The 113142-nt window shown below is 69.6% G+C and carries 103 protein-coding genes, 1 tRNA gene and 1 other RNA gene (2 of these 105 only partly in view); 63 read left to right on the top strand and 42 right to left on the bottom strand.

The annotated features are described in order from the left end of the window. Both ASG30_RS19835 and ASG30_RS19830 read right to left on the bottom strand, forming a co-directional pair. On the bottom strand, positions 1-479 hold the 5' portion of the coding sequence (locus ASG30_RS19835; RefSeq protein WP_055901003.1) for a branched-chain amino acid ABC transporter permease. The gene continues 412 nt to the left of window position 1, outside the view; only the first 479 of its 891 coding nucleotides appear in the window; the start codon lies at positions 477-479; its stop codon lies off the left edge, out of view. A 120-nt stretch (positions 480-599) separates the two neighbouring features. Continuing rightward, positions 600-1817: an amino acid ABC transporter substrate-binding protein gene (locus ASG30_RS19830; RefSeq protein ID WP_235579846.1), complete on the bottom strand. Its 1218-nt coding sequence runs from the start codon at positions 1815-1817 to the stop codon at positions 600-602. 160 nt (positions 1818-1977) lie between these two features. Between ASG30_RS19830 and ASG30_RS19825 the strand changes: the two genes are divergently transcribed. The 5 genes from ASG30_RS19825 (at position 1978) to htpX (ending at position 6490) form a co-directional block, all read left to right on the top strand. Then, positions 1978-2928 carry a helix-turn-helix domain-containing protein gene (locus ASG30_RS19825; RefSeq protein ID WP_055901000.1) on the top strand — a complete coding sequence of 317 codons (951 nt, stop codon included), beginning with the start codon at positions 1978-1980 and terminating at the stop codon, positions 2926-2928. 37 nt (positions 2929-2965) lie between these two features. After that, positions 2966-4006 (top strand): dihydroorotase, encoded by a 1041-nt coding sequence (gene pyrC, locus ASG30_RS19820; protein WP_055900997.1) that lies wholly within the window; start codon positions 2966-2968, stop codon positions 4004-4006. Beyond that, positions 3982-4788: an NYN domain-containing protein gene (locus ASG30_RS19815; protein WP_082522211.1), complete on the top strand. Its 807-nt coding sequence runs from the start codon at positions 3982-3984 to the stop codon at positions 4786-4788. Before pyrC ends, ASG30_RS19815 begins: the two co-directional genes overlap by 25 nt. Continuing rightward, positions 4781-5512: a DUF3025 domain-containing protein gene (locus ASG30_RS19810; protein ID WP_055900991.1), complete on the top strand. Its 732-nt coding sequence runs from the start codon at positions 4781-4783 to the stop codon at positions 5510-5512. The genes ASG30_RS19815 and ASG30_RS19810 overlap by 8 nt, the downstream gene beginning before the upstream one ends. Positions 5513-5617: 105 nt before the next feature. Beyond that, positions 5618-6490, top strand: a complete 873-nt coding sequence (gene htpX / locus ASG30_RS19805) for a protease HtpX (protein ID WP_055900986.1) — start codon at positions 5618-5620, stop codon at positions 6488-6490. A gap of 186 nt (positions 6491-6676) precedes the next feature. On the opposite strand, the gene ASG30_RS19800 is transcribed toward htpX, so the two are convergent. Both ASG30_RS19800 and ASG30_RS19795 read right to left on the bottom strand, forming a co-directional pair. Next, on the bottom strand, positions 6677-7336 hold the full coding sequence (locus tag ASG30_RS19800) for a ProQ/FINO family protein (RefSeq protein WP_055900983.1): 660 nt from the start codon (positions 7334-7336) through the stop codon (positions 6677-6679). Beyond that, positions 7333-8988 carry an NAD(P)/FAD-dependent oxidoreductase gene (locus ASG30_RS19795; RefSeq protein ID WP_055900980.1) on the bottom strand — a complete coding sequence of 552 codons (1656 nt, stop codon included), beginning with the start codon at positions 8986-8988 and terminating at the stop codon, positions 7333-7335. The genes ASG30_RS19800 and ASG30_RS19795 overlap by 4 nt, the downstream gene beginning before the upstream one ends. A 66-nt stretch (positions 8989-9054) precedes the next feature. Between ASG30_RS19795 and rnpB the strand changes: the two genes are divergently transcribed. Next, positions 9055-9390, top strand: an RNA gene (gene rnpB, locus ASG30_RS20085) — RNase P RNA component class A. Positions 9391-9399: 9 nt separating this feature from the next. Here rnpB and ASG30_RS19790 read toward each other — a convergent pair. Continuing rightward, positions 9400-11034 (bottom strand): MBL fold metallo-hydrolase, encoded by a 1635-nt coding sequence (locus ASG30_RS19790; RefSeq protein ID WP_055900977.1) that lies wholly within the window; start codon positions 11032-11034, stop codon positions 9400-9402. Between the two features lie 101 nt (positions 11035-11135). Here ASG30_RS19790 and dapF point away from each other — a divergent pair, with 101 nt between their 5' ends. From dapF to ASG30_RS19775, 3 genes are read left to right on the top strand one after another with little or no spacing between them, the layout of a single operon-like run. After that, complete coding sequence (dapF, locus tag ASG30_RS19785) at positions 11136-12092, top strand: diaminopimelate epimerase (RefSeq protein WP_055900974.1); 957 nt, start codon at positions 11136-11138, stop codon at positions 12090-12092. Then, positions 12089-12781: a DUF484 family protein gene (locus ASG30_RS19780; RefSeq protein ID WP_055900971.1), complete on the top strand. Its 693-nt coding sequence runs from the start codon at positions 12089-12091 to the stop codon at positions 12779-12781. Before dapF ends, ASG30_RS19780 begins: the two co-directional genes overlap by 4 nt. Before the next feature lie 2 nt (positions 12782-12783). Then, positions 12784-13713 carry a tyrosine recombinase XerC gene (locus tag ASG30_RS19775; protein WP_055900968.1) on the top strand — a complete coding sequence of 310 codons (930 nt, stop codon included), beginning with the start codon at positions 12784-12786 and terminating at the stop codon, positions 13711-13713. Positions 13714-13719: 6 nt separating this feature from the next. Here the strand turns inward: ASG30_RS19775 and ASG30_RS19770 are convergent, their stop codons facing one another. Then, positions 13720-15459, bottom strand: a complete 1740-nt coding sequence (locus ASG30_RS19770) for a 7TM diverse intracellular signaling domain-containing protein (protein WP_082522210.1) — start codon at positions 15457-15459, stop codon at positions 13720-13722. Positions 15460-15497: 38 nt separating this feature from the next. On the opposite strand from ASG30_RS19770, the gene ASG30_RS19765 reads away from it, so the two are divergent. The 24 genes from ASG30_RS19765 to ASG30_RS19645 all read left to right on the top strand — a co-directional run bounded on the left by ASG30_RS19765 (position 15498) and on the right by ASG30_RS19645 (position 43335). Further along, positions 15498-16679, top strand: a complete 1182-nt coding sequence (locus tag ASG30_RS19765; protein WP_055900962.1) for a class I SAM-dependent rRNA methyltransferase — start codon at positions 15498-15500, stop codon at positions 16677-16679. Between the two features lie 73 nt (positions 16680-16752). Then, positions 16753-17805, top strand: coding sequence for a CobW family GTP-binding protein (locus ASG30_RS19760; protein ID WP_055900959.1), 1053 nt, complete (start codon positions 16753-16755; stop codon positions 17803-17805). Between the two features lie 293 nt (positions 17806-18098). Further along, entirely contained in the window at positions 18099-19103 is a 1005-nt protein-coding gene (gene dksA, locus ASG30_RS22275; RefSeq protein WP_156385628.1) for an RNA polymerase-binding protein DksA, read from the top strand. A 48-nt stretch (positions 19104-19151) separates the two neighbouring features. Continuing rightward, entirely contained in the window at positions 19152-21011 is a 1860-nt protein-coding gene (locus ASG30_RS19745) for an STAS domain-containing protein (RefSeq protein WP_055900950.1), read from the top strand. Between the two features lie 44 nt (positions 21012-21055). After that, the gene (gene hslV / locus ASG30_RS19740; protein ID WP_055900947.1) at positions 21056-21607 is read left to right on the top strand and encodes an ATP-dependent protease subunit HslV; all 552 of its coding nucleotides are present in this window, start codon (positions 21056-21058) and stop codon (positions 21605-21607) included. After that, positions 21604-22905: an ATP-dependent protease ATPase subunit HslU gene (gene hslU, locus ASG30_RS19735; protein ID WP_082522208.1), complete on the top strand. Its 1302-nt coding sequence runs from the start codon at positions 21604-21606 to the stop codon at positions 22903-22905. Before hslV ends, hslU begins: the two co-directional genes overlap by 4 nt. Before the next feature lie 471 nt (positions 22906-23376). After that, positions 23377-24432 carry a Fic family protein gene (locus tag ASG30_RS19730; RefSeq protein ID WP_235579845.1) on the top strand — a complete coding sequence of 352 codons (1056 nt, stop codon included), beginning with the start codon at positions 23377-23379 and terminating at the stop codon, positions 24430-24432. Positions 24433-24710: 278 nt separating this feature from the next. Then, positions 24711-25139: a division/cell wall cluster transcriptional repressor MraZ gene (gene mraZ, locus ASG30_RS19725; protein ID WP_055900938.1), complete on the top strand. Its 429-nt coding sequence runs from the start codon at positions 24711-24713 to the stop codon at positions 25137-25139. A 9-nt stretch (positions 25140-25148) separates the two neighbouring features. Beyond that, on the top strand, positions 25149-26060 hold the full coding sequence (gene rsmH / locus ASG30_RS19720) for a 16S rRNA (cytosine(1402)-N(4))-methyltransferase RsmH (protein ID WP_055900935.1): 912 nt from the start codon (positions 25149-25151) through the stop codon (positions 26058-26060). After that, positions 26057-26335: a cell division protein FtsL gene (ftsL, locus tag ASG30_RS19715; protein ID WP_055900932.1), complete on the top strand. Its 279-nt coding sequence runs from the start codon at positions 26057-26059 to the stop codon at positions 26333-26335. The genes rsmH and ftsL overlap by 4 nt, the downstream gene beginning before the upstream one ends. Positions 26336-26390: 55 nt before the next feature. Continuing rightward, complete coding sequence (locus tag ASG30_RS19710; RefSeq protein ID WP_055900929.1) at positions 26391-28124, top strand: peptidoglycan D,D-transpeptidase FtsI family protein; 1734 nt, start codon at positions 26391-26393, stop codon at positions 28122-28124. Next, positions 28124-29599: a UDP-N-acetylmuramoyl-L-alanyl-D-glutamate--2,6-diaminopimelate ligase gene (locus ASG30_RS19705; RefSeq protein WP_055900926.1), complete on the top strand. Its 1476-nt coding sequence runs from the start codon at positions 28124-28126 to the stop codon at positions 29597-29599. Before ASG30_RS19710 ends, ASG30_RS19705 begins: the two co-directional genes overlap by 1 nt. A 2-nt stretch (positions 29600-29601) precedes the next feature. Beyond that, entirely contained in the window at positions 29602-30984 is a 1383-nt protein-coding gene (locus ASG30_RS19700) for a UDP-N-acetylmuramoyl-tripeptide--D-alanyl-D-alanine ligase (protein WP_055901178.1), read from the top strand. Beyond that, complete coding sequence (mraY, locus tag ASG30_RS19695) at positions 30974-32152, top strand: phospho-N-acetylmuramoyl-pentapeptide-transferase (protein WP_055900924.1); 1179 nt, start codon at positions 30974-30976, stop codon at positions 32150-32152. Before ASG30_RS19700 ends, mraY begins: the two co-directional genes overlap by 11 nt. After that, complete coding sequence (gene murD, locus ASG30_RS19690; protein ID WP_156385632.1) at positions 32065-33813, top strand: UDP-N-acetylmuramoyl-L-alanine--D-glutamate ligase; 1749 nt, start codon at positions 32065-32067, stop codon at positions 33811-33813. Before mraY ends, murD begins: the two co-directional genes overlap by 88 nt. Further along, a complete protein-coding gene (ftsW, locus tag ASG30_RS19685; RefSeq protein WP_055900923.1) occupies positions 33810-35024 on the top strand; it encodes a putative lipid II flippase FtsW in 1215 nt (404 codons plus the stop codon). The genes murD and ftsW overlap by 4 nt, the downstream gene beginning before the upstream one ends. Before the next feature lie 17 nt (positions 35025-35041). After that, on the top strand, positions 35042-36085 hold the full coding sequence (gene murG / locus ASG30_RS19680; protein ID WP_055900920.1) for an undecaprenyldiphospho-muramoylpentapeptide beta-N-acetylglucosaminyltransferase: 1044 nt from the start codon (positions 35042-35044) through the stop codon (positions 36083-36085). Beyond that, positions 36082-37494 (top strand): UDP-N-acetylmuramate--L-alanine ligase, encoded by a 1413-nt coding sequence (gene murC / locus ASG30_RS19675; RefSeq protein ID WP_055900917.1) that lies wholly within the window; start codon positions 36082-36084, stop codon positions 37492-37494. Before murG ends, murC begins: the two co-directional genes overlap by 4 nt. 148 nt (positions 37495-37642) lie before the next feature. Further along, positions 37643-38656, top strand: a complete 1014-nt coding sequence (locus tag ASG30_RS19670; protein WP_055900914.1) for a D-alanine--D-alanine ligase — start codon at positions 37643-37645, stop codon at positions 38654-38656. Beyond that, positions 38653-39447, top strand: a complete 795-nt coding sequence (locus ASG30_RS19665) for a cell division protein FtsQ/DivIB (RefSeq protein ID WP_055900912.1) — start codon at positions 38653-38655, stop codon at positions 39445-39447. Before ASG30_RS19670 ends, ASG30_RS19665 begins: the two co-directional genes overlap by 4 nt. An 11-nt stretch (positions 39448-39458) precedes the next feature. After that, positions 39459-40688, top strand: coding sequence for a cell division protein FtsA (gene ftsA / locus ASG30_RS19660; protein WP_055900909.1), 1230 nt, complete (start codon positions 39459-39461; stop codon positions 40686-40688). Positions 40689-40838: 150 nt separating this feature from the next. Beyond that, positions 40839-42086, top strand: coding sequence for a cell division protein FtsZ (gene ftsZ, locus ASG30_RS19655; RefSeq protein ID WP_055900907.1), 1248 nt, complete (start codon positions 40839-40841; stop codon positions 42084-42086). A 135-nt stretch (positions 42087-42221) separates the two neighbouring features. Next, complete coding sequence (gene lpxC, locus ASG30_RS19650; RefSeq protein WP_055900904.1) at positions 42222-43145, top strand: UDP-3-O-acyl-N-acetylglucosamine deacetylase; 924 nt, start codon at positions 42222-42224, stop codon at positions 43143-43145. Positions 43146-43155: 10 nt separating this feature from the next. Beyond that, on the top strand, positions 43156-43335 hold the full coding sequence (locus ASG30_RS19645) for a hypothetical protein (RefSeq protein ID WP_055900901.1): 180 nt from the start codon (positions 43156-43158) through the stop codon (positions 43333-43335). 13 nt (positions 43336-43348) lie between these two features. On the opposite strand, the gene ruvC is transcribed toward ASG30_RS19645, so the two are convergent. After that, positions 43349-43897 carry a crossover junction endodeoxyribonuclease RuvC gene (gene ruvC / locus ASG30_RS19640; RefSeq protein ID WP_055900898.1) on the bottom strand — a complete coding sequence of 183 codons (549 nt, stop codon included), beginning with the start codon at positions 43895-43897 and terminating at the stop codon, positions 43349-43351. A 172-nt stretch (positions 43898-44069) separates the two neighbouring features. Between ruvC and ASG30_RS19635 the strand changes: the two genes are divergently transcribed. Then, the gene (locus tag ASG30_RS19635) at positions 44070-44390 is read left to right on the top strand and encodes a BON domain-containing protein (protein WP_055900895.1); all 321 of its coding nucleotides are present in this window, start codon (positions 44070-44072) and stop codon (positions 44388-44390) included. Between the two features lie 19 nt (positions 44391-44409). Here the strand turns inward: ASG30_RS19635 and ASG30_RS19630 are convergent, their stop codons facing one another. After that, positions 44410-45402, bottom strand: a complete 993-nt coding sequence (locus ASG30_RS19630; protein ID WP_055900892.1) for a phosphatidate cytidylyltransferase — start codon at positions 45400-45402, stop codon at positions 44410-44412. Next, a complete protein-coding gene (locus ASG30_RS19625; protein ID WP_055900888.1) occupies positions 45399-46010 on the bottom strand; it encodes a lysophospholipid acyltransferase family protein in 612 nt (203 codons plus the stop codon). Before ASG30_RS19625 ends, ASG30_RS19630 begins: the two co-directional genes overlap by 4 nt. A 99-nt stretch (positions 46011-46109) precedes the next feature. Here ASG30_RS19625 and ASG30_RS19620 point away from each other — a divergent pair, with 99 nt between their 5' ends. Next, the gene (locus ASG30_RS19620; protein WP_055900885.1) at positions 46110-46931 is read left to right on the top strand and encodes a CAP domain-containing protein; all 822 of its coding nucleotides are present in this window, start codon (positions 46110-46112) and stop codon (positions 46929-46931) included. 1072 nt (positions 46932-48003) lie between these two features. Here ASG30_RS19620 and ASG30_RS19615 read toward each other — a convergent pair. Genes ASG30_RS19615 through ASG30_RS19595 form a run of 5 tightly spaced genes read right to left on the bottom strand, consistent with a single transcriptional unit; the run spans position 48004 to position 53110 of the window. Then, positions 48004-48753 (bottom strand): transglycosylase domain-containing protein, encoded by a 750-nt coding sequence (locus ASG30_RS19615; protein WP_055900882.1) that lies wholly within the window; start codon positions 48751-48753, stop codon positions 48004-48006. Between the two features lie 4 nt (positions 48754-48757). Further along, positions 48758-49591 (bottom strand): shikimate dehydrogenase, encoded by an 834-nt coding sequence (gene aroE, locus ASG30_RS19610; RefSeq protein WP_055900879.1) that lies wholly within the window; start codon positions 49589-49591, stop codon positions 48758-48760. Continuing rightward, a complete protein-coding gene (locus ASG30_RS19605; protein ID WP_055900876.1) occupies positions 49588-50445 on the bottom strand; it encodes an energy transducer TonB in 858 nt (285 codons plus the stop codon). Before ASG30_RS19605 ends, aroE begins: the two co-directional genes overlap by 4 nt. Beyond that, the gene (locus tag ASG30_RS19600; protein ID WP_055900872.1) at positions 50442-52496 is read right to left on the bottom strand and encodes a ribonuclease catalytic domain-containing protein; all 2055 of its coding nucleotides are present in this window, start codon (positions 52494-52496) and stop codon (positions 50442-50444) included. The genes ASG30_RS19605 and ASG30_RS19600 overlap by 4 nt, the downstream gene beginning before the upstream one ends. A gap of 23 nt (positions 52497-52519) precedes the next feature. Beyond that, positions 52520-53110 (bottom strand): YqiA/YcfP family alpha/beta fold hydrolase, encoded by a 591-nt coding sequence (locus ASG30_RS19595; protein WP_055901173.1) that lies wholly within the window; start codon positions 53108-53110, stop codon positions 52520-52522. 101 nt (positions 53111-53211) lie between these two features. Here ASG30_RS19595 and ASG30_RS19590 point away from each other — a divergent pair, with 101 nt between their 5' ends. Further along, entirely contained in the window at positions 53212-53856 is a 645-nt protein-coding gene (locus ASG30_RS19590; RefSeq protein WP_055900869.1) for a response regulator transcription factor, read from the top strand. On the opposite strand, the gene ASG30_RS19585 is transcribed toward ASG30_RS19590, so the two are convergent. Then, entirely contained in the window at positions 53835-55601 is a 1767-nt protein-coding gene (locus ASG30_RS19585) for an ATP-binding response regulator (RefSeq protein WP_235579852.1), read from the bottom strand. The genes ASG30_RS19590 and ASG30_RS19585 overlap by 22 nt on opposite strands. Before the next feature lie 93 nt (positions 55602-55694). On the opposite strand from ASG30_RS19585, the gene ASG30_RS19580 reads away from it, so the two are divergent. The 7 genes from ASG30_RS19580 (at position 55695) to ASG30_RS19550 (ending at position 68668) form a co-directional block, all read left to right on the top strand. Then, positions 55695-61301 carry an alkaline phosphatase D family protein gene (locus tag ASG30_RS19580; RefSeq protein ID WP_055900862.1) on the top strand — a complete coding sequence of 1869 codons (5607 nt, stop codon included), beginning with the start codon at positions 55695-55697 and terminating at the stop codon, positions 61299-61301. Positions 61302-61359: 58 nt separating this feature from the next. Further along, positions 61360-62514 (top strand): rod shape-determining protein RodA, encoded by a 1155-nt coding sequence (gene rodA, locus ASG30_RS19575; RefSeq protein ID WP_055900859.1) that lies wholly within the window; start codon positions 61360-61362, stop codon positions 62512-62514. Continuing rightward, positions 62511-63392: an NAD(P)-dependent oxidoreductase gene (locus ASG30_RS19570; RefSeq protein WP_055900856.1), complete on the top strand. Its 882-nt coding sequence runs from the start codon at positions 62511-62513 to the stop codon at positions 63390-63392. Before rodA ends, ASG30_RS19570 begins: the two co-directional genes overlap by 4 nt. Next, positions 63389-64714: a protein kinase domain-containing protein gene (locus ASG30_RS19565; RefSeq protein ID WP_055900852.1), complete on the top strand. Its 1326-nt coding sequence runs from the start codon at positions 63389-63391 to the stop codon at positions 64712-64714. Before ASG30_RS19570 ends, ASG30_RS19565 begins: the two co-directional genes overlap by 4 nt. Before the next feature lie 44 nt (positions 64715-64758). Beyond that, positions 64759-66219, top strand: coding sequence for a metalloprotease TldD (gene tldD / locus ASG30_RS19560; protein ID WP_055900849.1), 1461 nt, complete (start codon positions 64759-64761; stop codon positions 66217-66219). A gap of 202 nt (positions 66220-66421) precedes the next feature. Beyond that, a complete protein-coding gene (locus ASG30_RS19555; RefSeq protein ID WP_055900846.1) occupies positions 66422-67543 on the top strand; it encodes a 3-deoxy-7-phosphoheptulonate synthase in 1122 nt (373 codons plus the stop codon). 99 nt (positions 67544-67642) lie between these two features. Next, positions 67643-68668, top strand: coding sequence for a hypothetical protein (locus tag ASG30_RS19550; RefSeq protein ID WP_055900843.1), 1026 nt, complete (start codon positions 67643-67645; stop codon positions 68666-68668). A gap of 3 nt (positions 68669-68671) precedes the next feature. Here the strand turns inward: ASG30_RS19550 and mpl are convergent, their stop codons facing one another. Continuing rightward, positions 68672-70048: a UDP-N-acetylmuramate:L-alanyl-gamma-D-glutamyl-meso-diaminopimelate ligase gene (mpl, locus tag ASG30_RS19545; protein ID WP_055900840.1), complete on the bottom strand. Its 1377-nt coding sequence runs from the start codon at positions 70046-70048 to the stop codon at positions 68672-68674. 89 nt (positions 70049-70137) lie between these two features. Between mpl and ASG30_RS19540 the strand changes: the two genes are divergently transcribed. The 7 genes from ASG30_RS19540 (at position 70138) to ASG30_RS19510 (ending at position 76124) form a co-directional block, all read left to right on the top strand. Continuing rightward, positions 70138-70725, top strand: a complete 588-nt coding sequence (locus ASG30_RS19540; RefSeq protein ID WP_200947333.1) for a hypothetical protein — start codon at positions 70138-70140, stop codon at positions 70723-70725. Further along, entirely contained in the window at positions 70725-71276 is a 552-nt protein-coding gene (locus tag ASG30_RS19535) for a TlpA family protein disulfide reductase (RefSeq protein ID WP_055900835.1), read from the top strand. Before ASG30_RS19540 ends, ASG30_RS19535 begins: the two co-directional genes overlap by 1 nt. A 121-nt stretch (positions 71277-71397) precedes the next feature. Next, positions 71398-71856: an acetyl-CoA carboxylase biotin carboxyl carrier protein gene (gene accB / locus ASG30_RS19530; protein ID WP_055900832.1), complete on the top strand. Its 459-nt coding sequence runs from the start codon at positions 71398-71400 to the stop codon at positions 71854-71856. A gap of 18 nt (positions 71857-71874) precedes the next feature. After that, on the top strand, positions 71875-73224 hold the full coding sequence (gene accC, locus ASG30_RS19525) for an acetyl-CoA carboxylase biotin carboxylase subunit (RefSeq protein ID WP_055900829.1): 1350 nt from the start codon (positions 71875-71877) through the stop codon (positions 73222-73224). 12 nt (positions 73225-73236) lie between these two features. Beyond that, complete coding sequence (prmA, locus tag ASG30_RS19520; protein WP_055900826.1) at positions 73237-74118, top strand: 50S ribosomal protein L11 methyltransferase; 882 nt, start codon at positions 73237-73239, stop codon at positions 74116-74118. A gap of 23 nt (positions 74119-74141) precedes the next feature. Further along, on the top strand, positions 74142-75212 hold the full coding sequence (locus ASG30_RS19515) for a DUF3426 domain-containing protein (RefSeq protein WP_082522206.1): 1071 nt from the start codon (positions 74142-74144) through the stop codon (positions 75210-75212). Between the two features lie 27 nt (positions 75213-75239). Next, positions 75240-76124: a carbohydrate kinase family protein gene (locus ASG30_RS19510; protein ID WP_055900820.1), complete on the top strand. Its 885-nt coding sequence runs from the start codon at positions 75240-75242 to the stop codon at positions 76122-76124. A 12-nt stretch (positions 76125-76136) separates the two neighbouring features. On the opposite strand, the gene ASG30_RS19505 is transcribed toward ASG30_RS19510, so the two are convergent. The 11 genes from ASG30_RS19505 to ASG30_RS19455 all read right to left on the bottom strand — a co-directional run bounded on the left by ASG30_RS19505 (position 76137) and on the right by ASG30_RS19455 (position 90063). Continuing rightward, positions 76137-76904 carry an SDR family oxidoreductase gene (locus ASG30_RS19505; RefSeq protein WP_055900817.1) on the bottom strand — a complete coding sequence of 256 codons (768 nt, stop codon included), beginning with the start codon at positions 76902-76904 and terminating at the stop codon, positions 76137-76139. A 149-nt stretch (positions 76905-77053) separates the two neighbouring features. Further along, positions 77054-78100 (bottom strand): branched-chain amino acid ABC transporter permease, encoded by a 1047-nt coding sequence (locus ASG30_RS19500; RefSeq protein WP_082522205.1) that lies wholly within the window; start codon positions 78098-78100, stop codon positions 77054-77056. 2 nt (positions 78101-78102) lie between these two features. Beyond that, positions 78103-78990: a branched-chain amino acid ABC transporter permease gene (locus ASG30_RS19495; protein ID WP_055900814.1), complete on the bottom strand. Its 888-nt coding sequence runs from the start codon at positions 78988-78990 to the stop codon at positions 78103-78105. A gap of 62 nt (positions 78991-79052) precedes the next feature. Next, entirely contained in the window at positions 79053-80267 is a 1215-nt protein-coding gene (locus tag ASG30_RS19490) for an ABC transporter substrate-binding protein (protein ID WP_055900813.1), read from the bottom strand. A gap of 41 nt (positions 80268-80308) precedes the next feature. Beyond that, complete coding sequence (locus tag ASG30_RS19485) at positions 80309-81013, bottom strand: ABC transporter ATP-binding protein (protein WP_055900810.1); 705 nt, start codon at positions 81011-81013, stop codon at positions 80309-80311. A gap of 1 nt (position 81014) precedes the next feature. Then, the gene (locus tag ASG30_RS19480; RefSeq protein WP_055900807.1) at positions 81015-81788 is read right to left on the bottom strand and encodes an ABC transporter ATP-binding protein; all 774 of its coding nucleotides are present in this window, start codon (positions 81786-81788) and stop codon (positions 81015-81017) included. Positions 81789-81971: 183 nt separating this feature from the next. Further along, complete coding sequence (icmF, locus tag ASG30_RS19475) at positions 81972-85265, bottom strand: fused isobutyryl-CoA mutase/GTPase IcmF (RefSeq protein WP_055900804.1); 3294 nt, start codon at positions 85263-85265, stop codon at positions 81972-81974. Positions 85266-85325: 60 nt separating this feature from the next. Then, a complete protein-coding gene (locus ASG30_RS19470) occupies positions 85326-86177 on the bottom strand; it encodes a PPK2 family polyphosphate kinase (RefSeq protein ID WP_055900801.1) in 852 nt (283 codons plus the stop codon). Further along, positions 86147-88180 carry a TRAP transporter large permease subunit gene (locus ASG30_RS19465; protein ID WP_055900798.1) on the bottom strand — a complete coding sequence of 678 codons (2034 nt, stop codon included), beginning with the start codon at positions 88178-88180 and terminating at the stop codon, positions 86147-86149. Before ASG30_RS19465 ends, ASG30_RS19470 begins: the two co-directional genes overlap by 31 nt. Beyond that, positions 88177-88794: a TRAP transporter small permease subunit gene (locus ASG30_RS19460; RefSeq protein WP_055900795.1), complete on the bottom strand. Its 618-nt coding sequence runs from the start codon at positions 88792-88794 to the stop codon at positions 88177-88179. The genes ASG30_RS19465 and ASG30_RS19460 overlap by 4 nt, the downstream gene beginning before the upstream one ends. Positions 88795-88881: 87 nt before the next feature. After that, entirely contained in the window at positions 88882-90063 is a 1182-nt protein-coding gene (locus ASG30_RS19455; RefSeq protein ID WP_055900792.1) for a TRAP transporter substrate-binding protein, read from the bottom strand. Positions 90064-90290: 227 nt separating this feature from the next. On the opposite strand from ASG30_RS19455, the gene ASG30_RS19450 reads away from it, so the two are divergent. Genes ASG30_RS19450 through ASG30_RS19435 form a run of 4 tightly spaced genes read left to right on the top strand, consistent with a single transcriptional unit; the run spans position 90291 to position 93340 of the window. Further along, a complete protein-coding gene (locus ASG30_RS19450) occupies positions 90291-90755 on the top strand; it encodes a rhodanese-like domain-containing protein (RefSeq protein ID WP_055900790.1) in 465 nt (154 codons plus the stop codon). 19 nt (positions 90756-90774) lie between these two features. After that, complete coding sequence (gene argJ / locus ASG30_RS19445) at positions 90775-92001, top strand: bifunctional glutamate N-acetyltransferase/amino-acid acetyltransferase ArgJ (RefSeq protein ID WP_055900787.1); 1227 nt, start codon at positions 90775-90777, stop codon at positions 91999-92001. Beyond that, on the top strand, positions 91998-92870 hold the full coding sequence (locus ASG30_RS19440; RefSeq protein WP_055900784.1) for an ATP-binding protein: 873 nt from the start codon (positions 91998-92000) through the stop codon (positions 92868-92870). Before argJ ends, ASG30_RS19440 begins: the two co-directional genes overlap by 4 nt. Then, a complete protein-coding gene (locus ASG30_RS19435) occupies positions 92870-93340 on the top strand; it encodes an NUDIX domain-containing protein (RefSeq protein ID WP_055900781.1) in 471 nt (156 codons plus the stop codon). The genes ASG30_RS19440 and ASG30_RS19435 overlap by 1 nt, the downstream gene beginning before the upstream one ends. A 2-nt stretch (positions 93341-93342) precedes the next feature. Here the strand turns inward: ASG30_RS19435 and ASG30_RS19430 are convergent, their stop codons facing one another. The 8 genes from ASG30_RS19430 to ASG30_RS19395 all read right to left on the bottom strand — a co-directional run bounded on the left by ASG30_RS19430 (position 93343) and on the right by ASG30_RS19395 (position 99982). After that, complete coding sequence (locus ASG30_RS19430; RefSeq protein WP_156385626.1) at positions 93343-93552, bottom strand: DNA gyrase inhibitor YacG; 210 nt, start codon at positions 93550-93552, stop codon at positions 93343-93345. Between the two features lie 8 nt (positions 93553-93560). Continuing rightward, positions 93561-94316 carry a cell division protein ZapD gene (gene zapD, locus ASG30_RS19425; protein ID WP_055900774.1) on the bottom strand — a complete coding sequence of 252 codons (756 nt, stop codon included), beginning with the start codon at positions 94314-94316 and terminating at the stop codon, positions 93561-93563. A 36-nt stretch (positions 94317-94352) separates the two neighbouring features. After that, positions 94353-94958: a dephospho-CoA kinase gene (gene coaE, locus ASG30_RS19420; protein WP_055900771.1), complete on the bottom strand. Its 606-nt coding sequence runs from the start codon at positions 94956-94958 to the stop codon at positions 94353-94355. A 1-nt stretch (position 94959) separates the two neighbouring features. Next, positions 94960-95799, bottom strand: coding sequence for a prepilin peptidase (locus ASG30_RS19415; protein WP_055900768.1), 840 nt, complete (start codon positions 95797-95799; stop codon positions 94960-94962). Next, on the bottom strand, positions 95799-97016 hold the full coding sequence (locus tag ASG30_RS19410; protein WP_055900765.1) for a type II secretion system F family protein: 1218 nt from the start codon (positions 97014-97016) through the stop codon (positions 95799-95801). The genes ASG30_RS19415 and ASG30_RS19410 overlap by 1 nt, the downstream gene beginning before the upstream one ends. A gap of 24 nt (positions 97017-97040) precedes the next feature. Beyond that, the gene (pilB, locus tag ASG30_RS19405; protein WP_055900762.1) at positions 97041-98783 is read right to left on the bottom strand and encodes a type IV-A pilus assembly ATPase PilB; all 1743 of its coding nucleotides are present in this window, start codon (positions 98781-98783) and stop codon (positions 97041-97043) included. 151 nt (positions 98784-98934) lie between these two features. Beyond that, positions 98935-99011, bottom strand: a tRNA-Pro gene (locus ASG30_RS19400). Between the two features lie 41 nt (positions 99012-99052). Next, positions 99053-99982 carry a polyprenyl synthetase family protein gene (locus ASG30_RS19395; protein ID WP_082522221.1) on the bottom strand — a complete coding sequence of 310 codons (930 nt, stop codon included), beginning with the start codon at positions 99980-99982 and terminating at the stop codon, positions 99053-99055. A 208-nt stretch (positions 99983-100190) separates the two neighbouring features. On the opposite strand from ASG30_RS19395, the gene rplU reads away from it, so the two are divergent. From rplU to proB, 4 genes are all read left to right on the top strand, one after another. Beyond that, positions 100191-100502 carry a 50S ribosomal protein L21 gene (rplU, locus tag ASG30_RS19390; RefSeq protein ID WP_055900758.1) on the top strand — a complete coding sequence of 104 codons (312 nt, stop codon included), beginning with the start codon at positions 100191-100193 and terminating at the stop codon, positions 100500-100502. 16 nt (positions 100503-100518) lie between these two features. Then, positions 100519-100779, top strand: coding sequence for a 50S ribosomal protein L27 (rpmA, locus tag ASG30_RS19385; protein WP_055900755.1), 261 nt, complete (start codon positions 100519-100521; stop codon positions 100777-100779). Positions 100780-100850: 71 nt separating this feature from the next. After that, positions 100851-101939: an Obg family GTPase CgtA gene (gene cgtA / locus ASG30_RS19380; protein ID WP_055900752.1), complete on the top strand. Its 1089-nt coding sequence runs from the start codon at positions 100851-100853 to the stop codon at positions 101937-101939. After that, positions 101936-103093, top strand: coding sequence for a glutamate 5-kinase (gene proB, locus ASG30_RS19375; protein ID WP_055900749.1), 1158 nt, complete (start codon positions 101936-101938; stop codon positions 103091-103093). The genes cgtA and proB overlap by 4 nt, the downstream gene beginning before the upstream one ends. A gap of 14 nt (positions 103094-103107) precedes the next feature. Here the strand turns inward: proB and ASG30_RS19370 are convergent, their stop codons facing one another. Further along, positions 103108-103626, bottom strand: a complete 519-nt coding sequence (locus ASG30_RS19370; RefSeq protein WP_055900746.1) for a CNP1-like family protein — start codon at positions 103624-103626, stop codon at positions 103108-103110. After that, entirely contained in the window at positions 103616-104263 is a 648-nt protein-coding gene (locus ASG30_RS19365) for an RNA pyrophosphohydrolase (RefSeq protein WP_055900743.1), read from the bottom strand. Before ASG30_RS19365 ends, ASG30_RS19370 begins: the two co-directional genes overlap by 11 nt. Before the next feature lie 97 nt (positions 104264-104360). On the opposite strand from ASG30_RS19365, the gene ASG30_RS19360 reads away from it, so the two are divergent. Both ASG30_RS19360 and ASG30_RS19355 read left to right on the top strand, forming a co-directional pair. After that, the gene (locus tag ASG30_RS19360; RefSeq protein ID WP_055900738.1) at positions 104361-106106 is read left to right on the top strand and encodes a proline--tRNA ligase; all 1746 of its coding nucleotides are present in this window, start codon (positions 104361-104363) and stop codon (positions 106104-106106) included. Beyond that, on the top strand, positions 106103-106756 hold the full coding sequence (locus ASG30_RS19355; protein ID WP_055900735.1) for a lytic transglycosylase domain-containing protein: 654 nt from the start codon (positions 106103-106105) through the stop codon (positions 106754-106756). The genes ASG30_RS19360 and ASG30_RS19355 overlap by 4 nt, the downstream gene beginning before the upstream one ends. Before the next feature lie 4 nt (positions 106757-106760). On the opposite strand, the gene ASG30_RS19350 is transcribed toward ASG30_RS19355, so the two are convergent. The 5 genes from ASG30_RS19350 to hemA form a co-directional block, all read right to left on the bottom strand. Continuing rightward, positions 106761-107759, bottom strand: coding sequence for an AAA family ATPase (locus tag ASG30_RS19350; RefSeq protein WP_055900732.1), 999 nt, complete (start codon positions 107757-107759; stop codon positions 106761-106763). 148 nt (positions 107760-107907) lie between these two features. Next, the gene (gene grxD, locus ASG30_RS19345; protein WP_055900730.1) at positions 107908-108240 is read right to left on the bottom strand and encodes a Grx4 family monothiol glutaredoxin; all 333 of its coding nucleotides are present in this window, start codon (positions 108238-108240) and stop codon (positions 107908-107910) included. A 52-nt stretch (positions 108241-108292) separates the two neighbouring features. Further along, positions 108293-109120, bottom strand: a complete 828-nt coding sequence (gene prmC, locus ASG30_RS19340; RefSeq protein WP_055900727.1) for a peptide chain release factor N(5)-glutamine methyltransferase — start codon at positions 109118-109120, stop codon at positions 108293-108295. After that, positions 109117-110214, bottom strand: coding sequence for a peptide chain release factor 1 (gene prfA, locus ASG30_RS19335; RefSeq protein WP_055900724.1), 1098 nt, complete (start codon positions 110212-110214; stop codon positions 109117-109119). Before prfA ends, prmC begins: the two co-directional genes overlap by 4 nt. 100 nt (positions 110215-110314) lie before the next feature. Further along, the gene (gene hemA / locus ASG30_RS19330) at positions 110315-111586 is read right to left on the bottom strand and encodes a glutamyl-tRNA reductase (RefSeq protein ID WP_055900720.1); all 1272 of its coding nucleotides are present in this window, start codon (positions 111584-111586) and stop codon (positions 110315-110317) included. Between the two features lie 63 nt (positions 111587-111649). Between hemA and ASG30_RS19325 the strand changes: the two genes are divergently transcribed. The 3 genes in view from ASG30_RS19325 to ASG30_RS19315 are tightly spaced (at most 6 nt apart) and all read left to right on the top strand, a layout consistent with a single transcriptional unit that may run on beyond the window. Then, positions 111650-111916 (top strand): hypothetical protein, encoded by a 267-nt coding sequence (locus ASG30_RS19325; protein ID WP_055900717.1) that lies wholly within the window; start codon positions 111650-111652, stop codon positions 111914-111916. 6 nt (positions 111917-111922) lie between these two features. Then, positions 111923-112699 (top strand): peroxide stress protein YaaA, encoded by a 777-nt coding sequence (gene yaaA / locus ASG30_RS19320; protein WP_055900714.1) that lies wholly within the window; start codon positions 111923-111925, stop codon positions 112697-112699. After that, positions 112696-113142: the 5' portion of a 2OG-Fe(II) oxygenase gene (locus ASG30_RS19315; protein WP_055900711.1), read on the top strand. It continues 414 nt past the right edge of the window; only the first 447 of its 861 coding nucleotides appear in the window; the start codon lies at positions 112696-112698; its stop codon lies beyond the right edge, outside the window. Before yaaA ends, ASG30_RS19315 begins: the two co-directional genes overlap by 4 nt.

Here is a 113142-nt window from a genome sequence, read left to right as displayed (position 1 = left end):
GCGCCGGCGAACAGCAGGGCGAGCGCGAACACCAGCAGCTTGTTGGCCGCGAACTGGGCGCCTCCGAAGCGAACGGGATCGGTGAGGAACTCGTAGCCGCGCAGGTCGCCGCCCCAGATCCAGTTGACGAAGTTCTGCACCAGGAACATCAGGCCGAAGGCGACCATCAGCCCGCGCGCCTCGAAGATGTCCAGGTTGGCCGAGGTGGCCGTCAGCCGCCGGAAGCAGAGGAAGTGGATGGCCAGGCCCAGTGCCATCAGCAGCGCGAAGGACACCGGCACCATCACGAGCGGATGGACGCCGAACGAGGTCTGCACCATCCAGGTGAGATAGGCGCCCACCATCAGGAACTCGCCGTGCGCGATGTTCAGGATGCGCATCAGCCCGTACTGCAGGTTCAGCCCGAGCGCGACGAGCGCGTAGATGCCCCCGGTGATCAAGCCGGAGGTCAGGAGTTCGAGCCAGGCGCCGAGGGACATGAGGTGGTCGTCATCCCCGCGGAGGCGGGGATTCCGTGCATTCAACAGGAGAGGAAGGAGGCGGACGCACTGGATTCCCGCCTGCGCGGGAATGACGGGGGATCGGCGCGGGTTCCGTGCCTACTTCCAGGCCGGCTTGTTCGGGTTGAGCTTGGCCGTGGCCACCTTCTGCGGCCACACCACCTCCATCTCGCCGTTCTGCCACTGGCCGACGGTGCCCGGCGTGGCGGTGTTCTCGCTGCCGGTGAACTTCACGTCGCCGATGATGGTCTTGTGCGTGGTGTTGGCGATGTAGTCGCGCAGCGCCTTGCGGTCCAGGCCCACCTGCTTGACACCCTGGGTCAGGATTTCCAGCCCCGCCCAGCAATGCCCGCTGGCCCAGCGGTCCGGCTCCTTGCCGCCGAACTTCTTCGTGTGCGCGTCGAAGTACGCCTTGGCGCCGGGGCTGGTCTTGGCGTTCCACGAACCCATGCCCAGCACGCCTTCGGCGCCGGCGGACGTCATCACGTTGCGATAAAGCTGGAAGGCGGTGCCCACCGAGGCGTAGAAGAACTTCGGGTTGAAGCCGACCTCCTTGGCCTGGCGGCTGGCCAGGATGGTGTCGGGCGGGTAGGTGAAGCCGATGAAGGCGTCCGGGTTCTTGTCCTTGATGGAGCGAAGCGTGGGCGACAGGTCCTTCACGCCGCCCGGGTAGCTGGTGTCCTGCACCAGCTGGATGCCGCTGCCGGCCAGCGCCACCTTGAGCGCCGCGTAGTTCTCCAGCCCGAACAGGTCGTCCACGTAGATGCAGGCGGCCGTCTTCGCGCCGTTGGCCTTGAGCATGTCGACGATCGCGTCGCACATCGGCTTGGGCTGCTGCAGCAGCAGGAAGAAGTAGGGCAGCTTCATCTCCACCAGCCGGCGCGAGAGCGCGGTGGGGGCGAGGAAGGGATAGCCGAAGCGGTTGGCCAGCGGCGCGACGGCGAAGTTGGCGTTGCTGCCCCAGGGCGGCAGCACCAGGTCGACCTTGTCGCTGCCCATCAGCTTCTCGTAGGTGCGCACCACGGTCTCGACCTCGCTGCGGTCGTCGCTGCTGATCAGCTCGATCGGCCGCTTGACGCCCTTGATGTCCAAACCACCGGCGGCGTTCTGCTGCTCGGCCCACAGCAGGTAGTTGGGCTCCTGGCTGACCTGCGCGCCGCCGGTCCAGGGGCCCGTGCGCGCGATCGCGTAGCCCACCCGCACCGGGCCGGACTGGGCGATCAGGTGGGGCGCCACCGACATCGCGCCGACGGTGGCGGCAGCGCCACGGATGAACTGGCGGCGGTTGCTGGGATTCGGGCGCATCGGGTGCGACATCGCGGTCTCCTCGGAAGGTGGTCGGCGGATCGTACGAAGCGGGCAGCGGCGCTGCTTTGCTGCGCGGGCACTATGCGCTGTACTGCGCGTGCACCAGGGGGCGGGTTTTCCCTCAACCGTCGCAAGGCCGACCCGAGAGGCGGCGCGGATAATCCCGCGCATGGCCGAGTCCCTGAGCTTCACCACCGACGTGGTCGCTCCGCGCGAGCGGGCGCCCCAGTGGTGCGAGTGGGTCTGGCGCCATTTCGGCGGGCTCGAATCCGACCTGTACGGCGACACGGCATTCGACGGCCAGCTGGTCGCCTCGCATGCCGGCGACGTCATCCTCACGCGGCTGGAGGCGAACCGCCACCGCGTGCTGCGCACGCCGGGCATGGCGCGCACCAGCGACACCGCCTACCTGAAGATCGTCGCGCCCTGGCAGGGCAGCGCCACCGTGCAGCAGCAGGGGCGCGAGGCCTGTGCTCGCGAGGGCGCCTGGGTCATCTACGACACCACCGCCGCGTACGAGATCGCCAACCCCGAGCGCGTCGACCACCTCATCGTGATGGTGCCCAAGGACGCGGTCACCGAGCGGGCGCTGCGGGTCGAAGGCGTGATGGCGCGGCGCCTGGGCGCCAGCGGCATCTCGCGCGTGGCGCTGGAGACCATGCGCAACACCTACCAGGAGCTGCCGCACATGAGCGAGGCGGCAGCGCGCGGGGCGGGCGAGATGATCAAGCAGCTGGTGCAGCTCTCGCTGATGGAGCTGGCCGGGCTGGAGACGGCCGTCACCCAGCGCGAGGCGCTGCGCGACCGGATCCGCACCTACGTGCAGCAGCACCTGCGCGACCCCGAGCTGTCGGTGGACACCATCGCCCGCGCGCTCAATTGCAGCCGCCGCCACCTGTACAACGCCTTCGCGGGCGAGGGCGAATCCATCGCCGCCCACATGCAGCGCCTGCGGCTGGAGGCCTGCGTGCGGGAACTGCAGCACGCAGGCCCCAACGCCCGGCCGATCACCGACATCGCCCTGTCCTGGGGCTTCGGCAACCCTTCCCATTTCAGCCGGGTGTTCCGCGACCACACCGGGATGACGCCCTCCGCTTTCCGCCACGGCCCTGGCCGCTGAGCCGCGCCGCGCCGCGCTCTGGGACAATCGGGCCTGTATGGCCGACTCCCTCACGATCACCCGACCCGACGACTGGCACCTGCACCTGCGCGACGGCGCCGCCCTGGCGGCCGTGCTGCCGCATTCGGCGGCGCAGTTCGCGCGCGCGATCATCATGCCCAACCTCAAGCCGCCGATCACCACGGCGGCCCTGGCCCAGGCCTACCGCGAGCGGATCCTCGCGGCGCTGCCGGCCGGTGCCGACTTCGAGCCGCTGATGACGCTCTACCTCACCGACAACCTGCCGCCCGACGAGATCCGCCGCGCGCGCGAGGCGGGCGTGGCGGCCGTGAAGCTCTATCCGGCCGGCGCCACCACCAACAGCGACTTCGGCGTGACCGACATCCGCAAGACCGCCCGCACGCTGGAGGCGATGCAGAAGGAAGGCCTGCCGCTGCTGGTTCACGGCGAGGTCACGTCGCCGGAGGTGGACCTGTTCGACCGTGAGGCGGTCTTCATCGACCAGCAGCTGATCCCGCTGCGCCGCGACTTCCCCGGCCTGAAGATCGTGATGGAGCACATCACCACCCGCGAGGCCGCGCAGTACATCCGCGACGCCGATGACTTCACCGCGGCCACGATCACCGCGCACCACCTGCTCTACAACCGCAACGCGATCTTCACCGGCGGCATCCGCCCGCACTTCTACTGCCTGCCGGTGCTCAAGCGCGAAACGCACCGCGTCGCGCTGGTGGAAGCGGCCACCTCCGGCAGCCCCAAGTTCTTCCTGGGCACCGACAGCGCACCGCACGCCGCGCAGCTGAAGGAACACGCCCTGGGCTGCGCCGGCTGCTACACCGGGCATGCCGCGATGGAGCTCTACGCCGAGGCCTTCGACGCCGCCGGCGCGCTCGACCGCCTGGAAGGCTTCGCCAGCTTCTGGGGCGCCGACTTCTACGGCCTGCCGCGCAACCGCGGCCGGCTCACCCTGCAGCGCCGCGACTGGACCGTGCCCGAGGCCTATCCCTTCGGCGAGGCCCAGCTCAAGCCGCTGCGGGCAGGCGAGACGCTGCGATGGCAATCGGTCGCGTCCGCGTGAGCACGATGGCCCGTCCCGCCGCGGCGCTGCTGATCGACGCCGACAACCTGTCGCCCGAAGTCGCGGACAAGGCGATCGCCGACCTCCTCGCTCGCGGCTTCCTGATCACCGTGCTGCGCGCCTACGGCAGCCCCGAGACGCTGTCGGCGGCCCGCGACGTGCTGCAAAAGCATGCGGCGCGGGTGGTGGTGAACCAGGGCAGGGGAACGACCGACGCGGCGCTGGTCATCGATGCGATGGACCTGCTGCATGCCGGGGGCCTGCCGCCCACCGTCGCCATCGGTTCGAGCGACGGCGACTTCGCCCCGCTGGCGGTCCGGTTGCGGGAATCCGGGCGCGAGGTGCTGTGCTACGCGCAGGGGCACAAGGCCGACCTCGACGTGCTTCAGCGCGTGTACGCCGAAGTGGTCTCCTTGTCGCCCCGGGGTTCGGCTCGGGCGGCGGCACCGGTCGCGGCCCCGATCGCTGCGCTGCAGGCGCCCCCGAGCCCCGCCCGCAAGTCGGCCCGCAAGACGACGGCCCGCAAGGCACCGCCGCCGCCGCCGGCGCCCGCGCCCGCTTCCGACCCCGCGTCCATCGTCTGGTCGCTGCTGGAGGACATGCCCGGGTTCCTCGAAGGCGAGTCCCTGGAACTCAACACCGTGGTCAAGATGCTGCGCGACGCCAAGGTGATGACGAAGAGCACCAGCGCCCCCAGCTTCTTCAGGAAGCTGGACCTGCCCATCGAACTGTCGCCGGCACGCGCGCCCAACAAGCTCCGGCGCCTGGACGGCGTTGACTGAGCGCCTGGACTGGGAAGCGCCCTGGTACGCGCCCTGGCGCGAGCCGGGGCAGGCGGTCGAGCAGCTTGTGGCCGCCGCCAGTCCCCTCCACGAAACGCTGAACGCACAGGCCCCGTCGCCCGTGCGCTTCGTCGCGCAGGACGCGCTGCCGGAGGGCATGCCCTACGAGCAGTTCATCTTCGAGCGCCGCGAGTGCCCGACCCGCGACAACCTGCACGACTTCTTCAACGGCCTGGTCTGGCACCGCCTGCCGCGCAGCAAGGCGAGGCTGAACGCGTTGCAGGCCGGCGAGATCGCCGCGCACGGCATCGGCGGCCGGCGCGGGCCGGTGCGCGACGCCATCACCCTGTTCGACGAGAACGGCGCGCTGCTAGACGCGCCGCCGCCGGTGTGGGACGCCTTGCTGGCGCGGAACTGGAAGCGCCTGTTCATCGACCTGCGGCCCCGCTGGCAGGAGGCCCGCGTGGTGGTGTTCGGCCACGCGCTGCTGGAAAAACTGGCGGCGCCGCGCAAGGACCTGACGGCGCACGTCTGGCACGAGACCTGCCCCCTCCCGGAATTCGAGGCCGCGGACACCTGGCTGGCGCAGCGTTGCACGCCGCAGCGGCTGGCCGGCAAGCCGTTCACGCCCTTGCCCTTGGCGGGCATCCCGGGCTGGGACGCGGGGAACCTGAACTTTTCGTTCTACGACGACTCTGTGGTTTTCCGGCCGCGCAGGCGGTGAAGGCAGGGCAGAATTCGGCGCGCGCCAGGGGGCGCGGCCCTTGAAACCCGGTGCCATCACCTCATCTGGGCGCTGGAATCCCCGGACTTCACTTTTCGGAGCCTTATGAAACGCATCTTCCTGTTCCTGGCCACCAACCTCGCGGTCGTGGTGGTGCTGGGAATCGTGGCCAACCTGCTGGGCGTCAACCGGTACCTGACCGCCAACGGCCTGAACCTGGGCGCACTGCTGGGCTTCGCCTTCATCATGGGCTTCGGCGGCGCCATCATCTCGCTGCTGCTGTCCAAGACGATCGCCAAGTGGAGCTCGGGCGTGCAGCTGATCACCGGCGCCGAAGGCCCGGACGAGCGCTGGATCGTCGAGACGGTGCGCGGCTTCGCCGACAAGGCCGGCATCGGCATGCCCGAGGTCGGCATCTTCCCGGGCGAGCCCAACGCCTTCGCCACGGGTGCCTTCAAGAACAGCGCGCTGGTCGCGGTGTCCACCGGCCTGCTGCAGGGCATGACGCGCGAGGAGGTCGAGGCGGTCATCGGCCACGAGGTCGCGCACATCGCCAACGGCGACATGGTCACCATGACGCTGATCCAGGGCGTGATGAACACCTTCGTCGTGTTCCTGTCGCGGGTGATCGGCTACCTGGTGGACGGCTGGCTCAGCCGCGGCGAGCAGCGCTCGGGCCCGGGCATCGGCTACATGATCACCACCATCGTGCTGGACATCCTGCTGGGCTTCCTGGCCGCCATCATCGTGGCCTGGTTCTCGCGCCAGCGCGAGTTCCGCGCCGACAGCGGCTCGGCCCAGCTGATGGGTCGCCGCCAGCCGATGATCAACGCGCTGGCCCGCCTGGGCGGCATGGTCCCGGGCGAGCTGCCCAAGGGCCTGCAGTCGATGGGCATCACCTCGGGCGTGGGCAAGCTGTTCTCCACGCACCCGCCGATCGAGGAGCGCATCGCGGCGCTGCAGTCGGCGCAGGGCTGAGGGCACTCCGCTCGCAAAAGAAAAGCCGCCTTCTGGCGGCTTTTTTCTTGCTATTCACACCCGGGCACCTGTCCTCGTCCCCGTCATTCCCGCGGAGGCGGGAATCCAGCGCAGCGCGCCCCGGATGCCCTTCAAGAAGCCGGAAGCCCTGGATTCCCGCCTTCGCGGGAATGACGGACTGCTGGACTAGGCGGCGGCGCCCAGCGCCTTTACCTCGGCCGTGCTCAGCCCGTACATCTCCGCGAAGTCCTCCACGCTCTTGCCGCTGGCCTGGAATGCCCGCTGCAGCGCCTCCTGCCGGGCCGACTTCTGGCCGATCGCCATCAGCGCCTCGTCCAGCAGCGCGACCGCGAAGTCCGGGCCGGCCCCGAAGCGCTCGCGGTAGCCGTCGCGGCCCAGGCCGGAACGGCCGACCGCTTCGACGAGCTGCTTGACGGCGCGCTCGCGCGCCAGCGGCTCCTGCGGCGTCGCGCTCTTGCGGCGGTAGAGCTCCAGGATGGCGTGGTGCACGTGTTCCGGCGCCACCGGCTCCACCGGCTGCGCCTGCAGGTCGTGCCGCGGCACGCCGGCGGCCACGGCCTCCAGGTAGCGGGTGGACCGCGTGTGCAGGCCCAGCGCCACCTTCAGCTCCTCGGCCTTCAGGCGGTCGGGGTGGGCGGCCACCATCTCCTCGAACACGCCCAGCTTGAGCGGCAGGAAGCGCGCGCCGAACAGGCGCGGGTACAGCTCGAAGAGCGTGTGCAGCACCGGATGCAGCGGCCGCGCCGCCTTTCGCTTCTTCTGCTGCCGTGCAGCGCCGCCCTCGGCGGGGGCCGCGGGGGCGGCGGTGGGGGTTTCGTCGTTCATGTCGTCAGTTCTGCGATCTGGTGGGTGCCGGCGATGCTGCGCGCTACCGCCTCACCGACCTTGATGCCGTCCACGCCGGCGGACAGGATGCCGCCCGCGTAGCCGGCGCCTTCACCGGCGGGGTAGAGGCCCCGCACGTTCAGGCTCTGGAAATCGTCGCCGCGCGTGATGCGCACCGGCGAGGAGGTGCGGGTCTCCACGCCGGTCAGCACCGCATCGGGCCGGTCGAAGCCCTGGATCTTGCGGCCGAACGCCGGCAGCGCCTCGCGCATGGCCTCGATGGCGTAGGGCGGCAGCGAGGGATGCAGGTCGCCCAGCTTCACGCCCGGCTTGTAGGAGGGCTGCACGTCGCCGAACTGGGTGGACGGCCGCCCGGCGATGAAGTCGCCCACCAGCTGCCCGGGCGCCTCGTAGGTACCGCCGCCCAGCACGAAGGCGCGGGACTCCAGCTCGCGCTGCAGCGCCACGCCGGCCAGCGGGCCGCCGGGGTAATCGGCCGGTTCGATGGACACCACCACACCGGCGTTGGCGTTGCGCTCGTTGCGCGAATACTGGCTCATGCCGTTGGTGACCACGCGCTGCGGCTCCGAAGTGGCGGCCACCACCGTGCCGCCCGGGCACATGCAGAAGCTGTAGACCGCGCGGCCGTTGCTCGCGTGGTGGACCAGCTTGTAGTCGGCCGCGCCCAGCAGCGGATGGCCGGCATGCCGGCCCCAGCGGGCGCGGTCGATCATCCCCTGCGGGTGCTCGATGCGAAAGCCGATGGAGAAAGGCTTCGCCTCCAGGTGCACGCCACGCTGGTGCAGTGCCTCGAAGGTGTCGCGCGAGCTGTGGCCCAAAGCCAGCACCACGTGGTCGGCGCGCAGCTCGGAGGTGGCGCCGCTGTCCTGGTGCAGCACCGTGAGGCCGCGCACCTGGCCGTCCTCGATGTGGAAGTCCATCACCCGCTGCTGGAAGCGGATCTCGCCGCCCAGGGCCAGGATCTGCTCGCGCAGGCGCTCCACCACCTTCACCAGCTTGAAGGTGCCGATGTGCGGGTGGGCGACGTACAGGATGTCCTCGGGTGCGCCCGCCTGGACGAATTCGCGCATCACCTTGCGGCCGAGGTACCGCGGGTCCTTGATCTGGCTGTAGAGCTTGCCGTCCGAGAAGGTGCCGGCGCCGCCCTCGCCGAACTGCACGTTGCTCTCCGGGTGCAGCTCACGCTTGCGCCACAGGCCCCAGGTGTCCTTGGTGCGCTCGCGCACCGGCTTGCCGCGCTCCAGCACGATGGGCTTGAGGCCCATCTGGGCCAGCACCAGCGCCGCGAAGATGCCGCAGGGGCCGAAGCCGATCACCACCGGGCGGGGATCCGGCGCCGATGCCGCGGTGACGGGCGGGCGCCAGGCCATGTCCGGCGTGGGCGCCACGTGCGGGTGTTTGGCCAGACGCTGCAGCAATGCCGGTTCGGCTGCCGGGTCGGCCAGCGCGAGGTCCACGATGTACACCGCCAGCAGGTCGGCCTTGCGGGCGTCGAAGCTGCGCTTGAACACCTCCAGGCGGGCGATGGCGGCGTCGGGCACGCCCAGCACGGCCGCGGCGGCGGTGCGCAGGGGCGTTTCGGGCTGCTCCGCCTGCGAGAGGGGAAGCTTGAGTTCGGAGATTCGGATCACGGGCTTGTGTCGATCAAGCAGGCGGCCCGCAGGGTTGCGGGCCGGGTCCGGGATAATACGCAACGTGAAGCACGCCAGACCGCCGCTGGTGCGATCACCGAAAGGTGGCACTGGAGGAAGGTCCGGACTGCACAGGGCAGCGTAGCAGGCAACACCTGTCCACCGCGAGGTGAGGATCAGAGCAACAGAGACGAGTCGGTGGGTTTCCGAAAGGGGGCTTGCCGGGTGAAACGGGCAATCTCTACGCGCAGCAATACCAAATAGGCCGGCATCGATGTGGCTCCGCGGAGCCGGCGGGTAGGTAGCACCGAGCCGGTGGGGCGACCCCCGGCCCAGAGGAATGGCGGTCACGGCGCGGGCAACCGCGCCGCACAGAATCCGGCCTATCGGCGCGCTTCACACTAATTTCGTTCAGCGGACCAGGCCCAGCGCCTGGATGCGCTGCACATGCGCGATCAGCGAGCGCTGCGCCACCGGCCACATCCGCGGCGGCACGTCGTCGTAGGCCAGCGGCACCCAGTCGTCGGGCGTGGCATCGGGCCGGGCGCGCATCGCGGCGATCACCTTGGCTTCGCGCTGCAGCCGGTGCTGCTTCAGGCGCGCGATCGCCTGGGCGGCCGAGCCCAGCACGTGGCCGTGGGCCGGCAGGATGAAATCGATGCCGTGCTCCGCGCAGGCCGCCCGCAGGCGGTCCAGCGAATCGAGGTAGGCCGTCATGTCGCCGTCCGGCGGATCGACCACCGTGGTGCTGCCGTTGAGGATGTGGTCGCCCGAGAACAGCAGGCCGTCCTCCACCAGCACCAGGCACAGGTGGTTGGCCGCGTGGCCCGGGGTGTGGATCACCTTCAGGTGGTGCCCCTGGCCGCCGCCGGACAGGGCCAGCACTTCGCCGTCGTCCAGCGCGCGGTCCGGGGTGAAGACGCTGCCCGGCCGCGCCGTCGGCCGCGAGGGCAGGCCCAGGATCGCGGGCTTGCGCGCGCACATGGCCTGCAGCGGGCGCGCGCCGGGCGAATGGTCGGGATGCGAGTGCGTGCAGACGATGGTGCGGATGTCGCCGCCGGTGGCGTCGTACAGGCGCCGCAGGTGCTGCGGGTCGTTCGGGCCCGGATCGATGACCAGGTAGCCCGTGCCGGCATCGCCCACGATGTAGCTGTTGGTGCCCGGCCCGGTCATCACGCCCGGATTGCCGGCGGTCAGGCGCATCACGTTGCGCAGCAGCGGCACCGCCCGCTCGCACTGCCAGTCGAGGGCATGGACGATCTGCCCGTCGGGCGAGACCAGCTCCAGCTCGCCGAACGGCATCTCGTGCTCCATGTGGCGCGATTCCTGCCCCGAGAGCAGGCCGGCGCGCGGGCAGCTGGTCCACAGGGGCTGCTCGCCGGCGCAGGCGTCCAGCACCTGCTGCACGCTGGCGAAGGCCTGCAGGCGCTCCAGCGTCCGGATGGTCGGGAAGATCATGAAGAACTGGCCCGCCTTATGGCGCGCCAGCGCGTCGGCCGGACGCACCCACACCGGTTCGAACTGCTCGGCTTCGTCGGCCACCGGCTCCTGGCCGTCGGGCATGCGAGCCACGAGGAAGGGCACGTCGAAGCGGCGCGGCAGGTCGCGGTCGGTGATCCAGTGGGCCAGCAGGAAGACGCGGTCGGCGGCGAGCGTGAGGCCGCGTTCCTGGCACTGCGGTGCGAACGGCGCGTGGCGGTCGAGCGCGGCGATGTCGTCACGGTCGGCGAAGCGGCCGTCGGCATGGCGCGCGAGCAGCACGCCCAGTTCCTCGAAGCTCTCGCGGATGGCGGCGATGGCCTGGGTGAGATGGAGGTCGACCTGGCCCGGCCGGCGCGCGGCCACGGCATGGGCGGCGGCGTCGGCGGCGTCGATGCCGCCACCGGGGAAGACGTAGGCGCCGGGGGCGAAGCTGGCCTTGGGCGAACGGCGCGTCATCAGCAGTTCCGGGCCCTGGGGCGAGTCGCGCATCAGGATCACGGTGGCGGCCGGCCGGGTGGGCACCGGCTCGCGCTGGGCATGCAGCAGTTGGGTGGCTCTGACCATCGAAGGATTACAGCACTTCCCGCCGCGCCGGATCGCGTGCAACGGTGCGGCCGGCCCACACCGGCGGGTGACAAGGACCCCGCAGCGCCGATAATCCGTCCATGCGGATCCGGTTCACCAAGATGCAGGGCGCGGGCAACGACTTCGTTGTGCTCGACGAAACCCGCCAGCGCCTGAACCTCGCGCCCGCACAGTACCGCTGGCTGGCCGACCGCCATTTCGGCGTCGGCGCCGACCAGGTGCTGTCGGTGCGGCCTTCGCCCGCTCCCGGCATCGACTTCGAGTACGTGATCCACAACGCCGACGGCGGCGAGGTCGAGCAGTGCGGCAATGGCGCGCGCTGCTTCGCGCGCTACGTGCGCGACAAGGGGCTGATCGCAAGCGACACGGTGCGGGTGAGGACGCTCTCGGGCGTGATCGAGCCCCGGCTCAATCCGGACGGCCGCGTCACGGTGGACATGGGTCCGCCGGTCTTCCAGCTGGCCGACATCCCGTTCGACGCCGCCGGCCTCGATCCGGTGCCCGAAGGCGGCTGGCAGAAGTGGAAGCTGGCCCTGGACACGCGCGCCGACGCGCCCATCGTGCCGGTCGCCGTACTCTCGATGGGCAACCCGCACGCCGTGCAGGAGGTCGACGACGTCGACACCGCGCCGGTGGCGACGCAGGGCCCGAAGATCGAGAACCACCCGCGCTTTCCGCGCCGCGTGAACGCCGGCTTCCTGCAGGTGGTCGACCGCGCCCACGTGCGCCTGCGCGTATGGGAGCGCGGCGCCGGCGAGACGCTGGCGTGCGGCACCGGCGCCTGCGCGGCCGTGGTGGCCGGCATCCGGCTCGGCCGCCTCGATGCACGCGTGGACGTGCAGACCCGCGGCGGCCTGCTGACGATCGAGTGGGCCGGCGGCGATGTTGCCGCCGGGCCGTCCCTAGGCGACATCAGCCCCCTTGGGGGGCAGCGACCTACACGAAGTGAGGAGCGTGGGGGCGTTGTTCCGCCGGTCTTCATGACCGGACCGGCCGTCACCGTGTTCGAAGGCGAGATCGAGATACCCGAAGAATGAACCCCACCAGCATCCCCCCCATCACCGAAGACGACATCGCCGACTACCTGGCGAACACGCCCGAGTTCTTCGAGCGCCATGCGCAGATGCTGGCCACCGTGCAGCTGACCAGCCCGCACGGCCACCGCGCGGTGAGCCTGCAGGAGCGGCAGGCCGAGATGCTGCGCGAGAAGATCAAGGCGCTGGAGCACCGCATCATGGAGATGGTGCGCTACGGCAACGAGAACGTGGTCATCGCAGACCGCCTGCACCGCTGGGCCCGCAACATCATGCTGGTGCGCTCGCAGCAGGCGCTGCCGGCCACCATCGCCGCGGAGATCCAGTCGCAGTTCATGGTGCCGCAGGTCGGCATCAAGGTCTGGGAGGTGGCGCCGCACTTCGCCGACGAGGCATTCGCCACCGGCGTCAGCGAGGATGCGAAGAGCTTCGCCTCGTCGCTCACCCAGCCTTACTGCGGCGTGAACTCCGGTTTCGAGGCGGTCAACTGGCTGGAAGACACGGCGATGGCCATGTCGGTGGCGCTGCTGCCGCTGCGCGCGGGCGCGCTGCAGAACGCCTCCAGGGCGTTCGGCATGCTGGTGCTGGCCTCGCCCGACCCGCAGCGCTTTTCCGCCGGCATGGGCACCGACTTCCTCGAACGCATCGCGGAACTCGCCTCCGCCGCGCTCACCCGCCTTCGCGACGAGTAGCGATGCAGGCCGCCGACCAGGCCCTGGTCGAGAAATACCTGGAGCACGTCCGGGTCGAGAAGCGGCTCGCGCAACGCACCGTCGAGCTCTATTCGCTCGACCTGGCCCGGCTGCAGGAGCATGCGCAGGCCGCCGGCATTCCCCTGCTGCAGGTGCAGAACGCGCATGTGCGCCGCTGGGTCGCGCAGATGCACGGCGCCGGCCGCAGCGGCCGCGGCATCGCCCTCATCCTCTCCGGCTGGCGCGGCTTCTACGCCTGGCTGGGCCGCCATGGGCAGGTGCCCAGCAACCCCGTGCAGGACGTGCGCGCGCCGCGTTCGCCGCGGCCCCTGCCCAAGGCCCTGGGCGTGGACGACGCGGTGCAGCTGGCCGAGCACCAGGATGCCGAGGCCGATCCGGTGCTGGAGACCCGCGACGTGGCGATGGTGGAGCTGCTGTACGGCTGCGGGCTGCGGGTGGGCGAGCTGGTCGGGCTGGACGCGGTGGCCAGCAACGCTGCACGCGGCTGGGTCGACCTGGAATCGGGCGAGGCGCACGTGCTGGGCAAGGGCAGCAAGCGCCGCACGGTGCCGGTGGGGCGCAAGGCCATCGAAGCGCTGCAGCGCTGGATGGCGGTGCGCGGACTGCTGGCCGGCGAAGATACGGCGCTGTTCCTAGGCGCGAGGGGCCGGCGCCTGAGCGCGCAGTCGGTCTGGCTGCGGCTCAAGCAGCGCAGCCTGCGCGCCGGGCTGGCCGTGCCGGTGCACCCGCACATGCTGCGCCACTCGTTCGCCAGCCACGTGCTGCAGTCCAGCGGCGACCTGCGCGCGGTGCAGGAGCTCCTGGGGCACGCGAACATCGCGACCACGCAGGTCTACACGCGCCTGGACTTCCAGCACCTGGCCAAGGCCTACGACGCGGCGCATCCGCGCGCGCAGCGCAAGCGCGGCTGAAGCTGTTCAGCGGACCGTGAACACCGCCCGGCGGCTCTGCGCGGGCACCGCGGCCAGCGCCGCTTCCAGGCGCCCCACCAGGGTCCGCGCATCGCCGCCGCTGGGCACGATCGATTGCGCGACCCGCACCTGGGCCACCCATTCGAGCGGCTTGCCCTTGAACGGCATCAGGCAGCGCGCCACCACCTTGGGGCCGGTGCCGGCCGCTTCCTCCTCGGTGAGCGGCCCCTCCAGCAGCATGCCGAACCGGTGCTCCGACAGGCGGGCCACGCTGTCGATGTCGCGCGCCACCGACAGCAGGCGGCCGGCCACCTGCAGCGGCATCTCCTCGGCCGATCGGCGGTCGAAGTCGCGCCGGATCTGCTCGATGTTGACGATGTCCACCAGCAGCACCACGCCCTGGTGTTTGAGCCGCTGGCTGCGCGCCACCAGCCCGGCGAGCCGGTCGCGGAACACCTGCCCGTTGATCAGCCCGGTGGCGGGGTCGGTGCGCTCCAGCCCGTGGAGGCGCCGCCGGTGTTCGCGCCGGTCCTGGCTGCGCACCACCAGCACGGCCAGCAGCAGCGGCAGCTCGATCGCGATGGCGATCTGCATGGCGTGCGTGGTCCAGAAGCTCACGGGGATCAGGCCGGCCGAGCGTGCCATCGGGAACATCGAGCAGACCGCCACCGGGGCCAGCCCGACCAGCAGCCAGAGCGCGTGCCGGTCGCCGCGCCGCGCCGCCCACAGCAGCACGCTGATCCCGACCGCCATGCCCGGCACGATGGACGCCACCATGACGCGGTAGCGCCAGGAGGGATCGGCCGCCATCAGCGCGGCGGCCGCCAGCACGTTGGTCGCGGCCAGGGCGAGCATCGCGCGGTTCACGCGCGGCGAGCGCTGCGCGATGGAGACCGCGGCCGTGAAGAAGCAGAGCAGGGCGGCCATGCCCACCATGGGCAGCACCATGACCGACACGTCGTTCCACCAGGGCAGCCGGGGCCACAGGTGCAGGCCGGCCACGCCGGTGATCGAGGCCTGCGTCAGGGCGAGCATCACCACCGCGAGCGCGTACAGGCCGAACGCGGCGTCGCGCAGCACCAGCGCCACGGCCCCGCCCAGCACCACCGACAGGCCCGCCAGGCCGAAGTAGAGGCCCAGCACCAGCGCGGTGCGCTGTTCCTGCAGCATCAGCTGCCGCTCGCTGGTGAAGAGCAGCGGCGCACTGAAGCTCTGGGGGTTCTGGACCTGCAGGTAGAACTGCTGCGGCTGGCCCGGCGTGAGCACCAGCGGCAGCAGGGGGTGGCGGTGCGGCAGCGGCCAGTCCGCGACTGGCAGCACGTCACCCGCGGACCGCGACGTCCACTGGCCCAGGCGGTCCCGCGTGAAGAGCGTCACCCGGTTCACGGCGGGGTAGGGGATCTCCAGGTACCAGCGCTCGCTGTCGTCCAGCTCCGCCAGCGTGAAGCGGATCCAGAGCGCCTGGCCGGCGCGCACCGGGTAGATGTTGCCCGGCCGGGTGGCGGCCCACTCGATGGGCGCGTCCCCGGCGACGGCGTCGATCTCGAACTTTCCGCTCCCATCGAGCCAGTACTGGCCGGCCGAGTCGAGCGAAGCCTGGGCGCTGGGCCCCTGCAGGGTCACGACCGTGCCTTCGGCCCGCGCCAGCCCTGGCAGGGCGGCCAGCAGAAGGGCCACGACGAACGCCGCAAGCGCCCACCAGCCGCGCCAGCGGCGGAACCTCATTCCGTACACCAACTCATCCATTCCATGCCGATTGTGCGCGGGGTTGGACAATCGCGGCCATGAAATCCATCCGCTTGCGGCCCGGCAAGGAGCGTTCGTTGCTGCGGCGCCATCCCTGGGTCTTCGAATCGGCCATCGCCAAGGGGGGCGCCGATGCCGGGGAAACGGTGCGCGTCGAGGCGCACGACGGCAGCTTCCTGGCCTGGGCCGCCTTCAGCCCCGCGTCGCGGATCCGGGCGCGCTGCTGGAGCTTCGACGCCGACCAGCGCATCGAGCCGGCGTTCTTCGAGGCGGCGGTCGCGGCCGCCGTGCGGGCGCGCGAACGTTTCGCCATCGACAGCGACGGCGTGCGCCTGGTGCACGGAGAGTCCGATGGCCTGCCGGGCCTGATCGTCGACCGCTACGGCGACACCATGGTGGCGCAGTTCCTCTCGGCCGGCGCCCAGCGCTGGAAGCCGGTGCTGGCCGACGCGCTGCTGCGGGCCACGGGCCTGTCGCGCCTCTACGAGCGCTCGGACACCAGCTCGCGGGCGCTGGAGGGCCTGCCGATGGAGGCGGGCTGGCTGCGGGGCGAGGGGCCGACCGAGCTGGTGCTGCGCGAACACGGCTGGCGACTGGGCCTGGACATCGCCACCGGGCACAAGACCGGCTACTACCTGGACCAGCGGGACAGCCGGCGGCTGTTCTCCGAGCACGTCCGCCGCCTGGGGCTGCAGCGGGTGCTGAACTGCTACTGCTACACCGGCGGCTTTACGGTGGCGGCGCTGGCCGGCGGGGCGGCCGAGGTGGCGTCGATCGATTCGTCCGGTCCGGCGCTGGAGCGCGCCCGCGCCAACCTGGCCCTGAATGGCTTCGACGCGGAACGCGCGCAGTTCCTGGACGCCGATGTCAATGCCAGCCTGCGCCGCTTCGCCGACGAGGGCCGGCGCTTCGATGCCATCGTGCTGGACCCGCCCAAGCTGGCGCCCACGGTGGCGCACGCCGAGCGCGCCGCACGGGCCTACAAGGACATCAACCGCCTGGCCTTCAAGCTGCTGGAGCCGGGGGGAGTGCTTTTCACCTACTCGTGCTCGGGCGGCATCAGCGCCGACCTGTTCCACAAGATCGTGGCGTCGGCAGGCATCGACGCGGGCGTGGACGGCTTCGTCACCCAGCGCCTGGGCGGCGCGCCCGACCACCCGATGACCCTGGTGTTCCCCGAGGGCGAGTACCTGAAGGGGCTGGTGGTCGTCCGCCGATGAGCTGGCTTCCTGCGCAGCCGGCAGGGCCGGCCGATGACCGCTAAACTCCCGCCTCCCGCGAAAGACCCACGCCATGAGCCTCATCCCCGCCACCATCCTCACCGGCTTCCTCGGGTCCGGCAAAACCACGCTGCTCAAGCGCGTGCTCAACGAGGCCCACGGCCACAAGATCGCCATCATCGAGAACGAGTTCGGCGAAGAGAACATCGACGGCGACATCCTGGTCACCGAGACCAAGGAGCAGATCGTCCAGATGAGCAACGGCTGCATCTGCTGCACCATCCGCGAGGACCTGCGCGCCACGCTGCAGCTGCTGGCTGCCAAGAAGCGCAAGGGGCTGCTGGATTTCGACCGCGTGGTGATCGAGACCACCGGCCTGGCCGATCCCGGCCCGGTGGCCCAGACGTTCTTCATGGACGACGAGATCGCCGAGACCTACCTGCTGGACTCCATCCTGACGCTGGTGGATGCCAAGCACGCGGCCCAGCAGCTGAACGACCGCCAGGAGGCGCGCCGGCAGGTGGGCTTCGCCGACCAGATCTTCATCAGCAAGACCGACCTGGTGGCCCAGGACGAGACCGACGCGCTGATGCATCGCCTGAAGCACATGAACCCGCGTGCGCCGCAGAAGGCGGTGCATTTCGGCGACGTGACGATCAAGGAGGTGTTCGACCTGCGCGGCTTCAACCTGAACGCCAAGCTGGACATCGATCCGGACTTCCTCAAGGAGGAAGAGGAGGGTCATGACCACCACGACCATGAGCACGGCGAGCACTGCGACCATCCCTCGCACGCGCACGAAGGCCATGGCCACCACCATCACATCGACGACGACGTCAAGAGCTTCGTCTTCAGGTCCGAGCGGCCTTTCGACCCTGCCAAGCTCGAGGATTTCCTGGGTGCCGTGGTGAACATCTACGGCCCGCGGATGCTGCGCTACAAGGGCGTGCTGAACATGAACGGCACCGAGCGCAAGGTGATCTTCCAGGGCGTGCACCAGCTGATGGGCAGCGACCTGGGGCCCAACTGGGCCGAGGGCGAGCAGCGTATGAGCAAGATGGTGTTCATCGGCATCGACCTGCCGCGCGACATCTTCCTCCAGGGGCTGGAGCAGTGCCTGGCCTGATCGCCTCCGAGCCGCGCGTCGCGGGGCTCCCCCGCGCTTGAGTTAGGCTCGCGCGGTCCAGGGAAGAGGAAACCGGCCACATGATTGTCTCGCTTTTGCAAATGATGGGGTTTCCCCTCGACAGGCCGCTGTCCACGGGCGAAAGCACGCCCCACGCAGGGCGTGCGAACGCGAAATCACGGCGTGTCGAGCCCGACAATCAGGGTATAACTCGCTCCGATGAAGGCCACCCCAGACAAACGACGCTTGCCGGGAGTACGCATCCCCGAGCCGGCGCTGCGAGGAGACAGGACGTGAAACCCCAACCCAAGGCGCCGGCAAAGACCGCGAAGGCGGCTCCCAAGGCCAAGGCCAAGAGCCCGGCCAAGACCGCCAAGCCGGCCGCCAAGGCGCCCGCGAAGAAGGTTTCACCGGCCAAGACCACCAAGGCCCCCGCCAAGGCGGCGGTCCCGAAGAAGGCGGCGACTGCCAAGAAGGCGGCGCCCGCGAAAGCCGCGCCCAAGAAGGCGGCACCCGTCAAAAAGGCGGCCGCGCCAGCCAAGGCGACTGCCAAGAAAAACACGATCGCCGCCCCCAAGGTCGCCGCACCCGTCGCGGCCCCCCGGGCGAACACCCGACCAACCCCCGTAGTTCCGGCGCCGGCGCCCACTTCGGCAATGCCGCCGCGTCCCACCGCGGCGCAGGCCCAGGCCACGCCCGTGCGAGCCACCAAGCCGTCGGCCCGGCTGGCGCAGATCACCGTGCCCTCGATGGCGCAGTCGGTCGCGTCCACCGCGCCCAAGGCGAGCTACATCCAGACCCCCTCTTCAGCCGTGCTCACACCTCCCCCCCTCGTCAACGTCAAGAGAGACCCGAAGCTCGCCAACAACTGGAAAACCAAGCCGGCCGAGGAAATGACCGATGCCGAGGTGCTGGCGATGCCCGATTCGGAATACATGAACGACAAGCAGATGGCGTTCTTCCGAAGCAAGCTGGTGCAGTTGAAGCAGGACATCCTGAACAACGCCGGTGAAACCACCGAGCACCTGCGCGAGGACACCGTCATCGTGCCGGACCCGGCCGACCGCGCCACCATCGAGGAGGAACACGCCCTCGAACTGCGCACGCGCGACCGCGAACGCAAGCTGCTCAAGAAGATCGAGCAGTCCATCGGGCGCATCGACGCGGGCGACTACGGCTACTGCGACGAGACCGGCGAGCCGATCGGCGTGGGCCGCCTGCTGGCGCGCCCGACGGCCACGCTCTCGCTGGAGGCGCAGCAGCGCCGCGAGCTCAAGCAGAAGATGTTCGGCGACTGACGCCGCTTTCCTTTCCGCCGCAGCAGTACCCGCCGAGCCCCCGAGCACATGCCCAAGGACGAGAGCTCCGGTCTTTTCTCCAAGGTCGTCAAGTTCGTCCGCAACCCGGCCTCGAGCTGGTCCGAGGGCGGGCCGGATTCGGAGCAGGAGAGCTCCTACTCCAAGCAGATGCTCAAGGAGATGATCGAACGCAAGCGGCGCAACGACTTCGTCCGCAAGCGCGAGTTCGACATGCTGCGCAAGATGCGCCGCAGCGAGGTGATGGCGGGCCAGGACCCGGCGGCGCGCCCCTCGTTCTTCCAGAGCTCCATGCCGTCCAAGCCCGACGACCGCGCCAGCACGCTCAAGAAGATCGACGAGATCGAGGCGCAGATGTCCATGCAGTGGTGGAAGACCAAGCATGGCACCGACGGCATGCGCACCGGCAGCAGCACCTTCCCCACCTCCAGCGTGCCGCCGGAGTCCATCCGGCCGCCGGTGGGAAGCGAGCAGGGTGCCGTGCGTGCCGCTCCGCCCCTGGCCCCCGCCCGCCCTGCGCAGGCCACGACCTACCTTCGCACGACACCGGCGCCGCTGAACACGCCGGCTTCTCCGCTGCCGGCGGCGACGCCGTCGCCCGCGCCCGAGAAGGCGCCGGACCTCGCGCCATTGGAGTGGGATGCCACCCCGGCGCCCGCCGTGGCCGCGCGCGCGCCGGCTCCTGCGCCTGCAACCCCGGCGCCGGCCACCGCGCGCGTCGGCGCCGTGCCGGACTCCATCACGCCCAGCAGCGGCTTCTCCACCTCCAAATTGATAGCGATCGACGTGGAGGAATTCGCCCATGACCCGGAACTGGAAGAGGCCGCGATCCGCTTCGCCAACGGCGACGATGCCGGTGCCGAAGCCGGCCTGATGGAGGTGCTGCGCCCCGGGGGCTCGCGCATCGACCACGACGAGACCTGGCTGGCCCTGTTCGACCTGTACCGGGCCACCGGCCAGCAGGACCGCTTCGAGAGCGCGGCCATCGACTTCGCGAGCCGCTTCGACCGCTCGGCGCCGCAGTGGATTTCCCTGCCGGAGGCGGTGGGCAAGATGGGCACTGCCGCCCCAGCGGCGGGCGGCGCCTTCGCGGCCGACTGGACCTGCCCCTCCAGCCTGGGCACGCAGACGCTGGCGGCGCTGAATGCCGCCCTGGCTCGCTTCCCGCAGCCCTGGCGGCTCGCCTGGACGCGCCTGGCGAACATCGAGGAGCCGGCGATCGAAGGCCTGGCCCGGCTGTTCAACCAGTGGGCTTCGCAGCCGGTGCAGCTGCGCTTCGTCGGTGCCGAGAGCCTGGAGAACCTGCTGCGCGCCGCCACCCCCTCGGGCGACAAGGGCGTCGATCCGGCGTGGTGGAAGCTGCGCATGGAACTGCTGCGCGTCATGCACCGTCCCGACGAGTTCGAACTCGTTGCGCTGGACTACTGCGTGACCTACGAGGTCTCGCCGCCGTCGTGGGAAAGCAGCCGCTGCGAGTACAAGCCGCTGCAGGCCGACGGCACGGCTATCGCTGGCCACACCATCATCGGCGACGCCTTCCACGATTCGCTGACCTCCAACCTCGGCTACGGCGACACGATGGCCGCCGGGCTGTCCTCGCAGATGGCCCATGTGGCGTCGGTCGAGCTGGCCGGACAGATCCTGGGCGAGGCCAAGGACGCCATCGACCTGCTCGATGGCAAGCTGGCCGGCGCCGACATCATGGTGATCAACTGCGCCCGGCTCATCCGCATCGACTTCACCGCGGCCGGCACCCTGCTCAACTGGGCGAGCGCGCGCGAGGCCGAGGGCCGGCAGCTGCAGTTCGTCGACGTGCACCGCCTGGTGGCGGCGTTCTACAACGTCATCGGCATCAGCGAGCATGCCCGGGTGATCGCCCGGCGGGACTGAAGCCCCGCGCTTGCATTCGGCACCCGCGGCCCCATTTGCCGCCGATGGAATCATTTCACGGCACGACCATCATCAGCGTGCGGCGCCAGGCCGCTGACGGCCGCTGGCAGGTGGCGATCGGGGGCGACGGCCAGGTGACCCTGGGCAACGTCGTCATCAAGGGCTCGGCCCGCAAGGTGCGCAAGCTCTACCACGACAAGGTGCTGGCGGGCTTTGCCGGCGCCACCGCCGACGCCTTCACCCTCTTCGAGCGCTTCGAGGCCAAGCTCGAGAAGCACCAGGGCCACCTCGTGCGCTCGGCCATCGAGCTCACCAAGGACTGGCGCACCGACCGCGTGCTGCGCCGCCTGGAAGCCATGCTGGCCGTGGCCGACCGCGACTCCTCGCTCATCATCACCGGCAACGGCGACGTGCTGGAGCCCGAGCTGGGCGTCGTCGCCATCGGCTCCGGCGGCGCCTACGCCCAGGCCGCAGCCCGCGCGATGCTCGACAACACCGAGCTGGGCGCGCGCGACATCGTCAAGAAATCGCTGGAGATCGCCGGCGAACTCTGCATCTACACCAACATGAACCACACGATCGAGGTGCTGGAGTGAGCAGCATGACCCCCCAGGAGATCGTGTCCGAACTGGACCGCCACATCGTCGGCCAGGCCGATGCCAAGCGGGCCGTGGCCATCGCCCTGCGCAACCGCTGGCGCCGCCAGCAGGTGGACGAGAAGCTGCGTCCCGAGATCACGCCCAAGAACATCCTGATGATCGGGCCCACCGGCGTAGGCAAGACCGAGATCGCGCGCCGGCTGGCTCGCCTGGCGGACGCGCCCTTCATCAAGGTGGAGGCGACCAAGTTCACCGAGGTCGGCTACGTCGGCAAGGACGTGGACTCGATCGTCCGCGACCTGGCCGAGATCGCCGTCAAGCAGACCCGCGTGGCCGAGATGCGCAAGGTGCGCTCCCGCGCCGAGGACGCCGCGGAGGACCGCATCCTCGACGTGCTGGTGCCCGGCGTGGCCGCCGACAGCACGGCCCGGCAGTCGTTCCGCAAGAAGCTGCGCGAGGGCCAGCTCGACGACAAGGAGATCGACATCGACGTCGCCGAGGCGCGCCCGCAGCTGGAGGTGATGGGGCCGGCCGGCATGGAGGAGATGACCGAGCAGCTGCGCGGCCTGTTCTCCCAGTTCGGCGGCCAGCGCCGCAGGACGCGCAAGCTCAAGATCGCTGAAGCGATGAAGCTGCTGGTCGAGGAGGAGGCGGGCCGCCTGGTCAACGAGGACGAGATCAAGGCTCAGGCGATCCAGAGCGCCGAGCAGAACGGCATCGTCTTCATCGACGAGATCGACAAGGTGGCCTCGCGCGCCGAGCACGCCGGGGCCGACGTCTCGCGCCAGGGCGTGCAGCGCGACCTGCTGCCGCTGGTGGAGGGCACCACCGTGTCGACCAAGTACGGGCCGGTGCGCACCGACCACATCCTGTTCATCGCCAGCGGCGCCTTCCACCTGTCCCGGCCCAGTGACCTCATCCCCGAGCTGCAGGGCCGCCTGCCGATCCGCGTGGAACTGCAGTCGCTGTCGGTGCAGGACTTCGAGGCCATCCTCACGAGCACCCACGCCTCGCTGGTCAAGCAATACCAGGCACTGCTTGCCACCGAGAACGTGCAGCTGGCATTCACGCCCGAGGGCATCACACGGCTGGCCCACATCGCCTACGAGGTGAACGAGCGCACCGAGAACATCGGTGCCCGCCGCCTCGCCACCGTGATGGAGCGGCTACTGGACGAGGTGAGTTTCGAGGCCACCCGGCTGGACGGGCAGACCGTCACCATCGATGCCGCGTACGTCGACGCGCGGCTTGGCGCGCTCAGCCGCGACGAAGACTTGTCCCGGTACATCCTCTAGCGCCTGCTGAATATCGGTTCGAAATCGGATATCAGTTCGGATCAGTTCAAAGTAATTCGATCTGATATTTGATATCGGATCGAAACTTGTTAAAATCGGTTCGATACGCGAGCCGATATGCCCCGTCCGCCCCTTCTCACCGAAACCCGTCTGCTCGAGGCCGCTTCCGCCTTGGCCGGACGGGGGCTGCCCGACTTCACGGCGGCTGAGCTCGTGAAGGAGACCGGGGCGAGCGCTTCGGCGATGAAGCGGGTGCTCCCGCGGATCGTTGAAAGCGGAGCGGTCGAGCAGTTCGGGCAGGCGAGGGCCACGAGGTACCGCCTGCGTACGGCACACGCTGCAGAGGTGGCGAGCTTGCCTGCGCCGCACCGGGCGGGGGAGCCCATCCCCGCCGCGGCCCTGACGCCGGTGCGGCAGGAGCGGGTGAGTCCGCCCTGGAGTCAGGCCGCTCTCGCTCTCAGGCAGCGCCTGGTGGTCCCTCTCACCGCACGCGACCCCGTCACCTACCGGCGCGCTTTCGTCGACGACTACAGGCCCAACGAAAGCTTCCTGCTGCCTCGCGATCTCGCGGATGAACTGGCCGACATCGGCCGGCTGCCCGAGCAGATGCCCGCGGGAACCTATGCGCGCAAGGTCCTGGAGCAGTTGCTCATCGACCTGTCCTGGTCGTCCTCGCACCTGGAGGGCAACCGCTACACCCTGCTGGACACCGAGCAGCTGTTCAAGAGCGGCGAGCCCGCCACCGACGCGGATGCCGTCATGCTGCTCAACCACAAGGCGGCCATCGAATTCCTGGTCGATGCGGCACCCACGCAAGGCCTCAGCAGCGGCCTGCTTCGCAACCTGCACGCGGTCCTGATGCAGGACCTGCTGATGGACGCCAATGCACTGGGCGCGATCCGCGAAAAGGTGGTGAACATCAGCGGCACCGCATACGTGCCCACGCAGTCCCCGCAACTGCTGGAGGAAATGTTCGTCCGCATCATCGAGACGGCCAGGCACATCCGGAACCCGGTGGAGGCGGCCTTTTTCCTCTGGGTCAACCTCGCGTACCTGCAGCCTTTCGAGGATGGCAACAAGCGCGTCAGTCGCCTGGCGGCCAACGTCCCGCTGATGCTCCACAACCACGCGCCGCTGTCCTTCCTCGGCGTCGAGCGGGAAGACTACGCGCTGGCCATGATGGGCGTGTACGAGTTCCGCGACGTCTCGATGGCGGTCGACCTGTTCAGCTGGACCTACCGCCGTTCGCAGGCCAGGTACAAGGTCGTGCTCGAGGCGATGGGATCGCCCGATCCATTCAGGATCCGCAATCGCGAAACCCTGAACGAGGCCGTGCAGAAGATCGTGCGGGACCGCGGATCCGTCGCGGACGCCATCGCCGGCCTGGCTCTGCCGGACCCCGACAGGGAGAAGTTTCGCCGCCTCCTGGAAGCCGAACTGAAGGCCCTTGCGGCGTTCAACTGCGCGCGCTACCGGCTGGCGATGCGCGACACCCAGTCCTGGATCGACGCGGGCCGGCCGCAGTGAATCGAGGTCGACTGATTGGGCTACATCCCCTGACAAAAGCTCCGCTGGGCTTCATGCACCACTTTCATAGGCTCAGCTAAGTCGTTGATTTAAGGCGGTTTTGGTTGCCGAAGAGCTCAAAAAACTGCTGTAAGTGATTGATTTCATTGGGAATTTCGCACAGCCGCCAGCTTGCGCTCCAAGCGATTCCTGCTACAGTGCAAAAAAGTGCAATTAAGTGGTGAAAGCTGCCTTCGCAGCCCATGTTTGCACCGGTCCACAACCCAGCAGGTCCAACGGTGTTCCAGGGCGCTTCGTCCGTCAGTCTCGATGCCAAAGGTCGGCTGTCCGTGCCGACCCGGCACCGCGACGTCATCTCGGCGACGGCGAACAACCAGATCACGATCACGCGCCATCCACACGGCTGCCTGATGATCTTCCCGCGACCCGAATGGGAAAAATTTCGCGACCGTATCGCAGCGTTACCGATGGACGCCCAGTGGTGGAAGAGAATCTTCATGGGCAACGCGATGGACGTCGAGCTCGATGGCACCGGCCGCGTTCTCGTCTCTCCTGAACTGCGCGCCGCCGCCGGCATCGAGCGCGAGACCATGCTGCTGGGCATGGGCAACCACTTCGAACTCTGGGACAAGGCCACGTACGAGGCCAAGGAGGCCGAAGCGATGCGCGGACAGATGCCCGACGTCTTCAAGGATTTCTCTTTCTGATCGCAGGCGGTGGAAACCACATGGCAACACACCACCGTCCTGTTGAACGAAGCGATCGAAGCGCTCATCACCAGGCCGGATGCAACCTACGTCGACGCAACGTTCGGCCGGGGCGGGCACTCGCGCCTGCTGCTGTCGAAGCTGGCGGCGCAGGGACGCCTGATCGCGTTCGACAAGGACCCCGAGGCGGTGGCCGAGGCCGCGCGCATCGCCGACCCGCGCTTTTCCATCCGGCACCAGGGCTTTCGCGAAATCGGCGAGCTCGCGCCGGCGAGCGTGGCGGGCGTGCTGCTGGACCTGGGCGTGAGCTCGCCGCAGATCGACAACCCGTCGCGCGGCTTCTCGTTCCGCAACGACGGACCGCTGGACATGCGCATGGACCCCACGCGTGGACAGAGCGTGGCCGACTGGCTTGCAACGGCCGAGCAGGGCCGGATCGCGGAGGTGATTCGTGACTACGGCGAAGAACGGTTTGCTGTTCAGATTGCAAAGGCGGTTGTGGCTCGCCGACAGGAACGGGGCCCTCTTGCAACCACCGCCGAGCTGGCCCAGCTCGTGGCTGGCGCGGTCAAAACCCGCGAGCCGGGCCAGGATCCTGCAACGCGCACATTTCAGGCTCTTCGGATTTTCATCAACGCCGAGCTTGAAGAGCTGCAGGAAGCGCTAGAGGCCGCCTTGGAGATCCTGCAGCCGCAAGGACGACTGGTGGTGATCAGCTTCCATTCGCTGGAAGACCGCATCGTCAAGCAGTTCGTCGTGAAGCATTCGCGCGAGGTCGTCGACCGCCGCGTGCCGTTCGCCGCGCCGCGCGCCATGAAGCTACGCGCCCTGGACCGCATCAAGCCGTCGGCCGCCGAAGTGGCGGCCAACCCCCGTGCTCGCAGCGCCATCCTGCGCGTGGCCGAGAGGACGGACGCATGATGCGCCTGAACCTCGTGCTCCTCCTGGGCGTGATGCTCAGCGCCATGTACCTGGTGCAGGTGCAGTACGACTCGCGCCGCCTCTACGCGGAGATCGAGCGCGCGCAGGGCGAAGCCCGTCGGCTGGAGATCGAGCACGAGCGCCTGCAGGTGGAAAAGCGCGCGCAGGCCACGCCGCTGCGGGTCGAGCGCCTGGCCAAGGACCAGCTGCAGATGCGGCCGGCCACGCCCGCCATCACGCAGTACGTGACGACCGACCGGAGGCCGCAGCCATGAGCCGCTGCCCCGCCCCCAACGTGAATACCGCAGCGCGAAGCGCGCAGGCCTGCTGATGCCGCGCAGCGTCCTCTACACCTCCAGCCCGCTGCTCGCGAGCAAGACGCCGGTCTGGCGCAGCAAGTTCATCGTGGCCGGGCTGGCGCTCGGCTTCGCGGTGCTGGCCGGCCGCGCGGCCTGGGTGCAGGTGTTCGGCAACGATTTCTTCCGCCGCCAGGGCGAGGTGCGGTTCGCCCGCACGCTGGAGCTGCCGGCCAACCGCGGCCGCATCCTCGACCGCAACGGGCTCCTGCTGGCCACCAGCGTCCCCTCGCCCAGCATCTGGGCCATCCCCGAGGACGTGGAGCGCGACAAGGTCAAGCTCGCCCAACTCGCGAAGCTGCTGGAGATGACGCCCGCCGAACTCGGCAAGAAGCTGGAGGACGAGGACAAGACGTTCGTCTGGCTCAAGCGCCAGGTCGACGAGCCGGTGGCCCAGCAGGTGGCCGCGCTGGGCCTCAAGGGCATCTACCAGCGCAAGGAATACAAGCGCCAGTACCCGGAAGGCGAGGCCGCGGCGCATGTGGTGGGCTTCACCAACGTCGAGGACCGCGGCCAGGAAGGCGTGGAGCTCGCGTTCCAGCAGGACCTGGCCGGCCGGCCAGGTTCGCGCCGCGTGATCAAGGACCGCCTGGGCCGCATCGTCGAGGACGTGGGCACGCAGGTGCCGCCGGTGGACGGCCACGACCTGCAACTGTCGATCGACAGCAAGGTGCAGTTCTTCGCCTGGCAGAAGCTGCGCGACGCGGTCGCCGAGCACAAGGCCAAGGCCGGGAGCGTGGTGGTGCTGGACGCGCAGACCGGCGAGGTGCTGGCCCTGGCCAACTACCCGAGCTACTCGCCCGCCCGGCGGCAGAACCTCACGGGCGCGCAGCTTCGCAATCGGGCGCTCACCGACACCTTCGAGCCGGGCTCGACGATGAAGCCCTTCATCGCCGCGCTCGCCCTGCAGAAGGGCCTTGTGCACGCCGACACGCCCATCCAGACCGCCCCCGGCCGCATCGCGATCGGCGGCTCCACCATCACCGATGCCCACCCGCACGGCGTGCTGACGGTCGCCCAGGTGATCCAGAAGTCGAGCAACGTCGGCACGGTGAAGATGGCCATGCAGATGGCGCCGCGCGACATGTGGGATCTGTACACCGAGGTCGGCTTCGGCCACAAGCCGCAGGTGCCCTTCCCCGGCGCGGTGAGCGGCCGGCTGCGTCCGCACAAGACCTGGAAGCCGATCGAGCAGGCGACCATGAGCTATGGCTACGGCCTGTCGGCCAGCCTGTTCCAGCTGGCGCGTGCCTACAGCGTGTTCGCGCGCGACGGCGAGCTGGTGCCGGTCACGATGCTCAAGGCGCAAGCCCCCGCACCCGGCGTCCGGGTGTTCGAGGCCGGCCATGCGCAGGACGTCCGCAAGATGCTGCACATGGCCGCCGGCCCCGGCGGCACCGCGCAGAAGGCCCAGACCATGGGCTACTCGGTGGGCGGCAAGACCGGTACGGCACACAAGCAGGAAGGCCGCGGCTACGCCGACAAGAAGTACCGCGGCTTCTTCGTCGGCATGGCGCCGATCGAGCAGCCGCGCATCGTGGTGGCCGTGATGATCGACGAGCCCAGCGCGGGCAAGTACTTCGGCGGCGACGTCGCCGCGCCGGTGTTCAGCGCCACCGTGCAGCAGACGCTGCGCATGCTGGGCGTGCAGCCGGACATGAACGTCAAGCCGCAGGTCGTGGTCGACGCCGTCGAGGAGTCGTTCTGATGCAGCAGCTGCACACGCCCGAAGAAGCGGCCCGCTGGCTGCGCGGCCGTGTGCGCGGCGCGCTGCACTGCGACAGCCGCCGCGTGCGCGCGGGCGACGGCTTCATCGCCTGGCCGGGCGCCGCCACCGACGGACGCCGGCACGTGCCCTCGGCCCTCGAGCAGGGTGCCACCGCCAGCCTGGTGGAGCAGGAGGGCGTCGAGGCGTTCGCGTTCGAAGGCGAAGCGATCGCCGCCTACCCACAGCTCAAGGCCGCCACCGGCCCGATCGCCGCCGAGTATTACGGGCACCCGAGCCGGCGCCTTCAGGTGCTGGCGGTGACGGGTACCAACGGCAAGACCTCCACCGCGTGGTGGCTCGCCCAGGCTCTCTCCCGCCTCGAAGGCGATCCCTGGCCCTGCGCCGTGATCGGCACGCTGGGCACGGGCCGCCCGCCACAGCTCGAATCCAACGGCCTGACCACGCCCGACCCGGTGCTGCTGCAGTCCGAATTCCGCCGCTTCGCCGACCAGGGCCTGAAGGCCTGCGCGATCGAGGCCTCCTCCATCGGCCTGGTGGAGCGCCGGCTGGACGGCACTCGCATCGCCGCTGCGGTGTTCACCAACTTCACCCAGGACCACCTGGACTACCACGGCTCCATGGACTCGTACTGGGCCGCCAAGGCGGATCTGTTCCGTTGGCCCGGCCTGCGTGCCGCGGTGGTGAACATCGACGACCTCAAGGGCGCCGAGCTGCTCGCCGAGATGCAGGACAGCGGCCTGGACCTGTGGCCGGTCTCCTGCGAGCGGCCGGCCCGCCTGCAGGCCCTGGACGTCGGCTACAGCGCGCAGGGCTTGCGCTTCACGGTCGCTGAAGGCGCAGATCGGCACGACGTGACGACGGCCCTGATCGGCCAGTACAACGTGGCCAACCTGCTGGGTGTCATCGCCGCCATGCGCGCCCTGGGCGTGCCGCTGGCCGACGCGGCGCGCGCCTGCTGCGGCCTGCTGCCGGTCCCCGGCCGCATGGAGTGCCTGCAGCAGCCCCGCCAGCCCCTGGTGGCCGTGGACTACGCGCACACGCCGGATGCGCTGGACAAGGCGCTGCTCGCGCTGCGCCCGCTGGCCGGGCAGCGCGGCGGCCGCCTGTGGTGCGTGTTCGGCTGTGGCGGCGACCGCGATCAGACCAAGCGCCCGTTGATGGCGGCCGTGGCCGAGAAGAACGCCGACCGCGTCGTGGTCACCAGCGACAACCCGCGCAGCGAGAAGCCCGAAGTGATCGTCAGCCAGATCCTGCTCGGCCTGACCCACCGCGAAAGCGTGGAAGTTCAGGCCGACCGCGCACGCGCGATCGCCGAGACCGTCGCGGCCGCCGCCCCGCAGGACGTGATCCTTCTGGCCGGAAAGGGCCACGAGGCCTACCAGGAGATCGCCGGCGTGAAGCACCCGTTCGACGACCGGGTCCATGCGCGGCGCGCGCTGGAGGCGCGGGCATGACGATGACGACGCTCACCCAGGTCGCGCAGTGGTCCGGTGGCAACCTGGTCGGCGACGGCGCCGTGCCGTTCGGGCGCGTGCACTCCGACACTCGCACGCTGCAGGCCGGCGACCTGTTTGTCGCCATCCGCGGCGAACGCTTCGACGCCAACGACTTCCTGGCCGATGCCCGCGCCCGGGGCGCCGTGGCCGCGATCGCGCAGCCGGGCCGGCTGCCGGCCGGCATGCCCGGCGTCGAAGTGGACGACAGCAAGGCGGCACTCGGACAACTCGCGCACGCCTGGCGCCAGCAGTTCCGCCTGCCGCTGGTGGCCGTCACCGGCAGCAACGGCAAGACCACGGTGACGCAGATGGTGGCGTCCATCCTGCGCGCCTGGCAGCCGCAGAACCACCTGGCGACGCAGGGCAACTTCAACAACGACATCGGCCTGCCGCTCACGCTGCTGCGGCTGCGGGCCGAGCATCGGGTGGCGGTGGTGGAGCTGGGCATGAACCATCCCGGCGAGATCGCCTACCTCGCCGACGTCGCCCGGCCCACGGTCGCGCTGGTCAACAACGCCCAGCGCGAGCACCAGGAATTCATGGCCACGGTGGAAGCCGTGGCGCGCGAGAACGGCTCGGTGTTCGGCGCCCTGGACCGCCACGGCACCGCCGTTTTCCCCGCAGGCGACGACTACAGCGCCCTGTGGACCCAGATCGCAGGCGGCCGCGCCTGCCTCACTTTCGGCGACGCGGGCAGCGGCGCCGACCTCGTTCTGGCCGGGTCTGAATGGCTTGAGGGCCGGTGGACGGTACGGGCTTCGACGCCCGCCGGGCCCCTGGACTTCCGACTCCATATCGCCGGCCGCCATAACGTGCGCAACGCGCTGGCCGCGGCCGCCTGCGCTCTCGCCGCGGGCGTTCCGCTGGCCTCGATCCAGGCCGGCCTGGAAGCCTTCGAGCCGGTCAAGGGCCGCTCGCGCGCCCTGGCCGTGCCGCTGGCAGGCCGCATGCTCACGCTGGTCGACGACACCTACAACGCCAACCCGGATTCGGCGCGCGCCGCCGTCGACGTGCTGGCCGAACTGCCCGGCCCGCGCCTGCTGGTGCTGGGCGACATGGGGGAGGTCGGCGACCAGGGGCCGCAGTTCCATGCCGAAGTCGGGCGCTACGCCCGCGACCGCGGCATCGAGCGGCTGTACACCCTGGGCGAGCAGTCGGGCGCCATGGGCGGGCACCACTTCGACGGCATCGAGGCGCTCAACGCCGCCGTGCTCCAGGCGCTGCCGCAGGCCGCCAGCGTGCTGGTCAAGGGCTCGCGCTTCATGAAGATGGAAAGGGTGGTGGAGGCCATCCGCGCGCACTCGCAACAACAACAAGAGGGGAAGGACGGCGATGCTGCTTAGCCTGGCCGTATGGCTGCAGGGACTGGGACCGGAGTTCGGTTTCCTGCGCGTGTTCCAGTACATCACCTTCCGCGCGGTGATGGCGGCGATGACCGCCCTGCTGATCGGCCTGGTGGCCGGCCCGTGGGTGATCCGCCGGCTCACCGAGCTGAAGATCGGCCAGCCGATCCGCGACTACGCGATGCAGACGCACCTGTCCAAGCGGGGCACGCCCACCATGGGCGGCGTGCTGGTGCTGATGTCGATCGCGGTCGCCACGGTGCTGTGGTTCGACCTGTCCAACCGCTTCGTGTGGATCGTGCTGGTGGTCACCCTGGGCTTCGGGATGATCGGCTGGGCCGACGACTGGCGAAAGGTGGTCAACAAGGACCCGGAAGGCATGCGCTCGCGCGAGAAGTACTTCTGGCAGTCGGTGATCGGCCTGATCGCGGCGCTGTACCTGGTGTTCAGCATCTCGGAGAGCAACAACGTCCGGGTGGTCGAGCTGTTCTTTGCCTGGGTGAGCTCGGGGTTCGACGTCAACCTGCCGCCCAAGGCCGGCCTGCTGGTGCCCTTCTTCAAGGAGGTGAGCTACCCGCTGGGCGTGTTCGGCTTCGTGTTCCTCACCTACGTGGTGATCGTGGGCGCGAGCAACGCGGTCAACCTCACCGACGGCCTGGACGGCCTGGCCATCATGCCGGTGGTGATGGTGGGCTCGGCGCTGGGCGTGTTCGCCTACGTCACCGGCAGCGCCATGTACTCGCGCTACCTGTTCTTCCCTCACATCCCGGGCTCGGGCGAACTGCTGATCTTCTGCGCGGCCATGGCCGGCGCGGGCCTGGCCTTCCTGTGGTTCAACACGCATCCGGCCCAGGTGTTCATGGGCGACGTCGGCGCGCTGGCGCTGGGCGGCGCGCTCGGCACCATCGCCGTGATCGTGCGCCAGGAGATCGTGCTGGCCATCATGGGCGGCATCTTCGTGGTGGAAGCGCTGTCGGTGATGGCCCAGGTGATGTACTTCAAGTACACGCGCAGGAAGTACGGCGAGGGCCGGCGCATCCTGAAGATGGCGCCGCTGCACCACCACTTCGAGAAGAGCGGCTGGACCGAGACCCAGGTCGTGGTCCGCTTCTGGATCATCACCATGCTGCTGTGCCTGGTGGGCCTGTCGACGCTGAAGCTGAGGTGACCGTGGCAACCGAACACGACGACCTCATTCCCCCGGACGATCCCTCCGGCTCGCCGCCGGACGATGCGTTCGAGGGACCGCCGCCGGTGCAGGCCACCGGCGAGCAGCAGCCCCCGGCGCCGCAGGCCGAACCGGCCGCGGCGCCGACGCCTTTCCCGCCCGGCCCTCGCTCGGTGCTCGTGCTGGGCCTGGGCGAATCGGGCCTGGCGATGGCGCGCTGGTGCGCACGCGACGGCGCGCAGCTGACCGTGGCCGACACGCGCGATCAGCCCCCTGGCCTGGAGGCGCTGCGCAGGGAAATGCCCGAGGCGCGCTTCGTCGCCGGCCCGTTCGCCGGATCCCTGCTCGACGGTGTCGAGGCGGTGTACCGCAGCCCCGGCCTGTCGCCGGCGCAGGTGGAGCCCGTCGCCGCAGCCGCGGCCGAGCGCGGCCTGCCGCTGGCCGGCGAGCTCGGACTCTTCATGCGCGGCCTCGCGCAGCTGCGCCACGAACAGGGCTACGCGCCCGCGGTCCTGGCCGTCACCGGCACCAACGGCAAGACGACCGTGACGTCCCTGGCCGGCCAGCTGGTCGAGCGCTCGGGCCGCACCGTGGCCGTGGCCGGCAACATCGGCCCCACGCTGCTGGACACGCTGGCCGCGCGCACGCAGGCCCAGTCGCTGCCGCAGGTCTGGGTGCTGGAGCTTTCCAGCTTCCAGCTGGAGGGCCTGGAAGGCTTCGAGCCCACCGCCGCCGCAGTGCTCAACATCACCCAGGACCACCTGGACTGGCACGGCAGCATGGAGGCGTATGCCGCGGCCAAGGCCCGCATCTTCGGTGCCCGCGCGCTCATGGTGCTCAACCGCGAGGACCCGGCCGTGATGCGCATGCTGCCCGCGCCGGTGCGGCTCAAGGGCGGCCGCATGGAGCAGCGGGAGTACCTCACCTTCGGTGGTGACATGCCGCAGCGGCCGGGCGACTTCGGCATCGAGGTCGTCAACGGCATGGCCTGGCTGGTGCGGGCGCTGGAGGCGGACGAGACGCAGAAGCGCCGCCGCGACGCACAAGAGGAGCTGCACATCCAGCGCCTGATGCCCGCCGATGCGCTGCGCATCCGTGGCCGCCACAACGCGGTCAACGCGCTGGCCGCGCTGGCGCTGGCCAGCGCCGCGGGTGCGCAGCTCGGGCCCATGCTGTACGGCCTGCGCGAATACCGCGGCGAGCCGCACCGGGTGGAATCGGTCGGCGTGCTCCACGACGTCGAGTACTTCGACGACAGCAAGGGCACCAACGTGGGCGCCACGGTGGCCGCGCTGGCCGGCCTGGGCGCCGACCGCAAGCTGGTCGTCATCCTCGGCGGCGACGGCAAGGGCCAGGACTTCTCGCCGCTGGCCGACCCGGTGGCCCGCTTCGCGCGCGCCGTGGTGCTGATCGGCCGCGACGCCCCGCGCATCCGCGCGGCGCTGGAGAACACCGGCGTGCCGCTGCACGACGCCCCGACGATGGAGCAGGCGGTGCGCCTGTGCAGCGAGCGCGTCCACGCCGGCGACGCGGTGCTGATGTCGCCGGCCTGCGCCAGCTTCGACATGTTCCGCAACTACCCGCACCGCGCCGAAGTGTTCCGCGCCGCGGTGCAGGCGTTGGCCGACGAGGCCGGCGCGCCCCTGGGAGGCACGGCATGAACGCGCTGGTGACCCGCCTGGGCGGCTGGTTCGGCGGCGGACGCGGCGACTACGCCGGCCGCGCCGCGCCGGCGCGCGTGCAGGGCTTCGACCAGCCGCTGCTCTGGGTCACCGTGGCCCTGCTCGCTTTCGGGCTGGTGATGGTGTATTCGGCCTCGATCGCGCTGCCGGACAACCCCCGCTTCGCGCGCTACGCGCACACGCACTTCCTGGCCCGCCACCTGCTGTCGCTGGGGCTGGGCTTCGTGGTCGCGCTGCTGGCCTTCCAGGTGCCGGTGGCCACCTGGGAGAAGGCGGCGCCCTGGCTGTTCGTGGTGTCCCTGCTGTTGCTGGTGGTGGTGCTGATCCCGCACGTGGGCAAGGGCGTCAACGGCGCGCGCCGCTGGATCGGCCTGGGGGCGATGAGTTTCCAGCCGTCGGAGCTGGCCAAGTTCGCGGTGCTGCTCTACGCGTCCGACTACATGGTCCGCAAGATGGACGTGAAGGAGCGGTTCTTCCGCGCGGTGCTGCCGATGGCGGTGGCGGTCGCGGTGGTCGGCGTGCTGCTGCTGGCCGAACCCGACATGGGCGCCTTCATGGTGATCGCCGTCATCGCCATGGGCATCCTGTTCCTGGGCGGCGTCAACGCCCGCATGTTCTTCCTGATCGCCGCCGTGATGGTGGTGGCCTTCATGCTGATGATCGCCCTGTCCGAGTGGCGGCGCGAGCGCATCTTCGCGTACCTCGATCCGTTCAGCGAAGCGCACGCCCTGGGCAAGGGCTACCAGCTGTCGCACTCGCTGATCGCCATCGGCCGCGGCGAGATCTTCGGCGTCGGCCTGGGCGGCAGCGTGGAGAAGCTGCACTGGCTGCCCGAGGCCCACACCGACTTCCTGCTGGCCGTGATCGGCGAGGAGTTCGGGCTCGTCGGCGTGCTGGTGGTGATCGGCTGCTTCCTCTGGATGACGCGCCGGATCATGCACATCGGCCGCCAGGCCGTGGCGCTGGACCGCGTGTTCGCGGGGCTGGTGGCGCAGGGCGTGGGCCTGTGGATCGGTTTCCAGGCCTTCATCAACATGGGCGTGAACCTTGGCGCGCTGCCCACCAAGGGCCTGACGCTGCCGCTCATGAGCTACGGCGGCTCGGCCATCCTGATGAACCTGGTGGCCCTCGCCGTGGTCCTTCGGATCGACTACGAGAACCGCGTCCTGATGCGGGGAGGCCGCTCGTGAGCAAACGCGCCCTCGTCATGGCCGGCGGCACGGGAGGCCACATCTTCCCGGGCCTTGCCGTGGCCGAGGCGCTGCGCGACCGCTCGTGGCAGGTGCACTGGCTGGGCGCGCCGGGCAGCATGGAAAGCCGGCTGGTGCCGCCGCACGGGTTCGCGCTCGAGACCATCGATTTCGGCGGGGTGCGCGGCAAGGGCCCCCTCACGCTCGCGCTGCTGCCGCTGCGCCTCTTGCGCGCGTTCTGGCAAAGCATCCGCGTGGTCCGCCGGGTGAAGCCCGACGTGGTCATCGGCCTGGGCGGCTACATCACCTTCCCCGGCGGGATGATGGGCGTGCTGCTGGGCAAGCCGCTGGTGCTGCACGAGCAGAACTCGGTGGCGGGCATGGCCAACCGCGTGCTGGCCGAAGTGGCCGACCGGGTCTTCACCGCCTTCCCCGACGTGCTGCGCAAGGCGCGCTGGATCGGCAACCCGCTGCGCGCGGGCTTCCTGCAGCAGCCTTCGCCCGAGCAGCGCTTCGCGGGCCGCAGCGGTCCGCTGCGCGTGCTGGTCGTCGGCGGCAGCCTGGGCGCCAAGGCGCTCAACGAGATCGTGCCCAAGGCGCTGGCGCTCATGCCGGCCGCCGAGCGCCCGCACGTGCTGCACCAGAGCGGCTCGAAACAGATCGACGAACTTCGCGCGAACTACGCCGCCGCTGGCGTGCAAGCGGAGCTCACCCCCTTCATCGAAGAGACGGCGCAGGCCTTTGCCGAAGCCGACCTGGTGGTCTGCCGCGCCGGCGCGAGCACCGTCACCGAGATCGCGGCCGTCGGCGCCGCGGCGGTGTACGTGCCGTTCCCCCACGCGGTGGACGACCACCAGACCACCAACGCCAGGTTCATCGTCGACGCGGGGGGCGGCTGGCTGGTCCAGCAACGCGACCTCACGCCCGAGGGCCTGGCCCGACTGATCCAAGGCACCGACCGGTCCGAGCTGCTGCGCAAGGCGCAGGCGGCGCAGAAGGTGGCGCGCACCAGCGCCACGGCCGACATGGTGCAAGCCTGCGAGGAGCTCGCCAGGGCATGAAACACGCTGTCAAACACATTCATTTCGTGGGCCTGGGCGGCGCCGGCATGTCCGGCATCGCCGAAGTGCTGCGCAACCTGGGCTACACCGTCTCCGGTTCGGACCTCTCGGACAGCGCCACGCTGCGCCGCCTGCAGGGCCTGGGCATCAGGACCTGCATCGGCCACCAGGCCGCCCACATCGCGGGCGCCGACGCGGTGGTCACGTCCACCGCCGTGCAGGCCGACAACCCCGAGGTGGTCGCAGCGCGCGAGAAGAAGATCCCGGTGGTGCCGCGCGCCATGATGCTGGCCGAACTGATGCGCCTGAAGCAGGGCATCGCCATCGCCGGCACCCACGGCAAGACCACCACCACCAGCCTGGTGGCCAGCGTGCTGGCCGAGGGCGGGCTCGATCCCACCTTCGTGATCGGCGGCCGCCTGAACAGCGCGGGCGCCAACGCCAAGCTGGGCGCGGGCGACTACATCGTGGTGGAGGCCGACGAATCCGACGCGTCCTTCCTCAACCTGATGCCGGTGATGGCGGTGGTGACCAACATCGACGCCGACCACATGGAGACCTACGGGCACGACTTCGGCCGGCTGCAGGGCGCCTTCCTCGACTTCCTGCACCGCATGCCGTTCTACGGCACCGCCATCCTGTGCGTGGACGATCCGGCGGTGCGGGCCATCGTGCCCGACGTGCAGTGCCCGGTCACCAGCTACGGCGTGAGCGAGGACGCGCAGGTGCGCGCCGTCGACATCCGCGCGGTCGGTCCGCAGATGCACTTCACGGCGCGCCGCCGCAACGGCGTGACGCTGCCCGACCTGCCGATCAAGCTCAACCTGGCCGGCCACCACAACGTGCTCAACGCCCTGTCGGCGATCGCGGTGGCGGTGGAACTGAACGTGCCCGACGCCGCCGTGCAGAAGGCGCTGGCCGAATTCCACGGCGTGGGCCGCCGCTTCCAGGGCTACGGCGACGTGCAGGTGCCGGCGGCCAATGGCGGCGGGCGCTTCACGGTGATCGAGGACTACGGACACCACCCGGTGGAGATCGCCGCCACGCTGGCGGCCGCGCGCGGCGCCTTTCCCGGCCGGCGCCTGGTGCTGGCCTTCCAGCCGCACCGCTACACCCGCACGCGCGACTGCTTCGAGGACTTCGTCAAGGTGATGGGCCAGGCCGACGCGGTGCTGCTGGCCGAGGTCTATGCCGCCGGCGAGGCCCCCATCGTGGCGGCCGACGGCCGCTCGCTGGCCCGCGCCATGCGCGTGGCCGGCAAGGTGGAGCCGGTGTTCGTCGACGAGATCGGCGCCATGCCGCAGGCGATCCTGGACCTGTCGCGCGACGGCGACGTGGTGATGTGCATGGGCGCCGGCTCGATCGGTGGCGTGCCGGCCAGGCTGGTCGAAACGGGAGGTGCCGCATGACGGGCTGCTTCGTCGGTGAACAGAACACAGAGGCACAGAGGCACAGAGAAATTCAGGGTTTTCTGAATGGTTCACTCCTCTTCCCTCCGTGCCTCTGTGCCTCTGTGTTCTGTTGTGAACCCGTCGCGGGGATGAAGGCGAGGACCGCATGACGGATACCGTGGAACCCAGGTCGCTCGGCAAGGTCGCCGTCCTCATGGGCGGCAAGTCGGCCGAGCGCGAGGTCTCGCTCATGTCCGGCGCCGGCGTGCTCAAGGCGCTGCAGTCCAAGGGCGTGAACGCCCACGCTTTCGATCCGGCGCAGCGCGACATCGTCGAGCTCAAGCGCAAGGGTTTCAAGCGCTGCTTCATCGCGCTGCACGGCCGCTTCGGCGAGGACGGCACGGTGCAGGGCGCGCTGGAGCTGCTCGGCATCCCCTACACCGGCTCGGGCGTGATGGCCTCCAGCGTGGCCATCGACAAGGTGATGACCAAGCGCATCTGGATCGCCGAGGGCCTGCCCACGCCGAAGTACCAGCTGCTGCGTCGCGGCGCCTACACCCGCGAGCAGGTGCGCGCCATCCCGGATGAACTCGGCCTGCCGCTGATCGTCAAGCCGGCCCGGGAGGGCTCCTCCATCGGCGTGGCCAAGGTGCAGGGCTACTCGGAGATGCAGGAGGCGGTGGACGCGGCGGCGGCGCTGGACAGCGACGTTCTGTGCGAGCAGTTCGTGTCGGGCGACGAGGTCACCTGCCCGGTGCTGGGCACCGGCGACGAGGCCCGCGCGCTGCCGGTGATCCGCATCGTGGCGCCCGAGGGCAACTACGACTACCAGAACAAGTACTTCACCGACGACACCAAGTACCTGGTGCCCAGCGGCCTGCCCGAGGGCGAGGAGGCGGCGATCCAGGAGATCGTGCTCAAGGCCTACCGGGTGCTGGGCTGCCGCGGCTGGGGCCGCATCGACGTGATGATCGACGGCAAGACGCGCAAGCCCTCGCTGCTGGAGATCAACACCTCGCCCGGCATGACCGGGCACTCGCTGGTGCCCATGTCCGCCCGCGCGGCCGGCATCAGCTACGAGGACCTGTGCCTGCAGCTGCTGGCGTCGGCCGCGCTGGACCACCAGCGCCTGGAGCGTCGCCGCGGTGCTTCGTCGAACGAGGAGGGCGCCAGCGCATGAAGAAGAAGAAAGCCGGCACGCCGCCGCCCCTGGAAGTGCGCCTGATGAACGGCACCGCGCTGGTGCTGTTCGCGGCGTTCGGGGTGCTGCTGCTCGCCGCGCTGTGCTGGTGGGCGCTGCGGCACCCGGTGTTCGCGCTTGGCGGGATCACGGTGCAGGGCGACGTCACGCACTCCAGCGCCGCCACCCTGCGCGCCAACGTGGCACCGCAGCTGTCCGGCAACTTCTTCACGGTGGACCTGGCGGCCACGCGCCGCGCCTTCGAGGGCGTGCCCTGGGTGCGCCGGGCGATCGTGCGCCGTGAATTCCCCAACCGCCTGCGCGTGGTGCTGCAGGAGCACCAGGCGGTGGCGTACTGGGGCGAGGAGGGCGGCTCGCGCATGGTCAACAGCCACGGCGAACTGTTCGAGGCCAACGACGGCGAAGTGGACGCCGACGGCCTGCCGCGGCTGGCCGGGCCCGATGGCCAGGCGGCCCAGGTGCTGGCGATGTACCGCGCGCTGGCGCCGATGTTCGAGCCGCTGGAGCTGGTGGCCGAGGAGCTGCAGCTGACCGGGCGCGGCAGCTGGCAGCTGGCGCTGGACACCGGCGCCACGGTGGAGCTGGGACGCGGCGACATCGCCGAGGTGCTGCCGCGGGTGCAGCGCTTCGTGCAGACGCTGACGCAGGTGTCCTCGCGCTACGGCCGCCGGCCGGAGGCGCTGGTCTCGGCCGACCTGCGCTACGGGGACGGGTTTGCGATCCGGTTGAGGGGCGTCGGCACGGTGACGGCCGAGCCGAAGAAGGGGTAAGAGGGAAAGACATGGCGAAGGAATACAAGGACCTCGTCGTCGGCCTGGACATCGGCACCGCCAAGGTGATGGCGGTGGTGGCCGAGGTCCTGCCGGGCGGCGAGCTGAAGCTGGCGGGACTGGGCGTGGCCCCGTCCAACGGCCTCAAGCGCGGCGTGGTGGTGAACATCGACGCGACGGTGCAGAGCATCCAGCAGGCGCTCAAGGAAGCCGAGCTGATGGCCGACTGCAAGATCACCCGGGTCTACACCGGCATCACGGGCAGCCACATCCGCGGCATCAACTCCAGCGGCATGGTGGCGGTGAAGGACCGCGAGGTGACCCCGGCCGACGTGGCGCGCGTGGTCGAGACGGCGCGCGCGATCAACATCTCCACCGACCAGCGGCTGCTGCTGGTGGAGCCGCAGGAGTTCGTGATCGACGGCCAGGACGTGCGCGAGCCGATCGGCATGAGCGGCATCCGGCTGGAGGCCAAGGTCCACATCGTGACCGGCGCCCAGAGCGCGGCCGAGAACATCATCAAGTGCGTGCGCCGCTGCGGCCTGGAGGTCGAGCAGCTGCTGCTCAACCCGCTGGCCACCAGCCAGTCGGTGCTGACGCAGGACGAGAAGGAGCTGGGCGTGGCGCTGGTGGACATCGGCGCCGGCACCACCGACGTGGCCATCTTCACCGGCGGGGCGATCCGCCACACCTCGGTGATCCCGATCGCGGGCGACCTGATCACCAGCGACATCGCGATGGCGCTGCGCACGCCCACCAAGGACGCCGAGGACATCAAGGTCGAGAGCGGCTACGCCAAGCAGCTGCTGGCCGACCCCGAGCAGCAGGTCGAGGTGCCCGGGCTGGGCGACCGCGGGCCGCGCATGCTGTCGCGCCAGGCGCTGGCCGGCGTGATCGAGCCGCGGGTCGAGGAGATCTTCTCGCTGGTGCAGCAGGTGGTGCGCGAGTCCGGCTACGAGGAAGTGCTGTCCTCCGGCATCGTGATCACCGGCGGCAGCGCGGTGATGCCCGGCATGGTGGAGCTGGGCGAGGACATCTTCCTCAAGCCGGTGCGCCGCGGCGTGCCGCAGTACACCGGTGCGCTGGCCGACATGGTGGCGCAGCCCCGCGCGGCCACGGTCATGGGCCTGCTCGAGGAAGCGCGCCTGGCGCGCGTGCGCGGACAGAAGGTGGCGCAGAAGAACGGCTCGATGAAGACGGCCTTCTCGCGCTTCAAGGACTTCATCGTGGGGAACTTCTGATGCACCCCATGAAACGCTGGCTCGCCCGGGGCAGTCCCCCTCTGCGAAGAAAGGAGCGATGGCGGTGCACCGATCCGCCTTCGTGAGCGTTCAGCTTCAATCCAAACATATTCGCAAGTGGCAACTGCAGAGAGATAGAAGGAGTTCCAAATGAGCATCGAAATGATCGAAGTGGAAGAGTTCCACCTGGGCACCCAGATCAAGGTGATCGGCGTGGGTGGCGGTGGTGGCAACGCGGTGGAGCACATGATCTTCCGCTCGGTGCAGGGCGTGGAGTTCATCTGCGCCAACACCGATGCGCAGGCCCTCGCGCGCAGCCCGGCGCACAAGACGATCCAGCTGGGCAACAACGGCCTGGGCGCCGGCGGCAAGCCCGATCGCGGGCGTGACGCGGCCGAGGCGGCGACCGAGAGCATCCGCGAGGCGATCGACGGCGCGCACATGCTGTTCATCACCGCCGGCATGGGCGGCGGCACCGGCACCGGCGCGGCGCCGGTCATCGCGCGCATCGCCAAGGAGATGGGCATCCTCACCGTGGGCGTGGTGACCAAGCCGTTCGACTGGGAGGGCGGCCGTCGCATGACCAACGCCGACCAGGGCCTGATGGAGCTGGAGGCCAACGTCGATTCGCTGATCGTGGTGCTCAACGAGAAGCTGCTCGAGGTGCTGGGCGACGACATCACCCAGGACGAGGCGTTCGCGCACGCCAACGACGTGCTCAAGAACGCCGTGGGCGGCATCGCGGAGATCATCAACGTCCCCGGCCACGTCAATGTGGACTTCGAGGACGTGCGCACCGTGATGGGCGAGCCGGGCAAGGCCATGATGGGCACGGCGGTCGCCGAGGGCCCGGACCGCGCGCGCATCGCCGCCGAGCAGGCCGTGGCCTGCCCGCTGCTGGACGGCATCGACCTGTCGGGGGCCAAGGGCGTGCTGGTGCTGATCACCGCGGCCAAGGGCAGCCTGAAGCTGGCCGAGTCCAAGCTGGCGATGAACACCATCCGCGCCTACGCTTCGCCCGATGCCCACGTCATCTACGGCACGGCCTACGACGACAACCTCGGCGACGAGGTGCGCGTCACGGTGGTGGCCACCGGCCTGTCGCGCCAGGGCCAGCAGCGCCGCACGGCGCCCCCGCTGCAGGTGCTGCGCACCGGCACCGACAACGTGCCGTTCAACGTGCCGACGCTCAACCAGGCCGTGGCCAGCTCGGCCGGCATCGTCACCCGCGAGATGCAGGGCGTGTCCGCGCCCCAGCAGCCGGACTACGGCGGCCTGACGGTGCCCAGCGTGTGGCGAACCAACCGCACGCAGGCGGCGGCCAAGGTCGACGCGCTGAGCTCCGGCGGGATGGACGACTTCGAGATCCCGGCCTTCCTGCGCAAGCAGGCGGACTGAGCCCCCTTGGACACGTCGAGCAAGGAAAGGGCCCGCAAGGGCCCTTTCTCATCGGCCTGGCGCCGGACCGCGGCTATCGCGGGAATAGGCGCGCACGGGACGGCCCAACAGGGACGCGGTCTTAAAATCGGTCCCATGCTGGCCCAGCGAACGCTCAAGACCCTCACCCGCGCGGTGGGCGTGGGGCTGCACGGCGGCCAGCGGGTGGAACTCACCCTGCGGCCCGCACGGCCGGACACCGGCATCGTGTTCCGCCGCGTCGACCTGCCCCAGCCGGTGGACATCCCGGTGTCCGCCGAAGCGGTGACCGACACGCGCCTGGCCTCCACGGTCTCCAACGGCGCGGTGAAGGTGCACACGGTCGAACACCTGATGTCGGCCTGCGCCGGCCTCGGCCTGGACAACCTCTACATCGACATCACCGCCGAGGAAGTGCCGATCCTGGACGGCTCGTCGTCCTCGTTCGTGTTCCTGCTGCAGAGCGCGGGCATCGAGGTGCAGAAGGCGCCGCGGCGCTTCATCCGCGTGCTCAAGCCGGTCGAGGTGCGCGAAGGCGAGGGCGAGGCGCTCAAGTGGGCGCGACTGGAGCCCTACCACGGCTACAAGCTCAGCTTCGAGATCGTCTTTTCCCACCGGGTGGTCGATTCCACCGGCCAGCGCGTGGTGTTCGACCTGGGCCAGGACAACTACCAGCGCGACATCGCCCGCGCCCGCACGTTCGGCTTCACCAAGGACGTGGAGATGATGCGGGCCAACGGCCTGGCCCTGGGCGGTGGCATGGACAACGCCATCGTGATGGACGACTACCGCGTCCTCAACACCGAGGGCCTGCGCTACGAGGACGAGTTCGTCAAGCACAAGATCCTCGACGCCATGGGCGACCTGTACCTGCTGGGCAAGCCGATGCTGGCGGCCTACAACGCGTTCCGCTCCGGTCACGCGATGAACAACAAGCTGCTGCGCGCCCTCCTGGCCCAGCGCGACGCCTGGGAAGTGGTGACGTTCGAGGACGAGCGGCAGGCGCCGGCCGGCTTCGGGCAGCTTGCCCGCGCCTGGTAGTCGCCGCCCGATGGCCTTCGTCCGCGTTGCGGTCCTGCTGCTCCTGCTGGCGGCGGCCGTGCAGTTCGCCCTGTACGCCTACACCGGCCAGCCGCGCTACAAGCGCATGGGCCTGGCCACGCTCAAGTGGACGATCATCGCGGCGCTGGGCTTCTTCGCCGTGCTCATCGCCGACCGCCTGATCGACTGAGCGTTTCGCTTCTTCAGTAGGTGCGGCCGGCGCGGTACATGGCGCTGGTGCGGCGCGCCGTCGAGGTGGCGTCCGCCAGCCGCGCCATCGACTGGCCCGCATGGGCATGCGTGATCGCCAGTCCCAGCGCATCGGCGGCATCCTCGCCCGGCAGGCCGGGCAGGTTCAAGAGGCGCTTGACCATCTCCTGCACCTGGGCCTTGGCCGCCTTGCCGTGGCCGGCGATGGCCTGCTTCATCTGCACGGCCGTGTACTCGCCGACCGGCAGGTCGCACGACACGAGCGCCGTCACGCAGGCGCCGCGCGCCTGGCCGAGCAGCAGCGTGGACTGCGGGTTGGCATTGACGAAGACGATTTCCACTGCGGCCGAATCGGGCTTGTAGCGCTCGCGCACCTGCGTGATGCCGTCGAACAGCACCTTCAGCCGCGCGGGCAGGTCGCCGCGGGCCAGGTGCGTGGTGCTGATGGTGCCGCTGGCCACGTACTGCAGCGCATGGCCCGCCACGTCGACCACGCCGAAGCCGGTGGTCTGCAGGCCGGGGTCGATGCCGAGGATGCGCATGGCCTGCCGAGTCTAACCCCCGGGGTCGGCGGTTCGGCCTGCCCATCCACGGCGAAGGTCGAGTTTGCGCGTACAGTGGCGCGGCCGCCAGCCGTGCTGGCGGTGGAGTCCTACAGGACCCATCCACGCCGCGCTGCAAAGTACGGCCTGTTCCAACAAAAGGAGAAACCTCATGAAGAACATCCTCATCGCCTGCATGATCGCCTTCGGCCTGGCCGGTTGCGGCGCCATGGGCTCGGGCAACACGTCCACCGGCACCCGCACCGCGGGCCAGGCGGTCGACGACGCCACCATCGGCACCAAGCTGAAGGCCGCCTACGCCGGCGACCCCGAGCTCAGCGCCCTGAAGATCAACGTCGACACCACCCAGGGCAACGTGCGCCTGCGCGGTGAAGTGAAGAACATGACCCTGTGGCGCAAGGCCGGTGACACCGCCCGCAAGGTCGATGGCGTGAAGTCGGTCGACAACCAGCTGGTGATCACCGGCGGCTGATCGCCGCTTGCGGGGTCTTTCAGACCCCCAAGTACCAGCGGACCGAGTGGAAGAAGAGGGGCGCGCCGAAACACAGCGCGTCCACCCGGTCCAGCAAGCCATTGGCTCCCGTGACCGATGCGCGGTGTCCCCAGGCGGGGACGCCGCGATCGCGCTTGATCGCCTTCATCACCAGGTGACCCAGTGAGCCGGCGGCGCAGGCGATGAAAGCCATCGCCACGGCCTGTCCCGGACGGAACGGCGTGATGAACGACAGCACCCCACCCAGCAGGCTGCCCACCGCCATGCCCAGGGCCCAGCTCACCCAGTTGAAGCTGCGGCTGACCTCCGGGACGCTGGCCGGCCGCGCCAGCCGCCGCGCGAGCAGGTGCTGCACCACCATGCAGGTCTGCACCACGAACACCAGGAAGAAGACCAGGAACGCGCCCTTGCCCTCGGAGTCGCGGAACTCCAGCAGCAACAGCGCGGGCACGTGGCTCATGCCGTAGACGCAGACCAGGATGCCCCACTGCAGCTTGGCGTTGCGCTCCAGGAACCGCTGCGTGTCGCCCGCCAGCGCGCTGGCCAGCGGCAGGGCGAAGAACACGTAGACCGGGATGAACACGGTGAACAGGTCGAAGCGCCTCGTCGCCGCAAGCCAGAACTGCACCGGCAGCACCACGAAGAAGGCCAGCACCAGGCTGCGGTGGTCGCCGCGTCGCGTGGGCGTCAGCGTGATGAACTCGCGCAGCGCGAAGAAGGCGATCAGCGCGAACAGCACCGTGGCCCCGGTGTCGCCGGAGATCCAGCCGACCCAGAACAGCACCACCATCAGCCAGGAGGTGGAGAGCAGCTTGCGGAAGTCGGCCAGCGACTCGTGCCAGGCCTCGTCCTGCCCGTCGCGCGGCGTGCGCAGGCTCAGGAGGAAGGCGGTCACGCTCACCAGCACCAGCAGGCCGAAGACGCCGATGAACAGCGCGCCCACCTGCTGCGGGGGCGGCAGGTCGCGCAGGAAGCGGTAGGCGTCCCTCACGAGTCCCTCAGCCCGATCACGGCTTCGCGGGCGCGGGCCAGGAAGGCATGGCGGTCCTCGCCGGGCTGCAGTGCGACCGGCGCGCCGAAGGTGACCGAGCACAGCACCGGCACCGGCACCACCTCGCCCTTGGGCATCACGCGCTGCACGTTGGCGATCCAGGCCGGCACCAGCACCACGTGCGGGAAGCGCAGCGCCAGGTTGTAGAGGCCGGCCTTGAACGGCTGCGGCTCCTCGGCGTGGCCGCGCGTGCCCTCGGGGAACAGCACGATGGAGTCGCCGTTCTCCAGGGCCTGCGCCAGCGGCTCCAGCGGGTCCTGGTCGCCGGTGCGCGCGCGGTCCACGTAGACGGCGTTGAAGACGGCGGTGGTGATCCACTCGCGCAGGCGGCCGCGGGTCCAGTAGTCGCGCGCGGCCACCGGCCGGGTGATGCTGCGCAGCTCCCGGGGCAGCGCCGCCCAGATCATCACCAGGTCGGCGTGGCTCTGGTGGTTGGCGAAGTAGATGCGCTGCTCGGCCTTGGGCGGGCAGCCCTGCCAGCGGGCCTGGGCCCCGGTGAGCAGCCGCGCCAGGCCCAGCAGGAACAGGCTCACGGCCTTGGCAAGCATGCGGCCGATGATAAGCGGCACGGCTGAGCCACAGTGCCTGCACGCGGATGCGCAGGCGGCCGACACGGGCCGGCAGGACGCTGTCGCTATGCTGGACCGATGATCCTGCGAGCCCTTCTCGCCGGCCTGCCGCTGGGCCTCGTGGCCTGCGCCGCGTGCGCGCAGCAGGCCGACGTGCTGGCCGCCCTGGCGCGTGCCCGGCAGCAATGCGGCGCCAGCGGCGCGCTGCAGCCCGACGCGCGGCTGGACGATGCGGCGCGCCGGCTCTCGCAGGGCGAGACGCTGGAGCGGGCGCTGCAGGGCAGCGGCTACCGGGCGCAGCGCAGTTTCCAGTGGAGCATGCGCGGCTACCGCTCGCCGCAGGCCGTGGGAGAGGCGCTGGTGCCTTCGCAATGCCAGGCGCTCGGCGATCCGGCGTTGCGCGAGGTCGGCGTGCAGCGCTCGGGCAACTCGTACTGGATCATCGCGGCCCTGCCTTTCGATCCGCCAGCGGCCGCGCAGGCCAATGGCGTGGCCGGCAAGGTGCTCGCGCTGGTGAACCAGGCGCGCGGTCAGCCGCGCCGCTGCGGTGGCCAGGACTTCGGACCGGCCCGGCCGCTGGCGCTCGACGCCCAGCTCACGCAGGCGGCCGCGGTGCATGCGCAATCGATGGCGCGCTTCAGCTACCTGGAACACGAGGGCCGCGACGGCAGCTCGCCGGCCGACCGCGCCAGCCGCGCGGGCTACCGCTGGCGCAGCATCGGCGAGAACGTGGCCATGGGCCAGACCACGCCCGAGCGGGTGGTGCAGGAGTGGCTGCGCAGCCCGGAGCATTGCGCCAACATCATGGAGCCGAGGTTTGTGGAAATGGGGGTGGCGTTCGCTGTGAATGCGGCGAGTGAGGGGGGCATTTATTGGGCGCAGACGTTTGGGAGGCGGTGAGGTGTGCGTGTTTGAGCCGGGCGCCCGCGCGGCAGGCGGTGCCTGGCCCGGGCTCATGGTGGGCCGGTTGGCTCGCTTCACTCGCAAACTCGCAGGGCATTCCGCGGCCCGGCCTGCGCGGCAGAACTCGCTGCGCGCTGCTTCGCACCGCTCCGCTCAGACAGCTGCCGCGAGTCAGAGGTTGANAACTCGCAGGGCATTCCGCGGCCCGGCCTGCGCGGCAGAACTCGCTGCGCGCTGCTTCGCACCGCTCCGCTCAGACAGCTGCCGCGAGTCAGAGGTTGATATCAAGCTCGCCTGCGGCTCGCAACGGCCGGGCCGCGGAAAGCCCGGCTCGTCCCACAAATCGCCCGGGCCAGGCACCGCCTGCCGCGTGGGAGCAGGGTGCGAACGGCCGGGCCGCGGAAAGCCCGGCTCGTCCCACAAATCGCCCGGGCCAGGCACCGCCTGCCGCGTGGGAGCAGGGTGCGGGTGATAGCAGGAAATCCTCTTCGCCCCGCCGCCCGCCATCGTCCTTCGGCACCGTCATTCCTCTTCGCCACCGTCATCCCCGCGAAGGCGGGGATCCAGGGCTTCCGGCAGTCCGCTGAAGGCGGACGCACTGGATTCCCGCCTTCGCGGGAATGACGGGGGCCTATGAGGAGCCCTGCCTGGTCAGCCACCACTGTGTCCAGCGGCAGGGGGTCCCCGGCGGGGGGCGATTTCTGTGCCGAGCGTCGCGCAGTGGTGCGGGCCCTGCGAGCCCGCGCAAAGCGGGCGCAGCTCGTNTCCAGCGGCAGGGGGTCCCCGGCGGGGGGCGATTTCTGTGCCGAGCGTCGCGCAGTGGTGCGGGCCCTGCGAGCCCGCGCAAAGCGGGCGCAGCTCGTCGATGAACCACTGACTCGCGGAAACTGTCTGAACGGAGCGCTGCATCGCAGCGCGCAGTGAGTTTTTCCGCGAGGGCCCGCACCACTCAAGAGACGCGCGAAGCACTGCGAGCGTCAGCGAAGCAGGCGGAGAGGCACAGCATGAGCCCCCCGCCGGGGACCCCCTGCCGCCGCCCCGGACCGCACGGCATGACGGCCTTGGGACTTCAAGGCAACTCCGCGTGCCGCATCCGCCCCACGATCGTGTTCGCCCGACCCGCCAAGTACCCCGAGTTCGGCACCTTCTCGAAGAACTTGGGCCGCGGCAGCATCACCGCCAGCCGCGCGGCTTCGTACGGCGTGAGCTGGCTGGCGGGTTTGCGCCAGTAGTGCTGCGCCGCCGCCTCGGCGCCGAAGATGCCTTCACCCCACTCCACGCTGTTCAGGTAGACCTCCAGGATGCGCTGCTTGGACAGCATCGCCTCCAGCGCGAACGTCAGCACGAACTCCTGCCCCTTGCGCAGCAGGGTCCGCTCGCCCGACAGCAAAAGGTTCTTGGCCAACTGCTGCGTGATGGTGGAGCCGCCCACCACCTTGGGCGGCCGCGTCGCCTGGGCCGACGACGCGCGCGAGCGCAGGCGCAAGGCCAGCTTGGCGGCCTGTTCCTCGGCCTTGGCGTTGCGGGCCCAGGCCTTCTCCAGCGCGTCCCAGTCCACCCCCTCGTGGGTGGCGAAGCCGTCGTCCTCGGCGGCGATCACTGCGCGCTTCAGGTGGTCGGAGATGCGCGAGGCCGGCACCCACTGCTGGCGCCAGCGCAGTCGGTCGCGTTCGGTGGCGATGCGCCAGGCTTCCGATCGCTGGAAGGTGGTGGACACCGGGTCCAGCACCACCGCGCCCGCGATGCTCAGCACGAAGAAAAGCTGCAGCAGGAGGCCGGCCAGGACCAGCAGCAGCAGCCAGCGCAGCACCCCCTTCACGCCGTCACTCCGCCGCGAGCAGGGCGCGCAGTTCGGCCAGCACCGACGCTGTATCCGGCCGCACGCCGCGCCAGATGCGGAACGACTCGGCCGCCTGTTCCACCAGCATGCCCAGGCCGTCGCGGCCGACTGCGCCCTGCGCGCGCGCCCAGGCCAGGAAGCCCTGCGCTGCCGGGCCGTACATCATGTCGTAGGCCAGGGCGCCGGTGCGCAGCACCGACGCGGGCACCGGGACGCCGCCGCCCGCCAGGCTGCTGGCGCTGGCGTTGACGACCACGTCGAAGGCGCCGGGCACGGCGTCGAGCCCGCAGGCCGAGAGTTCGGCCGATGCCGACCGCGCGGCCGCGGCGTGCGAGTCCACCAGCGCCTGCGCCTTCGCCAGGGTGCGGTTGGCGATCACCAGCCGGGCCGGCCGCGCCTGCAGCAGCGGGCCGAGGACGCCTGCCGAAGCGCCGCCGGCGCCCACCAGCAGCACCTCGCGCCCGGCCAGCGGGACGCCGGCCGATGCGATGTCCCGCACCAGGCCGGCGCCGTCGGTGTTGTCGCCGAGCACGCCGGCGTCATCGAAGCGCAGCGTGTTGCACGCGCCCGCGAGCCGGGCCCGATCGCTCAGCGTGGTGGCGAAGGCGGCCGCCTGGAACTTGAAGGGCAGGGTGACGTTGCAGCCGCGTCCGCCTTCGTCGCGGAAGCGCCGCACGGTGGCCACGAAACCGTCCAGCGGCGCGGCCAGCCTGCCGTACTGCACAGGCTCGCCCGTGAGCTGGGCAAAACGCGCGTGGATCCACGGCGAGCGGCTGTGCTCGACCGGGTGGCCGACGACGCAGTAGCGGGCGCTCATCGCGACGTGAGTTTGGTTTCGAGCGTCTCGTCGCGCGTGAACTTGAAGCGCGACACCACCACGATCTGGTCGGCGCGCTGGCGCATGGCAGCCGAAAAGCGGCCGAACGGCCCGGAGGCGCGCGCGATGCTCTGTGCGCGGCGGTCGAGCGTGAGGTTGCCCGAGGTCTCGACCACCTCGGTCTCCAGCACGCGGCCGTCGTGGTTGACGGTGACGATCATGGTGAGCTCGCCGTACAGCTTGCGGCCGGCCAGCTCGGGGAAGTTGTGGGTGCCGCGCTCCTCGATCTTGCGGCGCAGCGTGTCGTAGTAGACGGCGTAGACCTCCTCGCGCGTGGAGGGGCTGACGTAGCGCTTCTTGGGCCGCGCGTTCTCCTCGTTGATGCGGCGCTCGATCTCGGCCAGCAGCTTCACGAGCTGGCGGCGCTTTTCCTCGCGCGCCTTCGCATCCGGCGCGCTGGTGGGCTGCTTCGGATCGGGCGGCGGCATCCCGGCCAGCATGCGCTTGACCTGCGCGAGCATCAGCGTCTGCTGCTCCTGCATCTCCTGCACGCGGCGCTGGGCGGCGTCCTCGGCCGAATCGCCGGTCTCGGTGAGCGCCGAAGGCGGCAGCGGCGAGGTGGCCCGGCCGCTGGCGGCCTCACCACCGCCGGCCAGCGCGGCCTGGGCGATCGCCTGGGCCTTCTCGGGCTTCTCGGCGCTGCGCGAGTTGACCAGCACCACCTCCAGCGGCGTGTCCTGGAACACCCGGTTGAAACTCTCCGGGTCCACGATGCGCACGGTCAGCAGGGCGGCGTGGGCCGCCACCGACACGCCCAGTGCGATCTGCAGGGTGCTGAAGGACTTGAGGTTCACGAAGGCGGATTATCCGCCGCATTGTCGAGTTCGCCGCCTTCGGCCACATCGACGGCGATGGCGATCGGACCGGCGGGCTCTTCCTCCTCCCCGCTGTCGTCTTCCCCCGACAGCGCCTGCGGGGCGGTGTCCAGCCGCTCCAGCAGGGTGCCGGACACGTCCAGCGTGATGTCGTCGATGTCGCCCAGCCGCACCCGCACCTTCGCGCCGCGCGGCAGCTGCTCCGTGCCCAGCACCGGCAGCACCAGCGGCAGGTCGTCGGCCCGCACCAGGCCCTCGCGGAACACGGTGCCCACCAGCTCCTTCAGGCCCTGCTGGCGCAGGTACTGCAGGGTCCAGAAGCGCTCCATGCCGGCCTGGTAGCCGTTGTAGGCGCTGTAGGCCGCGTCGAAGCTGGAGATGATGGAGAACAGGTCGGCGTCCTTGGGCTTGAAGGGCGCGGCCAGGGCGGCGGTGCGGCCGTGGCGGGCCGCCGCGACGATCTGCCACTGGTTGACCAGGTCGGTGTAGCGACGCAGCGGCGAGGTGCTCCAGGCGTAGCACTTGACGCCGATGCCGGCGTGCGGCGCCGCCTTGGTCCCCATGCGCACCTTGACGCCGGGCGCCAGGCTGGCCTGGCTGCGGTAGATCGCCGGCACGCCCAGCTCGGCCAGCCACTGGCCCCAGCTGCTGTTGGCCAGGATCATGGCCTCGGCCACGATCAGGTCCAGCGGCGCGCCGCGACGGCGCACGGTGATCTCCACCGGCTCGCTGCCGCGCGGCTCGCCGCCGTCGTGGTCGAGCAGGCGGAAGTTGTAGTCGGGCCGGCTGAAGGTCTCGGGCTTGCCGCGCACCACCTCGCGCAGGCCCTTGAGGTGCTTGGCCAGCCGCCACAGGAAGGACAGCGGCTCGCGCAGGTGGGCCGCCGGCTCGGGCACGGCATGCGCGGTGGCGCCGCCTTCCAGCCAGTCCTCGCTGAGGTGTTCGTCCAGCTGGTCGTGCCGCAGGTTGGCCGCGATCGGCACGCGTTCCAGGCGGGTCTGCGACTCCTTCACGACCAGGCTGGCTTCGTCGAACGTGACGTAGAGCGACACCGCCGGGCAGTCGCGCCCTTCCATCAGCGTGTAGGCCTGCACCACCTCGTCGGGCAGCATGGTGATCTTGTGCCCCGGCATGTAGACCGTGGACAGGCGCTGGCGCGCCACCTGGTCGATCGGCGTGCCGGGCTGCATCGCCAGGCCGGGCGCGGCGATGTGGATGCCCACCGTCACCGTGCCGGTGCCCAGGCCCTGCACCGAGAGCGCGTCGTCGATCTCGGTGGTGCTGGAGTCGTCGATGGAGAAGGCCTGCACCGCCGCGAGCGGCAGCTCCTCGTCGATGGCGGGCGCGGCCAGCGGCGGAAAGCCCGTGCCCTTGGGGAAGTAATCGAACAGGAAGCGCTTCCAGTGGAACTGGTAGGGCGAGTCGATCGCGCCGGCCTTCTGCAGCAGCGCGAGCGGCGCCATCTGCGCGGTGCGTGACGCCTCGACCACGGCCTTGTACTCGGGCGCGTTCTTGTCCGGCTTGAACAGGATGCGAAAGAGCTGCTCGCGCACCGGCGCCGGGCAGCTGCCGGCGGCCAGTTCGGCGGCCCAGGCGGCGATCTGCTGCTGCAGCTGCTTCTTCTTCTCCAGCGCGACCAGCGCCTGCTGCACGATCTCGGCCGGCGCCTTGCGAAAGCGCCCCTTGCCCGCGCGACGGAAGTAGTGCGGCGCCTCGTGCAGCCGCAGCAGCGCGGCGGCCTGCTGTTCCAGCGTGGCCTTCTCGCTGAAGTAGTCGCGCGCCAGGTCGGCGAAGCCGAATTCCTCGTCCGGGGCGAACTCCCAGGCCAGGTCCAGCTCGATGGTTTCGGCAAGGGCCTGCGCCGCGGCCAGCAGTTCGGCCGGCTGGGGCTTCTCGAACGTCAGCAGGATGTGGGCGGACTTGACCTTGACGCGCTTGCCGCTGTCCAGCTCCACCTGGGCCGAGGACTCGGCCTGCGAGAGCACCCGGCCCGCCTGGAACCGGCCGCCCTCTTCGAACAATGCATACATCGCGGCGATTGTCCCATGCAGGGTCAGCGCGACGGCAGGCCCAGGAAGGCCAGCACGTCGTCCAGGTGGCGGTCGAAATCCGACAGCGCATGGTCGCCGCCTTCCAGCAGCCGCACCGGCGAGCCCGGGTAGCGACCCACCATTTCGCGCCAGTCCAAGACCTCGTCGCCCTTGGCGATGACGGCCAGCAGGCGCTCGGGATGGGGCAGGGGCCCGCGTTCGAGCACCCGCAGTTCGTCCACGTAGCGCGGCTCGAAGAAGAAGTGCCGGGCCGGGTCGTGCCAGGCGGTCTGCTCGCCGATGTGGCGGGCCAGGTCGCGGGCGGCGTGCACGGCGGGGTTGACCACCACGGCGCGGCAGCCGGTTTCCACCGCCACGTGGGTGGCATAGAAGCCGCCCAGCGAGGAGCCGATCACGCCCATGCGCTCGCGCGGCCAGGCGGCGATGCCCTGCATCACCAGGTCCATCGCGGCGCGGGGCGAGGGCGGCAGCTGCGGGCACCACCACTGCACCCCGGGGTGGCGCTGCGCGATGCGGGCGGCGACCTGGCGCGCCTTGGCCGATTGCGGCGAGGACCGGAAGCCGTGCAGGTAGAGCAGGTGGGTGAGGGCCATGGCGCGCATCCTAGTGCGCGCGGCCTTGACGTTCATCCAAATGGGCGATAGGTCGGCGCTGCGACTCCTTTACAGTCCAGCGCACCGAAGGAGATTCGCTGATGCGTGTGCTGGTGGTCGACGACCATGCGTTGTTCCGCGAGGGGCTGCGGCTGCTGCTGCTGTCGCTGGGTTCCATGGAGTGCGAGGTCGCGGCCGATGCCGACGAAGGCCTGCGGCTGGCGCGCGAGAAGCCTTTCGACGTGGTGCTGCTGGACTGGCACATGGAGGGCCTCTGCGGCGCGGACGCGGTCCGGGCCTTCCACGAGGCGGCCGAGGACGCGCGCATCGTGGTGGTCTCGGCCGAGAAGAACGCGACCCTGGTGCGCAGCGCCATCGACGCGGGCGCGGTGGGCTTCATCCCCAAGGAGTCGCCGCCCGACGTGCTGCAGCAGGCCCTGAACAAGATCACCGGCGGCGGCATCTCGCTGCCCAGCGCCCTCCTGGCCAGCAGCAGCCCGCCGCCCCAGCGCCACGACGCCCAGCCCAAGGCGATCGTCGAGGTGTTCCCGGCCCTGACCCAGCGCCAGGCCGACGTGCTGGCGGCGATGCTGCGCGGCTTGCCCAACAAGCTCATCGCGCGCCAGCTGGGCATCAGCGACGCCACCGTGAAGACCCACCTGAGCGCGATCTTCCGCGAGCTCAACGTGCAGTCGCGGACCGAGGCCGTCTACGTGGCGGCCCGTCAGGGCGTCAAGATCGCCTGATCGGCGCGCTCGTCCCGGCGCGAGCGGCGTCGGCCCTTGCAGGCGGCGTGCAGCCAGCTGCCCAGCACCGTCGGGATCACCGGCTTTTGCAGGACCACCGTGTTGCCCATCTCCTCGAGCGCCGCGCGGTCGATGGCGGGATCGCCGGTGACGATGGCCACCGGCAGCTGCGGCCAGGTCAGGCGCAGGACGCGCGCCACCTGCAGCCCGGTGCTGTCGCCGTCCAGGCGGTAGTCGGCCACCAGGGCGTCGGGGCGCGGGGCGGGGCCGTCGACCGGCGGCATGTGGGCCCAGGCGTGCACGCTGGCGCCCAGGTCCTCCAGCGCACGCCGGGTGGCCAGCTGCACCAGTTCGTTGTCCTCCACCAGCCAGATGCACAGGCCCTGCAGCGGCGCGGGCTGCGCCATCGGATCGTCCTCGGTCGGCGCCGCGCCGGCGCCGGCGGCGTCGTAGATCGGCGCCTGCTGCAGCAGCAGCCGGAAGGTCGTGCCCTGGCCGGGTTGCGACGCCAGCTCCAGACGCGTGTCCAGCAGGTGGCACAGGCGCTTGACGATGGCCAGGCCCAGGCCCGAGCCCTTGGACAGGTCGCGCGCCCGGTTGCCCACCTGGAAGTACTCCTCGAAGATGCGCGGCTGCAGGTCGGGGGCGATGCCCTCGCCGGTGTCGCGCACCTCCACCAGGGTCTGGCTCGCGCCCTGCTCGATGTGCACCTCCACCCCGCCGGCGCGGGTGTACTTCACCGCGTTGTCGATCAGGTTGCGCAGCACCCGCTCCAGCAGGAAGGGATCGCTCAGCACCCACTGCGGCGAGCCGCTGCACGCGATCGAGATGCCCTTGTTGCGGCAGGCTTCCTCGTACTCGGCGCACAGCTCCTGGGCGATGCCGTTGACGTGCACCGCCTGCAGCTGCGGCACCACGCCGCCGGTCTCCAGCTTGGACAGGTCCAGCAGGCCCGCGAACAGCTTGTCCAGCGAGCCGGCGGCGCTGCGGATGTGCGCCACCAGTTCGGCGGTCTGCGGCGTCTGGGTCTTGTGCAGCAGGGTGGAGAAGACCAGCAGCGCATGCAGCGGCTGGCGCAGGTCGTGGCTGGCCGCGGCCAGGAAGCGCGACTTGGCGGCGTTGGCCTCCTCGGCCACCTTCTTTTCCTGCGCCAGGCGCTTGACCAGGTCCGCGTTCTCGAAGCGCATGCGCAGCGATTCCCCGAAGGCCGCGGCGCTCTGCCGGCAGGAGCGGCTCATGATCAGGCCCATGAAGGCCAGGGCGAAGGCCAGCGGCCAGCCCAGCTCGGTCTGCGTGAGCCAGTACGAGGCGGCCAGCAGCAGGTTGATCCAGGCGCCCGGGATGAAGGTGGGCGGGTGGGTGGAGGCATTCACCAGCGCGCCCCCCAGGTAGATCAGCTGCAACGTGGTGGCGATGGTGGCCAGGGCCCCCGTGTTGGCGTAGCCGATCCACCAGACCGTCAGCCCCATCGCCACCTGGTTGGCGATCGTCATCCACCACAGCACGGTCTGGTGGCGCGCGAGTTCGGCCGGGGTGGCCTGGTCGAGCCCGCGCAGCAGGCGGGCGCACAGGACCGCGTTGAGCTGTGCCAGCAAAACAACAGGCAGCGCCCAGCCCGCCAGGCGCCACGCGGGGACGATGGCGCCGAAGGCGGCCATCGCGATCACCGCCGCCACCATGACGGTGGTGCGCGAATGGATCGATTGCCGCGCGCGCATCCGCAGCGACTCGCGCGCGGTCTCCACGGTCAATGGTTGATCGTCGCCAACGGGGAATGCGGGGAAAAGCAGCACGGATGAGCTCCAATCCCGGCCGACCTTAGCTTTGCGCGTAACAACATGTCAACCGATCCCCGCTGGTCCGAACCGGTCGAATCCCTGCTCGAAGGCCCCGCCCCGCACGCCTGCGACGTCCTGGTGATCGGCTCCGGCTACGGCGGCAGCATCGCCGCCGCCGAACTGGCCGCGCCCGGCCGCAGCGTGTGGGTGATGGAGCGCGGGCGCGAGTACGTGCTGGGCGAGTTCCCGGAGGACATCGGGCAGCTGCCCGGCCACGTGCGCTTCCAGCGCCAGGGCGAGGACAACCCGATCGGAAATGCCGACGCGCTGCTGGATTTCCGACTGTTCGACGAGGTGGGCGTGCTCCTGGCCAACGGGCTGGGCGGCGGCTCGCTGATCAACGCCGGCGTGGCCCTGCGGCCGCCGGCCGATCTGTTCGAGCAGGCCTGCTGGCCCGCCGCCTACCGGCCGGGCGGGGCGGCACACGGCGCTCTGTCCGAGGCGCTGGGGCAGGCGGTGCAGAAGCTGGAAGCCGAGCCCCTGCCCAAGGCACGCGAGCTGCCGAAGGTGGCGGCCTTGAGCCGCCTGGGCGAGGCGATCGGCTGCGGCCCGGCCGAGGCGGTGCCGCTCACCATCGCGCACCAGCCCCGAACCACCGCCCAGGGCATCGCGCAGGAGGCCTGCATCCGCTGCGGCAACTGCTTCACGGGTTGCAACGTCGGCGCCAAGGGCACGCTGTTGACCAACCTGATCCCGGCCGCCGCGGCCCGGGGCGCGCGCTTCTACACCGGCGCCACGGCACTGGAGATCGAGCCGCTGCCCGGGCCCCAGCGGCGCTGGCGGGTCCACTTCGGGCTGACCGCCCGCGCCAAGGCCGAGCCGTCCCAGCGGCATTTTTCGGTCGACACCCACACGCTGGTGCTGAGCGCCGGCACGCTGGGCAGCACCGAACTGCTGCTGCGCTCGCCCCGCGTGGGGTGCTCGTCCTGGCTGGGCCACTCGTTCTCGGGCAACGGCGACACGCTCGCCATGGGCTGGGGCCAGGAGCAGCCGGTCAACGGCGTTTCCGCGCCCCGGCCCACCAGCACCCAGCCGAGCCGCGACGTCGGCCCCACCATCGCCGGCACCCTGCGCACAACAGTCTGGGTGGACGGCCGGCGGCGGCCGGTGCTGGTGCAGGACGGCGCGGTCCCCTCGGCGCTGTCGATGGCGGTGCTGGCACTGGGCAGCACGCTTTCGAGCCTGCACCGCTACACGCAGGAGAACGCGCCTGCCTTCCACGGTGCCGCGGCGCCCGACGTGCTGGCCACGCCCGAGCGCATCGGCGAGCACGCGATGCTGCTGCTGGCCATGGGGCGCGACGACGCCAAAGGCCGGATGCTGCTGCGGCCCGGCAAGGGCTCGCGTCCGGTGCTGGACATCCAGTGGCCGAAAGGGCCGTCGGGTGACGCGGCGGTCGGCGGACGGGCGCCGTACTTCGAGGCGCTGCACGAGATGCTGGGCAAGGCCCACGGGAAAAACGGCTTCGACGGCGGCGACTACCTGCCCAACCCGATGTGGCGGCCGGTGCCCGACAAGTTCACCGGCATCACCGGCGGGAGCCAGCCCGAGCGGCTGGTGACGGTTCACCCGCTGGGCGGCTGCGCGATGGCGGACGATGCCGCCGCCGGCGTGGTCGACCGCTTCGGCGAGGTGTTCAGCGGCAGGACGGGGACGGCCGTGCACGCCGGGCTGCACGTGCTGGACGGCGCCATCGTCCCCTGCGCCGTCGGCGTCAACCCGTTCGTCACCATCAGCGCGCTGTGCCTGCTGGCCGCGCGCGAGATCCGCACCAGGCTGGACACGCGGACCGCAACGCCGGCGCCGCTGCCGATGCTGCTGCGGCTGCCGTCCGGCCAGCCTGCGGCCGACCGGCGACAGCCCTTCGTCGGCGCCGGCCCGGTGGTGCTGGCCTTCGAGGAGCGCCTGCAGTCGGCCGACCCCACCGAGGTACCCGAGTGGATGCGGCCCCTGATCGCCGACCCCCAGGTCTACGCGCCAGACCCGGCCGGGCAACCGCGGGCCTGGGTGGTGCAGGTGAAGGTGCAGCTCGACGTCCACCGCTGGCTGGCCGACCCGTCGATCGCGCTCGACGCGACGCTGAGCCTGTACGCCAACCCCTGGCCCGAGTCGCCGACGGTGCGAGCGGAGGTGATGCGGCCCGATCACCTGGTGCTGCAAGGCCCCGGCAAGGTCACGCTGCTGGCGCCGGACTTCCCAGGCAGGGCCGGCGAGCGCTGGGCCCGCGGCGCGGAGGCGTTCCGGACCTACGTCGCCCGCCGCAGCGCGCGCGACCTGCAGGGCAACTTCGGCGCCGGCCCGAGCTGGTCGGAGGCGAAGGACCTGTTCCAGCGAGCCGGGCTGAACCACGCCGACTACCGCGAGCTGCGCTACGAGTTCGAGCTGGGCTCGAAGAAACTCGCGTACAAGGTGCGCGCCTCCGGGCTCAAGCGCCTGGCCTACCGGCGCCAGGAGCGCAACCTCTGGGACGCCCTGACCCGGCTGGACCTGAAGCTGCAGCCGGGGAATGGCGGCAAGCCCTGGCCGCTGGGGTTCGACGTCGACCTGGTCGACATGGTCCGCAATCGCCGGCTCCAGGTGGTGCAGGCCCCCAACACGCCGGCCGCCATCCTGGCCGTGGGCGGCTTCGTCGCACTCTGGCTGCGCGCCCTGCTGCGCACCCACTTCTGGTCGTTCCGCGGCATGAGCTACGACAAGCTGAAGCCGGTGAAGGTGCCGCCGCCGCCGAAGCTCGTGCCGGGCGGCGCGTGGCCGCCGGTCGAGCCGCGCATCGTGCCGCTGCGCGTGGACCGCGGCCACGGCGAGGGTGGCCCCATCGAGCTGCAGCTGGTGCACTACCCGGCCCTGGACAAGGTGCTGGAGCCGCGGCGCGCGCTGCTCTTCATCCACGGCCTGGCCCATGGCAGCGGGGTGTTCACCACCGACACCATCGGCTCGGACAACCTGGCCACGTACTTCCTGCGCCAGGGCTACGACATCTGGCTGCTGGACCACCGGCTGTCCAACCGCCTGCCTTACGCGGGCGAAGCCCACACCATGGACATCGTGGCGCGCAACGACATCGCGCGGGCCATCGCCGAGGTGCGCAGCCGCGCGGGCGTCGCCCAGGTCGACGTGTTCGCGCACTGCGTCGGCGCCGGCGCCTTTGCGATGGCGGTGCTGGGCGAGCACGTTCCGGCCGGCACCATCGGCCACGTCATCCTGCACGCCGTGCACCCCTGGGTCGTGCCTTCGATGTCCAACCGGTTCTCGGGCGCGCTGGCGGCGCTGTACAAGGACTTCCTGGGCGGCGACGAGAAGATCGTGCCGGTGCCGCCGGCGGGCCGCGGCCGCGCCATGGACGAACTGATCGACCGGTTCGCGGCGAGCCTGCCCTGGCCGCAGGCCGAACGCGAGCCGCACGAGCGCCACAAGTACGATCCGCGGGGCGGCTGGGGGGTGTGCAACCGCATGACGGTCTTCTACGGCCGCGAATGGGAGCACGGCAACCTGGCGCCGCAGACGCACGACCGGCTGGCGGAGCTGGTGGGCGAGGCGGGCATCGAAGTCTTCCGCCAGCTTTTCTTCGTGATCCAGCGCGAGCGGCTGACCGACCGCGAGGGGGTGAACGCCTACCTCACCCGGAATCGGCTCCTGAAGTCCTGGACCTTCCCCACGCTGTTCGCCCACGGCGGGCGCAACAAGGTGTTCGACCCGCGCAGCGCCGTGCGGTCCTGGCAGCGGATGGGGCGGATCTTCGAGAACGCGAGAGAGGGCCAGCGGACGGTCCGCCTGTTCGTGCAGCAAGGCTACGGCCACATGGACTTCCTGTTCGGCCGGCAGGCCTACCGCGACATCTACCCGCGGCTGGCGCAATTCCTGAAGGACGCGCCGGGGTTCCACAGCGCGGTAGGCGGCAAGCCCGCGCGCAAGTACGAAGCGAACCGCGTCGACGGCGAGGACATCGGCGACTACGAGTACCTGGCGCCGGTGCAGCCCTGGTGCGGACCGCTGCTGCAGCTCCATGGGTGGAACGGCCGGCCGCGCGAGCTGGTGCTGTGGTTCGAGCAGCGTGGCGACACGACGGGCGAGCCGGAGCCTCCCGGGTTGCGGATCAACGGCAAGGAGGTGGTCGGCGACGCGCAGGCGGTGCGGCCCCCGAGCCAATTCCCCTTCGGTCCCAAGAGCGGCAATCCGACCGTCAGCCAGGGCCTGGGCTACCACTGGACCGTGACCGTGCCCGATACCGGCTCGCGCCGCTTCGAGGCGATGGACCACCTGGAGGTCGCGATGAACACGGCGGGAGGCGGCGACAAGCGGATCGGCGCGAACCACCTGGGCGGCCCCTGGATCGCCCCGGGCACCAACAGCATCAAGCTGCCGCTCAAGTTCCTGCGCTCCAGCGGCGGCGCCGCACCAGCGCCCTCGGCACCCGCGGAGCCGCGCAAGCGCCCGCCGTTCGAGAGCGAGACCGTGTCGGTGCTCTCCTTCTCGGGCCTGCCCTGGTGGAACCGCTGGCTGGGCCGGCTTGCGGCCGACGTGCCGGTGAGCCTGCTGGCCAGCTCCTGCCGCTGGCCGGGCACGCCGTTCGAGCGGAAGGCGGCCGACGCCCTGGCGACCCGGATGCTGGAACACGTCGAGGACCAGACGCGGCCGGTGGATGCGCTGGTGCTGCTGGGCGACCAGATCTACGCCGACGCCACCGCCAACGTCGCCGAAACCACGGAAAAGGCCGAGCGCGGTCAGGACCGCTACCGGGCCGCCTGGGAGGGCGAGGCGACCGGCCTGCTGATGCGCCACCTGCCGACCTGGCTGGTGGTGGACGACCACGAGTTCGGCGACAACGTCGACGGCGCCGGCGGCCCGGACTTCGCCAACGGCTTCGAGGCCGCCATGGCCTGGCAGTGGCGCTGGCGCAAGGGGCAGCAGGGCCCGGCCCTGCCGGCGCCGGGGCAGGCGGTGCGCGGCTTCTGGTACGAGTTCGCCATCGGCGGGCTGCCGGCCTTCGCGGCCGACACTCGCTCGGAGCGCGAGCCGCGCAGCGGCGTCAACTGGCGCCAGGCGCGGCTCATGGGCCGGGACCAGCTGGAGGCGATCAAGGACTGGCTGCGGCGGCACCGCACCACGCCCAAGTTCCTGTGCAGCGGCAGCGTGCTGGGCCTGCCGGAGCGGCGGGTGCTGGAGTCGCCGTCGCTGGCCCGCCATGCCGACGACTGGACCGGCTACCCGGCCACCTGGCAGGAGCTGGCCCGTTTCATCGCGGCCGAGGGCATCCGCAACCTGGTGTTCCTGTCGGGCGACTACCACCTGAGCGCGGTGGCCGAGCTGGAGATCCGGGCGGTCGGCGCGGCCGCGCCGGTGCGGGCGGTCTCGGTGGTGGCTTCGGGCTGGAATGCCACGCTGCCCTTCGCCAACCCGCGGGTGTTCGACCACGCCTGGGAGCAGAAGGTGCGGCTGCCGGCCTGCTGCGAGTCGGTGGACGTGTGGGCCAGCGCCCGCTGCCTCTCGCGTGCGCACCGGCAGTTCACCAAGCTCTCGGTGGTGCCGGCCGACGCCGGCTGGGCGCTGGAGGTGGCTTCGTACGACGAACACGGCGGCGTGACGAAGGTCGCACCGCTCCGGCTGTAAGCAAATGCGGTGCGGCTGGCGGCCGGAAGGGGCCCGGCCCGCCCCGATAATCGCGCCCATGTCCGCCGTCTTCGAAAAGCCGCCGATCTGGCAGCGCGCCACGCCGATGCTCCAGGGCTTCGACGGGCCCCTCGCCTTCGCGGTCTTCCTGCTCGCCTGCGCCGGACTGCTGGTGATGTATTCGTCCGGTTTCGACCACGGCACGCGCTTTCGCGACCATGGCCGCAACATGCTGATCGCGGCCTCGATCATGTTCGTGGTCGCCCAGATCCCGCCGCAGCGGCTCATGAGTTTCGCGGTGCCGCTCTACACGATAGGCGTGGCGCTGCTGGTGGCGGTCGCCGTGTTCGGCATCGCCAAGAAGGGCGCCCGGCGCTGGGTCAACGTGGGCGTGGTGATCCAGCCCAGCGAGATCATGAAGATCGCCATGCCGCTGATGCTGGCGTGGTGGTTCCAGAAACGCGAAGGGCAGTTGCGGCCGCTCGACTACGGGATGGCCGTCCTGATCCTCATCGCGCCGGTGGGGCTGATCATGAAGCAGCCGGACCTGGGCACGTCGCTGCTGGTGCTGGCGGCCGGCCTGTCGGTGATCTTCTTCGCCGGGCTGTCCTGGAAGCTGATCGTCCCGCCGCTGGTGGTGGGGCTGGTCGCGGTCATCCTGCTGGTGGTGTTCGAGGGCCAGCTGTGCGCGCCGGGCAACCGCTGGCCGATCCTGCACGACTACCAGCAGCAGCGCATCTGCACGCTGCTCGACCCCACCAAGGACCCGCTGGGCAAGGGCTTCCACATCATCCAGGGGATGATCGCCATCGGCTCCGGCGGCGTGCTGGGCAAGGGCTTCATGCAGGGCACGCAGACCCACCTGGAGTTCATCCCGGAGCGCACCACCGACTTCATCTTCGCCGCGTTCTCCGAGGAATTCGGGCTGGTGGGCAACCTCTGCCTGATCGCCGGCTTCATCTTCCTGATCCTGCGCGGGCTGGCCATCGCACTGGAGGCGTCCACGCTGTTCTCGCGGCTGCTGGCCGGCGCGATCACGATGATCTTCTTCACCTACGCCTTCGTGAACATGGGCATGGTCAGCGGCATCCTGCCGGTGGTGGGCGTGCCGCTGCCCTTCATCAGCTACGGCGGCACCGCCATGGTGACGCTGGGGCTGGGGCTGGGCATCCTGATGTCCATCGCCAAGGCCAAGCGGCTGGTGCAGACATGACGGGCGTTGCCGGCCCGGTCGGCATCGTCGGCGTCGGCAACATGGGCGGCGGCATGGCCGGCCGCCTGCTGGAGCAGGGCTGGGCCGTGCGGGCCTGCGACCTGGTGGCCGGGAGGGTGGAAGCCCTGCGCCAGGCGGGGGCCACGCCCGCAGCTTCCCCCGCCGAAGCGGCCGTCGGCGCGACTGCGCTGATCGTCTGCGTGGTCGACGCCTCCCAGTGCGAGGACGTGCTGTTCGGCGCCGACGGTGCCGCCGCAGTGCTCGCGTCCGGCACGCCCGTGCTGCTGTGCCCCACCATCGCGCCGCAGGACGCTGAAGCCCTGGCCTCGAAGCTGGCCGCGCAAGGCCTGCTGCCCATCGACGCCCCGATGTCCGGCGGGCCGGCCCGGGCCCGCGACGGCAGCATGAGCCTGATGGTGGCGTGCTCCGACCCGGCCTTCGCGGCCGCGGCCGACCTGCTGGCCGTGCTCAGTTCGAAGCTTTTTCGCGTCGGCACGCGGCCCGGCGACGGCGCCAGGACCAAGCTGGTGAACAACCTGCTGGCCGGCATCAACCTGGTGGGCGCGGCCGAGGCCCTGGCCATGGCGCAGCGGCTCGGCCTGGACCTGGCGCGCACGCTGGACGTGATCGAGCAGTCCAGCGGCCAGAGCTGGATCGGCTCGGACCGCCTGCGCCGAGCCATCGCCGACGACTACGAGCCGCGCGCGCACGTCACGCTGCTGCGCAAGGACACGGCCCTGGCCGTGGAGGCGGCGCGCCGCGCCGGCTTCGAGGGCCCGCTCGGGGACGCCGCCCGCGACGTCTTCGACCAGGCGGCGCGCGCCGGCCTGGCGGAGCTGGACGACGCGGCCATCTTCCGCTGGCTCTCGCGCCGATGACCACCATCCTGGTGGTGGAGGACGACGACGCGATCCGCGCCAACATCGCGCGGCTGCTCAAGCTCGAAGGGTTCGAGGTCGTCGCGGCGGTCGACGGCGCCGCCGGCCTGGCGCGGGCCCGCGAGGTGCGGCCCGACATCGTGATCTCCGACATCGGCATGCCCGAGATGGACGGCTTCGCGCTGCTCGGGGCGATCCGGGCCGACGACCAACTGGCGTCCACGCCCGTGATGCTGCTCACCGCCCTGGACGACCGCGCCAGCATGCGGCGCGGCATGACGGCCGGCGCCGACGACTACCTGGCCAAGCCCTTCACCCGCGTCGAACTGATGGAGGCGCTGCAGGGCCTGCTGCGCCGCAAGGGCCGGCTTCAGCAGAGCATCGAGCAGGCCGTCGGCGAGGTGCGCGGCACGACCGGCCACGGTGGACGTGGTGGAGATCCGCGGTCGCGGCCGACCGCGCCCAAGGCGCACGACTTGGAGCCGGGCCAGGAGCTGCTTCGGCTGCGTGGCTACCGGATGACGCGCAGGATCGGCGCCGGCGGCATGACGCAGGTGTACCTGGCGGAGCGCGAACACGACGGCCTGGCGGTGGTGCTCAAGGTGCTGGACGCCGGCGGCCAGCGCGCGACCGAGCACCTGTCGCGCTTCATCCAGGAGTACACGCTGCTGTCGCGGATCGAGCATCCGAACGTGGTGCGCATCCACGACCAGGGCTTCACCGACGACCACGCGTACATCGCGATGGAGTACTTCCCGCGCGGCGACCTGCGCTCGGAGCTCAGCGCCGGCATGCCGCAGCAGCGGGTGCTGGACGTGCTGGAGCAGGTGGCGCGGGCGCTGGCCGCGATCCACGCGCTGGGCGTGATCCACCGCGACCTCAAGCCCGAGAACATCATGCGGCGGGCCGACCACACGGTGGCGCTGGCCGATTTCGGCATCGCCAAGTCGCTGCTGCAGGCCGACAACCTGGCCCTGAGCCAGACGCGGCACGGTGACATCGTCGGTACGCCCTACTACCTGAGCCCCGAGCAGGCGGCCGGGCGCGAGATCACGGCGGCGTCGGACCTCTACAGCCTGGGCGTGATGATGTTCGAGATGCTCGCCGGCCAGCGCCCCTTCCGGGCCGACACGCTGGACCAGCTGCTGGCGCAGCACCTGAACGCCCCCACGCCGATCCTGCCGTCCGAGCACGCGGCGCTGCAGCCCATCCTGGACCGGCTGATGGCCAAGGCGCCGCAGGATCGCTTCGACGGCGCGCAGGGCTTCCTGTCGGAACTGCAGTCGCGCCAGCTGCTTCGCACCCTGGCCCAGCAGCGCTGACCCGTGCGGCCGCAGGGGTCCTGCGGGATGCCTAGAATCCCCCGATGATCTCCCGCGAACCCACCCTGGAGCGCCTGGCCACCGCGCAGCGCCTCCTGCTCGAGCCGTTCGGCCTCGACGAAACCCATCTGTCGCGCGCCCTGGCCGAGATCACGGCCCACCAGGTCGACGATGCGGACCTCTATTTCCAGTACACGCGCAGCGAGGGCTGGAGCCTGGAGGAAGGCATCGTCAAGACCGGCAGCTTCAGCATCGACCAGGGCGTCGGCGTGCGCGCCGTGAGCGGCGAGAAGACCGCCTTCGCCTATTCCGACGACATCTCCGAGGCCTCGCTGCTGGATGCGGCGCGCACGGTGCGCTCGATCTCCTCGGCCGCGCGCTCGGGCCGGGCCAAGGCGGCCGACAAGAAGGTCGCGTCCAGCCGCTCGCTCTATCCCGCGGTGGACCCGATCGCCACGCTCGACAGCACCGCCAAGGTGCAGCTGCTGGAGCGGGCGGAGAAGCTCGCCCGCGCCAAGGACCCGCGCATCGTGCAGGTGATGGCCGGCCTGGCCAGCGAATGGGACGTGGTGATGGTGGCCCGTGCCGACGGCACGCTGGCCGCCGACGTGCGGCCGCTGGTGCGGATGTCGATCACGGTGATCGCCGAGCAGAACGGCCGCCGCGAGGTGGGCTCCAGCGGCGGCGGCGGGCGCTTCGGCCTGGCCTACTTCGACGAGCAGCACGTGCAGGAGTACGTGGACGACGCGGTGAAGGCGGCACTGACCAACCTGGAGTCGCGGCCGGCGCCGGCCGGCGAGATGACGGTCGTGCTCGGCCCCGGCTGGCCCGGCATCCTGCTGCACGAGGCCATCGGCCACGGGCTGGAGGGGGACTTCAACCGCAAGGGATCGAGCGCCTTCTCCGGGCGCGTGGGCCAGCGAGTGGCGGCCAGGGGCGTCACCGTGCTGGACGACGGCACCATCTCCGACCGGCGCGGCTCGCTCAACGTCGACGACGAGGGCAACGCGAGCCAGCGCAACGTGCTGATCGAGGACGGCATCCTGCGCGGCTACATCCAGGACTCGCTCAACGCCCGCCTGATGGGCGTAGCGCCCACGGGCAACGGCCGGCGCGAGAGCTACGCCCACATCCCGATGCCGCGCATGACCAACACCTACATGCTGGGCGGCGACAAGGCGCCCGACGAGATCGTGGCCAGCATCAAGAAGGGCCTGTACGCCACCAACTTCGGCGGGGGGCAGGTCGACATCACCTCGGGCAAGTTCGTCTTCTCCGCCAGCGAGGCCTTCTGGGTCGAGAACGGGAAGATCCAGTACCCGGTCAAGGGCGCCACCATCGTGGGCAACGGTCCCGATGCGCTGACCCGCGTGTCCATGATCGGCAACGACATGCGGCTGGACAGCGGCGTGGGCACCTGCGGCAAGGAAGGCCAGAGCGTGCCCGTGGGCGTGGGCCAGCCCACCTTGCGCATCGACGGCCTGACCGTGGGCGGCACGGCCTGAGCTTGCACATCAAAAGCGCTGTGTTAGAGTCCCTCGTCATGCGCAAGCAAAGCGTCTTCTTTTTTGGTTATTTCTGGTTCTCTGACCCCGGCGGTCGAGAGTCCTAGGCGTATCCGCAAGAAGCGCAAGGAACCTCAGAAAACCGCCGGGAACCCCCCGGCGGTTTTTTTTCGTCCACCCTCATCCCGCACAGGAGCCCACGATGAATGTCCACCCCGCCGCCAGCGAGCCCTGGTATGCGCATCCCGTCGACAAAACGAGCGAAACCGACGACGAACGCATCAAGGACATCACCGTGTTGCCTCCTCCCGAACACCTGATCCGCTTCTTCCCGATCCGCGGGACGGCGGTGGAAAGCCTCATCACAGGCACCCGCCGACGCATCCACGACATCATGGCCGGCACCGACGACCGGCTGCTGGTGGTCATCGGGCCGTGTTCGATCCACGACCCGAACGCCGCGCTCGACTACGCGCGGCGCCTGAAGGAAGTGCGCGCCAGGTACGCCGACACGCTGGAGATCGTGATGCGGGTGTACTTCGAGAAGCCGCGCACAACGGTGGGCTGGAAGGGCCTGATCAACGACCCCTACCTCGACGAGAGCTTCCGGATCGACGAAGGCCTGCGCATGGCACGCCAGCTGCTCATCGAGATCAACCGCATGGGGCTGCCCGCGGGCAGCGAATTCCTGGACGTGATCTCGCCGCAGTACATCGGCGACCTGATCGCCTGGGGCGCGATCGGCGCGCGCACCACCGAGAGCCAGGTGCACCGCGAGCTGGCCTCGGGCCTGTCGGCACCGATCGGCTTCAAGAACGGCACCGACGGCAACATCCGCATCGCCACCGACGCCATCCAGGCCGCCGCCCGAGGCCACCACTTCCTGTCGGTGCACAAGAACGGGCAGGTGGCGATCGTGCAGACCAACGGCAACCGCGACTGCCACGTCATCCTGCGCGGCGGCAAGGCGCCCAACTACGACGCCGACAGCGTGGCGATCGCCTGCCGCGACCTGGAGGCGGCCAAGCTGCCGGCGCGCCTGATGGTCGACTGCAGCCATGCCAACAGCAGCAAGCAGCACGAGAAGCAGCTGGACGTGGCGCGCAGCATCGCCGGGCAGATCGCCGGCGGCTCGCGCAGCATCTTCGGCGTGATGGTGGAAAGCCACCTCCAGGCGGGCGCACAGAAGTTCACCCCGGGCAAGGACCTGCCGGGCGACCTGGAATACGGGAAAAGCATTACGGACGCTTGCCTGGGCTGGAACGATTCGGTCGATCTGCTGGGCGTGTTGTCGCAGGCCGTGGACGCGCGGCGGCGCCGTTAACAAAAAACCTGCACTGTTTGCTTTACACCCCGTAACAGTGCCACTACATTGGTTGCTCCTGCCGGCTTCGCGCGAGCGGACCGGCAAAGGCAGTACCCCATGTCATTCGAACTCCCGCTCCTACGCATCGGCATGGCCGGCTTTTCCCTGGAGCAGCAGGAAATGCTGGGTCGTGTCCTGCCGCACGCCTCGCCGGGCGGGCTGACCTGGGAGTTCTCCAAGTTCGGCGAAGCCGACGCGCTCTGGCTCTACGGCGGCCGCACGCAGATCCTGTCGGCCACCACGCTGCGCATCGCCTCCGGCGTGCCGGCGGGCCGCTCGGTCCAGATCAACATGCCCGACGTGGACCGCCCCATGGTCTTCGCCCGGCCGCTGCCGCGCAACCTGCAGCCTGAACTGGCCTTCGACCTGGAAGATCCGGAAAGCGTGGGCGCCGTGCTGGGCCGCCTGGAAACCTGGCTGCGCCCCACCATCGCCCAGTTCTGCCTCGCCTCGCAGGTGCTGGAGCAGGAGAGTGCGCTGGGTTCCGGCGTCTACCACGTCACGGCGCTCAACGGCACGCTGATCGCGGTGGTGGACCTGCGCGGCGATGCGGCCGTGTTGCCCACGGCCTCGCCGATGGACTTCGTGGATGCGATGTGGACCGCGCGGCCGCGCGACGCCAAGCTGCCGGACCAGTTCACCCACACCAGCCTTTCCCAACTGATGTGGCACTACGCGCTGCGCACCGTCCGCGACGTGCTGCCTCGCCGCTACCGCACCGAGATGTTGTACTTCCGGCGGCCGCCGCGGCTGCCGCAGCGCCTGCTGCGCGACTCCCACCTGCTGCTGCTGCGCGAGTTGTCGATGGCGCCCGGTACCTTCGCCGAGCTGCAGCAACGCACCGGCCTGGTGGGCGTGCAGCTTGCGCAGGACTTGGCGGCGCTCTATCTCGTGGGCGCGATCACGTCGAATCCCAAGCGCGCTTCGCAGGCGTCGCTGCGGCGCGCCGAAGGCTCGGATTCCTCGCTCTACAGCCAGCAGCCGAGCCAGTTGCCCGCCTCGGGCGTGCGGGACTCGCGCGGGTCGGCGTCGCGGCTGCAGCCGCACGACTTCACGGCGCCGGCGCCTCTTTCCTTCGACTGACGATCAGCGGCGCGACAGCGCCTCGAGCAGGCGGCCATGGATGCCGCCGAAGCCGCCATTGCTCATGCAGACGAGGTTGTCGCCCGGACGAGCCGCGGCCACCGTCATCTCCACCAGCTGGTCGATGGTGTCGCCCACCTCGGCGCGCGCACCCATGGGCGCAAGCGCCTCGCGGGCGTCCCAGCCGAGCCCGCCGCCGTGGCAGAACGCCAGGTCGGCCTGCTCCAGGCTCCAGGGCAGCTGGGACTTCATGGTGCCCAGCTTCATGGTGTTGCTGCGCGGCTCGAACACCGCCAGGATGCGGCCGCCGTCCGGGCCGAGCTTGCGGCGCAGCCCGTCGACCGTCGTGCGGATGGCCGTCGGGTGGTGCGCGAAGTCGTCGTAGACCTTGATGCCGCGCACCTCGCCGCGCAGTTCCATGCGCCGCTTGACGTTGCGGAACTCGCCGAGCGCACGGGCCGCCGCGGCCGGCGAGACGCCCACGTGCTCGGCCGCCGCGATGGCCGCCAGGGCATTGAGCTGGTTGTGCACGCCGCTCAGGTCCCAGTCGACCCGGCCAACGCGCTCGCCGCGAAGGACCACGTCGAAGGCGCCCGGGTCGCCTTCGGCCGTGTAGTCGCTCACCGCCGCGCCGAAGCTGCGCACCTCGCTCCAGCAGCCCTGGTGCAGCACGCGCGCCAGGCTCTCTTCCAGGCCGTTGACGACCACGCGGCCCGAGGGCGGCACGGTGCGCACCAGGTGGTGGAACTGCCGCTCGATCGCCGCGAGGTCGTCGAAGATGTCCGCGTGGTCGAACTCCAGGTTGTTCAGGATCGCGGTGCGCGGCCGGTAGTGCACGAACTTGCTGCGCTTGTCGAAGAAGGCCGTGTCGTATTCGTCGGCCTCGATGACGAAGCCCCGGCCGGTGCCCAGGCGCGCCGAGACGCCGAAGTTCACCGGCACGCCGCCGACCAGGAAGCCCGGCGCCTGGCCGGCGTGCTCCAGGATCCAGGCCAGCATCGAGGTGGTGGTGGTCTTGCCGTGCGTGCCCGCGACGGCCAGCACGTGGCGGCCGTGCAGCACGTTCTCGGCCAGCCACTGCGGCCCGCTGGTGTAGCGCGCGCCCTGCTCCAGGATCGCCTCCATCAGCGGGTAGCGCGGCGATCCGTCCGGCTGGCGGGCCCGCGAGACCACGTTGCCGACCACCCAGACGTCGGGCTTGAGAGCGAGCTGGTCCGCGCCGAAGCCTTCGATGAGGTCGATGCCCAGGGCCCGCAGCTGGTCGCTCATCGGCGGGTAGACGCCGGCGTCGCAGCCCGTCACCCGGTGCCCGGCTTCGCGGGCGAGGGCCGCGACACCGCCCATGAACGTGCCGCAGATGCCCAGGATATGGATGTGCATCGGCCGATTATCGCGATGGCCTTCGCACGGTCCGTGCATGTGCGGCGCGATCGTCGCGCCGCTGCCACCGAGGGCACAATTCCGTCGTGATGGACACGATGCAATCGGAGATCGCCGCCACGGCCGCGCGCATGGTGGTGGAGGAAGGCCTGGAATACGGCCCGGCCAAGCGCCGCGCGGTCAGGCAGCTGGGGCTGCCCCAGCGCGCTGCACTGCCCGACAACGACACGGTCGAGGAAGCCGTGCGGGAATACATCTCGCTGTTCTGCGGCGAAACACAGCCCGCGGAGCTGGAAGCCCTGCGCCGCCATGCGCTCACCTGGATGGAGCGGCTGGCGGAGTTCCGGCCGCACCTGACCGGCGCGGTGTGGAACGGCACGGCCACGCGCCTGTCCGACATCTACCTGCAACTGTTCTGCGACGACCCGAAATCGGCCGAGATCGCGCTGATCGACAAGGGCGTCGACTACGAGGCCCGCACGGTGACCGGCTTCCAGGGCCTGCCCGTGGAGGCGCTGAGCCTCTCCAGCGTGTGCCCGGGCCTGGGCGAGCCGGTGGGCGTGCACCTGCTGATCCACGACCACGACGACTTGCGCGGCGCGCTCAAGCCGGACGCGCGCCGGCGGGTGCCGCGTGGCGACATGAGCGCGGTGCGCGCCCTGCTGGAGGCGGCGTGATGGCGACGGCTGTTTCGAATGGCGCGCAAGTCCGCCGGCGCCGCCTGTTGATGGTGGGCGTGGGCGCCGCCGCCGCGGTAGCCGGCGGCGGCCTGGCCTGGTGGCGACTGCGGCCGGGCGAGATCGCCGAGGCCGCGCCCGACCAGTTCTGGAAGGCCATCTTCACCACGCCGGCCGGCGCGCCGCTGGCCATGTCGGCTTTCCGCGGCAAGCCGCTGCTGCTCAATTTCTGGGCGACCTGGTGCCCGCCCTGCGTGGAAGAACTCCCGCTGCTGGACGCCTTCGGGCAGCAGCAGGCCGCGCGCGGCTGGCAGGTGGTGGGACTGGCGATCGACCAGCCCAGCTCGGTGCGCCAGTTTCTTACCAAGACGCCGGTTCGATTCCCGATCGGGCTCGCCGGCCTGGAAGGGACGGAACTGGGCAAGGCCTTGGGCAACCTGAGCGGCGGCTTGCCGTTCACCGTGGTCTTCGGTCCGGACGGCTCGATCCGCCAGCGTAGAATGGGCAAAGTGTCCCGTTCCGACCTCGATCGGTGGGCATCCGCGGCCTGACGCGGCATCTTCGGCGCCCTTTCCGACGCCCGGCCGAACAAGAAAATCGGCGAAGAAACGTAAAAATCGCAGCGTTTTGCTGTAAATTCGCCGACTTTCCTCATAACAAGCGGCAAAGCCCATGGACTTGCGAAAACTCAAGACGCTCATCGACCTCGTCTCCGAGTCGAACGTCTCCGAACTCGAGATCACCGAAGCCGAAGGCAAGGTCCGCATCGTCAAGGGCGGCGTGCCCATGGTGCAGCAGTTCGCACCCGCACCCGTCGCCCAGGCCGCGGCCGCACCGGCCCTCGGCGGCCAGGCGGCCGCACAACCCGCTGCCCCCGCGCCCGCTGCCGCGCCGGCCGGCCACACGGTCAAGTCGCCCATGGTGGGCACCTTCTACCGGGCCTCCAGCCCGGGCGCCAAGTCGTTCGTGGAGATGGGCAGCCAGGTCAAGGAAGGCGACACCATCTGCATCATCGAGGCGATGAAGATCCTCAACGAGATCGAGGCCGACAAGAGCGGGACGATCACCCAGATCCTTTGCGAGAACGGGCAGGCGGTCGAATACGGCCAGCCGCTGTTCATCATCGAGTGATCCGGTAAGCACCCCCTCATGTTCAAGAAGATCCTGGTGGCGAACCGGGGCGAGATCGCCCTGAGAGTCCAGAGAGCCTGCCGCGAGCTCGGCATCAAGGCCGTGATGGTCTATTCCGAAGCCGACCGCGACGCCAAGTACGTCAAGCTGGCCGAGGAAGCCGTCTGCATCGGCCCCGCGCCGTCCCCCCTGAGCTACCTCAACATGCCGGCCATCATCTCGGCGGCCGAGGTCACCGATGCCGAGGCGATCCACCCCGGCTACGGCTTCCTGTCGGAGAACGCCGATTTCGCCGAGCGGGTGGAAAAGAGCGGCTTCCAGTTCATCGGCCCGACGCCGGAATCGATCCGGATGATGGGCGACAAGGTGTCGGCCAAGCAGGCCATGATCAAGGCGGGCGTGCCCTGCGTGCCCGGCTCCGAGGGCGAGCTGCCGGACGATCCGGCGCAGATCCGCCGCATCGCCAAGGCGGTGGGCTACCCGGTGATCATCAAGGCCGCCGGCGGTGGCGGCGGGCGCGGCATGCGCGTCGTGCACACCGAGGCCGCCCTGGTCAACGCGGTGCAGATGACCAAGGCCGAGGCCGGCGCCGCTTTCGGCAATCCGGCGGTCTACATGGAGAAGTTCCTCCAGGACCCGCGGCACATCGAGATCCAGATCCTGGCCGACAAGCACCGCAACGCGGTCTACCTGGGCGAGCGCGACTGCTCCATGCAGCGGCGCCACCAGAAGATCATCGAGGAGGCGCCGGCCCCGGGCATCCCGCGCAAGCTGATCGAGCGCATCGGCGAGCGCTGCGCGGCGGCCTGCAAGAAGATCGGCTACCGCGGCGCCGGCACCTTCGAGTTCCTGTACGAGAACGGCGAGTTCTATTTCATCGAGATGAACACGCGGGTGCAGGTGGAGCATCCCGTCACCGAGCTGGTGACCGGCGTGGACATCGTCAAGACGCAGATCATGGTGGCGGCCGGCGAGAAGCTGCCCTTCACCCAGCGCGACATCCAGCTGCGCGGCCACGCCATCGAATGCCGGGTGAATGCGGAAGACCCCTACAAGTTCACGCCGTCGCCGGGCCGCATCACGCTCTGGCACGCCCCCGGCGGTCCCGGCGTGCGCGTCGACTCCCACGTCTACAACAACTACTTCGTGCCGCCCAACTACGACTCGATGATCGGCAAGATCATCGTGCACGGCGACACGCGGGAGCAGGCGCTCGCGCGCATGCGCACCGCGCTGCTGGAGACGGTGGTCGAGGGCATCAACACCAACATCCCGCTGCACCGCGAGCTGATGGTGGACGCCAAGTTCATGGCCGGCGGCACCAACATCCACTACCTCGAGCAGTGGTTGTCGCACCATAAACGCTGATCCGGAGGCCGGGTGTTCGAGCTGCGCCTGCTCTGCGCTGAAGCCCAGGTCGAGGCTCTGGGCGAGGCGCTCGAAGCGCTGGACGCCCTGAGCGTCTCCGTCGAGGACGCCGACGCGCAGACCGACGCCGAACAGGCCCTGTTCGGCGAGCCCGGCCTGCCGCCGCCGCGCGAAGGCTGGCAGCGTTCGCGCGTGCTGGCGCTGTTCCCCCAACGCGGGGCGGCCGACGAGGCGCTGCGGCTGCTGCAGGCGCAGGATTTCTTCGCGGGCTGCACGGTGCTGGGGATCGAGGAGGTCGCCGAACAGGACTGGGTGCGCCTGACGCAATCGCAGTTCGCGCCGGTGGAGATCACGCCCGAGTTCTGGATCGTGCCCAGCTGGCACGAGCCGCCGGCCCAGGCCGCGCAGGTGATCCGGCTCGACCCGGGCCTGGCGTTCGGCACCGGCACCCATCCCACCACCCGCATGTGCCTGCGCTGGATCGCCCGGCATCCGCCGCGAGGGCAGCGCGTGCTCGACTACGGCTGCGGCTCGGGCATCCTGGCCATCGGCGCGGCCAAGTACGGCGCGGGCGAGATCGACGCGGTCGACATCGACGAGGCCGCGGTGCGGGCCACGCTGGACAACGCGGCGGCCAATGACGTGTCGCTGAACGCGGGCCTGCCCGACCGGGCCCAGGGCCGCTACCAGACCGTGCTGGCCAACATCCTGGCCACGCCCCTGAAGGTGCTGGCGCCGCTGCTGTGCGGCCACGTGGCGCCGGGCGGTTCGCTGGTGCTGGCCGGCATCCTGGAGCGCCAGGCCGACGAACTGAAGCAGGCCTACGCGCCGCACGCGCGGCTGGAGGTGGCGGACGCCGAGGAGGGCTGGATCCTCATGACGGCCCGGCTCTGAGCGGCTTCTACAATGCCCGGCTCATGAGCATGATCACCGGGTGCCCGGCGTGCGGGACGATGTTCAGGGTTGTGCCCGACCAGCTGAAGATCTCCGAAGGCTGGGTGCGCTGCGGCCAGTGCGGCGAGGTGTTCGACGCCACCGCGAGCATGCGGCCGGATGCGCCGGCCACCGCCGGGGCGCCTGAACCGCAGGAGGGCCCGGCTCGAATTGCGCCCGATGCTGATTCCGGCGTGACGCCGCTGCGGCTGCTGCGGCAGGACGCGGCGGAGCAGGACCCCGAGCCCAGTCCCGTCGAGCCCCCGAAGCCCGTCGAAGAACTCACGCCGCCGCCGGCCGCGTTGCCGCCCAAGCCGGTCCAGGACTTCGGGCCCTCCGAAGACGCGGACGACGACTTCGTGGATGCGCGCTTCCACCCGCAGGACGCGCGCATCTCGACCTTCGAGGACAGCCTGCCGGCCGGGCGCAACTCGTCCTTTCAACCGAGCACGCCTGCGGCAGGGCTCTCCGGCTTTTCGCACAGCACGTCCGCGAGGCCGTGGCCGATCGAGCCGCCCGACGACGAAGTGGAGGACCTGTCCTTCGTGCGGCAGGCCCGCCGCAAGGCCTTTTGGAGCCGACCATCGACGCGCCTGGGGCTCCTGCTCGGCGCGCTGGGACTCGCGGCGCTCCTTGGCCTGCAGTACACGGTGCAGGAGCGCCATCGCCTGGCCGCCGTGAACCCGAACCTGAAGCCCTGGCTGGAGGCCCTGTGCTTGCCGCTGGCCTGCACGATCGGCCCGCCCCAGCGCATCGAAGCCATCCTGATCGACAACAGCGGCTTCACGCGGCTGCGCCCCGACGCCTATCGCCTGAGCTTCTCGTTGCGCAACCAGTCCGACCAGCCCGTGGCCGTTCCCTCGCTGCAGCTGACGCTGACCGACACGCAGGACCAGGCCGTGCTCCAGCGGGTGCTCACGCCCCAGGAACTCGGCGCTGCTTCGCCCACCATCGCGCCGGCCTCGGAGTTCGCCGCCAGCGTCGCGCTGGCCGTGGACGCCGCCTCCGGCGCGGGCCGCATCGCGGGCTACCGCCTGCTGGCCTTCTATCCCTGATCTCACCACCACAGCAAAAGAGCAACCATGGCAGCCGTCATCTGCGGATCCCTCGCCTTCGACACCATCATGAATTTCGAGGGCCGCTTCGCCCAGCAGATCCTGCCGGACCAGCTGCACATCCTGAACGTCTCGTTCCTGGTGCCGCAGCTGCGCCGCGACTTCGGCGGCTGCGCCGGCAACATCGCCTACAGCCTCAAGCTGCTGGGCGGCACGCCCCTGCCCATGGCCACGCTGGGCATGGACGGCGCGGGCTACCTCGATCGCCTGCGCTCGCTGGGCATCGCCACGGAGTTCGTGCGCCAGATCGATGACGCGTACACCGCGCAGGCGATGATCATGACGGACCTGGACAACAACCAGATCACCGCCTTCCACCCCGGCGCGATGACGCAGGCGCACATCACGCGCATCCAGGCGCGGTCGGACATCAAGCTGGGCATCATCTCGCCCGACGGCCGCGACGCGATGCTGCAGCACGCGCAGCAGTTCCACGACGCCGGCATCCCGTTCGTGTTCGACCCGGGCCAGGGCCTGCCGATGTTCGACGGCAAGGAGCTGGCCGGCTTCATCGAGAAGTCGACCTGGGTCACCGTCAACGACTACGAAGGCAAGATGCTGAGCGAGCGCACCGGCTGGGACTCCGCCGCGATCTCGCGCAAGGTGCAGGGCCTGGTCGTCACACTGGGCGGCGAGGGCTGCGAGGTGTGGATAGCCGGCGAGAAGACCGTGGTGCCCCCGGTCAAGGCACCCGCCATCGTCGACCCCACCGGCTGCGGCGACGCCTGGCGGGGCGCCCTGCTCCACGGCCTGGAGCAAGGCTGGCCGCTGGCGCGCTGCGCCGAACTGGGCAACCAGGTGGGCGCCGCCAAGATCGCCAGCAAGGGCCCGCAGAACTGGTCGCTGGCCTGAAGCGCCGCGGCGTCAGCCGCGTGCGTGCGTGACGCCGCCGTCCACCACGATGGTTTCGCCCACCACGTAGTCGCCGGCGCGCGAGGCCAGGAAGATGGCCGCGCCCGCCATGTCCTCTTGCGTCCCGATGCGGCCGACCGGCACGCGCTGCGCCACGTCGTCCGCATGGTCGCGCGCCTGCTTGTTCATGTCGGAGGCGAAGGGACCGGGGGCGATGCCGCTGACCACGATGTTGTCCTGCGCGAGGCGCAGCGCCATGCGCCGGGTCAGGTGGATCAGGCCGGCCTTGCTGGCGGCGTAGGAGTAGGTCTCCCACGGATTGACCGAGATGCCGTCGATCGAGGCGATGTTGATCACCTTGGCCGGGCGCACGCGCGCGGCCGCCTTCAGCGGCGCGTGCAGGGCCTGGGTGAGGAAGAACGGCGTCTTCAGGTTCAGGTCCACCACCTTGTCCCAGCCGCTCTCGGGGAAGGTCTCGAAGGCCTCGCCCCAGGCGGCGCCGGCGTTGTTGACCAGGATGTCGAGCGCGGGCTCGCGCCGGGCGATCTCCTCGGCCAGCGCTCGGCACCCCTCCAGCGTGGACACGTCGAGCGGGAGCGAGGTGCAGGGGCCGAGGCTGGACATCTCGGCCGCCGCCTGGTCGCAGGCCGCAGCCTTGCGCGCGGTGATGTAGACGCGCGCGCCCTGGCGCAGGAAGCCGGAGGCGATCATGCGGCCGATGCCGCGCGAGCCGCCGGTGACCAGGGCGGCGCGGCCGTGCAGGCTGAAGAGGTCGTTCATGGCGGGGTCCTCGGGAAAGTGGTGGGGGCTGTGAACGCGCAGGCTAAGGCCGCGGCGCGGGCCCGGCAATCGCCTGCATGACAGCACCAGCGCGGACCCAAAGAGAAAGGCCGGCTTGCGCCGGCCTTCCATCACCTGTCTCGCGAACGTCAGCCGTTCGCGCGCGACTTGCGCCTCTCCAGCCAGGCGTGCAGCTCGCCGACCGCGCCCTTGCGGAAGGCCAGCACGCAGACCACGAAGATGGCGCCGATGATCACCGTGACCCAGGCGCCGACCTTGTCGGCCAGCAGGTTCTGCAGCGCGATCACGACGCCGGCGCCGAACACCGGGCCGAAGAAGGTGCCCACGCCGCCCAGCAGCGACATCAGGATCACCTCGCCGGACATGGACCAGTGCACGTCGGTCAGCGACGCGAAGCCCATGACGATGGTCTTGAGCGAGCCCGCCAGGCCGGCCAGGCTGGCCGACAGCACGAAGGCCAGCAGCTTGTACTTGTCGACCGCGTAGCCCAGCGAGATGGCGCGCGGCTCGTTCTCCCGGATCATCTTGAGCACCTGGCCGAAGGGCGAGGTGACCACGCGGATGATGCCCAGGAAGCAGATCGCGAAGATGGCCAGCACCACGTAGTAGAGCGTCAGGTCGGACGTGAGCGGCAGCACGCCGAAGAGCGTTCCTCGCGGCACGCCCTGCAGGCCGTCCTCGCCGCCGGTGAACGGCGCCTGCAGGCAGACGAAGAAGACCATCTGCGCCAGCGCCAGCGTGACCATGGCGAAGTAGATGCCCTGGCGGCGGATGGCGACCAGGCCGAAGACCAGGCCCAGCAGGGCGCCGGTGACGATGCCGGCCAGGAGGCCCAGCTCGGGCGACCAGCCCTGCGCCTTGACCAGCCAGCCGGCGATGTACGCCGCCGAGCCGAAGAAGGCGGCGTGGCCGAACGACAGCAGGCCGGTGAAGCCCAGCAGCAGGTTGAAGGCACAGGCGAACAGGGCGAAGCACAGCAGCTTCATCCCGAACACGGGGTACAGGCCCACCATCGGCGCGACGACGGCCAGCGCCAGCAGCGCGAGGTAGGCGAAGCGCGTGAGCGGGCTGATGCCCGTGGCCGCCAGCGGGACGGAGGGCACCGCGGCGGGGCCGGCCGTGCCGGTGGTCGCGGTGGCGGTTGCGGTTGCGGTTGCAGCTTGCGTCGTGTTCATCCTCAGGCCTCCTTGCCGAACAGGCCGGCGGGTCGCAGCATCAGCACGATCGCCATGATGACGAACACGACGACGTTGGACGCTTCGGGGTAGAACACGCGCGTGAACCCTTCGATCACGCCCAGTCCCAGTCCGGTGACGACCGAGCCCAGTATGGACCCCATGCCGCCGATCACCACCACGGCGAAGACGACGATGATCAGGTTGGACCCCATCAGCGGCGTCACCTGGATCACCGGCGCGGCCAGCACGCCGGCCATGGCGGCCAGCGCGGCGCCGGCGCCGTAGGTCAGCATCACCATCAGCGGCACGTTGACGCCGAAGGCCTGGACCAGCTTGGCGTTCTCGGTGCCGGCCCGCAGGTAGGCGCCCAGCCGGGTGCGTTCGATCAGGAACCAGGTGCCCAGGCAGACCACGAGCGAGGCCAGCACGACCCAGGCGCGGTAGTTGGGCAGCACCATGAAACCGAGGTTGGTGGCGCCGGCCAGCGCGTCGGGCACCGGGTAGGACTGCCCGGAGACGCCGTACTGGTCGCGGAAGATGCCTTCCAGGATCAGTGAAAGGCCGAAGGTGAGCAGCAGGCCGTAGAGCGGATCGAGCCCGTACAAGCGCTTGAGGAACAGCCTCTCGATGACCACGCCGAGCGCGCCCACCACGAGCGGCGCGACGATCAGGGCGACCCAGTAGTTGATGCCCCACTTGTCCAGCATGATCCACGCGGCGAAGGCGCCGACCATGTAGAGCGCGCCGTGCGCGAAGTTGACGATGTCCAGCAGCCCGAAGATCACCGCCAGGCCGAGGCTGAGCATGGCGTAGAACGCGCCGTTGACCAGCCCGAGCATCAACTGCCCGAGGAAGGCCTGGATCGGGATACCGAAGATCTCTGTCATGGGACTCTCTTGGGGAACCGGCCCTCGAGGGGCCGGTTCGTTTCTACTACTTTGCTAGCCGATCACTTCCAGAGCGGGCACTTGCTCTCGGCCTTGGTGGTCCAGGCCTCCTCGCCCTTGAACACCTGGACCACGTTGTAGTAGTCCCAGGGCTCGGTGGACTTCTCCGGCGTCTTGACCTGCATCAGGTACATGTCGTGGATCACGCGGCCGTCGGCGCGGACGTAGCCGTTCTTCATGAAGACGTCGTTGAACTTGGCCTTCTTCATGTGCTCCAGCACCTTCTCGGCGTCGTCGGTGCCCACGGCCTTGACCGCCGTCAGGTACTGCGTGGTGGCCGAGTAGTCGCCAGCCTGGATCGACGAGGGCATGCGCTTGACCTTGTCGAAGAACTTGCGCGCCCAGGCACGGGTTTCCTGGTTCTGGTTCCAGTACCAGCTGTCCGTCAGGTACATGTTCTGGGTGGTCTTCAGGCCCAGCGAGTGGATGTCGTTGATGAACACCAGCAGGCCGGCCAGCTTCATCGTCTTGGTGATGCCGAACTCGTTGGCGGCCTTGATCGAGTTGATCGTGTCGCCGCCGGCGTTGGCCAGGCCCAGGATCTGGGCCTTGCTGCCCTGCGCCTGCAGCAGGAAGGAGGAGAAGTCGCTGGCGTTGAGCGGCGCGCGCACCGAACCCACCACCTTGCCGCCGTTGGCCTCGACCACCTTGGTGGTGTCGCTCTGCAGCTGGTGGCCGAAGGCGTAGTCGGCGGTCAGGAAGTACCAGCTCTTGCCGCCCTGCTTGACCACGGCCGCGCCCGTGCCCTTGGCCAGGGCGGTGGTGTCGTAGGCCCAGTGCAGGGTGTAGGGCGTGCACTGGTCGTTGGTCAGCGCGGAGGTGGCGGCGCCGATGGAGATGAACGGCTTCTTCTTCTCGGCCGCGACTTTGGCCATGGCCAGGTTGGTGCCGGAGTTGGTGCCGCCGATCAGCATGTCCAGGCCCTGCGTGTCGATCCACTCGCGCGCCTTGGAGGCGGCGACGTCGGGCTTGTTCTGGTGGTCGGCCGAGAGCACCTCGATCTTCTTGCCGTTGATGGCCCCGCCCATGTCGGCGATGGCCATGCGGATGGCTTCCACGCCGCCCTGGCCGTCGATGTCGGCGTAGACGCTCGACATGTCCGTGATGATGCCGATGCGGATGACGTCGCCGGAATACTGGGCGATGGCGGGCGTGGCCGCGCCGAAAACGCCCGCCGCGGCGAGGGCGCTAGCGGCAAACAGCTTCTTGAGTTTCATGCGGGTCTCCTTTTGATGAGCCGGTGTGGAAAGTGGAAGGGTCAGACGCCCAGGAATTCCTGCAGCATCGCCGTGTTGGCCTGCAGCTCGTGCTGGGCGAACTCGCGGACGATCTTGCCGTGCTCCATGACGTAGAAGCGGTCGGCCAGCGGCGCGGCGAAGCGGAAGTTCTGCTCGACCAGGACGATGGTGTAGCCCTTGGCCTTGAGCGTGCGGATGGTCTCGGCGAGCTTCTGGACGATGACGGGGGCGAGGCCCTCGGAGATCTCATCGAGCAGCAGCAGGCGCGCGCCGGTTCGAAGGATGCGGGCCACCGCCAGCATCTGCTGTTCACCGCCGGAAAGGCGCGTGCCGGGGCTGCTGGCTCGCTCCTTCAGGTTCGGGAACATGTCGTAGATCTCGCCCAGGCTCATGCCGCCCTGGCCCACGGTGGGCGGCAGCAGCAGGTTCTCCTCCGCGGAGAGGCTGGCGAAGATGCCGCGCTCCTCGGGGCAGTAGCCGATGCCCAGGCGCGCCACCTTGTGCGGGGGCAGGGCGATGGCTTCCTGGCCGCGGATGCGGATGGAGCCGGTGCGGCGGCCGGTCAGGCCGACGATGGCGCGCAGCGTGGTGGTGCGGCCGGCGCCGTTGCGACCGAGCAGCGAGACGACCTCGCCCTCGGCCACGCTCAGGTTGACGCCGTGCAGGACGTGCGACTCGCCGTACCAGGCGTTGAGGTTCTCGATCTGCAGGAGTTCGTTGGCCATCTCAGTGAGCCCCTTGCAGTTCGGTGTCGGCCGAACCCATGTAGGCCTCGATGACCAGCGGGTTGCGCGACACCTCGGCGTAGGGGCCGTCGGCGATGACGCCGCCGCGCTGCAGCACCGTGATGCGGTCGGCGATGGAGGACACCACGTTCATGTTGTGCTCCACCATGAGGATGGTGCGGCCGGCGGAGACCTTCTTGATCAGCTCGGTGACGCGGTGAACGTCCTCGTGCCCCATGCCCTGGGTGGGTTCGTCCAGCAGCATCAGGTCGGGCTCCAGCGCCATGGTGGTGGCCAGCTCCAGCGCGCGCTTGCGGCCGTAGGGCAGGTTGACCGTGAGCTCGCCGACGAAGCTCTGCAGGTCCACCTCGGCCAGCAGCTGCATGGCGCGATCGTGCAGGTGGTACAGCGAACGCTCGGGTTTCCAGAAGTGGAACGAGGTGCCCAGGTTGCGTTGCAGCGCCGCGCGCACGTTCTCCAGCACGGTCATGTGCGGGAACACGGCGGAGATCTGGAAGGACCGCACGATGCCGCGGCGAGCCGTCTGTGCGGGCCGCTCGTGCGTGATGTCGGTGCCGAGGTAGGAGATCGTGCCGCGCGTGGGCGGCAGGAACTTGGTCAGCAGGTTGAAGAAGGTGGTCTTGCCGGCGCCGTTGGGACCGATCAGAGCGTGGATGTCGCCGCGGCGGACCTGGAGATCGACGTTGTTGACGGCGACGAAGCCCTTGAACTCCTTCGTCAGGCCCTTCGTCTCGAGAATGATCTCACCTGGCAAATCGTGGTCCTCCGCGCCATCGGGCAATGGGCCGATGGCAAGAGGACGAATGCTAGGGAGGCGTGCTGCGCCGTGACAGGGGGGAAGCCCTTAAGTAGTTTTGCGTTACAAGGAGCCACACGCGGCGGCTGTCGAAAGGCTGACACGGGCGGCGCGGCCGGCGCTCGAGCGGCCGCCCCCGCATCACATGTTGCGCCGGTACTGGCCGCCGACCTCGAACAGCGCACCGGTGATCTGGCCTAGCGAGCACACCCGCACCGCGTCCATCAGCACCTCGAAGACGTTGCGGTTGTCGATCACCGCCTGCTGCAGGCGCTGGAGCATGGCCGGGGCCTCGCCGGCATTGCCGGACTGGAAGCCCTGCAGGCGCTTGAGCTGGCTCTGCTTCTCGTCGTCGGTGGAACGCGCCAGCTCGAGCTTCTCGGGGGTGGGGTCGCCGTGCGGGTTGCGGAAGGTGTTGACGCCGATGATGGGCAGCTCGCCGGTGTGCTTGAGCATCTCGTAATGCATGCTCTCGTCCTGGATGCGGCCGCGCTGGTAGCCCGTCTCCATGGCGCCGAGCACGCCGCCGCGTTCGGCGATGCGCTCGAACTCGGCCAGCACCGCCTCTTCCACCAGCTCGGTCAGCTCCTCGACGATGAAGCTGCCCTGGTTGGGGTTCTCGTTCTTCGCCAGCCCCCACTCGCGGTTGATGATCAGCTGGATCGCCATGGCCCGGCGCACGCTGTCCTCGGTGGGCGTGGTGATCGCCTCGTCGAAGGCGTTGGTGTGCAGCGAGTTGCAGTTGTCGTAGATCGCGATCAGCGCCTGCAGCGTGGTGCGGATGTCGTTGAAGTTGATCTCCTGGGCGTGCAGGCTGCGACCGGAGGTCTGGATGTGGTACTTCAACTTCTGGCTGCGCTCGTTGGCGCCGTACTTGTCCTTCATCGCCACCGCCCAGATGCGGCGCGCCACCCGGCCCATCACCGTGTATTCGGGGTCCATGCCGTTGGAGAAGAAGAACGACAGGTTGGGCGCGAAGTCGTCGATGTGCATGCCGCGCGCCAGGTACGCCTCCACCAGCGTGAAGCCGTTCGAGAGCGTGAAGGCCAGCTGGCTGATCGGGTTCGCGCCCGCCTCGGCGATGTGGTAGCCCGAGATCGACACCGAATAGAAGTTGCGCACGTTGTGGTGCACGAAGTATTCGGCGATGTCGCCCATCACCTTCAGGCTGAACTCGGTGGAGAAGATGCAGGTGTTCTGGCCCTGGTCCTCCTTGAGGATGTCGGCCTGAACCGTGCCGCGCACGTTGGCCAGCACCCATTCGCGGATCTTGGCCGCCTCGGTGGCCGTGGGTGCGCGGCCGTTGTCGGCCTTGAACTTGTCCAGCTGCTGGTCGATGGCGGTGTTCATGAACATCGCCAGGATCGTGGGCGCCGGGCCGTTGATGGTCATCGACACCGAGGTGCTGGGGCTGCACAGGTCGAAGCCCGAATACAGCACCTTCATGTCCTCCAGCGTCGCGATTGACACGCCGGAGTTGCCCACCTTGCCGTAGATGTCCGGTCGCGGGTCCGGGTCGTTGCCGTACAGCGTGACGGAGTCGAAAGCCGTGGACAGGCGCTTGGCCGGCAGGCCCTCGGACAGCAGCTTGAAGCGCCGGTTGGTGCGGAAGGCGTCGCCTTCGCCCGCGAACATGCGGGTGGGGTCCTCGTTCTCGCGCTTGAAGGCGAAGGTGCCGGCGGTGTAGGGGAAGCTGCCGGGCACGTTGTCCAGCATCAGCCACTGCAGGATCTCGCCGTGGTCCTCGTAGCGGGGCAGGGCGACCTTGCGGATGGAGGTGCCGGACAGCGACTTGGTGGTGAGCGCGGTGCGGATCTCCTTGTCGCGGATCTTCACCACGTACTCCTCGCCCGAGTACGCCTTGACCATGTCGGGCCACTGCTGCAGCAGGTGCGTCGCATCGCGGTCCATCTTCGACTTGCGCTTGCCGGCCAGGTCCAGGGCCGCCTCGGCGGCCGGAGCACGCTCCGGCTTGTCGACCTTGAGCATGCGGGCCGCTTCCTGCAGATGCTGCACTTCGCGAGCCAATCTGGCCTGCTCGCGCGCATGCTTCTTGTAGCCGCGCACGGTGTCGCTGATCTCCGCCAGGTAGCGCGTGCGCGCCGCCGGCACGATGGAGGTCTGGTTGGTGCTGTGGCGCACGCCGACCACCGGCAGCCGGCCTTCCTGCAGCGGCAACCCGAGCTCCTGCAGGCGGGACCTGAGCGCCTGGTACAGGGCGGTGATGCCGTCGTCGTTGAAGCGCGCGGCCATGGTGCCGAACACCGGCATCTCCTCCGGCCGCTTGCCCCAGGCTTCCTTGTTGCGCTGGACCTGCTTGGCCACGTCGCGCAGCGCGTCCTGCGCGCCCTTGCGGTCGAACTTGTTGATCGCCACGAACTCGGCGAAGTCCAGCATGTCGATCTTCTCGAGCTGGCTGGCGGCGCCGAACTCCGGCGTCATCACGTACATGGGCACGTCCACCAGCGGCACGATGGCCGCGTCGCCCTGGCCGATGCCGGAGGTCTCGACGATGATCAGGTCGAAGCCCGCGGCCTTGCAGGCCGCCACCACGTCCGGCAGGGCGGCGGAGATCTCGCTGCCGAAATCGCGCGTCGCCAGCGAGCGCATGAACACGCGCGGGCCCTGGCGCCAGGGGCCGATGGCGTTCATGCGGATGCGGTCGCCCAGCAGCGCGCCGCCGCTCTTGCGGCGGGACGGGTCGATCGAGATGACGGCCACGCGCAGGCGGTCGTCCTGGTCCAGGCGCAGGCGGCGGATGAGCTCGTCGGTCAACGAGGACTTGCCGGCGCCGCCGGTGCCCGTGATGCCCACCACCGGCACCTTGGCCAGGCCGGCCTGCTGGCGGACCGCGGCCAGCAGCGAAGCGTCGGCCGAGCCGTTCTCCAGCGCGGTGATCAGCTGCGCGAGCGCGCGCCAGCTGGCTTCCTGGTGGCCCTGGATGGCCTTGGCGTCCTTGGGCGCGTGCGGCGACAGGTCCTGGTCGCAGCGCATCACCATCTCGCCGATCATCCCCTGCAGGCCCATGCGCTGGCCGTCCTCGGGGCTGTAGATGCGGGTGACGCCGTACTCCTGCAGTTCGCGGATTTCGGCCGGCACGATGACGCCGCCACCGCCGCCGAACACCTGGATGTGGGCGCCGCCGCGCTCGCGCAGCAGGTCCACCATGTACTTGAAGTACTCGACGTGGCCGCCCTGGTAGGAGCTGATCGCGATGCCCTGGACGTCCTCCTGGACGGCGGCGGTCACCACTTCGTCGACGCTGCGGTTGTGGCCGAGGTGGATCACCTCCGCGCCCATGCCCTGCAGGATGCGCCGCATGATGTTGATGGCCGCGTCGTGCCCGTCGAACAGGCTGGCGGCGGTGACGAAGCGGACTTTCTGGGTCGGGCGGTAGCTGGCGAGCGCCTTGAATTCGGCGGACAGGTCGGTCATGGGGGAGGTCTCCAGTCCCGCGAGCTTAATTGACGTTTACGTCAACGTCAAAGCGGACGGCTAGCGGATCGCCGCTCCCGCGAGGGCGGGATCGATCGGCGGATAGCGCAGCTTCATGCTCTTGAGCTGGTGGCGCACCAGCTGGGCGATCATGAGGTTGCGGTGGGTCTTGGAGTCCGCCGGCACGAGGATCCACGGCGCGAACGGCGACGCGGTGGCGGCCAGCACCAGTTCGTACGCCTTGCGGTAGGCCGCCCAGTGCTTGCGCGCCTCGAGGTCGTGGGCCTGGAGCTTCCAGGCCTTGGTGGGGTCGTCCATGCGGGCCTGCAGGCGCCGGGCCTGCTCGGCCTTGCTGATGAGCAGCTTGAACTTGAGGATGACGGTGCCGGTCTCCGCCAGCATGCGCTCGAAGTCCACGATCTGGCGGCAGCGCTCCAGCGCCTGCGCTTGCTTCATCCCGTGCTCGGCCAGGGGGACCAGAACGTCCTCGTAATGGCTGCGGTTGAACAGCATCAGCTCGCCGGCCTTGGGCACGCGCTGGTGGATGCGCCAGAGGAAGTCGTGCGCGCTCTCCTCCTCGCTGGGCGGGCCCCAGCTGCAGGTGAGCACGCCCAGCGGGCTCACCTGGCCGAACACCTTGCGGATGGTGCCGTCCTTGCCCGACGCATCGGGCCCTTGCAGCACGACCAGGAGCTTGAACCGCCGGTCGGCGAACAACACGTCCTGGAGCTGGTCGATCTCGGCGGACAGCTCCTCGACCTCGCGCTTGTCGGTCGCCTTGTCGCCGCTGCCGAAAGGCTGCGAGGCCGGGTCCCACTCATCCAGCGAGAGGCTGGGGCGCGGCCTGTCGAGTTTCCAGGCGCGCGCCCCGCTCGCGCCGGTCAGCGGGCGTAGAGCACTTGCGGCAGCCACAGGCCGATCTGCGGGAACATGTAGAGCAGGAAGATGGCGACGACCTGGATCCCCATGAACGGCAGCATCCCCAGGAAGATCTGGTTGAGCGACACGTGCGGCGGGCTCACGCCCTTCAGGTAGAAGGCCGCCATCGCCACCGGCGGCGACAGGAAGGCCGTCTGCAGGTTCAGGGCGACCAGCAGCCCGAAGAACAGCGGATCGACGCCGAAGTTGTCCAGCAGCGGCACGAAGATCGGCATGAAGATCACGATGATCTCCGTCCACTCCAGCGGCCAGCCCAGGACGAAGATGATCACCTGGGAGAGCAGCAGGAACTGGACGGTGGTCAGGTTCATCGACAGCACCCAGCGTTCCACCAGCTCCTGCCCGCCCAGCAGCGCGAAGGCGGCCGAGAAGATGGCCGAACCGACGAACAGCCAGCACACCATGGCGGACGTCTTGGCGGTGAGGAAGACGCTTTCCTTGACGACCTCCAGGGTGAGCTGCCGGTAGGCGATGGCCAGCAGGAAGCCGCCCAGCGCGCCTACGGCCGCCGCCTCGGTGGGCGTGGCCAGCCCCATCACGATGGAGCCGAGCACGGCCAGGATCAGGATGACCAGCGGGAAGAAGCTGGTCAGCAGCATCTTGAAAACTTCCAAGCGCGCGAAGCTCAGCAGCACGTAGAACAAGGCGATGGCCGCGGCCCCGATCCCCAGGCCGATCCAGTAGCCGGTCGAAGGGGAGGTTCCCTTCTGTTCGTCGGCAGCGGCCGTTGCGGGTTTGGCGTCCCCGGCAGGTGCGGCCGGGGAGGCTTCGGCGCCCGGCGGTGGCTTGACCCCCTCGGCAGCAGGAGGCTCTTGCACGCCTTGCGCAGCCGCTGGCGCTGGCGCGCCCCCTTCGGCGGGTGGCTCCTTGAGTCCACCTTCGGCCGGGGGCTCCTGCAGGCCGCCTTCCGCCGGCGGCTCCCGCAGGCCCCCTTCGTTCGACGGCGGCTCGGCGAGGCCGCCCTGGTTGCTGGACGCCGCCGGTGCGTCGCCCATGCGGGTGAGCCCCGCCGCGCCCGGGTCTTCCGCCGCCGCCGGGGCCGTGGCCACGCCATAGCTCCAGATCGCCACGGCGGCGAACACGATGGCGGGCAGCAGCGCGATGCCCAGCTGGCGCAGCAGGTAGCCCGTCGGCACGTCGCGATTGCGCGATCCCTTCAGCGCTTGCAGCAGGCCGCCCACGGCGTGCGCCTCACCGGTCGCGGTGATGCGCTGCGTCAGCGGCGGCAGCGGCACGACTCTCTCCTCGGCGGAGAGCGGCGGAGCCAGCGAGGGCTTGAGCTTGGCCAGCACGATCACGTAGAGGATGTAGAGGCCCGCCAGCATCAGGCCCGGGAAGAAGGCGCCCGCGTAGAGCTGGACCACCGAGACGCCCGCCGTGGCGCCGTACACGATCAGCAGCACCGAAGGCGGGATCAGGATGCCCAGGCAACCGCCGGCCGTGATGGCGCCCGCGGAAAGCTGCACGCTGTAGCCGGCGCGCAGCATGGCGGGCAATGCGAGCAGGCCCATCAGCGTGACCACCGCACCGACGATGCCGGTGGCCGTGGCGAACACCGCGCAGGTGACCAGCGTGGCGACCGCCAGGGCGCCGGGCACCCGCGCCAGCGACAGGTGGATGCTGCGGAACAGCTTCTCGATCAGGTTGGCGCGCTCGACCAGGTAGCCCATGAAGACGAACAGCGGGATCGAGATCAGCACGTCGTTGGCCATCGTCTTGAAGGCCGCCTGCACCATCAGGTCGAGCGTGTGGGTGGTGTTCCTGTCGTAGGCCAGCCAGGTGAAGATCATTCCCATGCCCATCAGCGTGAAGGCGGTGGGAAAGCCCAGCATGATGGCCACGACCACCAGCGAGAGCATCAGCAGGCCGATGTGGCCGCGCTCGATGCGCTCCACCGTGACCAGCATGAAGAGGGCGGCCATCACGATGATGGCCATCAGCACGAAGCCGAACCAGAGTTCCTTGCGAATTTTCACAGCGGGCCCCCTCCGCGTTCGGCCGGCGTGGCCGCCAGTTCCGGGTGTTCATCGGCGTGCACCATCGCCTTGAGCTTGTCGACGTCCACCTCCTCGACGTCCTGCTCGCGGGACGGCCAGGCGCCCTCGCGGATGCAGACCACGCAGCGGGCGATCTCCACCACTCCCTGCAGCAGCAGGATGGCGCCGGCGAAGGGAATGAAGAACTTGAAGGGATAGACCGGGATCGGGTCGGCGTTGAACGTCTGCTCGCGGATCGCCAGAGACTCGGTGAAGAAGTTCCAGCCGGCCCAGGTGAGCGCCACCACGCCCGGCAGGAAGAAGATGACGTAGAGGGTCAGGTCCAGCGTGGCCTGCGTGCGAGGGCGGAAGAACCCGTAGAGCACGTCACCGCGCACGTGCCCGTTCTTGGACAGCGTGTAGGCGCCGGCCATCATGAACAGGATGCCGTAGAGCATGATCTGCACGTCCAGCATCCAGCTGTGCGGCTTGCCCAGCACGTAGCGTGAGAACACCTCCGCGGAGATGCCGAAGGTGAGCAGGACGATGCCCCAGGCGAAGAGCTGCCCGAGCCAGGTGGAGAGCCTGTCGACTGCCAGCAAGAGTTTCTGCATCTTTTCTTTCAGCTAAGCCGGAGCCGGGCTCCAGACGAACGAAAGGGCGGCTGTGCGGACAGCCGCCCTCCGCACCATCGAGGTGAATCAGGCCTTCTTGCCGGTGTTGTTGGCGCCACCGCCACCACCTGCGCCACCACCGCCGGTGCCGCCCGCGCCGGCCTTGGCGAAATAGCGGTTGTAGGCCATCTTGAAGTCGACCATGTAATCGTTCTGCCACTGGCCGGCGCGCTGCGCGAACTCACGCTGCGAATCCAGCACCTTCTTGAACAGCGGGTTCTCGGAAGCCTTCTTGCCGGTCACCTTGTCCCAGGCCTCGAGCTGCGCGCGCAGGATGGCGTCGGGCGTCTTGTAGAAGTTGACCTTGTCCTTGGTCTTGAGCTCGACGTAGTCCTTGGAATTGCGGTCGATCGCCTTCCAGCTGAAGTCCGACGAGGCGGCCTGCACGGCGTAGTCGATGATGGCCTTGAGGTCCTGCGGCAGGGCGTTGTACTTGGCCTTGTTGAACAGGATCTCGAACTGCTCGCCGCTCTGGTGGAAGCTCTGCAGCATGCAGTTCTTGGCGACGTCGGGGAAGCCCAGCACCCGGTCGGACGAGGAGTTGTTGAACTCGGCCGCGTCGATCAGGCCGCGGTCCAGCGCCGGCACGATCTCGCCGCCGGGCAGCGGGTTGACCGCGGCGCCCAGTTCCGTGAAGAGGTCGACGGCCAGGCCGACGGTGCGGAACTTCAGGCCCTTCATCTGCGCGACGTTGGACACCGGCTTCTTGAACCAGCCCAGCGGCTGCGTGGGCATCGGGCCGTACAGGTAGGAGACGACGTCCATGTTGATGGACTTGTAGATCTCGTCCAGCAGGGCCTTGCCGCCGCCGTAGTAGTGCCAGGACAGCACCATGTTCGGGTCCATGCCGAATGCCGGGCCAGAGCCCCACAGCGCCAGCGCCGAGTTCTTGCCGTAGTGGTAGGCCACCACGCCATGGCCGCCATCGAGCGTGCCCTTGTTCACCGCTTCCAGCAGCTGGAAGGCCGGCACCACGGCGCCCGAGGGCAGCACCTCGATCTTCAGGCGGCCGCCCGCCATGTCGTTCACCTTCTTGGCGAAGTCGAGCGCGAACTCATGGAAGATGTCCTTGGCGGGCCACGTGCTCTGGAACCGGAAGGACGTGGGCGCGGCCTGCGCCATCACCATCGGCGCGCTTAGCGTCGCACCGGCGGCGACCGCGGCGCCCTTGAGAAGGCTGCGGCGGCGAGGGGTCGTGGATGGGTTCATGGCTTCGTCTCCTGTAATGGGAATACGGGGTCGCTGTGGTTAGCACACTATCTTTGGAGTCCCCTCCGTTCAGCGTTAAGAGGGTTTACACCAACGTTCCTGCGACGCCCGAGGGGCCATTCATGCTTCCGGGCTACCCCTCGCTGAGCCACGGCTCGCGGCCATGGAGGGCTGTCAGCCTTTTGCCAGCCTCAAGACCCCTGGCGGGACGCTGGCAAAATCCGGTGATGGTCTCCGAACCCAAGCTGTCCCAGCGACAGGACGCACAGGCGCCCCGCGCGGGCGAAGGCACGCGCCCGGCGCAGGGCTATGCCGGCGACGTGTCGCCGCAGCAGGCCTGCGACTGGTGGCAGTCGGGCGATGCGGTGCTGGTCGACGTGCGCACCGACGCCGAGCGCGAGTGGGTCGGCTTCGTCCCCGGCGCCGTCGGCCTGTCGTGGAAGGAGTGGCCGGGCATGGCCTTCAATCCGTCCTTCGACGAGGCCCTGCGGGCGGCCGTGCCGCCCGGGAAGAAAGCCGTCTTCCTGTGCCGCAGCGGGCACCGGTCGATCTCCGCGGCCAAGCGCGGCACCGAGTTGGGCATCGAGTCCTGGAACATCCTCGAAGGCTTCGAAGGCGATCGAGACGAAGACGGCCATCGCGGCCACAAGGGCGGCTGGCGCATGCGCGGCCTGCCCTGGCGGCAGAACTGACACCCCTTTCGACATCACCATGGCAGTGAACCTTTCCGCCCCGAAAGCGGGCGACCTCAAGCCCGTGCGCGGGCTCTCCATCGGCGTGGCCGAAGCCGGCGTGCGCAAGGCGAACCGCAAGGACCTGGCGGTCTTCCTCCTGGAGCCGGGCGCCAGCGTCGGCGGCGTCTTCACCCGCAACCGCTTCTGCGCGGCGCCGGTGCAGGTCTGCCGCGAGCACCTGGAGGGCGGCGACATCCGCGCCCTGGTGGTGAACACCGGCAATGCGAACGCGGGAACCGGCGAGGACGGTCTCGTGCGCGCCCGCTCCACCTGCATCGCCCTGGCCCGCAAGCTGGAGGTGTCGCCGCAGCAGGTGCTGCCGTTCTCCACCGGCGTGATCATGGAGCCGCTGCCGGTGGACCGCATCGAGGCCGGACTGCCCGCGGCACTGGCGGATGCGAAGCCGGACAACTGGCTGCGCGCCGCCGAAGGCATCATGACGACGGACACGATCGCCAAGGCCTTCAGTGCCACCGTGCGGATCGGGGGCCAGGACGTGGCCGTCACCGGCATCAGCAAGGGCGCCGGCATGATCCGGCCCAACATGGCCACGATGCTCGGCTTCCTGGCGACCGACGCCTGCGTGGCGCAGCCGCTGATGCGGCAACTGGCTTTCGAGCTGGCCGAAGGCTCGTTCAACCGCGTCACCGTCGACGGCGACACGTCGACCAACGACTCGTTCATCGTGATCGCGACCAACAAGGCCGGACACACGCCCATCACTTCGCTGGACAGCGCCGAGGGGCGTGCGCTCCAGCAGGCGATGGCGGAAGTCTCGCGCCAGCTCGCGCAGGCCATCGTGCGCGACGGCGAGGGGGCCACCAAGTTCATCACGGTCCGCGTGGATGGCGGGCGCTCGTCGCAGGAATGCCGGCAGGTGGCCTACGCCATCGCCCATTCGCCGCTGGTGAAGACGGCGTTCTTCGCGAGCGATCCCAACCTCGGCCGCATCCTGGCGGCCGTGGGCTACGCCGGCATCGACGACCTTGACCAGGCCGGCATCGACCTCTGGCTCGACGACGTGCATGTCGCCGCCCGCGGTGGACGCAACCCCGCCTACCGCGAGGAGGACGGCCAGCGCGTGATGAAGCAGGCCGAGATCACCGTGCGTGTCGGCCTGGGGCGAGGACAGGCCGCGGACACCGTTTGGACCTGCGACTTCAGCCACGATTACGTGAGCATCAACGCGGACTACCGGTCATGAGCGCACCTCTGGAAAAGCTCCTCGAACGCGCGATGCAGGTGCTCGACCGGCTGGAGGCGGTGCTGCCGCAGCCGCTGTCGGCGCCCGACTGGAAGGCTTCGATCGCCTGGCGTTACCGCAAGCGCTCCACCGGCCACGGCACCCTCGATCCGGTGCGCCACGTCGCCGGCATCCGCCTGGAGGACCTCAAGGAGATCGAGCCGCAGAAGGAGAAGATCCAGCGCAACACGCAGCAGTTCGTCGACGGCCAGCCGGCCAACAACGTGCTGCTCACCGGCGCGCGCGGCACGGGCAAGTCGTCGCTCATCAAGGCCTGCCTGAACGAGTACGCGCCGCAGGGCCTGCGGCTGATCGAGGTGGACAAGGCCGACCTGGTGGACCTGCCCGACATCGTCGAGGTGGTGGCGGCCCGGCCGGAGAAGTTCATCGTGTTCTGCGACGACCTCAGCTTCGAGGAGGGTGAGCCGGGCTACAAGGCGCTCAAGTCCATCCTCGACGGCTCGGTCGCGGCGGCCACGCCCAACGTGCTGATCTACGCCACCAGCAACCGGCGCCACCTCCTTCCCGAGTACATGAAGGAGAACCTCACCTACACCCACACCGAGGACGGCGAGGTTCATCCGGGCGAAGTGGTGGAGGAGAAGATCTCCCTGTCCGAACGCTTCGGCCTGTGGGTGAGCTTCTACCCGTTCACGCAGGACGAGTACCTGGTCATCGTGGCCCAGTGGCTGTCGTCCTTCGGCGTGCCCCGAGCGGCGATCGAAGCCGCCCGGCCCGAGGCGCTGGTGTGGGCGCTGGAGCGGGGCTCCCGCAGCGGCCGCGTGGCCTACCAGTTCGCCCGCGACTACGCGGGACGGCACGCCGCCTGATGGGCGTGCTGGTGGCCCACGGCGAGCGTCCGCGCGAAGGCGGGCCCGACCGCAAGGAAGTCGCCGTCGCGGTCGGCGTGCTGGTGCGACCGGACGGGCGCTTCCTGCTCACCAGCCGCCCACCGGGCAAGGTCTACGCCGGCTACTGGGAATTCCCGGGCGGCAAGGTCGAGGAGGGCGAGACCGTCGAAGCGGCGCTGCGCCGCGAGCTGGTCGAGGAGATCGGCGTGGTCATCGGGGCCGTGCATCCCTGGCGCGTGGAGGTCGTGGACTATCCGCATGCGCTGGTGCGGCTGAACTTCTGCAAGGTGTTCGACTGGAGCGGCGAACTCCACATGCACGAGGGACAGAGCTGTTCCTGGGAAACCTTGCCCGTGCAAGTGCAGCCGGTTCTGCCGGGCACGGTGCCGGTGCTCGACTGGTTCGCCCAGGAGCGCGGCTTCACCGGGGCCACGCACCACGCGGCCTGACGCTACTGGGCCTTCGGGTCGCCGAAGGGCTGGTCGTCGGGGGGTGTTTCGTCGGGCATGCGGAAGCTCTCGCTGGCCCAGGCGCCCAGGTCCAGGTTCTTGCAGCGCTCGCTGCAGAAGGGTCGAAAGCGGTTCTCCGGCGCGTACAGGCTCTTGCCGCCGCATTGCGGGCAGGTGACCACCCGGGCCTTGCGCTGTCCACCTTCCTGCACGGCCGGGCTCAGGAGCAGAGCGTGAGTTCGAGCTCGGCGCTCTCGTTGCTGGCGTGCAGCCGGTCGCTGCCTTCCTGGCGCATCAGGCGCACGGAGACCATCAGGCGGTTGCCGCTGATCTCGGGCACCAGCTTGCGCGAGGGATCGATGCGCAGGCGCAGCAGCTGGAAGGTCCGACCCTGCGGCAGCGTCTGCTGGAAATGGCCGTCGACGGCCATCACTTTCTGCGGCGCTCCGGCCTCGCGCAGCAGCTTCAGCAGCAGGTGGACCGATTCGGCCAATGTGCCCAGCGGGCGCGTCCAGCGGGCGAAGTCGTCGCGGCGCGTGGAGGCGTCGAGCTGCTGCCAGGCGTAGTAGGCCGGCAGGTCGAATTCACAGGTGCCGCCGGGGATGCCGATGCGGCTGCGGATGCTCATGAGCCACTCGTTGTCCGTGAGCGACTGGCCAGCCTTTCCCGGCTGGTTGTTCAAGGCCGTGAAGCAGCCATCGAGTTCACCCACCACCTGGTCGAGCACGGCTTCGGCGATGGCGGGATTGCCCCGGTAACTGTTGAGGATGCCCTTCTGCTTCTCCAGGTCCTTCATGACGTCGGACTTGAGGTCGGCCCGCGCGGCCACGTCCATCACTTCGAAGATGGTGGCCAGGGCATAGTGGTGATCGAGCGGGTGATCGCGCGGGACCAACTCGCCGAGGCGCCGGAACAGGTGCTCGAGGCGCAGGTAGGTCCGGATGCGTTCGTTGAACGGGTATTCGTAGAGGATCACGCTTGGGGGCTGGGTCGGTGTTGCACGACCGCGCCATCATAGCCCGAAGCCTCTTGCCACCCATTCCACTTGCGCCTGCAGTTGCCCGAGCGAGAGCCCGTCGTTGAAGATCACGATGTCGGCGGCGGCCAGGCGCAGGGCGCGCGGCGCCTGCGCCGCGATGATGGCCTCCACCTGGGCCGGCGCCAGCCCGCTGCGTGCCACGACGCGTTCCACCTGCGTGGCGGCCGGACAGTCGACCACCAGAACCTTGTCGACCTGGCTGCGCCAGCGGCCGGACTCCACCAGCAGCGGGATGTCGAACACGAGGCAGCGTGCGCCCGATTGCAGCGCGGCCTGCACCTGCCGCGTGCTTTCGGCGCCCACCAGCGGATGGATGATCGCCTCCAGGTCGCGCCGGGCCTGCGGATCGGCATAGGCCGCGGCCCGCATGCGCTCGCGGTCGAGCGCGCCTTCGGCGGTGATGAACTCCGGGCCGAAGCGCTGGGCGATCGCGGGGATCGCCGCGCCGCCGGGCGCAGTGGTGGAGCGTGAGATCGCGTCAGCGTCGATCACCGCGGCGCCGAGCTGCGCCAGCATCCGCAGCACCGTGCTCTTGCCGCTGCCGATGCCCCCGGTCAGGCCGATGCGCACGGCGGACACGTCAGAGCCCGATGGCTTGCAGGATCGAGGACGGGCCGAACAGCAGCGCCGTCAGGCCGGCGCCGGCGAGGAAGGGGCCGAAGGGGATGGCACCGCCTTCGCGCAGGTTGTCGGCGAACTTCATGGCGATGCCGATGATGGCACCGATGACGGAGGCCATCAGGATCATCGGCACCAGCGCCTGCCAGCCGAACCAGGCGCCCAGCGCGGCGAACAGCTTGAAGTCGCCGTAGCCCATGCCTTCCTTGCCGGTGATCAGCTTGAAGCCCTGGTAGACCAGCCACAGCGAGACGTAGCCCGCCACGGCGCCCCAGACGGCTTGCTGCAGGGGCAGGCCGGTCCAGCGCAGCGCCGACGCGATGAGCCCGGCCCAGACCAGCGGGAGCGTGATGTCGTCGGGCAGCAGCGTGGTGTCCCAGTCGATCATGGCCAGGGCCACCAGCGCCGCAGCGAAGCCGCACCAGGCCCCGCCCGTCCAGGTGAAGCCCCATTTCCAGCCGCAGAAGGCGAAGAGGCCCGCCGTGGCGAGTTCGACCAGCGGGTAGCGGATGCCGATCGGCGTGCCGCACGACGAGCACTTTCCGCGCAGAGCCAGATAGCTCAGCACGGGGATGTTCTCGTACCAGCGGATGACATGGCCGCACTGGCGGCAGCGCGAGCGGGGGCGGACCAGGTCGAAAGGCTCCGCCTCGTCCGGCTCCTTGCCGGCCAGTTCGGCGCATTCAGTCGACCACTGGCGCTCGAGGATCTTCGGCAGGCGGTAGATGACGACGTTCAGGAAGCTGCCGACCAGCAGTCCCAGGACGCCGAGCAGCGCGGCGTCCAACTCCGGCGAGAACATCAGACGACCGCGCCGAGCTTGAAGATGGGCAGGTACATCGACACGACGATGCCGCCGATGAGGCTGCCCAGGAACACGATGATGATCGGCTCCATCAGGCTGGACAGGCCGGCGACCATGTCATCGACCTCGGCCTCGTAGAAGTCGGCCGCCTTGCCCAGCATGTGGTCGATCGAGCCCGACTCCTCGCCGATCGCGCACATCTGCAGGACCATCACCGGGAAGACGCTGGCGTTGGTCATCGCGGCCGTGAGACTGGTTCCGGTGGAGACTTCCTGCTGGATCCTCTCGGTGGCAATGGCGTACACGGAGTTGCCCGAAGCGCCGCCGACCGAGTCGAGCGCCTCGACCAGCGGCACGCCGGCGGCGAACATGGTGGCCAGCGTGCGCGTCCAGCGGGCGATCACCGACTTGTAGACGAGGTCGCCGAACACGGGCAGTTTGAGCATCAGGCGGTCCATGAACCGCTGGACCTTCTCGTTGCGCTTCCAGGCCTGCATGAAGAAGTAGAGGCCGCCACCCAGGCCGCCGAAGATGATGTACCAGTACTTGATGAAGTACGCGCTGACGGCCATCACGAACAGCGTGGGCGCCGGGAGGTCGGCGCCGAAGGAGGTGAACACCTCCTTGAACGCGGGGATCACGAAGATCATGATCACCGACACCACCACGAAGGCGACCACGACCACGGAGATCGGGTACATCAGGGCCGACTTGATCTTCGACTTGATCCCTTCCGTCTTCTCCATGTAGACGGCCAGGCGGTCCAGCAGCGCTTCCAGGATACCGGCGGCCTCGCCGGCCTCGACCAGGTTGCAGTACAGGTTGTCGAAGTACAGCGGGTACTTGCGGAAGGCCGCCGACAGCGACGTGCCCGTCTCGACATCCGTGCGGATGTCGTTGAGCAGCTTGGCGACGCTGGCGTTGGCGTTGCCGCGGCCCACGATGTCGAACGCCTGCAGCAGCGGCACGCCCGCTTTCATCATGGTGGCCAGTTGCCGGGTGAAGATGGCGATGTCCTTGGGCCTGATCTTCTGCCCGGACCGCATGCGCCGCTTGCGGACCTTCAGCGGCGTGACGCCCTGACGCCGCAGTGCCGCCTGGACCTGGTGCTCACCGGCCGCGCGTGTCTCGCCGCGGACCGACTTGCCGTTGCGGTCGCGCCCCTCCCATTCGAAGACGAATTCGGTGACCTTGCCTGCTGTTGCCGTCGCCATGCGCTACTCCTCTGGTTCCCTGGCTTATTCGTTCGTGCAGCCGAGCACTTCCTCTAGCGAAGTGACGCCCAGTTTCACCTTGTGCAGCCCCGACTGGCGCAGGCTCTTGACGCCCTCGCGCTTCGATTGTTCCGCGATCTCCATCGAGCTTCCGTCGCGCAGGATGATGCGCTGGATCTCGTCGCTGATCGGCATGACCTGGTAGATGCCGACGCGGCCCTTGTAGCCGTTGTTGCACGCGTTGCAGCCCACGGGGCGGTACGGGGTCCACGTGCCGTCGACCTCCTCGTCGGTGAAACCTGCTTCGAGCAGCGTCTCGTGCGGGATGTCGGCAGGCTGCTTGCAGTTGGCGCACAGCCGGCGAGCCAGGCGCTGGGCGGTGATCAGGATCACGCTGGACGCGATGTTGAACGGCGCGATGCCCATGTTGCGCATCCGGGTCAGCGTCGTCGGTGCGTCGTTGGTGTGCAGCGTCGAGAGCACCAGGTGGCCGGTCTGGGCGGCCTTGATGGCGATGTCGGCCGTCTCCAGGTCCCGGATTTCGCCCACCATGATGACGTCCGGGTCCTGGCGCAGGAACGACTTGAGCGCCGCGGCGAAGGTCAGCCCGGCCTTGTCGTTCACGTTCACCTGGTTGACGCCGGGCAGGTTGATTTCGGACGGATCCTCGGCCGTGGAGATGTTCACTCCCGGCTTGTTGAGGATGTTCAGGCAGGTGTAGAGCGACACCGTCTTGCCCGAGCCCGTCGGGCCGGTGACCAGCACCATGCCATAGGGGCGGCTGACCGCATTGAGCAGCCGCTGCTTCTCCTCCGTCTCGTAGCCCAGCGCCTCGATGCCCAGCTTGGCGCTGCTCGGATCCAGGATACGGATCACGATCTTCTCGCCGAACAGGGTGGGCAGCGTGCTGACGCGGAAGTCGATGACGCGGTCCGGGCCCACCTTGAGCTTCATGCGCCCGTCCTGCGGCACCCGCTTCTCGGAGATGTCCATCCGCGAGATGACCTTGATGCGCGACGCCAGCTTGTCCTTGATGGCCACGGGCGGCGCCGCGATCTCGCGCAATTCGCCGTCGATGCGAAAGCGCACGCGGTAGGTGTGCTCGTAGGGCTCGAAATGCAGGTCCGACGCGCGCGCGCTGAACGCATCGAGCAGCATCTTGTGCAGGAACTTGACGACCGGAGCGTCGTCGACTTCGGAGCCGGCAGAGCCCTTGTCGTCCTCGTCGACGACGGAGTCGTCCATCGTCGACTCGTCGAACTCGAAGTCGTCCCCGACGATGTTCTCCATCGCCTGGGCGGTGCTCGCCGCGCCGGCCTCGACCATCTTGGTCAGCTTGTCGTACTCGGCGATCACCCAGTCCACGCCCATTTGGGTGGCGAACTTGATCTTGTCGGCCGTCTGCTGGTCGGACGGATCGGCCGTGGCGACGATCAGGCGGTTGTTCCGCTTGGAAAGCACCACCACCCGGTAGGCCTGGCACAGCTTGGTGTCCAGCAGGTTCTTCGGGAGCCGCTGGACGTCGACGGCATCCAGGTCCAGCAGCGGAGCGCCGAAGGCGGACGACATGGTGTGGGCCAGGTCCGACGCGGAGACGGCGCCCGAGCCGGTGAGCTCGGCGATGAAGCTGCTGCGGTTGGCTGCGGCCTTGCGGCATAGCTCCTCAGCGGACTTCTGACCGAGCTTGCCTGCGGAGACCAGCGCGCGTGCGAGGCCCGGGAGCGCCAGCGCTTGTGCGTCGGACAGTGCGGGATCTGCGGCGGCCATTCGTGATGTGTTCAATCGGCCCTCGCCGGTCAGGCGGACGAGAGCCAGCTGATCATCGCCGAAAGCCCATCCGGTGTAAATCTGACCTGTGGTATGGCGGCGAATGGCCGCCTGCCCACTGGGCAGGATGTCACGGGTCGGAAGGGGAAACTGGTCGGGGTGAGAGGATTCGAACCTCCGGCCTCTACGTCCCGAACGTAGCGCTCTACCAGGCTAAGCTACACCCCGATTGGTGCTTCAGTGCAAGCGTCGGCGGGATGATCCTGCGATCAATTGCGACGCTGAAGCAGTTGAGCCGCCAATTGTACCAAACCCTCGGCGTACTCATTGCGCGGCAGTTGCAACGCGCATTCGATCGCTCGTTGCGCCTCCGTTGCGGCGGCCGCGCGCGTCACGTCCAGCGCCCCGGTATCGCGCACGACGGCCACGATCGTATCGAGTTCTTCGACTGCGCCATGCTCGATCGCGTGCCGGATCAGATCGCGTTGTTCGCTGGTCCCTCGCTGCATGGCGGCGATCAGGGGCAGCGTGGCCTTGCCCTCGCGCAGATCGTCCCCGAGGTTCTTGCCCATTTCGTGCGCGTCGCCGTCGTAGTCGAGGACGTCGTCGATCACCTGGAAGGCGGTGCCCAGCGACCGGCCATAGCCTGCGCAGGCTTCCTCGATGTCGCTCTGTGAGCCGGCCAGCACGGCGCCCAGCCGCGCACTGGCTTCGAACAGCTTGGCGGTCTTGGAGCGGATCACGCGCAGGTAACCCGCTTCGTCGAGCGAGGCGTCGTGCATGTTCATCAGCTGCAGCACCTCGCCTTCGGCGATCACGTTGGTGGCGTCGGCCAGGATGGCCATCACCCGCATGTCGTCGGCCTCCAGCATCATCTGGAAGGCGCGCGAATACAGGAAGTCGCCCACCAGCACGCTGGCCGGATTGCCGAAGCTCTCGTTGGCGGTCGCGCGCCCGCGCCGCAGCGTCGAGTCGTCGACCACGTCGTCGTGCAGCAGCGTGGCCGTGTGGATGAACTCCACCACCGCCGCGAGGTTGAAGCGCTGGTCGCCGCGGAATCCGAGCGCGGCGCTCACCAGCAGCAGCAGCGCCGGCCGCAATCGCTTGCCGCCCGCGGAGATGATGTAGCGGGAGACCTGCCCCACCAGGGGCACGCCGGAATCGAGGCGGCGGGCGATGGCCGCGTCGACCTCGACCATGTCATCGGCGATCAGGGAGAGCACCTGGCCGGTGCTGGCGGAAGGGGAGGTCAAGGGCGGTCCGGCGGTTGAGTCCGGATTATAGGAAGCGCCCCTGGGCGCCTCGGCGGCGCGGGCGGGCTGCTTGGTGAGTAACCGCAAACTATGCTATAGTCGAGGGCTCTCCGGGAAATCCGTCCCGGGGTACTTCCCATTCGAGAGGTCTCACATGTACGCGGTCATAAAAACCGGTGGCAAGCAGTATCGCGTTGCTTCCGGCGAGAAGATCAAAGTAGAACAGATTGCTGCGGACGTAGGCCAGGAAATCGTGCTCGATCAGGTGTTGGCAGTCGGAAACGGCGGCGACCTGAAGATCGGCACCCCCCTGGTGTCCGGCGCCTCCGTCAAGGCCACGATCGTGGCCCACGGCAAGCACGACAAGGTCCGCATCTTCAAGATGCGCCGTCGCAAGCACTACCAGAAGCGCCAGGGGCATCGCCAGCAGTTCACCGAGCTGCAGATCGGCGCCATCGCCCTCTAACCCAGGAGCAGCAGAAATGGCACAGAAAAAAGGCGGCGGCTCTACGCGCAACGGGCGGGATTCCCAGCCCAAGATGCTGGGCGTCAAGGCGTTCGGCGGCGAGCTGATCAGCGCGGGTTCGATCATCGTGCGCCAGCGCGGCACCAAGTTCCACCCTGGCACCAATGTCGGCCTGGGCAAGGACCACACGCTGTTCGCGCTCGTGGACGGCCATGTCCAGTTCGGCATCAAGGGTGCCCTGAGCAAGCACACGGTCAGCATCGTCCCGGCGGCCTGAGTTAACCTCGGGCCTTCCGGCAAGGACAAAGCCCCGACTTGTCGGGGCTTTGTTTTTCCTACCCTGCAATCATGAAATTCGTCGACGAAGCCTTCATCGACGTCGCCGCAGGCGACGGCGGGAACGGCTGCGTGTCGTTCCGCCACGAGAAGTACAAGGAATTCGGCGGCCCCAACGGCGGCGATGGGGGCCGGGGCGGCCACGTGTTCGCCGTGGCCGATCCCAACCTCAATACGCTGGTGGACTACCGGTTCTCGCGCCGCCACGAAGCCAGACGCGGCGAGCACGGCATGGGTTCCGACATGTTCGGCGCCGCCGGCACGGACATCACGCTGAAGATGCCCGTGGGCACCATCATCAGCGACGCCGAAACCGGCGAGGTCCTGTACGAACTGCTCACGCCCGGCGAGACCATCGTGCTGGCCAAGGGCGGCGATGGCGGCTTCGGCAACATGCGCTTCAAGAGTTCGATCAACCGCGCGCCCAGGCAGAAGACGCCCGGCTGGCCCGGCGAGAAGAAGAACCTGAAGCTGGAACTCAAGGTGCTGGCCGACGTCGGCCTCCTGGGCATGCCCAACGCCGGCAAGTCCACGCTGATCTCGGCCATCTCCAACGCGCGGCCCAAGATCGCCGACTATCCGTTCACCACGCTGCATCCCAACCTGGGCGTGGTTCGCGTGGGCCCGGAACAGAGCTTCGTGGTCGCGGACGTGCCCGGTCTCATCGAAGGCGCCGCCGAAGGTGCGGGCCTGGGTCACCAGTTCCTGCGCCACCTGCAGCGCACGCGACTCCTGCTGCACCTCGTGGACCTGGCGCCTTTCGACGAGGGCGTGGACCCGGTCGCGCAGGCCAAGGCCATCGTCGGTGAACTGAAGAAGTACGACGAGGCCCTGTACGACAAACCGCGCTGGCTGGTGCTGAACAAGATCGACATGATCGCGGCCGACGAGCGCGAGGCCCGCGTCAAGGACTTCGTCAAGCGCATGCGCTACAAGGGCCCGGTGTTCCGCATCTCGGCCCTGACGCGCGAAGGCTGCGAGGAACTGGTGAAGTCCGTGTACCAGCACGTGCGGGCGCAGCAGACCATCGAGAACGAACCGGTCGAGGTCGATCCGCGGTTCCTGCCCGTCGACGAAGGGCAGGGGAAGGACAGCGCATGAGCGCCGCCGCGATCGAGGGCGTCGGCCTGGACCACCAGGACCTGCTGCGCGGCGCCCGCCGCATCGTGGTGAAGGTCGGTTCCAGCCTGGTCACCAACGAAGGCCGCGGCCTCGACGAGACGGCCATCGGCGAGTGGTGCCGCCAGCTCGCGGCGCTGGCCCGCGAAGGACGCGAGGTGATCATGGTCTCCAGCGGCGCCATCGCCGAGGGCATGAAGCGCCTGGGCTGGAGCACGCGGCCGCACGAGATCAACGAACTGCAGGCGGCCGCGGCGGTCGGGCAGATGGGCCTGGCCCAGATGTACGAGACCAAGCTTCGCGAGAACGGCCTGGGCTCGGCGCAGGTGCTGCTCACGCACGCCGACCTCGCGGACCGCGAGCGCTACCTCAACGCCCGCTCCACGCTGCTCACGTTGCTGGGCCTGCGCGTGCTGCCGGTGATCAACGAGAACGACACGGTCGTCAACGACGAGATCAAGTTCGGCGACAACGACACGCTCGGCGCGCTCGTGGCCAACCTGGTCGAGGCCGATGTGCTGGTGATCCTGACCGACCAGCGCGGCCTGTACAGCGCCGATCCGCGCAAGGACCCGGCCGCGCGCTTCGTGCACGTGGGCCGGGCCGGCGATCCGGCGCTCGAGGCGATGGCCGGCGGCGCTGGCTCCAGCCTCGGCAAGGGCGGGATGATCACCAAGATCCTGGCGGCCAAGCGCGCGGCCCGGTCGGGCGCCTCGACGGTCATCGCCTGGGGCCGCGAGAGCGACGCGCTGCTGCGGCTGGCCCGGGGCGAGCCGGTGGGCACGCTGCTCGTCGCCCCTACGCAGAAAAGCCAGGCTCGCAAGCGATGGATGGCCGACCACCTTCAGCTGCGCGGTGCGGTGCTGGTGGACGACGGCGCCGTGGCCAAGCTGGTTCGCGAAGGCAAGAGCCTGCTGCCGATCGGCATGACGGCGGTGGAGGGCGAGTTCTCGCGCGGCGACGTGATCGCGGTGCGCGACGCGGCCGGCGGCGAAGTCGCGCGCGGCCTGGCCAACTATGCGAGCGCCGAGGCGCGGCTTCTGTGCAGGAAGCCTTCCGGCGAGATCGAGAAGCTGCTTGGCTACGCGGCCGAGCCCGAAATGATCCACCGCACCAACCTCGTCCTCACTCGCTAGGACCAAGGGCGGGGTCAGCGCACCTCGGGACGGAACCTGTGTTCGCTGGTGTTGCCCAGATCGCGCGCGATCTGGCTGGGCGAGCGGTTGACACCATGGCCCATGCAGGCGCCATTGCGCGCGATGGCCAGGCTGTGCAGCGTGGCGGCGCTGCCGCGCAGCGGCTTCCAGTCGGCGTCACGCACCGCCACCCACTTGTCGCCTGCATGGCGGGCGTACACCTTCACTTCGGCGGTGTTGCAACGCACGCCTTCGTACATCGCATTCACCGCGCCGCCTTCGCCCCGCGCCACCACCACGTAGCGCACCACGCCGTCGCCGGCGATGCTGATGGAGGCTGGGTCCACGCCCCAGCGCAGCACCGAGCTGCCCATGTCGATCGGCACCAGCTTCTCGGTCTTCAGGGCGGGAGGCGCGGGCGCGTCGACTTCCTTCCAGTCGGGGTCGACCGGCGCGAGCTGGGCGTGCGCGGCCCCGCAGCACGCCGCCAGGGCGAGGAGGGCGGCGGCTCGCCGCACGCCTTCAGGGCGCACGATTGCTTTCCTGCGCGTTCTTGATCGCCGACTGCGGGTCGGGCTCGAAGGTGGCGCCGGGCGGCAGCTCGAAACTCGGGCCGGGCATGGGCTCGCCGTGCGGCTCGTGGGGCCCCTGGTCGCGCGAGCGCATGCCGCCGCGCAGATACCGGTTGCGGTGATCGTGCCGCGGCACGAAGCGGGCAAGCTCGGTCAACGCCATCTCGTACACACCGCGCTTGAATTCGACCACCACGTCCAGCGGGACCCAGTAGTCGTTCCAGCGCCAGGCGTCGAACTCGGGATGGTTGGTGGCGCGCAGGTTCAGGTTCCAGTCCTGCCCGGTGAGTTGCAGCAGGTACCAGATCTGCTTCTGGCCCTTGTAGTGGCCGCGTGCATCGCGCCGGATGTAGCGGTCCGGCACTTCGTAGCGCAACCAGTCGCGCGTGCGGGCGATGATCCGAACGTGTTCGGGCATGAGCCCGACTTCTTCGTGCAACTCGCGGAACATCGCCTGTTCGGGCGTTTCTCCGCGATCGATCCCGCCTTGCGGAAACTGCCAGCTGTGGGTGCGGATTCGCTTGCCCCAGAACACCTGGTTTTTCTGGTTGAGCAGGATGATGCCGACGTTGGGCCTGAAGCCGTCCCGGTCAAGCATAATCAAACCCCAAACTTTTGAACTGAGTCCATTATGCACGCCGCCCTGCGCGTGCGCCAAGAGCTCAGCCGTCTCCCGCGCCCTCCCTCGTTTCCGAATGAAAGCCTCCCAGTTCCTCATTTCCACGCTCAAGGAAGCACCCGCCGACGCCGAGGTGGTGAGCCACCAGCTGATGATGCGGGCCGGGATGGTCAAGAAGCTGGGCGCCGGCATCTACACCTGGATGCCCATGGGCCTGCGCGTGGTCCGCAAGATCGAAGGCATCGTGCGCGAGGAGATGAACCGCGCGGGCGCAGTCGAATTGTTGATGCCGGTGGTGCAGCCCGCGGAGTTCTGGCAGGAGACCGGACGCTGGTCCAAGATGGGCCCCGAACTGATGCGGGTGAAGGACCGCCACGAGCGCGACTTCATCATCCAGCCGACCAGCGAGGAAGTGGTGACCGACGTCGCGCGGCAGGAGCTGCGCAGCTACAAGCAGTTGCCCAAAAACCTGTACCACATCCAGACCAAGTTCCGTGACGAGCGTCGGCCGCGCTTCGGTGTCATGCGCAGCCGCGAGTTCATCATGAAGGACGCGTACAGCTTCGACCGCGACGCCACCAGCGCCAAGGCCAGCTACCAGGCCATGGCTCGCGCCTACCGCGCCATCTTCGACCGCTTCGGCCTGCGGTACCGCGCCGTGGCCGCCGACAGCGGCGCCATCGGCGGCGACCTCTCCGAAGAGTTCCAGGTGATCGCCGCCACCGGCGAGGATGCGGTCGTGTACTGCCCGGACAGCGAGTACGCCGCCAACATGGAGAAGGCCGAGGCGCTGGCGCCTTCGGGTCCGCGCCCCGCGCCCGCCCATCGCATGGAGAAGACGCCGACGCCGGGCAAGAGCACCTGCGCCGACGTCGCGCAGTTCCTGAGCATCCCGCTGCAGAACACGGTGAAGTCGCTGGTGCTGGCCACCGACCGCGTCGGCGCGGACGGTGCGCCGGCCGGCTCGCAGCTTTGGCTGCTGCTGCTGCGCGGCGACCACGACATGAACGAGATCAAGGTCGCCAAGGTGCCCGGCCTGGACGCGGGCTTCCGATTCGCCACCGGCGCCGAGATCGTCGAGCACTTCGGCACGCCCCCCGGCTACCTGGGCCCCATCGGCCTGCGGGAGCCGGTGCGCATCGTCGCCGACCGCGAAGTGGCGGTGATGGGCGACTGGGTCTGCGGCGCCAACGCCGAGGGCTACCACCTCACCGGCGTGAACTGGGGTCGCGACCTGCCCGAGCCCGATGCGGTGGCCGACCTGCGCAACGTGGTCGAAGGCGACCTGTCGCCCGACGGCAAGGGCCGCCTGGCCATCGAGCGCGGCATCGAGGTGGGCCACGTCTTCTACCTGGGCACCAAGTACAGCGCGCCGATGGAAGCCAGCTTCCTCGACGAGAACGGCAAGCCGCAGCTGGTGGAGATGGGCTGCTACGGCATCGGCATCACGCGCCTGCCGGCGGCGGCCATCGAACAGAACCACGATGCGCGCGGGATCATCTGGCCGGACGCCATCGCGCCGTTCCGGGTGGTGGTCTGCCCGATCGGCATGGACCGCAGCGCGGAAGTGCGTGTCGCCGCCGAGAAGCTGCACGACGAGCTCGCCGCGGCGGGCGTGGACGTGATGCTCGACGACCGGGGCGAGCGCCCCGGCGCGATGTTCGCCGACTGGGAATTGATCGGCGTCCCGCACCGCGTGGTGATCTCGGACCGCGGCCTCAAGGAAGGCCAGTTGGAGTACCAGCACCGGCGCGACGCGGCCGCCACCAAGGTGCCGGCGGGCGAGGTCATGGCCTTCCTGCGCGGCCGGCTGCAGGCGTGATCGCGCGGCGCGCGGCGCTGGCATTGCTGGCGGCGGGGCCGTTCGCCGCGACACAGGCCCGCGCCGGCGGCCAGATCGAGGAGCCGCTGGCCGACTCGGTCCGCACCGCCCTCAGTTCGGCGGTGGCCAATTCGGCGCCACCCGTCCCCGAGTTTCCCGACACCGAATCGCGCCTGTCCTACCTGCGCTGGCTCGGGGCCATGAGCCCGCGCCTGACCCGCCGCAAGGTGGACTGGCAGGAGCGCAAGGAATTCCTGCAGACGGTCTGGTATGAAGCCAAGCGCGCGGGGCTCGATCCCGGCCTGGTGCTCGGCCTGATCCAGGTGGAAAGCGCCTTCCGCAAGTTCGCGGTCAGCCGGGTCGGCGCGCGCGGCTACATGCAGGTGATGCCTTTCTGGAGCCGGCTGATCGGCGACGGCGACCCCGGCAAGCTGTTCCACATGCAGACCAACCTGCGCTTCGGCTGCGTGATCCTGCGGCACTACATCGACCGCGAGCGCGGCAACCTGTTCATGGCGCTGGGCCGCTACAACGGCAGCCGCGGCAAGCCGCAGTACCCGGACGCCGTGTTCGCCGCCGGCAGGCAGTGGCAGTTCGTGGACTCGACGCCCCCCAAGGGCGCCGATCCCGCGCTGCGCGCGGGCGGCTGACCGCCTACTGCACGAAGCCGATCCTGCCCTTGCTCGAACCCGGCTTGGGCAGGTCCTCCGCCGCGATCTCGCCGCGCGAATCGAGGCGCGCGTTGCCGAACCCCGTCATCAGCGCGCGGCGCATCTCGCGAGGCGCCAGTTCCGACAGCTGATCGAGCAGGGCATCCGAAGGCTCGGGCTCGAAGCGGGCGCCCCACCCGTGTTCGCCGCGGATCGACAGGTACAGGTTGCGCGCGATCTGCCGCGCGGCCTCCGGCGACGGTGCCTCGATCTCGAACACGTTCATGCGGTTGAGGATGGGCTCGGGAATGCAGCGCTCGTCGTTGGCGGTCATGATCCAGATCACCTGGCTGGCGTCGATGGCGATCTCGGCGAACTCGTCGATGAAGCACTGCGCGGTGTCGTGCTCCAGCAGGCCGTAGAGCGCGCCGAGCGGGTCGTACTGCGCATCGGCCGATGCCTTGTCGATCTCGTCGACCACCAGCACCGGATTGGCGTACTGGCCATCGACGAGGGCCTCGAACACCTTGCCCGGCTTGGCGCCCTTCCACTGCGACGAAGCACCCGACAGCAGCCAGCCGGCCGTCATCGAGCTCATGGGCACCAGGTTCATGCCGGTGCCCAGCAGGTCGGCCAGCTTGCGCGCGAAATGGGTCTTGCCGATGCCCGGCGGGCCGAGCAGCAGCATGGGTGTGACCTCCAGGCCATCGCGGCTGTCCTGCGAGAGGGCGACGTGGCGCTTCACGTCGTCCAGCGCATCGGTGAAGTTGGGCAGCTGCTCGTAGAGCGCCGACATGTCGGGAACGCCGCTGGGCTTGACCTGGAAGCGTTCGGGCCCGCGCTCGAGCATGCGCTCGTAAGTGGTGCGCAGGTTCTCGTGCTCCTTGTTGGGCAGCTTGGCGAGCTTGCGCTCGACGTCATGCGGACGGAAGACGTTCCGCACGTGGGCGATGGGTAGCTTGAACGAAGACGGTTGATGGGGCACCAGACTGCGGCTGTCCATGCAAGCACTCCTTCACGACTGCTGGGTTCATTCCAGCATAAGGCGTGCCAGTGCGCAACCGATCGGGACGCGACCGCGCCCTGGTGTCAGCAAATTGCCGCTGTGTCTGGCAGCCGGGCCGTGCGGCTGCTGATGCCGAAGCGCGCGCTCAGCCGCGCGGGGCGGTGGCGCCCAGCACCTGCTGCAGCTCGCCGCTCTGGTACATCTCCATCATGATGTCCGAGCCGCCGATGAACTCGCCGCGCACGTAGAGCTGCGGGATGGTCGGCCAATTGCTGTAGTCCTTGATGGCCTGGCGGATCTCGTCGTCCTCCAGCACGTTCACCGTGGTGAGCGCCTTGGAGTCGACGCCGCAGGCCTTCAGGATCTGGATGGCACGGCCTGAGAAGCCGCACATCGGAAAGCTGGCGTTGCCCTTCATGAAGAGCAGCACGTCGTTGTTCTTGACCAGCTGGTCGATGCGTTGCTGGACGTCGCTCATGGGAAATCTCCTGGATGCAAGGGTGGGCCGGGGCCCGACTCGTTTGTACGGATTATCCCTGTTCGAGCCGGCGGCCGCCGGTGCAGCGCTCGATGCCCGCCAGGTCCCGGCGGGAGCCCACGTCGGCGAAGCCGGCCGCCTGCAGCAGTCCGCGCACCGCCGCCGCCTGGTCCCAGCCGTGTTCCAGCAGCAGCCAGCCGCCGGAGGCCAGCACCGCGGGCGCCTGGTGGACGATCTCGCGCACGTCGTCGAGGCCGTCGGCGCCGGCGACCAGGGCTTCGCGCGGCTCGTGGCGCAACGCCTGCAGGTGCTCGTCGCCGGCGGCCACGTAGGGCGGATTGGAGACGACCAGGTCGTAGGGACCGCGCGCCTGCGCCAGCCAGCGGGCCTGGACGAAGTGCACCGGCAGGTCGAGTCGCCGCGCGTTCTGCGTCGCGACGGCCAAGGCGCCCGCGCTCGCATCGACGGCCTCGACCTCGGCATCGCGCCGCCGGCAGGCGATGGCCAGCGCGATCGCGCCGCTGCCGGTGCCGAGATCGACCACGCGCGGCGCGGCCCGCCCGGTCAGCACCTCCAGCGCCCATTCGACCAGCGTCTCGGTGTCCGGCCGCGGCACCAGCACGCGCGCATCCACCTGCAGGTCCAGGCCGAAGAATTCCTTGTAGCCCACCAGATAGGCCAGCGGCTCGCCCGCGGCGCGGCGCACGAGGAAGCCCTGGAATGCCTGCGCAGCGTCCGCCGCGATCGCCTCGTCGTCATGCGCCACCAACCAGGCACGGTCCGTCGCCGGCCGGCCGAGTGCATGCAGCAGCAGCAACTGCGCATCGAGCCGCGCGACGCCCGCGGCGGCGGCCTGCTGCAACGCCTGCGCCGGCGTCATGTCGTGCCCGCGCCCAGACCGATCTCCAGCTCCTCCAGCTGCTCCGCCTTTCGGGCCAGCAGCAGGCCGTCGACCAGCTCGTCGAGGTCGCCTTCCATGACGAACGCAAGCTTGTAGAGCGTGAGGTTGATGCGGTGGTCCGTCACCCGGCCCTGCGGGAAGTTGTAGGTGCGGATGCGGTCGCTGCGGTCGCCGCTGCCGATCAGGCCCTTGCGGGTGGCGGCTTCCCTGGCGGCACGCTCGCTGCGTTCCTTCTCGCGGATGCGCGCGGCCAGCACCTGCAGCGCCTTGGCCTTGTTGCGGTGCTGAGAGCGGTCGTCCTGGCACTCGGCCACGATGCCGGTGGGGATGTGCGTGATGCGCACCGCCGAGTCGGTCTTGTTGATGTGCTGGCCGCCGGCCCCGCTGGCGCGGTAGGTGTCGATGCGCAGGTCCGCCGGATTGAGCTGCACCGCCTGCGCCTCGTCCGGCTCGGGCAGCGCCGCCACCGTGCAGGCGCTGGTGTGGATGCGCCCCTGCGTCTCGGTCGCGGGGACTCGCTGCACGCGGTGGCCGCCGGACTCGAACTTCAGCTTGCCGTAGACGCCATCGCCGACCATGCGCACCACGACTTCCTTGAAGCCGCCCACTTCGCCTTCGCTTTCGCTCACGATCTCGCAGCGCCAGCCCTGGCGCTCCGCGTACCGGGTGTACATGCGAAGCAGGTCGCCGGCGAAAAGGGCCGATTCGTCGCCGCCCGTGCCGGCCCGGATTTCCAGGAACGTGTTGCGCACGTCGTCCGGGTCCTTGGGCAGCAGCAGCTTCTGCAGTTCGTCTTCCAGCGCCGGCAGCTCGGCTTCGATCTCGGCGATCTCCTCGCGCGCCATCTCCGCCATGTCGGCGTCGTCCAGCATCTCGCGCGCCTGCGCCAGGTCGCCCTCGCGCTGGCGCAAGCGCTGGTAGAGGCCGGCGACTTCGCTGACCTCGGCATGCTCGCGCGAGAGCGAGCGGAAGCGCTCCATGTCGCTGGCGACTTCCGGCTGCTGCAGGAAGAAGTCCAGCTCCTGCAGGCGGACCGGGTAGCGCTCGAGTTGCTGGCGGAGGAAGGGTTTCATGGAGGGAACGGAATGCGGGTGGGAGCGAGCGGCGTGGGGGAGGGGCGCCCGCCAGCGCCGACCTTGCGGCGCTGGAGCGGTCGCACGAAGCGCCGCGGCGCTAACGCTCCTTGCGCAGGAAGAAGTGCTCGATGGCGCTGCCCGCTCTCTCGCGCGCGGCCGCGTCGCCCGAATGCAGCTCGGCCATCGCGCCGTGCAGCATCTTCTGGGTGAGGCCGCGCGACAGGGCTTCGAGCACCGCATCGACGTCCTCGCCCTTGGCCAGCAGCTTGCGGGCCCGCGCGATCTCCAGCGCGCGCCACTCGTCGGCCTGCGCATTGAGCTGGCGGATCAGGGGCACGGCACCGCGCTGGTCCATCCAGTGCAGGAAGCTCTGCACGCCGGCGTCGATGATGGCCTCGGCCTGCGCCACGGCGGCCTGCCGCTGCGCCTGGCCGGTCTGCACCACGTGGGCGAGGTCGTCCACCGTGTACAGGTAGACGTCTTCCAGCGCCTTGACCTCGGGCTCGATGTCGCGCGGCACGGCCAGGTCGACCATGAACATGGGCCGGTGCCGGCGCCGCTTGATGGCGCGCTCGACCGCGCCCAGGCCGATGATGGGCAGCTGGCTGGCGGTGGAGCTGATCACGGCGTCGAACTCGTGCAGCCGCTCGGGCAGGTCGGCCAGCCGCATCACCTCGCCACCGAATCGCACGGCGAGCTTCTCTCCGCGCTCCAGGGTGCGGTTGGCGACGGCGATGGCCGCCGGCTCCTTGGCCGCGAAGTGCGTCGCGGCCAGCTCGATCATCTCGCCGGCGCCGACGAACAGCACGCGGATCTTGCCGAGGTCCTCGAACAGCTGGCCCGCCAGCCGCACCGCGGCGGCCGCCATGCTGATCGAATGCGCGCCGATCTCGGTGGCGCTGCGCACTTCCTTGGCGACGGCGAAGGAGCGCTGGAACAGCTGGTTGAGCGTGGTGCCCAGCGCGCCGGCTTCGTCGGCCGCCCGCACGGCGTCCTTGAGCTGGCCCAGGATCTGCGCTTCGCCCAGCACCATGGAATCGAGCCCGCTGGCGACCCGGAAGGCATGCCGGGCGGCCAGGCCGTCGCGCAGGGTGTAGGCGTGCGAGCGCAGCAGGGCCGGGGAGACGCCGCCCGACCGCGCCAGCCACTCGATCGTCGGCTCCAGGCCGTGTGCTGGGCCGGCGCAGTAGATCTCGGTGCGGTTGCAGGTGGACAGGATGGCCGCTTCGGGCGGCCGCTCGATCCGGCCCTGGAGGCTTTGCCTCAGCGACTGCAGCGTGGGCTGGACCTGGTCCAGGGCGAACGCGAACTTGCCCCGCATGTCGAGCGGGGCCGTCGTGTGGTTGATGCCCAAAGCCCAGACTGCCATGGTCGAAATTATAAAATCCGTCGAGTTCTCAAGCACTTAGCACGCGCCAATCACCTTAGCCGAATGGGCCCCCTCGATTTCCTGCCGCACCTGGCGGCTTTCCTGGCCCCGGCCGTGTTCCTCGCACTGATCCTGCCTGCGGTGTCGCGGCTGCTGTTGCGCACCGGTGCGGGCTACTGGCGCCAGGCGATCCCGGTGTTCCTGGCCTCCGTGGCCACGCTGGCCGGCGGCCTGGTGTGGTTCGGGCGCGACGGAAAGATGGCCACCTACGCGGCCGTGGTCCTCGCCGCCGCCACCGCGCAGTGGCTGGCCGCGCGGGCCTGGAAGTAGCGCCCGATGCTCTTCCTGCTGTCGCCCGCCAAGACGCTGGACTACGAAACGCCCGTCGGCAAGCTGCCGCACACGCTGCCGCAGTTCCTGCCCCAGTCGGCGCGCCTGATCGAGGTGCTGCGCCGCCAGACGCCCCGGCAGGTGGCCGAGCTGATGGACATCAGCCCGGCCCTGGCCGAGCTGAACGTGGGCCGCTTCCGGGCCTGGTCCGACCGCTTCGACGAGAACAACTCCCGCCAGGCGATCCTGGCCTTCGACGGCGACGTCTACGACGGCCTGCAGGCCCGCACGCTCTCGCGCGCCGACCTCGACTGGGCGCAGCGCCACCTGCGCATGCTCAGCGGCCTGTACGGCGTGCTGCGCCCACTCGACCGCATGCAGCCCTACCGCCTGGAGATGGGCACGTCGCTGCCCGTGGGCGAGGCGCGCAACCTGTACCAGTTCTGGGGCGGCCAGATCGCCGAGCACCTCAACAAGGAGCTGGCGGCCGACGCCACGCCGGTGGTGGTGAACCTGGCCTCGCAGGAGTACTTCAGGTCGGTCGACCTTGCAACCCTCAAGGCGCGCGTTGTCGAATGCGTGTTCGAGGACTGGAAGGGCGGCGACTGGAAGGTCATCAGCTTCTTCGCCAAGAAGGCCCGTGGCCTGATGGCCCGCTACGCCATCCAGCAGCGGGTGCGCACGCCGCGAAGGCTGGAGGGCTTCGACCACGAGGGCTATCGCTTCGATGCCCAGGCCTCCCAGCCCGACCGCCTCGTCTTCCGGAGGAAAATGCAGCCATGACGACCAAGACGCAACAGCAGATCACCCCCGAACTGCGCCGCTGGATCGTGGAGCAGGCGCAGGCCGGCCACAGCGCGGATTCGGTGCTGCAGTCCATGCTGGCGTCCGGCTGGCAGGAGGAAGTCGCCATCGAGGCGATGGAGGGCACGCTTCGCGACCACCTGGAGGCCAAGGCCGCGGCCGAGGGCCTGCCCCCGTCGGTGCCGGTGCCCGACCCGAAGCTGGACGAATCGCCGCTCTACGTGGACACGGGCGACCGGCGGGTCCACATCCTGCAGAACATGTACAACCCGCGCGTCGTGGTGTTCGGCAACCTGCTCTCCGACGAGGAGTGCGACGCACTGATCGCGCTGGCCAAGCCGCGCCTGGCGCGTTCGCTCACCGTCGCCACCAAGACCGGTGGCGAGGAAGTGAACGACGACCGCACCAGCAGCGGCATGTTC

This window comes from Ramlibacter sp. Leaf400, from assembly GCF_001424545.1.
Lineage (GTDB): Bacteria > Pseudomonadota > Gammaproteobacteria > Burkholderiales > Burkholderiaceae_C > Ramlibacter.
The sequence above is the reverse complement of the archived record's forward strand: the minus strand, read 5'-3'. Positions and strand labels throughout refer to the sequence as shown.

Coding starts and splice junctions, on each gene's coding strand:
- ftsZ (WP_055900907.1), top strand. CDS start 40,839: ATGAGCATCGAAATGATCGAAGTGGAAGAGTTCCACCTGGGCACCCAG.
- ASG30_RS19775 (WP_055900968.1), top strand. CDS start 12,784: ATGCAGGCCGCCGACCAGGCCCTGGTCGAGAAATACCTGGAGCACGTC.
- hemA (WP_055900720.1), bottom strand. CDS start 111,586: ATGGCAGTCTGGGCTTTGGGCATCAACCACACGACGGCCCCGCTCGAC.
- rodA (WP_055900859.1), top strand. CDS start 61,360: ATGTCCGCCGTCTTCGAAAAGCCGCCGATCTGGCAGCGCGCCACGCCG.
- ASG30_RS19825 (WP_055901000.1), top strand. CDS start 1,978: ATGGCCGAGTCCCTGAGCTTCACCACCGACGTGGTCGCTCCGCGCGAG.
- argJ (WP_055900787.1), top strand. CDS start 90,775: ATGGCAGTGAACCTTTCCGCCCCGAAAGCGGGCGACCTCAAGCCCGTG.
- ASG30_RS19325 (WP_055900717.1), top strand. CDS start 111,650: ATGGGCCCCCTCGATTTCCTGCCGCACCTGGCGGCTTTCCTGGCCCCG.
- lpxC (WP_055900904.1), top strand. CDS start 42,222: ATGCTGGCCCAGCGAACGCTCAAGACCCTCACCCGCGCGGTGGGCGTG.
- grxD (WP_055900730.1), bottom strand. CDS start 108,240: ATGAGCGACGTCCAGCAACGCATCGACCAGCTGGTCAAGAACAACGAC.
- icmF (WP_055900804.1), bottom strand. CDS start 85,265: ATGACCGACCTGTCCGCCGAATTCAAGGCGCTCGCCAGCTACCGCCCG.
- ASG30_RS19415 (WP_055900768.1), bottom strand. CDS start 95,799: ATGTTCTCGCCGGAGTTGGACGCCGCGCTGCTCGGCGTCCTGGGACTG.
- ASG30_RS19410 (WP_055900765.1), bottom strand. CDS start 97,016: ATGGCGACGGCAACAGCAGGCAAGGTCACCGAATTCGTCTTCGAATGG.
- ASG30_RS19565 (WP_055900852.1), top strand. CDS start 63,389: ATGACCACCATCCTGGTGGTGGAGGACGACGACGCGATCCGCGCCAAC.
- ASG30_RS19760 (WP_055900959.1), top strand. CDS start 16,753: ATGAGCCTCATCCCCGCCACCATCCTCACCGGCTTCCTCGGGTCCGGC.
- ASG30_RS19540 (WP_200947333.1), top strand. CDS start 70,138: ATGGACACGATGCAATCGGAGATCGCCGCCACGGCCGCGCGCATGGTG.
- ASG30_RS19555 (WP_055900846.1), top strand. CDS start 66,422: ATGAATGTCCACCCCGCCGCCAGCGAGCCCTGGTATGCGCATCCCGTC.
- htpX (WP_055900986.1), top strand. CDS start 5,618: ATGAAACGCATCTTCCTGTTCCTGGCCACCAACCTCGCGGTCGTGGTG.
- ASG30_RS19365 (WP_055900743.1), bottom strand. CDS start 104,263: ATGCTTGACCGGGACGGCTTCAGGCCCAACGTCGGCATCATCCTGCTC.
- accC (WP_055900829.1), top strand. CDS start 71,875: ATGTTCAAGAAGATCCTGGTGGCGAACCGGGGCGAGATCGCCCTGAGA.
- ASG30_RS19705 (WP_055900926.1), top strand. CDS start 28,124: ATGCAGCAGCTGCACACGCCCGAAGAAGCGGCCCGCTGGCTGCGCGGC.
- ASG30_RS19350 (WP_055900732.1), bottom strand. CDS start 107,759: ATGGACAGCCGCAGTCTGGTGCCCCATCAACCGTCTTCGTTCAAGCTA.
- yaaA (WP_055900714.1), top strand. CDS start 111,923: ATGCTCTTCCTGCTGTCGCCCGCCAAGACGCTGGACTACGAAACGCCC.
- ASG30_RS19490 (WP_055900813.1), bottom strand. CDS start 80,267: ATGAAACTCAAGAAGCTGTTTGCCGCTAGCGCCCTCGCCGCGGCGGGC.
- ASG30_RS19535 (WP_055900835.1), top strand. CDS start 70,725: ATGGCGACGGCTGTTTCGAATGGCGCGCAAGTCCGCCGGCGCCGCCTG.
- accB (WP_055900832.1), top strand. CDS start 71,398: ATGGACTTGCGAAAACTCAAGACGCTCATCGACCTCGTCTCCGAGTCG.
- murC (WP_055900917.1), top strand. CDS start 36,082: ATGAAACACGCTGTCAAACACATTCATTTCGTGGGCCTGGGCGGCGCC.
- ASG30_RS19635 (WP_055900895.1), top strand. CDS start 44,070: ATGAAGAACATCCTCATCGCCTGCATGATCGCCTTCGGCCTGGCCGGT.
- pilB (WP_055900762.1), bottom strand. CDS start 98,783: ATGGCCGCCGCAGATCCCGCACTGTCCGACGCACAAGCGCTGGCGCTC.
- ASG30_RS19800 (WP_055900983.1), bottom strand. CDS start 7,336: ATGAACGACGAAACCCCCACCGCCGCCCCCGCGGCCCCCGCCGAGGGC.
- ftsW (WP_055900923.1), top strand. CDS start 33,810: ATGAACGCGCTGGTGACCCGCCTGGGCGGCTGGTTCGGCGGCGGACGC.
- ASG30_RS19590 (WP_055900869.1), top strand. CDS start 53,212: ATGCGTGTGCTGGTGGTCGACGACCATGCGTTGTTCCGCGAGGGGCTG.
- ASG30_RS19550 (WP_055900843.1), top strand. CDS start 67,643: ATGTCATTCGAACTCCCGCTCCTACGCATCGGCATGGCCGGCTTTTCC.
- ASG30_RS19830 (WP_235579846.1), bottom strand. CDS start 1,817: ATGTCGCACCCGATGCGCCCGAATCCCAGCAACCGCCGCCAGTTCATC.
- prmC (WP_055900727.1), bottom strand. CDS start 109,120: ATGACGCCGGCGCAGGCGTTGCAGCAGGCCGCCGCCGCGGGCGTCGCG.
- murG (WP_055900920.1), top strand. CDS start 35,042: ATGGCCGGCGGCACGGGAGGCCACATCTTCCCGGGCCTTGCCGTGGCC.
- ASG30_RS19765 (WP_055900962.1), top strand. CDS start 15,498: ATGAAATCCATCCGCTTGCGGCCCGGCAAGGAGCGTTCGTTGCTGCGG.
- ASG30_RS19790 (WP_055900977.1), bottom strand. CDS start 11,034: ATGGTCAGAGCCACCCAACTGCTGCATGCCCAGCGCGAGCCGGTGCCC.
- ruvC (WP_055900898.1), bottom strand. CDS start 43,897: ATGCGCATCCTCGGCATCGACCCCGGCCTGCAGACCACCGGCTTCGGC.
- ASG30_RS19485 (WP_055900810.1), bottom strand. CDS start 81,013: ATGGCCAACGAACTCCTGCAGATCGAGAACCTCAACGCCTGGTACGGC.
- ASG30_RS19455 (WP_055900792.1), bottom strand. CDS start 90,063: ATGAACCCATCCACGACCCCTCGCCGCCGCAGCCTTCTCAAGGGCGCC.
- ASG30_RS19595 (WP_055901173.1), bottom strand. CDS start 53,110: ATGGCCCTCACCCACCTGCTCTACCTGCACGGCTTCCGGTCCTCGCCG.
- ASG30_RS19450 (WP_055900790.1), top strand. CDS start 90,291: ATGGTCTCCGAACCCAAGCTGTCCCAGCGACAGGACGCACAGGCGCCC.
- ASG30_RS19700 (WP_055901178.1), top strand. CDS start 29,602: ATGACGACGCTCACCCAGGTCGCGCAGTGGTCCGGTGGCAACCTGGTC.
- ASG30_RS19570 (WP_055900856.1), top strand. CDS start 62,511: ATGACGGGCGTTGCCGGCCCGGTCGGCATCGTCGGCGTCGGCAACATG.
- ASG30_RS19710 (WP_055900929.1), top strand. CDS start 26,391: ATGCCGCGCAGCGTCCTCTACACCTCCAGCCCGCTGCTCGCGAGCAAG.
- ASG30_RS19770 (WP_082522210.1), bottom strand. CDS start 15,459: ATGGATGAGTTGGTGTACGGAATGAGGTTCCGCCGCTGGCGCGGCTGG.
- ftsA (WP_055900909.1), top strand. CDS start 39,459: ATGGCGAAGGAATACAAGGACCTCGTCGTCGGCCTGGACATCGGCACC.
- rplU (WP_055900758.1), top strand. CDS start 100,191: ATGTACGCGGTCATAAAAACCGGTGGCAAGCAGTATCGCGTTGCTTCC.
- proB (WP_055900749.1), top strand. CDS start 101,936: ATGAGCGCCGCCGCGATCGAGGGCGTCGGCCTGGACCACCAGGACCTG.
- mraY (WP_055900924.1), top strand. CDS start 30,974: ATGCTGCTTAGCCTGGCCGTATGGCTGCAGGGACTGGGACCGGAGTTC.
- ASG30_RS19780 (WP_055900971.1), top strand. CDS start 12,089: ATGAACCCCACCAGCATCCCCCCCATCACCGAAGACGACATCGCCGAC.
- ASG30_RS19435 (WP_055900781.1), top strand. CDS start 92,870: ATGGGCGTGCTGGTGGCCCACGGCGAGCGTCCGCGCGAAGGCGGGCCC.
- prfA (WP_055900724.1), bottom strand. CDS start 110,214: ATGAAACCCTTCCTCCGCCAGCAACTCGAGCGCTACCCGGTCCGCCTG.
- ftsL (WP_055900932.1), top strand. CDS start 26,057: ATGATGCGCCTGAACCTCGTGCTCCTCCTGGGCGTGATGCTCAGCGCC.
- mpl (WP_055900840.1), bottom strand. CDS start 70,048: ATGCACATCCATATCCTGGGCATCTGCGGCACGTTCATGGGCGGTGTC.
- ASG30_RS19670 (WP_055900914.1), top strand. CDS start 37,643: ATGACGGATACCGTGGAACCCAGGTCGCTCGGCAAGGTCGCCGTCCTC.
- ASG30_RS19745 (WP_055900950.1), top strand. CDS start 19,152: ATGCCCAAGGACGAGAGCTCCGGTCTTTTCTCCAAGGTCGTCAAGTTC.
- ASG30_RS19510 (WP_055900820.1), top strand. CDS start 75,240: ATGGCAGCCGTCATCTGCGGATCCCTCGCCTTCGACACCATCATGAAT.
- cgtA (WP_055900752.1), top strand. CDS start 100,851: ATGAAATTCGTCGACGAAGCCTTCATCGACGTCGCCGCAGGCGACGGC.
- ASG30_RS19645 (WP_055900901.1), top strand. CDS start 43,156: ATGGCCTTCGTCCGCGTTGCGGTCCTGCTGCTCCTGCTGGCGGCGGCC.
- ASG30_RS19495 (WP_055900814.1), bottom strand. CDS start 78,990: ATGACAGAGATCTTCGGTATCCCGATCCAGGCCTTCCTCGGGCAGTTG.
- ASG30_RS19620 (WP_055900885.1), top strand. CDS start 46,110: ATGATCCTGCGAGCCCTTCTCGCCGGCCTGCCGCTGGGCCTCGTGGCC.
- ASG30_RS19580 (WP_055900862.1), top strand. CDS start 55,695: ATGTCAACCGATCCCCGCTGGTCCGAACCGGTCGAATCCCTGCTCGAA.
- dapF (WP_055900974.1), top strand. CDS start 11,136: ATGCGGATCCGGTTCACCAAGATGCAGGGCGCGGGCAACGACTTCGTT.
- ASG30_RS19500 (WP_082522205.1), bottom strand. CDS start 78,100: ATGAACACGACGCAAGCTGCAACCGCAACCGCAACCGCCACCGCGACC.
- aroE (WP_055900879.1), bottom strand. CDS start 49,591: ATGAGCGCCCGCTACTGCGTCGTCGGCCACCCGGTCGAGCACAGCCGC.
- ASG30_RS19440 (WP_055900784.1), top strand. CDS start 91,998: ATGAGCGCACCTCTGGAAAAGCTCCTCGAACGCGCGATGCAGGTGCTC.
- pyrC (WP_055900997.1), top strand. CDS start 2,966: ATGGCCGACTCCCTCACGATCACCCGACCCGACGACTGGCACCTGCAC.
- ASG30_RS19625 (WP_055900888.1), bottom strand. CDS start 46,010: ATGCTTGCCAAGGCCGTGAGCCTGTTCCTGCTGGGCCTGGCGCGGCTG.
- ASG30_RS19395 (WP_082522221.1), bottom strand. CDS start 99,982: ATGGTCGAGGTCGACGCGGCCATCGCCCGCCGCCTCGATTCCGGCGTG.
- hslV (WP_055900947.1), top strand. CDS start 21,056: ATGGAATCATTTCACGGCACGACCATCATCAGCGTGCGGCGCCAGGCC.
- ASG30_RS19515 (WP_082522206.1), top strand. CDS start 74,142: ATGAGCATGATCACCGGGTGCCCGGCGTGCGGGACGATGTTCAGGGTT.
- ASG30_RS19600 (WP_055900872.1), bottom strand. CDS start 52,496: ATGTATGCATTGTTCGAAGAGGGCGGCCGGTTCCAGGCGGGCCGGGTG.
- ASG30_RS19505 (WP_055900817.1), bottom strand. CDS start 76,904: ATGAACGACCTCTTCAGCCTGCACGGCCGCGCCGCCCTGGTCACCGGC.
- ASG30_RS19360 (WP_055900738.1), top strand. CDS start 104,361: ATGAAAGCCTCCCAGTTCCTCATTTCCACGCTCAAGGAAGCACCCGCC.
- ASG30_RS19665 (WP_055900912.1), top strand. CDS start 38,653: ATGAAGAAGAAGAAAGCCGGCACGCCGCCGCCCCTGGAAGTGCGCCTG.
- rpmA (WP_055900755.1), top strand. CDS start 100,519: ATGGCACAGAAAAAAGGCGGCGGCTCTACGCGCAACGGGCGGGATTCC.
- ASG30_RS19815 (WP_082522211.1), top strand. CDS start 3,982: ATGGCAATCGGTCGCGTCCGCGTGAGCACGATGGCCCGTCCCGCCGCG.
- tldD (WP_055900849.1), top strand. CDS start 64,759: ATGATCTCCCGCGAACCCACCCTGGAGCGCCTGGCCACCGCGCAGCGC.
- ASG30_RS19460 (WP_055900795.1), bottom strand. CDS start 88,794: ATGCAGAAACTCTTGCTGGCAGTCGACAGGCTCTCCACCTGGCTCGGG.